The organism is Limnothrix sp. FACHB-406 (genome assembly GCF_014698235.1).
In the GTDB taxonomy this organism is placed as follows: domain Bacteria; phylum Cyanobacteriota; class Cyanobacteriia; order CACIAM-69d; family CACIAM-69d; genus CACIAM-69d.
Genome location: NZ_JACJSP010000004.1, coordinates 171,304 through 286,646, shown reverse-complemented (window position 1 = coordinate 286,646; position 115,343 = coordinate 171,304). Strand labels below are relative to the sequence as shown.

Sequence of the window (115,343 nt, the reverse complement as noted above, 5' to 3'; positions counted from 1 at the left end):
TCATCAACCGAACCGAATATTGCTGAATTTCCTGGCTGTTGTAGAAATTCCTGAAGAGCATTTTTAGGATGTCGGGCTGTTGCGCCTTCGTAACCCAGTTTATCGATCACTTGATCAAGCTTTGGCCAGAAGAATGCCTGAACTGCTGCCAAACCAGAATCAAGATAGTAGGCTCCGATTAATGCTTCAAAGGCATTAGCAAGAACCGAGTTCTTTTGACTGATCTTCTGATCACGCTTAAGCCCATTTCCCAGCCTCAGACAATCACTCAAATTAAGCTGACTGGCAAAGAACTCAAGTTGTGTATTCTCTACAATTCGAGACTTGATCTGAGTTAGTTCCCCTTCAGTGAGGTATGGGTGTTTATTGTGGATATACTCAGCCACCACCAACCCCAAAACGGAATCGCCTAAAAACTCCAGCCGTTCATTGTCATCACCACTGCTTGGGTGTTCATTCTTATAAGACCTATGGGTCAAAGCCTGGTTCAGGAGGCTGCGATTCTGGAACGGAATTTGAGAAATGAGGCGATCGCACTGCTCTTGAAACTGTCGGTCTGCTTGCGTGTTAGGGTTTCGTCCCCATTGCTGCGCTTGGTTTTGATGACTCAAGGCTAGCAATGCTTCATTTTGCTGGGTTACTACCTCTTCCAATAGAGGCGAGCCGATGGCCTGTAGTAACCGACGAATGCTATCGAGCGATCGATAAACATCTGCCGTGGGAAATTCCGATTCATGGGCCCACTGGTTACGAATTTCCTGAAGTTCATTCACTAGAACTTTGTCGCTTTTGCTTAATCGGTCTTTAAAGACCTTGGTGTAATTTTTATCTAGAATTGTTAGTAAATTAGCTACATCTTCACTGATGATTTTGATAGGAGAATAGTTTTTTAGAATTGGTTGGGCTGTTCGCTGCTTAGGCAAAGACTGTAGAGAATTTTTGGCCCAATCATCACCATACCCTGCCTGCATGGCTTCTTGAATGAAAGGAAACAATCCCTGGCGCAGAAGTTCTAGACCACGGGTGATCGTTTCCTTTCCCCAGTTTTGGTTTGACATGATGTGAATTCACAATGACTAGTTTCATGGTAGTCAGCAATTCACATTTCGTGGGAACCTAGCGGCGACGATCGCCCCCAAAGCGGCCGATTTTGCCGGTGGTTTTGCCCAGGTTGGCGCGGAGTTGGCCACAGGCTGCGTCCGACTCCAGGCCCCGGGTGCGGCGAACACTGACGGCGACGCGGCGATCGTCCAGGGTTTGCATGAAGTCCCGCACGCGCATCGGGTCGGAGCGCTGGTAGTCCACCTCCGCGATCGGGTTGTAGGGAATTAGGTTGACGTGGGCTTGGAACCCGCGCAACAACTCCGCTAGCTCGGCGGCACAGTCGCGGCTGTCGTTGACCCCTGCCAACAGGATGTATTCAAAAGTGACGCGGCGGCTGGTTTCGGCGGCATAGTCGCGGCAGTCTTCGATCAGCTCTTCAATCGGGTATTGGGCGGCACTGGGGACGATCGATTCACGAATTTCCTGGTTGGGCGCGTGGAGGCTGACGGCCAAGGTGGCTTGCAGCCGTTCGTTGGCGAGCTGCCGAATTCGGCCGGGAATGCCCACGGTGGAAATGGTGATGTAGCGCTTGCCGATGCCGATGTCTTGGTTGAGCGATCGCGTTGCACTCAGCACAGCGGCGGGGTTATGCAGCGGTTCACCCATGCCCATGAACACCACATTGCTGACCCGGCGATCGAAGTCTTCTTGGACGGTCAGCACTTGATCCAAAATTTCCGATCGCGACAGGTTCCGCACAAAGCCGCCCTTGCCCGTGGCGCAAAAATCGCAAGCCATGGCGCAGCCCACTTGGGATGAGACGCAAACCGTCAGCCGATCGCGGGTGGGAATGCCCACGGTTTCCACGATTTGCCCGTCGGTCATTTTCAGCAGGAATTTCACGGTTCCGTCATGGCTTTCGGAGCGGTGGTGCAGCTCCGATCGACCGATCGGGATGTCGGCGGCCGCTTCTCGCCAGTTTTTGGGGAAGACGGTGATATCCATCAGCGATCGGGCCCCGCGTTCGTAGATCCATTGGTGCAACTGCTTGGCGCGGTAAGCGGGCTGGCCCTGGTCTTTCACCCATTGGGTCAGTTCCGTGAGGGAGCCGCCCAACAGCGGCGGCAGGGGCTGACGATCGGGGCGGGACTGCAAAATCTGCGAATCGGTTTGGGCGGCGGTGTTCAGGGCGATCGGGGCGGGAGCCATGGTCAAGTCTCAGGACAAAGGGCCGAACAAACTCCCATGCGCCGTCGCCACCGGCCAAGCGGGCGATCGGGGATGGGGGTTTGGAAATTGGGCGGATCAACGGCGGGCGATCGTGAAGCGATTCAGTAGCCGATTAGGGGTCGATCGAAGCCTGTATTAGCTTAGATCGTAGCGACTCTGATCGATGATTGCCCCGTTGTTTGTTTCTTCCCCGTCTCTCCATGACCCTCGAAGCCGAAAACGCCCGCCTCCAGCAGCGCGTGCATGAGCTGGAACAACAACTGGCCCAATGGCGCGATCGCCCAACCGCCGGGCCGCCGCCCAAGCCCTACGGCATCAACCTGGATCGGACGCAGGAACCCACAGAAGTGGATCCCTTTAACTCCGAGGGGCTGTTTCGGGCCTATGTGGAAACCGCCAATGACATGGTGTATGCGGTGGATCTGCTGGGGCGACTGGTGTTTATTAATCCCTACGGAGAGCGGCTGTTGGGGATTGAACCGGGCGAATGGCGCGGCCGCCCCTACATGGACTTTGTGGCTCCGGCTTTTCAGGAACCCACGGGCCAGGCCTTTGCCAACCTGTTGCACACGGGCGAACTGATGGATTTTGAGTTTGCGCTGCTCGATCGCGCCGGTCGAGAAATTCACATGCAGGTGAATGGGCGTTTGCTCTATGCGGGGGGAGAGTTGATTGGTGGCTTGGGCATTGCGCGGGACATCACCGATCGCAAGCAGGCAGAACAGCAGGTGCAGATGTTTGTGCGGGCCCTGGAATCAACCCACGACAGCACCGCGATCGCGGACTTGCAGGGGGGCTTAATCTATGCGAACCCAGCGACCGATCGGGTTTTTGGTTGGATCACGGGGCCCAACCGCCCCCAAAATGCAGCAGCTTTTTATCCAGAAGCGGGCACAAAACAAGTGCATTGGCTGGTGCAACAGGCGATCGACGGCGGTTGGAGCGGGGAAGTCATTTGCCAGCGCCAAGGGGGCGATCGGTTCCCTGCGTTGGTCTCGGTGGGGCCCGTGCCCGACGAGCAGGGCCGTCCCGTGGCCTTTTCGATCGTTACCCGCGACATCAGTGATCAAAAACAAACCCAAGCGGAGTTGGCGGCCAAAAACTTGGAGTTGGAGCGGGCCAGCCAATTGAAATCCGCCTTTTTGGCCAACATGTCCCATGAGTTGCGCACACCGCTGACGGCTATTTTGGGCTTTTCTTCCCTGCTGAAGCAGCAACTCTATGGGCCCCTGAACGAAAAACAGATGGTTTATATCGAGCAAATTCGCAAGAGTGGTGATCACCTGCTCAGTTTGATTAATGACGTGTTGGATCTGTCCAAAATTGAGGCGGGCCAAATTGAGCTAGCGATCGAGGCGATCGATGTGCCCACCCTCTGCGATTCGGCGTTGGCCCTGGTCAGTCAACAGGCGGCCGATCGGGATATTCGGATTCGCAAACGAATTCCCAAGCGCTTACAACCCCTGATGGCCGACGAGGTGCGTGTGCGCCAAATGCTGTTGAACCTGCTCAGTAATGCGGTCAAGTTTTCCCATGAGGGAGGCGAAATTGGCCTTGAGGCGATCGAGCGAGGCGGCTACGTGCATTTTTGCGTGTGGGATCACGGGATCGGAATTCCCGAAGAAGCCCGCGCCGTCATGTTCCAGCCCTTTCATCAACTGGATAATTCCCTCTCCCGTCGGCACCAGGGCACGGGGTTGGGCCTGTCCCTCACCCGACAGTTAGCGGAATTGCACGGCGGCTCCGTGGACTTTGAATCCAAGCTGGGCCAAGGCAGCACCTTCATGATTCGGTTGCCCTTAACCTTTGTGCCTCCCGGTCGATCGCCCGCACCGGCCATTCAACCCGGCGCATCGGCGGCGCGCGTGATGGCGGCGGAACAGGCCCGGCCACCGCAAATTTTGGTTGTTGAAGACGATTCGACCAATGCCAAGTTGCTGCAAGACCTGTTGAGCAGTTGGGGTTGTGGCGTGGCGATCGCCCCAGACGGTTGGCGGGCGATCGACTGGCTAGACAGTCACCCGGTGGATTTGGTATTGCTGGATATCCAACTACCGGATATGGACGGGCTGGCGGTCTTGCAGCAAATCCGCAGTGATGAACGTTGGCAGGATTTACCCGTGGTGGCGGCCACGGCCCTGGCCATGGAGCACGATCGCCAGCGCTGTTTAGCCGCCGGGATGCAGGGCTATCTCAGCAAGCCGCTGGATCATCAAGCCTTGCGGGCGATCGTGGCCGAGTTCACCGGCTATCATCCTGTTGGCCCAGCCAGTGACGACGGTAGCGATTAGCCCAACCCTTAAGACTCCAAGGGGCGATCGGTGACCGGCGCGGCCAAGGGCAACCGTTGGCGCAACACCCGAAACAACCGAGCCACCTGCTCCATGTCTTTATCAGCGGGCCCCCGCTCCACCCCGCTCGACAGATCAATCCCGATCGGGGCAGCCATGGCCAGGGTGTCGATCGCCTGGAGCACGTTATCGGGGGTAATGCCACCCGCCAAAAACCAAGGCAGGGGCGATCGCCAAGCTTGTAACCGCTGCCAATCGAGGGTGTGGCCCGTGCCGCCCAAGGCCTCAGGCCGGTAAGCATCCAACAACAGAGCATCCACCGCCGTTGCGTAGGATTCTGCTAAATCAAGGGTTTCCGCCGATCGCACCCGCAGCGCTTTCCAAAGGGTTTGATGGGGCAAGCGCGATCGCACCGCTTCACAAAACTCCGGGGACTCATCCCCATGCAGTTGCACGATCGTCAGGTTGCCTGTGGTCACGGTTGCGGCGATCGTGTCTAGATCCGTGTTCGCAAAGATGCCCACCCGCTCCACTGCACAGCCCGCCGCCACCAGCCGATCGCTTACCAAGCGCATTTGCGCCGGACTGACATAGCGCGGCGAAGCGGGCACAGCAATCAACCCGATCGCCCAAGCACCTAAACGGGCGATCGCCACCGCTTGGTCAGGATCCTTCAGTCCGCAAATTTTGACGAGCATCAGCAAAAATTCCGAAAAATTCCAAGCCTGAGCGTTGTGATCGGGCTTTGTTGTCCAAAAACCCTAAGGTTGGCAATGTTGAGTACTGTTAAAGTCTACCGAAATTTCTGTTAAGTCTTAATAACAGGGCTGTCTACCCCTGAGATCGGGTTTCTATAATTTGGCCGGTTTCCGCTGCGGGGAGTCAGCAGGCTGCAATGGTTCACTCATGGCAATTTGAGCTAGTCATAAGCTATCCATGAGCCGTCAATGACCGATCAAAATGACCGATCAATGGGTCATGAATTTGGGTCATGAATTTGAGTCATAAATTTGCACCAATCATTAGCCCCATTTTTGATCCAACCAGCAGTTCCCAGCAGCCCGATTCCTTCACAACCTGTTTACAATATCAATTTCCATTGGATTTTTAACGCTTTGCTCTTGGGCAATTTCTGTTAATTATCCTCAACAATTGATGGCTTTAGCAATTGATGGCTTTAGCATTCTGAATCCTTGGAGGAACGACCCTTGTTTAATCTATTCACGATTCAAAATCTTTTGGCCACCGCCACCACCACTGAATGGTCGCCCAATGTGGGGATCATCATGATCACTTGCAATGTGTTCGCGATCGTGATTGGTTACTACGCAATTCAAAAGCGCGGCGTTGGCCCCACTTTGCCCTTGCCTTTGCCTGCCATTTTCACCGGGTTTGGGATTCCGGAATTGTTGGCAACCGCGAGCTTTGGTCACCTGTTGGGAGCAGGGATGATTTTGGGTTTGGCTAACGCTGGTTTGCTGTAGGGTTTAGCTGCTCAACGTCGGCTTTAAAACCGCACGTTAGCATCACGCAAAAATTTCCACCCAATTTTCAGAACAAGGGGTTTAAAACCAAGATCTTAAGCCCCTTGTTTATCGACTAGACCGCCTGAGCGTACTAATTGATAGCACTAACAGAAAACCGTAAATTACAAGAAGGGGCAAAAAGGATTGCTCGATCGCACTCCAATGGGGCGGTTGATTTTGAGAGCTGATTTCGCCTAAATTTCCCCACCAAACCTGAGCCAGGCTATAGCATTGATTGCCTTGCTTGAAGCCATAGCAATTCCCCGGACTCACGATAATTGCCAAAATTTGGCTAACCAGAACCAAGACTAAAAACAATGGCTTGACCTGTAACCGATATCCACGATATCGACTGGTTAAGGTTGCCAGCCACAGAATTAAAAATCCATAGAATGGCAAGAGAAAAAATAGATAAACAATCCAAGCCAGCATGGTAAACGAGCTACCCATGAACAGGACAGTGCTCAAGAGTAAATAGCTCAGAAAACAGAACCAAAATTGCCGAAGCGAGAGCCAGGGCAGAGAAGGCGGAAAGGACATTCTAGTTACGAAGTTTTACTGAATTAGTCCCTGGCGGCCATCAGAAATTCTCATCCGTTTCGTCCGCCTCCAGATCAATAATCCAATCCTGAACGAGTTGGGCAAATTCCTCGATCGACAGGGTGCAACTTGGCGATTCGTCATCCACCGTGTCTTCAATCGTGGCGAGATCGCCCGACAGATTCAAACAATAGGCATTACCCAACCGCTCCCAACCGTCTAGTTCCCCCGTTCGCACCGCTTCTAGCTTTTCGAGCAATTCTGTCGCCGCTGCTTTCACCCGCTGAATATCCAGGGTTAAAAACGCGATCGCCCGCTTTTGGGCGGTCTGTTGCGCTTGGGGGGGCTGGGGTGGTTCCGGTTCGGGCATGTTAGACGGCTCGGGGCGATCGGGAAAAAAGGGGTTCATGGGTCGGAATGGCCTGACTGCTTGGGCGATCGGGAACAGCAATCAGGGGCTTGTTTGATAGTTTACCGGCCCCGATCGGCCAGGCCCCAAGATCCAGTTCGGCGGCGCAAAAGGTGATTGCCCCCCCAGACCAGACTTTCTGGCTCCCTAGTTCTCTAAAATTGATAGAGAAGAAAACACCGCGATCGAATCGTTTCCCCAACCCAACATCCCGCCACGGTCAACCGCCGTCGCTGCCGAAACTTGCACGGAATCGATCGGGAGTTGATAGGGTGGATGGTTGGGATTACTAGGGGCTTTTAAACCCGCCGTAAGCTATGGATTTGGTTGTACTGCAAACCTGGTTAGATAACGCATCGTTTGGCATCCTGCTGGTGACGATGCTGCTGTATTGGGTGGGGGCGGCGTTTCCCCAATGGATTCTGTTGGGATCCTTGGGCACGGCTGGCATGGCGATCGCCAACCTCTGCATGGCGGCATTGTTGGGCGCACGATGGATTGAGGCGGGCTATTTCCCCCTCAGCAATTTATATGAATCGCTGTTTTTCCTCGCTTGGGGAATCACGGCTGTCCATTTGTTGACCGAACGCAACAGCCGCAGCCGCTGGGTTGGAATTGTCACGGCTCCCGTGGCCATGGGGATTACGGCCTTTGCGGCCCTGTCCCTCCCGGACAGTATGCAGGCCGCCGAGCCGTTGGTTCCGGCCCTGAAGTCCAACTGGCTGATGATGCATGTGAGCGTGATGATGCTCAGCTATTCGGCCCTGATGGTGGGGTCGTTGCTGGCGATCGCCTTTTTGATTGTGACGAAGGGGCAGAATGTGACCCTGCGCGGTAGCTCCGTGGGCACGGGCAGTTTTCGGGATAAGGTGGCGCGGCTGGCGGTCAGCACGGCGGCCGTTGAAGCGCCGGCCGCCCTGTCGATCGGGGGGGAAGCCAGCGGGGTTGCCCTGCTCGATCGCCCCGCCACTGACAGCACCACCGCCCTGAACCTGTCGCCCCAACGGTTGACCCTGGCGGACACCCTGGATAACATCAGCTACCGGACGATCGGGCTGGGCTTTCCCCTGCTCACCATTGGCATCATTGCCGGTGGCGTGTGGGCCAACGAAGCTTGGGGATCCTACTGGAGCTGGGATCCTAAAGAAACCTGGGCTTTCATCACCTGGTTGGTGTTCGCTGCCTATCTCCACGCCCGCTTAACCAAGGGCTGGCAAGGCCGCAAACCGGCGATCCTGGCCGCCTTGGGCTTTGTGGTGGTTTGGGTTTGCTATTTGGGCGTGAACCTGCTGGGCAAGGGCCTGCATTCCTACGGCTGGTTTTTTTAAGGGTTAATCAACGGCTAGTTCCTGTGGCGGCATCAGACCTCACCCCAGACCTACAGCGGCTGCTCGATCGAGCGGCCGCTTGTCGTGAGCAGGGCAATTGGCCCGAGGCGATCGCGCTCGATCGACAGGCGATCCAGTTGGCTCCTGATTCCGCCCTGGCCTACGGTTCCCTAGCTCAGTCGCTGCGGGGAGCCGATCGCCGACCAGCGGCCGTCCAAGCCTGGAACCAAGCGATCGCCCAAGGATTGCCCCAGCCCTCCCAAACGGCGATCGCCCATTGGGAACTCGGCAAACTCCAATGGGAACTGGGAGAACATAATGGGGCGATCGCGCAGTTCCTCAATGCGATCGCGCTGAACCCCACCCTCATTTCCCTGCAAACCCTCGATGATCTGAGTCGTTGGCTGCGACGGCGCGATCGACCCACCGAAGCCACCGCCTTCGAGCAAGCTGCCTTGAAACGGCTCATTCCCGAAGTTCGCCAATTAATCCACCAGGGCAATGCAACCCTCGCAGCCCGCTGGTGTTTGCGGGTGTTACGTATTGCCCCAGACTCTCATGCACCTCATAATCTCCTTTTTGAGGCATTTACAGCCCTTGATCGACATGAAGAGGCTCGCAGTTGTCTCTATCGAAGTATCCCAGATGCGTTATTAGATGAATTTATTCCTGATCTACTATGCTCGATTGAACGTTTACCATTAATTGACAATACAGAAAACGGAATAGAACAGTTAGTAGAATGGCCAATTTCTGATTCCTCAGAGATACCCGAGCCGCAGCCGATTCTTGCAGATCATAATGTTACCACCTTTGCCCCGCTCGGCCCGCTTGGCCAATTTCCTCGCCACTGCTGGGCCATTGAGCAGGGGCGTGTTTGGGTAGATTCTTGCAATCGAGTATTCTGGAATCGAGATGGAGCGGTAATTGATGGTCTGTCAATTGGAGCAGAGCGCCTGATTACTACTTCCAATCAACTCTCGCATCCCCAATACATTGCAGGAACAGTAGCTGTCATTGCCAAGCAAAATACCAATAATTACTTTCACTGGGTTACTGAGTTCCTACCTCAAGTGATTGATCTTCTAGAATTCTCAAAATCCATAGGTCAAACAATCGATTACTGGTACTTTCATGGAGAGTCTTTGCCTTTTCAGATTCAAAGCTTAGAAGCGCTGGGAATCAGTGAGAAGAATTGTATTTCTAGCCAATTCATTAATCATTTGGCAGCCGACACAATTTTGACATTTAATTTTCTGGGCATCATTGAGTGCCATAGCCGGAGTCTTCACAAACTACGTGATTGGCTGTTACCTAGAAATAATTTGAATTCATATCCATCGAAACGTTTATATTTATCCCGTTCCCGTGCTCGACGAGTTTTAAATGAAAACGAGCTGTATCCAATCTTAGAGAAATTTAACTTTGAGTATGTTTCTGAGGGCTTGTCATTTACTGAACAAGTTGACCTCTTTTCGCAAGCAGAAGTTATCGCCGGCCCTCATGGAGCGGCTTTCACAAACATGATTTGGTGTCAAAAATCCGTGAAGATATTAGAATTTTTTGCTCCAAGCTATGTCAATCAATGCTACTGGCGCATGAGTCACCAATTAGGTTTTCAATATTATTACTTGCCAGGTAATACTGTTCTCAATAATTCTCATCCTTCTCTTAGTCAAATCAGCTTTTATCATAATCTAACTCTCTCACCACCAACTCTTGTTCAAGCACTGGAACGTTGCTTTAATTCGAATGAAAGCTACAATTGCACATAATTCATTTGAATCCTTTAAAATAAACCACCACACTTTGGATGCTGAGTTTCAACTTTCTAGGTTTAGGGTCTTAATCATGCATATAGCTGACTGATCAAGCTAGCTTGATCCAAACTCTCAATCTCTGATTCCCAATGGTGATAACGAAGTTGATTGCATGATTGCGATCCCCGTCGTCTCTCCACTAAGGTTAAAATTCGGGACGCGATCGACTCGTTCGATCCAAACCTTGCTGAGTGCGTCACTGTGATTTCGCCCAAACCTGCTCATCGTTCTTGGTTGGTGCTGTCGGCTGCCATTGGTGGCGCGTTGCTGGTTGTGACGGCCCTGGCGATCGCCCTGTTGTTGCGGGTTCCGGCCTTGCCCAACTGCCCCGCCATCTTTTGGCCGCTGGCTTCGGCTTCCATGCGCCTTTACTGCGCGGAAGTGGCGGCCAACAAGCGGACGGTGCGGGATTTGCTGGAGGCGATCGCCCTGGTGGAGGTGCTCCCGGCAGATCACGAATTGCGCCCCCAAGCGAATCGCTACTTAGTCGCTTGGGTGGAGGAAATTTTGCGGTTGGCGGATGGGGCCGTGCAAGCGGGCAACTTGGAAGAGGCGCTGAAAATTGCTCGTCAGATCCCAACAACGGTTCCCAATCACGGCCAAGTGAAAGCACAGATGGCCGACTGGGAGCGGGACTGGCGGGAGGCAGAAGGCATTTATAACGCGGTGATTGGGGCGATCGACCAACGCAAGTGGGATGCGGCGATCGGGAATGCTAACCGGCTGGTGCGTGGCCCCCTGCGCTATTGGGCAACGGTCAAACACGATGAGCTGCGGGTGCTGATTGCGGAAACGCGCCAGGATGATGGACGGATTCGCCGGGCCCTGGCGCTGGCAAAAGGCGGCAATCCCGATCGCTTTGAGCAGGCCTTTGAACTGCTGCGGGGCATTGAAGCGCGGCGGCGACTGTATCCCCTTGCGCAACAGACGATCGCGGATTTAACGGAACAGGTGCTGACCCTGGCCCAGAAAAGTATCGATCGCGGTAATGGAGAGGCGGCGTTGCGGTGGGCGGATTTGCTGCCCGATCGGGAATCGTTGCGGGCCCAAGCAGAAGATTTACGCAACCTGGCAACGGCGGAAACGGCGGCCAAAGGGGGCACGCCTAAGGATTTGGAAGTGGCGATCGAGGAGGCCAGCAAAATTCCGGAAGGGCGACCCCTCTATGAACGAGCCCAAGCCAAAATTGCCCAATGGCGACGGGACAGCGAAGATGCAGCGCGGTTGGAGCGAGCAAAAGAGTTAGCCCAATCGGGCACGTTAGTAGACCTAACCAACGCCATTTCCCAGGCCCAGGAAATTCCGGACACCAGCGGTTTGGCGGCCCTGGCGCGGCGGGAAATTACCAACTGGAGCCGTCAAATTCAAGAACTGCGCGATCGCCCCCTGTTGGATCAAGCGGAAACCCTGGCCGGTCAGGGGCGTTGGGCCGAGGCGATCGCCCAGGCCCAGCGCATTGAACCGGAAAGCCCTTTGGCCGCCGATGCCCGTCGCCGGGTGGCCGCTTGGCGAGCGGAGTTGGAACAGCGACAGGACGAGCCGATTTTGCAACAGGCGGAGGAGCTGGCTCGGGGGGGCGACCTCGCGGGGGCGATCGACATGGCGAACCAAATTGCCAGTGGCCGATCGCTCTATCGCCAGGCCCAACAGGCGATCGCCCGTTGGCAAACCCAGCGCCAAGATCAACAACAACTCACGGAGGCCCAACAGCTCGCCACCGCCAACAGTCCGGACGGCCTCGTGAGCGCCATCCTGCTGGCCGATCGGGTCAAACGCAACAGCCCTTGGCGGAGTCAGGCTGACGGTAACATTGCCCGCTGGAGCCAGCAGCTTTTAGCTTTGGCCCAACAGCAGGCGGCCAACGGCGACTTACCCGGTGCGGTGGCCTTGGCTCGCCGCATTCCCCGGGCAGCCACCACCTACGAGGCCGCCCAAACCCAAATTAGCGCTTGGCAGCGGTGGATCTCGCCTGCGCCAGCTAGCCCCTAACCTCGACGAAGCCCATCAGGTTACGGTTTTGGCTGTGCAGTTTTGGCTGTGCAGTTTTGGCTATTCCGACATCCCCCTAGCGCAATTCCACTTGCAATTGAAGCGATCGCAAGTTGGTTGGAGCATTGGCCCAACGCAGCAGCACTTGCCGGAATTGGGCCGCTTGCTCGGGGGTCAGGGCACTGGAAACCGTGTCATCCCAAACCACACCCACCACGGAACCGCGTTCCAGGGTGAGGGTAACCACGAACGTCCCCCGCAGATTGGCTGGCAAATTGCGTTTGAGGTGTTGCGTGAGCTGCTCGATCGCCCGTTGATCCAATCCCGGTGCGCTGGCAATCTGCACCGTGGGGCCCGTTGGCAACGGAGACGTAAGATCGCCCTCCACTTCCCCAGCGGGCGGCGGCGGGGCGATCGGGAGGGGCGCGGGTTGCAAGCCGCTGCGGCCACCCGTGGGGCGCGGGGGAGCACCCACCGATCGGGCCGCCTCGGAGCGATCAGATGCGCCAAAGAAGCCTTCATAGCTGGTTCCTTCTGGCAACTCCACGGGAACCGTCACCCGCTGGGTTGAACCATCCGGGTTGACACGCACTTCCTCACTCACGGCCACAAAGGCGGTGTATTGAGACAAAACTCGGTAGGCCAAGGAGGTTTCAACCACCCGATCAATCAGGGATTTCACCTCGTTGCCATAGAGCTGATTCATGAGGTCTTTGATCCGTGACCGGGCCCACAGTTGAGCAATGGCCGGTCGATCGCTCTGACTAAACTCCACCTTGAACCGTTGCTCAAAGGGTTGGTTACCGGCGGTTCTGCCTGTCACAATTAGGGTTCCGGGGGCGCGATCGGCCTTGCGCCCAAAGATCACCAAGGGTTGAGCCGCAAACAGATCCGGCGCGGCGGCCGGATAAAGATCTGGGCCGGGGCCGGGCCCTTCCCAACGCACCCGCACCTCCGTGAGCACCGGGTTGGCAATTTGACGAAAGAATTTTTCCACGGGAGCGTCGGTGGTTTCGTCTTGGCGCACCACTTGCAGGGTTCCGCGTCCCACTTCCGCCAAGCGATCGAGCAAAAAGCGGTTGACGGAACTGCCCACCCCAAAGCTAAACAGCCGATTCCCGGGTTTTAGATTGCGCTGAACGCTGGCGATCACCTCCCGATCATTGCCAATGTAGCCATCGGTCAGCAGCACCACACTCCGCAATCGCCCCGCTTCGGCCGCTGGAAACCGCAATACTTCATCAATGCCCGCTTGCAGATTAGTCCCGCCGTTGGCTTGCAGGGCTTCGATGTAGCCCAAGGCCCGCTGTCGGTTGGCGGCGGTGTTGGCCAAGGGGCGATCGGACAAGCGGGTGGCCGCATTGGCAAAGTCAATGATCGTGAAGGTGTCGTTAGGGTTCAGACCATTGATGAAACGGCGCATCAATTCCTTGGACTTGGCCAACGGCTGCCCCTGTTGGGAACCGGAGGTGTCCATCAAGAACACCACATCCTTGGGCACGATCGCCCGCTGGGGATAGCCAATCGCCGGGATCAGATATAGCCCAAAGAAACCGCCCCGATCGTCCCCTTGGGTGAGCACACTGGCTTGGGTGTTGGCCCCCGCCACCCGATAGCGAAGGATGAAGTCTTTGTTGGGAATTGAGTCCGCTGGGGACAGTTGCACGGCGGTGAAGCGCCCCTTGCCGGTGAAGTCGATTTTGTGGGAGGGCGATCGCACCGCTTCGATCGGCACGCCCGCATCGATCGACAGTCGAAGGCTGATGTCATGGCCCGATCGACTGCCGGGGGGCAACACTGGCGGATTAATCCGCGAACCATCGGGCACTTGATCCGTGCTGCCGTTGGGGCCGATCAGGTTGCCGGGGTTATACCGCGGCCCCACCACCATTGGGAACACAAATTCATAATCCCCCCCTTCAAACTTCAGGGATTCGGTGTATTGAATGGTGACTTGGATCGCTTCCCCGGGACGAATGTTAGCCAAAGATTGGGTGAAGATATTATCGCGCTCTTGCTCCAGCAGTCCTGCTGTGCGCCCCTCTTGGCGGGCTTGCTCATAAATTTGGCGGGCTTCTTCGCGGGTTTTTAAATCTCCCTTAATTACCCGATCGCCAATCCGAATTTCCATATCGTCCACGGCGGCATTTTCCGGCAGTGGAAAGACATAAACCGCCTCCAAAGGGCGATCGAACGGATTGGTAAAGGTCTGTTGCACCGTCACTCGCGACAGGTTGCCGGTCACCTGGGCGGTCACCTCGGTTTTATCCAACACAAACCGATCGAGCGAGCCATCGGGATTGGGGGCATAAAGACCGCCCACCGGGCGATCGGGCTGGGGCGAAACCATCGGGCGGCCCTCCGGAGACATTCGTTGTGTTAACTGAGCAGCGGGAGCAACCGTGGGGCGAGTTATGGCAGTCATGGCATCGGTTTTGGGCATCGATCGCGCCATCACGGGTGCTGACGACTGGACCATCACGCCCCCCGCAGCCAGCACCACCATCCACCCGATCACCGTCATTTGCTTACTCATTTCGATCCCCATGGCCTCACACCGGGCCCCATTAGCAATCCTTCGCCATCCAACGTTTGGGCCCACCGGTCAACGGGCCCAACCAAACTCGACCCGGAACGACTGGCCCTCCTGTTCATGCCTTGGGGGCATTTTGGGGGCGCTGTCCCGAGTCGGGGTTTTGCATGGCTGTACTACTGTTGTAGTGCTTCTGTTTTAGTTCCGCGATCAACGATCGCCCTCCGGATCCGTCTAAACCCTGGTTGCACGGTTTGTGGTGCGTTCTGCGTCGCGGGTCTTTTTGCCGCGCCAGAAGAATTTCACCGGAGTGCCTTCAAAGCCCAATTCTTTACGGAAATGGCCCTCAATGTAGCGGCGATAGTTGTCGTTGAACCGGTGGGGATCGTTCACAAACAGGGCGATCGCTGGCGGTTGGCTGCTGACTTGGGTTCCGTAATAGATCTTGCCCTGCTTGCCTTGGCGGGTGGTTGGCGGCGAGTGCCAACGCAGCGCATCTTCCAACACCTCATTGATTGTGGCCGTGGAAACCCGGCGACGATGTTGCTCAGCGGCGCGATCGACCAATTCCAAAATCTTCGGGACTCGCTGACCGGTCACGGCACTGGTGAAAATCATTTCCGCCCAATCTAGGAAATAGAGACGGCTACGCAATTCCCGCTCATATTCATAGATTGAGGTGGAATCCTTATCCACCGCATCCCACTTATTCACCACCAAAACACAGGCTCGCCCATCATCGGTAATCCGGCCTGCCAGGCGCTGATCTTGTTCCGTGATGCCATCCAACACATCAATCACCAACAACACCACATCCGATCGACGGATGGCCTTGAAGGCCCGATTGATGCTGAAAAATTCTGGGCCGTAGTCGATCATTTTCTTGCGGCGAATCCCGGCGGTGTCGATCAGCCGGTAGCGCTTGCCATTACGCTCCACCATCATGTCGATCGAGTCCCGAGTGGTTCCCGAAATGGGACTGACGATCGCCCGGTTTTCGCCCACAAAGGCATTCAACAAACTGGACTTGCCCACATTCGGCCGCCCCACGATCGCAATGTTCAGCTCCGGTTCCTCCGGCAACTGATCCACAGGCGGCAGGTAGCGAAGCGCCGCATCCAACAAATCTCCCGTGCCGTTGCCGTGAATCCCCGACACCGCGAAGGGTTCACCCAATCCCAATTCCCAAAACAGACTCGCCTGAGCCAAGCCCTGATCCGGTGATTCACACTTGTTCACCGCCAGCAACACCGGCTTCGGTTGGCGACGCAACCAATCGGCAATTTCCCGATCGGCATCGGTGGGGCCTTGCTTCCCATCCACCACAAAAATCGCCACCGCCGCCTCCGACAGGGCCGCCATCGCCTGCTCGCGGATCAGGGGCAAAAACTCCGTGTCATCATCAAACACCAGCCCGCCCGTATCCACCACCAGGAAATCCCGATCGCCCCAGAATGCCGGCCGATAGGTGCGATCGCGCGTGATCCCCGGTTGGTCGAACACGATCGCTGATTGATCCCCCGCGAACCGATTCACCAGGGTCGATTTGCCTACGTTGGGCCGTCCCACGATCGCCACCACCGGAAGAGACATACGCCTCACCTACCGCTCTTTGTTCAAAACCAAACTAGCAATCATAGCGCGATTTGGAAGACGTAATTCACGATTAATTCAGGAATTCTGATAATTCAGGAATTCTTGGCCCGTCACTCGTGCTTGTGGCCATCGGGCATAATCGCCGCCGCCATCAGAGCGCCCTCAAAGGAAGCTGAGTAAAGATTCGCCCGGTGTAAATTGGCTCCTTCCAAATTCGCCCCATGGAATTTCGCTTCTCGCAAATTGGCCATGCTCAGGTTAGCCAACATCAAATTCGCCCCGGACACATCCACCTGGCTGAGGGTCACCTCCCGCAAATCCGCTTCCCGTAAAATGGCATCTCGCAGCGTTGCCATATACAAGTTGGCCCCAATGAGATTCGCCCCAATCAGGGTCGCCTCATCCAAATTGGCACTCATCAAGCTGGCCATGCAGAGGTTAGCCAAGCTGAGATTCGCCATGCGGATATTGGCGCAATATAGGTTGGCCCCCACCAAGTTGGCCAAACAGACGATCGCCAGGCTCAAATTAGCCTCCCGCAGGTTCGCCTCCCGCAGATCTGCCATGCCCAAGTTCGCTTCCCGCAAATCGCAGCGGCTGAGATCCGCCTCCCGCAGCTTAATTCCCTTCAGGTTGGCCGTGTAAAGACTAGCTTCCCGCAAATCAGCTCGGCTAAAGTCCGACTCCCGCACCACACTCATGCACAGATCCGCCCGTCGCAAGGTTGCCTCGCGAAAGTCCACATGACGCATCACCGATTCCCGCAGGTTCACCCCCGATAGGTTGGCCGTGTAGAGGTTGGTTTTGCGAAGGCTGGCCCGCTGCAAATTGGCCCCTTCCAAATTCGCCATACACAAATCCGCATGGCTGAGGTCAAATTGCTGCAAGTTAACTTTGCTGAGATCGGCTTCGCGGAGGTTGGGATAGACGTTGGGGTTGGCGCGTCGCCAGCGGTTCCAAACATCTGCACCTTGCTCGATCAGCACGAGGTGCTCGGGGTTTGCCATCCTGTTGACTCCGGCTCTGAGGACGATGCAGCAAGGTGCGACAGGGAACGAGAAGGGGTTGATCGACGAAATTGAATAGATCGACGAAGAAATTGAATGGTTCTGCCCATTGGACTAAGCATATCAAGGCAATGAAGCCGTTGAAAGGCAACCCAAGGTTGCCCCCGCCTCCCATCGCCCTGTGGTGATGAAAAAGTCTTCAAAGGCTTCCGTGAGCTAGCTGGCTTGACCCGATCGCCCCGCAAATTGGCCAGGAAAGTGGCTAAATCATCCGGATGACCCTTGGGCGATCGAGCAATCAGTTTTTGAAAATAGATGCACCCCAATGCCAAATCCTCAGTTCCCAATGGGAATGGGGATTTTTTTTATGGGTTCGTTGGGTTTCTTGAAACTCGACAGGCTCAAGCTCAGCAGCCCTAGACTCGGAAGCCGTTGCATTAACCCTGAGCTTGAAAGCCCCAGACTCGGCAGGCTAAAACGCAACAGACTTGACCATTGAACCCGAGCAACCGGCAATCCGGCAATCCGTCGTAACTGCCCAATCGATCGGCAACATTCGCTACAATCATCAGTCCAGATGCGTCCACTAGTCTGACCCAGTTCGTTGGTCATTCCGCTAGTTATTCATCATTTTATTCACTCACATACCGGAGACAGTCCCCTTGCTGACCCTCGGAGTCAATATTGACCACATTGCCACCATCCGCCAAGCCCGCCGCACCGTGGAGCCGGATCCGGTGGCCGCGGCTGTTTTGGCAGAATTGGGGGGTGCGGATGGGATTACGGTACACCTGCGCGAAGATCGCCGCCACATTCAAGAGCGCGATGTGCGTCTGTTGCGGCAAACGGTGCGCACCCATTTGAATTTGGAAATGGCGGCGACCGATGAAATGGTGGCGATCGCCCTGGATATCAAGCCGGATTACGTGACCCTCGTGCCTGAGCGGCGAGAAGAGGTGACCACTGAAGGCGGCCTGGACGTGGTGGGGGCGGTCGATCGGCTCGGAGATGTGGTGGAAGCCCTGCAAGATGCCCAGATTCCCGTCAGCCTGTTCATTGATGCCGACAGCAAGCAAATTGAAGCCTCTGCCAAAACGGGCGCGAAATTCATTGAGCTGCACACGGGTCGCTATGCGGAAGCCCACAGCCCCGAAGAGCGGCGCAAGGAGCTGGGAATTTTGGCCCAAGGCGCTTGGCGGGCCCGGGAGGCGGGCTTGCGGGTGAATGCGGGCCACGGCTTGACCTATTGGAACACCTACGAAGTGGCCTGCATTGACGGCATGGAAGAGCTAAACATTGGCCACACGATCGTCAGTCGGGCGGCGCTGGTGGGCATGGAGCGAGCGGTGCGCGAGATGAAGGAAATTTTGCAGCGGGCAGCGTTGGATATAAAGTTTCGTCGCTAGGGGTGCGATCGCCCAACGATTCGATCGCCAGGCCGCTAAAATGCAAAGTCGCTAGCACTTCCGTTGATTGCGCCTGTTTTCAAAGTCCTTAAAATTCCTCTGGTAAACCTGCTACCTCTCCCCAAAACCGATGACCACCTATCACTTCTGTTTGGCTAGCCGTCATTTTCTCCTGGAAGAAGAACCCCTTGAAGAAGTGCTCAAGGAACGGACGCGCAACTATCACGAGCGGGAACAGGAAATTGATTTTTGGCTGGTGGAGCAACCGGCATTCCTGGAAGCTCCTGAGTTCAAGGAAATGAAGCAGCAATGCCCCCAACCGTCGGCGGCGATCATTTCCACCAACCCCACCTTCATCACCTGGTTGCGGTTACGGTTGGAATATGTGGCGACGGGCCAGTTTGAAGCGCCTTCTAAGTCGATTCCGGAACCGTTAAAGTCGTTGGCTCCCGTTTCGGCCAGCTAGGTTCTGCACAAGCGACTACGATAACCAGCGCAAGGCTGAATACCCCCATTGGTCTTGGCCAGGGCTGTGCGTTGGGGAAGAGGGAGGATCCGCAGTCGGATCCTCCCTTTTGGTGTTGATCAGTGATTACTGGCGTTGATCGGTGATTGCCAAGTGTGACGGAATTGGTTTTTAGGTGGAAAGTCCGGTTTTTCACGATCGCTCGGGTTAGGCTTGGGAGACTGCACCCCAGATTCCATTCCTCAGAATCCACCCCTCAGAACCCAACCAACCATCAGAATCTAACCCTCAAACCCATGTTGAAACAGCGGTTATGGCGGCCCCTGTGGCAATCCCTGGCGATCGGAACCGGCCTGGCGGCGATCGCGGCCGGTGGTCTGATTCCTGCGGCCCAAGCCCAAACTCGGGAAGACTTGCCCGAGTGCGAACCGCCCCAGTCCGGTGAATTTTTGCTGTTGGTGCGCCGGGCCAGCCGGGATGTGGAAGATCGGCTTTACACGGCGTTGCCCCAAAATGTATCAGCGGAACCCTGTCGCTATGTGGGGGAAGCGGTGATGCGCTTGGAAGGGTTTCCCTCGTTGAACATTGCCAAGGCTTGGGCCGATTATGTGCGCGATCGCACGGGGTTGCAGGCTTTTGCGATCGAATCGCCCAGCGCGCGGGCGGCGGCGGCCTTTCAGCCCACGGCATTAGGAAATGGCTATGCGGTGTTGGTGAATTATTTTGACGACCCGACGGTGGCTCGCGAGTTACGGGATTTTCTGAGCCGGGATGTGGGGTTAGCCAGCTATGCCGATCGCCCGTATCTGTTGGCATCGAGCAGCACAGACAGCAAGGCGGCGGGCGAGTTGATGCGCCGTTTGAGCGATCGGGGATTCACGGCCATGGTGGTGGACGGTCGGCAAGTGATGTTGCTGCGCCAAGCGATCGCCCTACCGATCGATCGATAAACGCCCCAGGAGAGTTGTTTCAAATTTTCCTCAAACACTCCTCAAAAATTCCCCCAAAACACCTCCCCAAAATACCCCAAAGTCCTTAACCTAAGAGCATCCCAGCCCTTTCGCCCAGCCATTCAACAAACCGTTATTCAAAATCACCCCAAAAACTTTGCCCCAACGCTGAACCTTTTTCGCTAGCCCCCTGTCCAAAGGAGCAATTCAACAGCATTGCGAGCATGGAGGGGCAAACAAGCCGCCAGCAGCAGTGTTTCTAGGATTTCTAGGTTTAAGGGCTGAATGCTGGGAAAGGCTCTCTATGCTCAATTGGGTCGCTGGCAAAGGACGGCGGTTTTGGCGGTGGCCACGGACGATCGCTCGATCGTGCAACGGGCCGCTGGTGGGGACGCGCGGGCCTTCCAGCATCTCTATCGCCAACACCAAGCTCGGGTACGCGCCACGCTCTATTCCCTCTGCGATGCGGATGGTTTAGATGATTTGGTGCAGGAGGTATTCCTGCGGGTTTGGCGAGGGTTGCCGCGTTTTCGAGGGTCGGCCAGCTTTTCCACTTGGCTTTATCGAATCACTTGGAATGTGGCCAGCGATCGGCGGCGGGAGTTGGCCAAAAACCGCGCCCGCCGCTTGGAACCGACGGCGGATCCTGACTTGTCGGAACGGGCGATCGAACAGGCGATCGATCCCCGAACCCAAGACAAGTCCCCCCTCAGCCAACTGCACTACCAAGACTTGGTTCAGCGATCGCTGGCCATCTTGGGGTTCGAGGCCAGGGCCGTGTTGGTGTTGTGTGATCTCGAAGATGTTTCGCAAAAGGAAGCGGCGGAAATTTTGGGAATTCCGGTGGGAACCGTCAAATCGCGGCTCTTTTACGCCCGGGCCCAAATTCGGCAGTTTTTGCAGCAACAGGGGGTGGAACTATGACCGATCGCCCATCTCACCCATCCGATGAGGCTAACGCTCAACCCCGCTCCGGTGGCAACCCCCGCCGGCCTGCCCATCCGGCTGCCGGCCCTTCCGGTCAGGAGGATGTCAAATTGGTGAACTTCTTGCGCCAACATCGCCCCAGCCCACCGCCCGCCGCCCCGGGTCTAGAGCGATCGCTGCTGTTGGAAATTGAGGCCAGCCAACTGCGGGCCGCCCGCCGCCATCGGCAATGGTGGTTAGGCAGTTTGGGGGCGATCGCGATCGGCTGTTGGGCCCTCTTCCAACCGGGCCCGGGAACTCAAACCCCAGCCCCCAGCGTTGCGGAAGCCGATCTCGAAAGCTTCATCAACGAAACCTGGGGCATGACCCTCGCGCCCAGCAACGTCACCACCCAAACGGCCAGCACCGATGACTCGCTGCCCTGGAGTTTTGACCCCCACACCTGGGAAACGGAGCCGACCAAGCTGGTGAATCGATCGCTCTCAGCCATGGCGCTTCCCGATCAATGGACACCTTACCTCTAGCCCCTGATTAATCAGCATCTCTCAGGAGTTCGTCAATTATGAAATTTTGGAACTTGAATCGCCTTCAGATCACCCTCATGGCCATGGCCGCCGTCGCCACCGTGGGAACTGCGGCCCTGGTGCCGTTGGCCAACGCCCAAGCGGGGCCCGATGATGATTGGATGTCGCAAATGGACGATCGCCCCGGCCCGGGCGGCCCCGGCGGCCCAGACGGTGGCCCTCCCGGTGGTCAACGGGGCGGTCGGGGTGGCCCCGGCGGCATGTTGCGCGACCTGAACTTGACCACCGAACAAACCCAAAAACTCGATCAAGTGCGCGAACAATTCCGCAGCCGCATGGATCAACAAAGAACCGCGATCGACACCGTTCGCCAAGAGATGGGCCGCCTGATGGCCGGCAGCGCCAGCGCCGACCAACTGCGCCAACAGCACAACCGCTTGCAGGCGGAAATGCAAAAAATGGGTGATTTGCGCTTTGAAAGCATGTTGGCCATGCGGGAAATTTTGACCCCGGCCCAGCGACAACAATTGGCTCAACGGATGCAGGAGCGCGGGCCCGGCCGGCGACATGGCGGCCCCGACGGCCAGGGTGGGCCCGGCGGTCGAGATCGGCAAGGGCAACCTAATAGTCAAGGTGGCCAGGGCTGGAATCGGCAAGGACAACCCAATAACCAAGGGCAGCCTAATAACCAACGGCCGCAATAGAACCGCAATAGGTTGGTGCTCTCCAATTGATTCCTCAAAGCAATTTTTCTAGGGAAATGACTAGAGAAATGACTAGGGAAATTGCTAGGAATGGCTTCAGAGAGTTTCCCAAAGGTTTTTCGGTCATTTTCCCAGCACCAGCCAACTTCCCAGCACCAGCCAACGCTGCAACCCAATAACCGTGTAGGATCGCCTGTCCTGCGCGGTTTTCTGCTGAGGATTTTCTGCTGCGAATCTATTAAAAATTTGGTGAACATTTGACCAATCAGGGCGATGGCAATGTTGGGATCGTAACTGTGGTGATCACGGCGATCATGCTGCCCGTTTGCTGTTTTTCCTTGGCTTGGATCCAGCTCTATGCGCCATCTCTACCTGCACGGTTTTGCTTCGGGCCCCGGTTCATTCAAGGCCAGGGCTTTGACCGATCGATTCCAACAACATCAAATCGCCCTTGAAATTCCCGACTTTAATGAGGGGGGATTCACCGGACTGACCCTCAGCCGCCAAATTCAGCAAGTGCAAGCCCTGATTAACCAAACGCCGGAGGAACCGATCGGGCTGATTGGTTCGAGCTTTGGTGGCTTGACGGCCCTGTGGCTGGCGGAACAATGCCCCCAGGTGCAACGGTTGGGGCTGTTGGCTCCGGCCTTGGGATTTCCCCAAAGTTGGCACGATCGCCTGTCGCCGGATCAGTTAGACCAATGGCAAAGGAGCGGCCAGTTGATGGTCTATCACTACACGGCGGGGAAAGAGCTGCCCTTGGGGTTGGGCTTTTGGGAAGATGCCCAGCGCTATGATCAGTCCAAGCTTCAGCGGGTGTTGCCAACGGTGATTTTGCATGGGCGGGCCGATCGCACGGTGTCGATCGAGCTAAGTCAGCAGTGGGCAGCGAGCCATCCTTGGGTGGAGTTGATCGAACTGGAAACAGATCACAGCATGGGCGACGCGATCGAGCCAATTTGGCAAACGATCGAGCGATTTTTTCAGCTCCTCAACCCTCCCCAAGCACTCCATTAGTTTTGGGCTGAATAGTTTTGGGCCGAATAGTTTTGGGCCAAATCATTGCGGAAATCACGAGCAAGATAGCCAGCATGGTCATCACCAGCAGTCGAGACGAGATCGCTTGGCAACGGTTACGGGATGGTTTGCGGCCGGGCCAGCGGGAAATTGCTGACTGGGCGGGCGGGCCCTTGGCGGTTTCGGCGGTGCCGGGCGCGGGCAAGTCCACGGGCATGGCCCGAGCAGCGGCCCTGACGATCGCCCGGTTCCAGTTGGACGCGCGCCGCCAATTGGCCGTGGTGACCTTTACCCGATCGGCCGCGGCCCACCTGAAGGCCAAAATTCGCGAATCCCTGCAAATATTGGGCCTCCCGCGCCAGGGATTCACGGTGCAAACCCTCCATGGGCTGGCCTTGCAAATTGCCGGACGCAATCCGGAACTGTCGGGCATGGAGCGCGATCGCACCCTGGTGTCTCCCGATCGCCAGCACCGACTGATCGCCAATGCCGTGGATGATTGGATTACCCAAAACCCATCTCTTTACGGGCTGTTGCTGGAGGGGTTGGAATTTGACGGGGAAGAGGCGGAACGGTTGCGGCGACTGTCCGTGTTGCGAACGGATTTGTTGCCGGAGTTGATGCTAACGGTGGTGCGCGAGGCCAAAAGCTCGGGTCTGAAACCCGCAGATTTGCAGCACATGGGCCAAGCACCGGAGCTGGCCGCCGATCGCTACCCGGGTTTGGCGATCGCGGCGGGTCTCTACGAAGCCTATGAAGCCCAACTGCAACGGCGCAATGCGATCGACTATGACGACATGATTTTGGCGGCTTTGCGGGTTTTGGCGGATCCAGAGGCGGCTAGCCTCTGGCGATCGCGCATCTTTGCGGTGTTTGAGGACGAAGCGCAGGATTCCTCGCCCCTGCAAGCGCGGCTGTTGGAACAATTGGCGATCGACCCGGCCACGAATGCGGTGAACTTGGTGCGGGTGGGCGATCCCAATCAGGCGATTAACTCCTCCTTCACGCCGGCCGACCCAGTATTCTTTCGGCGGTTTTGCGAAGCCTGTCGATCGCAGGGACGGTTTGCCCAAATGGATCGATCGGGACGCAGCAGCCCGATCATTCTGGAAGCGGCCAACGTCCTGGTGCAGTGGACGAACGATCGGGAATTTCCCCGCCTCACCCAACAGATTGGCACTCGATCGGCCCTGCCACCCTTTGAGTTGCAATGCATTCAACCAGCAGAACCCAACGACCCCCAGCCGAACGCCAACCCAACGCCGCTCGGATTGGGGCTGGAGTTGGTGCGGCCCGCCGATATTCACCAATCGATCGCCCAAATTGGCCAACGGGCGATCGACCTGTGGGCCAAGGCCCCCGATCTCAGCTTGGCGGTTTTGGTGCGCACCAATGATCAGGGGCGCTGGGTGGCCAAATCCTTGGGCGATCGATTTGGCGATCGGCTCAATCTTTATGAAGTGGGAGCCAGCGATCGCCAATCCCACGTGCCCGGGGAAATGTTGACCCTGTTGCAATTTCTCGATCGGCCCCACTCACCCCAATACCTGAAGGCCCTGCTGCGGGTTTTGGTCGATCGACAACGAATCCCCACCCAAGACCTGGACAGCCTGGCCGCCCAGCCCGAACAGTTTCTCTATCCGGGGCCATTAGATCCACCCTTGGCAGAACCGGCCCGCCAGGCCCGGCGCATTTGTGCTGGCATTTTGGCCGCCCGGCTGCATTTGCCCCACTATGCCCTCCTGTCCTTTTTGGCCATGACCTTGGGCTACGATCGCGCCGAGCTGGCCACCACCGACAAATTGATCGAAACCCTCGTGCAGCGCGATCGGGGTGACCAACGGCTAGAGACCACCCTGAACAACCTCGCGGAAATTGTCAGTAACGAAACCTTCGCCCCCGTCGAAGCCGAGGAGTTGCCCGAATCCCCCTACACCCGCCCCGGCCAGCTCACCATCATCACCGCCCACAAAGCCAAAGGCCTCGACTGGGATGGGGTCTTTTTGCCCTTCCTCCACAGCGACTATTTCAGCACCGAAGCGCGTGTGCCTTTGCAAATGGAGTTTTTGGGGGCATTTAACTTGGGCGACTGTTTACGGGCCCAAATTCGCGATCGGGTGCATGGAGCCGCCAAACTTCCCCCGATCGCGATCGCCACCCACCAAGCCCGTTGGTTAAAAGTGGCCGAAGAATATCGCCTGCTTTACGTGGCCATGACCCGGGCGAAGCGACTGCTGTGGATGGCGGCCGAACAACAGGCTCCCTTCACCTGGAACAAGCCCGAAAACCTCACCACCAAAACGCCCTGCCCTGCATTTTTGGCTTTAGAGACAGATTTTCCCGAATGCAAGCGATCGGCTCCCTAGCTCAACCGCAACCAACAACCGCAATCAACAACTGCAACCAACAACCGCAACCAATAACCGCAATCAACAACCGCAACCAACAACCGCAACCAGCAATGGAAAAGGGACTGGCCGAAACCAATCCCTTTTCCAAAAACCCTTTTCAGAGTTGTTAGCCAGAGCACTTTGCAGCAGCAAATTTAGAGAGTCTTGAGACCGGATCTAAACTCCGCTGCTTCACTCCGCTGATTTAGACTCCGCCAGCATCGATCACGATTCGGCGTTGAAACCGAATGCAGCAACCAGAGCAGGAGGGGCTAATTTACCACAGACCTTGAATCGGGCCCGAGGGAACCATCGGCGCAGAAGGAGCCACGAACGGACGTTGCTCAACCACCACGTCACGGCACTGACGATCCATGCTCACGGGGGTGGCGCGGCCGATGAACTGACGGCACACGGCCTTGCCGGAAGCATTCAGCACAATATCGCGCGACAGCTCTTGGCCGTCCTTGTTGTAGATGAACACTTCGTTACCGGTCAGGTCACGAATCAACACAGGGCCAGCCTTCAAGCACTCTTGCACTTCGCGCGACCAAGCTTGGAAACGCGAGTTGCAGATGCCCCGGTGAATATCGAGGTCTTCGAAGGTAATTTTGTTGTCGCTGTTGCAATCACCAAATTGGTGAATCTTGTAGCGATCGGTGATCGGGGTGCTGGTGGTGATGCTGCTCTCTTTTTTCAGCGAGAGGTCGATCGGGAACTCAAAGCTCTTGCGCAGAGCTGCACCGGTCGGATCGGTCACCACGCGCAGGCGAGGGCCATCGTAGTAGGTTCCATAGACCACCTCTTGAGCAAGGCTTTGCTCGTGGTAGTCAACTTTGATGTGGGGGTTCAACGCAGGCGCAGCTTGGGCCACCGTAGGCACGCTAGCCGCCACCAGGGAAACCAAGCCCCAAAATGCTTTCGATTTCATAGGTGCTGTGGGTCTTTCTCGTCGGTTGGAAACGAGCATACCGCTTTGGCGGCAGCCCGCAGGGTCGGTGGTGCGGAGCTTCCAATTACTCTAACAGATTGCCTGAAGTTGACCAGCCAACAAAAACGGCAGGCGCGGGGCCTGCCGTTGAATTTCGTCGTTACCGAAGGGGCTGAATTCCTGAGCGATCGGCCCCTAAGGAGGGAAATGGGTCGATCGCCTAGGCCTCTTGCAGCAGCGTTACTTCACCGTTGCGCACTTGCCAAGCAAAGGTCAGCAGCTTGAACCAGCGTTTTTGTACCTGTTTGGGGGTGCAGCCGATCGCCTTGCCAATGGTTTTTTCGTCTTTTTGAGCTTGCTTCAGTTGCACTAGTTGCTGTTGCTCGGGGGTCAGTTCCTCCCAAAACAAGGTCCACAGCGCACCGGACATCCCTAGGCGATCGTCCACATCGGCCCCGAGCCACTGGTGAACCAATTCCCAGTTGTGCATCCGGGAAAAGCGCTCCACATGATACTTAAACCGTTGTTGCAAATAGTCCCGCTGGCGAGGGCTGAGGCCCAACACTTCGTCAATTTCCGGGGCAGACAGGTCTTGCATTTTCAGGGCCAGGTAATCCACGCAGTCGTGGTGACCTTGGTTGCGCAAATAGTCCACCAGTTCGTTCAAGATTCGATCGCGCAGGACAGCTTCCGCCGGGTCGATCGCCTCCGAAACCATCTGCTCGCGCACTTGCTGCACGGCGCTGCTGCGGGCATATTGTTCAGCCTCTTCGCCTTTGCCCCCTTCCACGGCCAATTCCATGTCGATCGCCACTTCCGGCGGTTGGCGACGGGCAAAGCTTTTCGCCCGCAGCACGATCAATTGTTGGTTGCGGCAACCGGGCAGGGAAATGCGGCGCTTGGCATATTGCTCCGCGAAGGAGAGATATTCAGCCAACTCCAGCCGGGTGCGAGGTTGGTAGGTCTCAAGCAAGTCGTTTTCCCGCCGAAAGGCCCGCAGGGATTCGATGTAAAACGCTTGCATGAAATCTTCAATCAGGGTGTAGCGAGCCTGGAAGCTCAGTTCCGCTTGGGCCGGAGCAATGTAGCGATAGACCATGGCGCTGAGGGTGCTGTGCAGTTCCACTCGGCCACGCTCGGAGCCGCGCTTATAGTAAGCCAGGCACTTTTGAAGCCGGTGACGAGCCAAGGACAGGGCCCAATCGTCCACTTGACCGGAAGCTTGGATGCGATCGCTCTTTTGGCAAACACGGCTGACTTCGTTCAGGATGCGCTCAACTGTGGCGATCGCTCGGGTGGGCATTTGTCCCACCGAATTCATCACCTCATCCAACAACATCTGTACTTGGGCGCTGGCATCGGCGGGGGCTGGCACAAGGCTGAGGGCAACGGTCGCGGCGGGAACGGGGCTGGAAGGGCGGCGGACTTGGGGGGCGGTGGCCAGTTGAGCGTTCACGATTCTTACCTCAGGATGCACAACACAACGGTGACGACGAAGGTTGTCGGGGAAGCGCTTGGGAGGTGCGTTTCTCTTGACAGCTTCACTCTACGGAGCTAGCCCCATTGCCGATCGCGCGTCTGTGTCACTGGCTTGATCGCAATCGGCCCCCTGTTTCGGGGCGATCGACCATAGCAGACACCTAAAACGCCCAAGAGCAGACGGGATAAAGCTTGTGGCGATCTGTTTCCGAGACTATCCAGCTTGGCAACCGCCCCTGAAACCGTCGCTTTCCTCAGCCAGTTGACCAACCGGATCGAAGCAGCGCATTTTTGAGGATGGGGTTGCGGATTTGCCGGGTTGCACAATCCTCCCTGCCAATGTTTCGGGCAAGGGGGCGAGGATCCGGATCTGCGCCGCCGAATCCTGGAGTATTCAAGCCAAGAGCCGCTCGATCGCCGTGGTTCAAAGTGTTGTGCGCTCGGAGGATGCCGGAATCGTCAAAAATTCCCCGAAGTTTTCCGACCGCCTCGCAGACCCCAAACAGCAGCATTCAAAATTTCTTGAGCAATTCGCTTGACAAACCCTAGCTGCGGCGATTATCTTAGTTTCCGCGTTGGACGCACATTCCTCAGTAGCTCAGCGGTAGAGCGGTCGACTGTTAATCGATTGGTCACAGGTTCGAATCCTGTCTGGGGAGTTTCTAAAATTTTGAGCGCCGTAGGGGTTGGGTCTCCCAACCCTAACCCGGGATATCGCCACAACCCTGTCCACCCCTGGGAACACCCAAGGGTCACGGGAACTGGGCGGGGAGACCCCGGAACTGGGCGGGGAGACCCCGGAACTGGGCGGGGAGACCCCGGAACTGGGCGGGGAGACCCCGCCCCTACGATTGATTGGTTTGAAGAACGAGATCATCAGGGTTTCAGGCGATTTGATGACAGGCCCTAAGCTCCTTGCCCCGAGGCCCAGCAATCGCAACGGCTAACTGGGGCGAACCTGTCGATCGCGGATCAGGTTCATGAAAAAATCCTCCAGGGAAGGGCGTTGAAGGTTCAAGCTCAGCACTTGGGCTTGGGCCTGGTCGATCGCCCGCAGAAACTCAGCCGGATCGCCCTTCAGCAAACCGCGCCAGTGATCGCCCTGAAAATCCGCCTCCGTCAGCCACGACGCGATCGCCTCCGGTGTCCCCCCTCGGCCCACAACACGATAGGTACTGCTGGGGCCCAGTAGTTCATCCAGAGATCCCACACAGAGCAACTCCCCCTGAGCCAAGATAGCCACCCGATCACACACTTGCTCCACATCGGAGAGGATGTGGCTATTGAAAAAAATCGTTTTGCCGCGCTCCTTCAGAGTCAGCACAATTTCTCGAAACTGATGCCGCCCGATCGGGTCAAGGCCCGACATTGGCTCATCCAGAAAAATCACCTCCGGATCATTGATCAGCGCTTGGGCCATGCCCACCCGCTGCAACATGCCTTTGGAATATTGCTTCATCAGTTTTTTGCGGGCCGCCGTTTCGGACAGTTGCACCCAATCAAGCAGTTCCACGATGCGCTTTTGGGCAACGGCACGCGGAATTTGAAACAGGGCCGCCGCCTGCTCCAAATATTCCCAACCGGTGAGGTGGTCATAGAAATAGGCATTTTCCGGCAAATAGCCCACCCGCTGCTTCACGGCTCGATCGCCCAAGGGCCGCCCCAGCACCGTGCCGCTCCCGACCGTTGGGTTAGCAATTCCCAGCAGAATTTTGAGCAGGGTGGTTTTGCCCGCCCCGTTGGGCCCCAACAGGCAAAAGGTCTCGCCCGATCGCACCGCCAAGGACACGCCCCGCAACGTGGTGACCAATTGATTGAGCCAAAAACCAGTGCGGTAGGTTTTGCGAATGTTGTGGGCTTCAACAATCCAGGATTCCAGTTCCATAGCAACGCAGCAAGGTTAATGCAGCAAGATCAAAACAGTACGGGCCAAGGCAACAGAGGTCGATCAAAACGGGATGCATCCAGATCCAAGCCAATGCACCAATTTTGTCGCAATCCCCATTGTGCTGTTCATGAACCCTGTGGATGTGGGTTTTGCATTGGGTTGGCAGACGATCGCCCTTGGCCCGGCGAGCCTTAGACTGAAGAATACACAAGGCCCCGGTTGGGCCCATGATTCGGGACACTGAGACTTTCAGCACCCCAGCCAACTCGGTCAATTCCGAAAATACCGCGAAAACACCCTAAACCTTGCGAGGAACCCCCATGACCCGATCGAAGTGGGTAGCCATTGCCACTGGCGCAATTTCGTTGCTGTTGGGGGCAATTTATCTGATTGTGGTGCAGATCTTAGACAGCCGAGAAATGGTTCCAGCGCCCATTTTGGAATGGTTGCCTATGGGGTTTTAGGGCGCTTTATTCATCCAAACTTCAGTCATCCCAAGCTCAATCACTCAAACTTCAGTCATCCCAATTTCAGTTCATTCAAATCATTCAAAAATTCAACAATCATCATGACTTCTGAAATGTCTTTAGAAGCGCCTATCAAGCCAGGTTCCTTGCGCGATCGACTGCATCCCACCATTACCGCCGTTGCCAACGCGATCGAGCAAATTTGGCAATCGGAATTGACCCTGGAACCCTACCAAATGCCCGAGGATTTGGGGTATGTGGAAGGAACCCTAGAAGGCGAAAAATTAATTATTGAAAATCGCTGCTACCAAACTCGCGAATTTCGTAAAATTCACCTGGAATTGGCGCAAGTGGGCAGCGCTTTGGATATTTTGCATTGTGTCATGTTCCCTCGATCGACCTTTGCTCTGCCCATGTTTGGATCTGATTTGGTGGCTGGACGGGGGCAACTGAGCATGGCGATCGCGGACTTGTCACCCGTTATGGACGATCGCGCCTTGCCCAGCCCCTATGACCAAGCCCTCAGCGCCTTGCCGGAATTGGTTTTCAGCCAAGAACGAACATTCCCCAGTTGGGGCACTATTTTTTCCGCTCACTGCTTGTTTGTGCGGCCCGAAAATGCCCAGGAAGAAGCACAAATTGTGACCCGCATTGGTGATTTTTTGCGGCTGCATTGTCAACAGGCGATCGCCCTTTCTCCCACAGAAGATACCGCTGAAATTGCCGCCATTGAAATGGGTCAGCGGCGCTATTGCCAACAACAACTGCAAAACGATAAAACCCGCCGCGTGTTGGAAAAAGCCTTTGGAGCCGATTGGGCCGATCGCTACATGACCACTGTTCTTTTTGACGTTGTATAGGACGTGATATAGCCTGCGATCGGCTGAATATCGACTGAATATCGGCTGAATATCGGCTGAAGTAGGCGCAGGTTTGCCCAACCTAGACTGAACTCGCTGAACTGGACTTGCTGAACTGGATGTTTCGTGAACCCATCTTTCAGCCCAAAGTTGAGCTAATTGCCCGAAAGTCAGTCCCTTGAACCCATCTTCACCCTGTGCCCAGTTGCCCCCAGCATCTGGGTTCAGTTGTTTGGGGCGATCGCCTGATTCGTCAACGGGCCGGAAGCCAACCCAAAAGCTTCCCAGGAGCATGGGCTGAAGGGCAATACCGGAGGAACCCGCGAGATCGAACCAGCACCCCAGCGGATTCTGGCCAGGTTGCCGGATCGGCGGGGATCAATTGGTAAAAGTAAGCGATTCATCATAGCTATCCCCTAGATGCCTCGATGAATGACTTCCATGGTTTGCTCTTTTAGGGGCGTTGAACCGGGGCTTATTTTCTGTCTATGCCTTCGATCAATGTGCCAATATCAGCTTCTTTTCGATCACGGTTTTCTAGTCAAAAAAGACCGCTATTTCTTGAAATTGAATTGTTTTCCCTGAAAACTTTCTGAAATTTCACCCAACTTAGATCGAGTCCACAGGGGAAAGTCCCAATTTGCAGCTCGTCTTAGACCAATTCAATGCACTTCTTGAGATTTTCTTCATAAAACCGATGAATGCGTCTACTTTTGCATGTTTTTAAAGAAAACTTATAAAATTTTAGGGGATCAGAGCTTTCTCAAGAGTTTTTACATTTTTTTAAATTTCCATACAGGTTGTGACAATCTTCGCCACAATACAATCAGCGTTTATTGCTTTAAATTTGCGAAAAATCTCACAACCAACCATTGGCCAAGCTTCAATCTAGCTTTCTCAATCGATTTATAGGAGGATAGTTTTACATTCAAAGCCGTTACATTCAAAGCAGCACTGAGAAATGATGAGTCGAGAACCACCAACCTTGGTTAACTCGGTAATCCTTCCCATTTTCAATCCGCTCATCCTTTAACCCAAAGACTCATAGCGATCGTGATGGATGGAGATTAGCATCATTTCTCAATGCATCTTTGATCTGTTTTGATCGGTTTAAAGGTGCTGAAAAGATACCGTTGGGTTCATTTTCTTTGATTTCGATTTCGACTTGATCCGATTGCGACTCAATTTCTTACTTAATCTTTTTAGACTCCCATCATTGGCATTGACCAGTGAGACTTGATTGTTTTAACAACAATCTGCGCAATGCTTCCATTTCTTCTCAGCTCTAAACCATGCATGATATCGCGCAAAGCCCTGCTATCCATACACTCCTCAGCAAGATGCCAGGGGTTGCTTATCAGCTCCTAATGGATCGTGATGGCCGATTGTCATTTCTATTTATTAGTGAAAGCTGCCATCGACTATTTGGTCTTTCGGCAGAGGCAATCATGGCCGATAGTCACTGTTTGTTGTCGCGCATTCATAGCCGCGATCGCCGGGCTTTTCACCGATCGCTCCAGGCAGCCGCCCGCAATCGATCGTCCTGGTTTTGGCAAGGGCGATTTGATGGTCACCAACATCAAGAATGTTGGGTTTATGCCACCTCAGAACCGGAGCTATTGGCGGATGGTTCGATTTTGTGGCATGGCACTTTGATGGAGGTGAATTCCTTCAAGCAAGCAGAATCTCGCCTCAAGCGATCGCGCAAAACCGTACACAAGGATCGGATGCGCTATCGCTACGCCCTGGATAGCACCAGCGAGGCGGTGGCGTTGGTTGATACGGAGGGGCAACCGATTTATCACAACGGGGCTTTTGCGCGGTTGTTCCAGGTGGATGAGCTATCGACGCTGGTGGCGGCGGGGGGCATGGCGAGTCTTTACGCCCAACCGCAAACTTGGCAGGCGATCTATGACTTGGCGCGATCGGATCGCTCTTGGGTGGGCGAGGTGACCATGAAAAGCACCCGTGGGCAAATGCTGACGATTTTTTTGCGAGTCAGCCCCATCCATGATGCAGATGGTTCCTACATGGGTTGTGTCAGTTTGTTTTCGGATGTGACCCTGAAGCGGCAGGCGGATCAAGAACGCCGTCAACTGGCCGCGCTGGTGGAAAACAGCCCGAATCTCATTGGCATCACCAGCCTGGATGGCGAAGTTTTATATATGAACGGGGCGGGCTTGGCCCTGGTGGGGTTGCCTAATTTATTGGCGGCTCAAAATCACCAGCTCATGGACTTTTTCGCGGTGGAAGATCGCCCGATCGCGGCTGGACTCATTCACCCGATCGCCCTCCGGGACGGCACTTGGAGCGGGGCTTTTCGGCTGTGGAATCTGCAAGCCCAAAGTTATATTCCCGTTGATTACACCATTTTCGTCATTCGCCATCCCCAAACGAATGATCCCCTCTGTTTAGGGGTCATTGCGCGGGATGCGAGCGATCGGGAAGCGGTGGAAGTGGCCTTGCGGGAATCGGAAATGCGGTTGCGGCAACAGGCCAAAGACCTAGAAGAAACCATTAGCGAATTGCGCCACACGCAGGCTCAACTGATCCAACAGGAAAAGATGTCGAGCTTGGGCCAATTGGTGGCGGGTGTGGCCCATGAAATCAATAACCCCGTGAACTTTATCTATGGCAATTTGGATCATGCCAAACGATATGCCATTGATTTGCTCGATTTGATTTTGCTTTGTCGGGAATATTTTGACTTTGAAGCAATTCAGCCGATCGCTGAGCATCTAGAAGACATTGATTTTGAATATCTCAGTCAGGACTTACCTAAACTATTTACTTCCATGAAAATGGGAGCCGATCGGATTAAAGCCATTATTAAATCCCTGCGCACTTTCTCGCGAATGGATGAATCAGAACTGAAGGAAGTGAATCTGCACGATGATTTGGAGAGTACTCTGACCATTTTGAATCATCGATTGCGGGGCAGCGATAAACATCCCCCCACGCAGGTGATTCGCAACTATGGGCATCTGAATTTGGTGGAATGCCACCCGGGCCAACTCAATCAGGTGTTTATTAATATCTTGGCCAATTCTTTGGATGCGTTAGAAGATCGCTATCAGGTTGAGGGGAAGAATTTTCAGCCGCAAATTGTGATTTCCACTCGCCCAATTTTGGATAACCATTGGGTACAAATTTCCATTTCGGACAATGGAGCGGGGATCCCCGAATCCATCCGAGCGCAACTATTTGACCCGTTTTTCACCACAAAAGCAGTCGGCCGGGGAACGGGGCTGGGATTATCCATTAGCTATCAGGTGGTGACGGAGCGACATCATGGCCGCCTGCTGTGCGAGTCCCAGGAGGGATTGGGCAGCACTTTCACGATCGAGATTCCCACCCGCCAATCGAGCTACCCCAGCCGGGGCCCGGAACGACGCTCCACGGCGATCGCCCATCGATCGCCCCAAAACGGTTCCGCCACTTCCTCCACTCCACCGATCGCGGCTTCACCTTCGGTGCTCAGCACCCGCCCGGAGTCCTCGTCGGATTGAGTTCTGGGCTGGGTGCTGATGGGGTGAGGGTTGATTCAGAGGCCGGGTTAGGCCAGGAATCCAGGGGTTAGATCACGGCAATTGGAATCTAGTGGAATTCCGAAGGGCTGAGGGCATAGACATCCGGCGATCGCCCAAAGGCGAACCGGATCGATCGCCCCACAGACTTGCTCGACAAGGTGATAAACATCATCAACGCCACCAAAGCCAACCCAGAGGCGATCGCGAACAACACCCGATAGCCCAAGGCATCGGACACGGCCCCCAAACCGGGCCCGGCGATCGCAATGCCCAAATCAAACCCCAGCAACACCAGGGAAAAACTGCGGCCGCGCTCGTGGGCAGGAACCCGATCGGACACCAGGGCCACAATCGAGGGAATCAGCAACCCAGCCCCCAGCCCTTCGAGCAAGGCGGCTACGATGAATCCCGCCACGGATTCCGCCTGGGCCAGCAAGCCCATGGACACCACATAACAGACCAAGCTGAGAGTGATGAACGCACCGCGGCCCAGACGATCGGACTGTTTGCCCGCTAAAAATCGGGCGCTGAAGCTGGCCACGGCGGCGGCGGTGTAGAACAGGCCGGGAATCAGGGCCACGCGGCTCTCCACAATCAAGAGCGGCACAAAGGTGCTGAGCGTGCCAAACACCAGCCCGATCGTTAGCATCACCAGGGCTGGAGTCCGCAGAGCGGGCGTGGCCAACTTGGCCCAAAAACGCTCCGCACTTTCGGATGAGCTGGCGGCAGGATCCTCCGCTGGGGGAGCTGTTTCTTGAATAAAGCTCATCCCGATCGTGGCGGCCGTCCCAAAGCTGGCGGCCACAATGAAGGTGGGCCAAAAGCCATAGGCCGTTTGCAAATAGCTGCCCAGGGCCGGGCCGATCGCCACACCCACCGGCTGAGTTAGGGTCATGTAGCCAATTAGCTCCCCTTTTCGCTCCGGAGGAGACAAATCCACCACCAAAGCGCTGTAGCCGGTGGTGAAGGCGGCAATGCTCAGTCCATGGAAAATGCGCACCAACATCAGGAGGGGTACGGAGGTGACCAAGCCGTAGCCGATCGGGGCGATCGCCGCCACCACGGTTCCCAGCAGCAACACCCGCCGCCGGCCTTGGAGATCGGCCAACTGGCCCAACTGCGGGCGCGACAACAGCAGCCCGATCGCGAAGGCTCCCATCACAAGCCCCACTTGGCTATCGTTGCCGCCCGTTTGACGCACATATAAGGACAGCACCGGCAGTTGCGAGGCCATGCTGCACCAAAACAGGAAGGCCGCCCCCGCTAAAAACAACAAATTCCGCCGACTGTGGGCCGGCAGCGATCGAAACAGCGATAACACGGCAACTTCAGGTGCTTACACGCTGGCGATAGGACTGATCATTGTAGCGAATGTGACAAAAACGCAATGAAGCGCCGCTTGGCCCCAGGCCGCGATCGCCCCTTGGCAAAGTCTTTTGATGGCAAAGTCTTTTCACAGCTTCCCCGCAAACCGATCGGCCTGTGAATCCGGTGTCGCTCAACCACCGCCAAGCCATTACTCAAGCCATTAATGCGGATTAGCTGCGGATTAGCTGCTGCTGATCAAGTTGATCAACCTGATCAACTTGATTAACCGTTGACTAGCCCACTTCTTCCCGAATTCGATAAATCGGTCGGCCTTGGGATTCGTGGTAGGTGCGCATGGTCAACTCCGACAACAGACCAAAGCAGAAGAATTGAAAACCCGCCAGCAACAACACAGTGGCAATGGTCAACAGGGGGCGATCGCCAATGGCCTGGGCCAAAAAGACCTTGATCGCAATCAAATAAATAAACAGGACTCCCCCGATCGCAATTAGCCCCAACCCTAGGGGGCCAAACACATGCATCGGCCGGGTCAGAAATTTTTTCATGAACCAAATGGTCAGCAGATCCATCACGACCCGGATCGTGCGGCCTAGTCCATATTTACTTTGGCCAAACTGGCGGGCATGGTGACGCACGGGAATTTCTGTGATTCTGGCCCCTTCCATGAAGGCCAAGGCGGGCAAAAATCGGTGTAATTCGCCGTAAAGGTTCATATCGGCCAGCAATTCAGCGCGGTAGGCCTTGAGCGAGCAGCCATAGTCCCGCACACGCACGCCCGTGACCCGGCGAATGATGGCATTGGCAATCCGCGAGGGCAACAGTCGGGTCATGGCCGCATCTTGGCGCTTGACCCGCCAACCGGTCACCAGGTCATAGCCCTCGTTGAGCTTCTCCAGCAGGGCCGGGATGTCTTGGGGGTCGTTTTGCAAATCCGCATCCAGGGTCACGATCGTGTGACCCAGGGAGCGATCGAACCCCGCAGCCATGGCCGCCGTTTGACCATAATTACGTCGCAAAATCACCGATCGCAGGTTGGGGCGCTCGATCGCCGCCTGCTTCAGCCAATCGCCGGAGCCGTCCCGCGATCCATCATCCACACAAACAATCTCGTAGCGATCGCCCGTTGGTTCCATCGCCGCCGTAATGGCATCCAGCAGATGGGGCAGGCTTTCAATTTCATTGTGGATGGGCACAACGATCGAGATGTCGGGGCGATCATCCAAGGGCAACTCAGACCCAGGAATCGATCGAGCCGGAGAAGAGATCATGGGGGCATCCTTAGGGAATCGGCCTTGCGCCTCAGCGGACGCTTGCAAAAGAATATCGCGATCGCACCCCCCGTGATACCCTAGTCAAGCTCTCTAAAACGCACATCCAGCGTTTCGGGTGTTTTGTTGGTTGCCAAAGAGCCGAAGCCAAGGTCGCAAACCCTGAGCTAGTCAGCCTTTCGCCTTCTGCAAAATCGCTCGCTGGATGGAGGATAAACCCGAATATCAGGAGAAATCGCCAACCATGGCAGTCGTATCCCTTACCCAAATGCTCGATGCTGGTGTTCACTTTGGACACCAGGCCAGCCGCTGGAACCCCAAGATGTCGCCCTACATCTTCGCGGCTCGCAACGGCGTGCATATCATTGACCTGGTGCAAACCGCCCAGTGCATGGAATATGCCTATCAATTTCTGCGCGAAGCCTCCGAGCAAGGCAAGCGCGTGCTGTTTGTGGGCACCAAGCGCCAAGCTGCTGGCATCGTGGCCCAAGAGGCTAGCCGTTGCGGCAGTTTCTATGTGAACCAGCGTTGGTTGGGCGGGATGCTCACCAACTGGACCACGATCAAGAGCCGGGCCGATCGGCTGAAGGAACTGGAGCGCCGCGAAGAAACCGGCGGTCTTGACCTGCTGCCCAAGAAGGAAGCTTCGGTGCTGCGCCGCGAAATGGCCAAGCTGCAAAAGTACCTGAACGGCATTAAGCACATGCGCAAGCTGCCCGACATCGTGGTCATGGTTGACCAACGTCGGGAATACAACGCCGTGCAAGAGTGCGTGAAGCTGGGGATCCCGATCGTGGCGCTGCTGGACACCAACTGCGATCCCGATACGGTGGATGTGCCCATTCCCGCCAACGACGACGCAATTCGATCGATCAAGCTGATCATCGGCAAGCTGGCCGACGCGATCTATGAAGGTCGCCACGGTCAATTGGATAGCGAAGACGAAGCCTTCGACGAAGAGTACGACTACGACGCAGAAGAGTACGAAGAAGAAGAAAGCACCGAAGCCTAAGGTCTGTCTTCAAGACTTGTCCTCGGATCGGCAAAATTCTGATTCTTCCGCTGCGAGATCCGAAGAAGTCAGGCGTTGAAATCACTGCTTGAGCCACTGTCTGGATCGATCGGCCAGGTCGCAAGGGTCGGCGCTGGTCGATCGAGCCGGATCAAACACCGCCAGATTTTGGCTCACCAGGCCTTGGCTCACCAGGCCTTGGCTCACCAAGCTTTGGCTCAATTAACTGTCCTAGTTTCCGTCGCTTCTTCGGTTCATTCGTCTCGGTTCAGCTCAGCACATTTTCAGCTCAGTTCATTAAGTTGATGTCGATCGGGCGAGCCGGGTTAGGGCAAGCTTAACCCCGTCCTGACTCGTCAGGTTTTACAATCAACGGCAAATAACTGCTGCACAGTTCACGACAACGCTTGCAAACGCTTAGGTAACGAGGGCCCCATGGCAGAGATTTCGGCAAAGCTGGTTAAAGACCTGCGCGAACGTACCGGCGCGGGCATGATGGACTGCAAAAAAGCCCTGGCAGAAAACAACGGCGACATCGAAAAGGCCACCGAATGGCTGCGCCAAAAGGGCATCGCCTCCGCTGGCAAGAAAGCGGGCCGCGTTGCCGCTGAAGGGCTGGTTGATGCATACATCCACACCGGCGGTCGGATCGGCGTGCTGGTGGAAGTGAACTGCGAAACGGACTTTGTGGCCAAGCGCGATGAATTCCGGGAGCTGGTGCGCAACATCGCCATGCAAATTGCCGCTTGTCCGAATGTGGAGTTCATTTCGACTTCGGAAATTTCTGAGGCAGTGGTGGCCCGCGAAAAGGCGATCGAAATGGGTCGCGAAGACTTGGCCGGCAAGCCCGAGCAACTGAAAGAAAAGATTGTTGATGGTCGGATTAAGAAGCGTCTGGAAGAGCTGTGCTTGCTGCCTCAGCCGTTCATCCGCGACCAAAGCAAGACCGTGGAAGAACTGATCAAGGAATCGATCGCGAAGATTGGGGAAAACATCCAAGTTCGTCGTTTCCAGCGCTTTGTGTTGGGTGAAGGCATCGAGAAGCGAGAAAGCAACTTCGCTGAGGAAGTGGCTGCCCAAACCGGCAACAAATAGGACGGCTGGGGCTGGATGGCCCATCCGATTTGTGGGGAAGGCGGTTTTGTCCGGCTTGTCGCCCCAACGGCTGAATTAAACCCGAAGGCATGGCCCGATCGATCGCGCAACCGTCCGAACGATCTGTGGCTGTGCCTTTGGTGCTATTGGGGCGATCGTTCCTAATTTTGGTCTGGTTCAGCCTGGTTTACTGTTCAGCCTGGTTTGAAAGATTGGATTTGTTTGAGCTTGTGCAAATTGCTGCAAATTGCCGCAGATTTGAGTTTATGTAGCCTGAATTTGCGCGGTGAAATTTGCGCAGTGGGATTTGCATAAAAATTTGTGCGTAAGAATTTGTGCGTAAAAATTTGCACGTAAGAATTTGCACGAATTTGAACTGGTGCAGAGAGAAGAGGCGAAACCACCCGTGACCGACCCGATTCATCGACTGGAGCAAGAATTGGCGGAGCTGAGCGATCGGTCTCGATCGCTGGCGGAGTCCTTATACGAGGCGGATTTGAGCTATCTGCGCACCTTGGGAGCCGCCGCCGGTCAGCAGTTGATTTTGGCCAGCTACCGCATCTGTACCCATAAGTATCCTGAGCGGTTTTTGGCCCTGCCTTTCATGGAGCGCCAAAACCTACAGCAGGCCCTGCGACAGTTGGCCCGCGACCTGTCTGAACAGTTGGCACAAAACCTGGCCTTACCCATTCCCAAGCCCGAGCGAAAACAGCGGATTGTGAAGGTGGAGGCGATCGATCGACCCAAATCCAGCGGTCGCCGTTCGGCCAACGGGGCAGACAACGAAGACAACGAGGGCCCCAGCACCGCTGAAATGGCGGCGGCTCTGGCGGCGGCTTTTAACTCGTTGGTCAATATTGAGTCGATCGAGCTGGAGGGGGATGATGCGGACGACGCTGAAGATCCTGAAGATGCTGACGACGAAACGAGCGATCGCCCCCGAAACGCGAACTCATCCAACGCCAACTCATCCTCAGGGCGCGATGACGACGATCTAGCAGCCGACCCAGAGGAAGCAGCCGACTCAGAACCGGAGTCAGATCCCGAACCCCGGCCCCCAGCGATCGACCTGGATGCTGGAATGCCCGAAGTGCTGGCAACGCTGGCAACCCACCCCAGCCGCGTGCTGCAATGGCATCGATCGCGCGAAAAGCTCACCAACAACACCCTTCGGGCCCAATCCCATCAGGCCAACGAGCTATTGCGCTCGGCCGGCATTTTGCCCCGCAAACTCCCGCCCGCCATGCTGGACATTGCCGCAAAGGGAGACTTCGACGACTTCACCGGCAACTCGCCTAATCTGATTGAGCTGATCATGCAAGGCGAAGGCGATGACGATTCCGACAACGACAACGACGGAGCCACCCGCCTGGTGGCCGTGCATTTGCGTCTCTCGGAAATTCACTTTAGCAACCCCGACCTGAAGCCCCAGCGGGCCGCGATTCAACAGGTGCTGGAGCAGCTTGATCAACTCCGCACCCGCTACGAGAAGGTGCAACATCGCCAAGCGATCGCCTCCGCCGAATCCGCTTGGCGTAGTGCTTGGTTTGAAGACTAGGAAAGACTTCGATTTCATCAGCCAGCTAAAGATTTGCCTCAGGGATCAGCGCCCACCAACCCGATCGCGCCTTGATCGCGCCTTGATCGCGCCCGATTCCTTGAAAATCCATCACCACACACCCAACGCCTCATCCCAGGTGCTAGGTTATTGGGGATTTCAAACCCCCTAGCGCAACGTTGCCATGAGAATCCTCGTCACCGGAGGCGCGGGCTTCATCGGTTCGCACTTGATCGATCGGCTAATGAACGCCGGTCATGAGGTCATTTGCCTCGACAATTTCTACACCGGCCACAAGCGCAACATCGTTCATTGGCTGGGCCACCCGAACTTTGAACTCGTCCGCCACGATATTACCGAAGCTATTCGGCTGGAAGTGGATCAGGTTTATCACCTGGCCTGTCCTGCCTCTCCGGTGCACTACCAATACAATCCCGTCAAAACCGTTAAAACCAACGCGATCGGGACCATGAACATGCTGGGCTTGGCCAAACGGGTCAAAGCCCGGTTCCTGCTGGCCTCCACCTCCGAAGTCTACGGCGATCCAGAAGTCCATCCCCAAAGCGAAGACTATCGGGGCAACGTCAACCCGATCGGGATCCGCAGTTGCTACGACGAAGGCAAACGGATTGCCGAAACCCTCACCTTTGACTATCACCGCCAAAACGGCGTAGACATCCGCGTGGTGCGTATTTTCAACACCTACGGAACTCGGATGTTGGAAAACGATGGGCGCGTGGTCAGCAACTTCATTGTGCAAGCCCTGCGTGGCCAGCCCCTGACCATTTATGGAGACGGCTCCCAAACCCGCAGTTTCTGTTACGTGTCGGATTTGGTGGATGGGTTGATTCGGATGATGAACAATCCCGACCACACTGGCCCCGTTAACCTCGGCAACCCCGGGGAATACACCATTTTGGAGCTGGCCAAAGCCGTCCAAGCCCAGGTGGGTTCCGGCGTGGAAATTGACTATAAACCCCTGCCCCAGGACGATCCGCGCCGCCGCCGTCCCGACATTACCCGCGCCAAGCTGTGGCTGGGTTGGGAGCCAACCGTGCCCCTCGAAGAAGGATTACAAAAGACGATCGAGGACTTCCGCCAACGGATTACCGCTGAAGCCTAAGGGGCAAGTTGGAACAGGCAGCGTCTCAAAACCATCCAGGAACCATCCGGGCCAGAAACCATCCGGGCGGTCGCAATCAACCGGACTGATGCCAGGCTCCAGGGAATACGGATCTCAGTTTGTCTGCACCATTTGGCCCGGATGCGGCTGAATGGTTGCCGATCGCCCCAACTTGTAAGGACTCCACTTGTACAGAAGGTGAATTTATGCGTGTTTGTGTAATTGGAACGGGCTACGTGGGCTTGGTAACCGGAGTTTGCTTGGCGCGCACGGGCCACCATGTCACCTGCGTAGACAACAACGAGGAAAAGGTGAAGCTGATGAAGTCGGGGCAATCCCCGATTTATGAGCCGGGTCTGTCGGAATTGATGCAGGCGGCCATGACGGAGGGGACGATCGAGTTCACCAGCGACCTGGCTTCCGGGGTTGATCAAAGCGACATCCTCTTCATTGCCGTGGGCACGCCGCCCCTCCCCACGGGGGAAAGTGACACGCGCTATGTGGAAGCGGTGGCCCGGGGCATTGGCACTAGCCTGAAGAGTGGCAGCAACTATAAGGTAATTGTGAATAAGTCCACGGTGCCGATCGGCTCGGGGGACTGGGTGCGCACCATCGTGCTCGATTCCTTTAAGGAAAATTCGCCGGGCCAACCGGAGCCGGCCTTTGCGGTGGTCAGCAATCCAGAATTTTTGCGGGAAGGCTCGGCCATTTACGACACCTTCAACCCCGATCGGATCGTGTTGGGCAGCAATGACCCCAAGGCCCTGGGGATGATGAGCGAGTTGTATGACCCGATCGTCCGGCGTGACTTCGCAGAAAACCAAGCTCTGCCTCCGGTGCCGATCGTCACGACGGATTTGGCCTCGGCGGAAATGGTGAAATATGCGGCCAATGCATTCTTGGCCACCAAGATTAGCTTCATCAACGAAGTGGCCAATATCTGCGATCGGGTGGGGGCCGATGTGACCCAAGTGGCCAAGGGCATTGGCTTAGATTCGCGGATTGGCCCCAAGTTCTTGAATGCGGGGATTGGCTGGGGTGGTTCCTGTTTCCCGAAGGATGTGTCCGCCCTGGTGCATACGGCCAGTGACTATGGTTACGATGCGGAACTGCTGAAGGCGGCGGTGAACGTGAACCAACGGCAACGGGCGATCGCGATCGAGAAGTTGCAACAGACCCTCAAGATCCTGAAGGGCAAGACGATCGGCCTGTTGGGCCTCACCTTCAAGCCCGACACGGACGACATGCGCGATGCACCGTCCCTGATTTTGATTGAACAACTCAGCCGCCTGGGCGCGAAGGTGAAGGCCTACGACCCGATCGTTTCCCAAACCGGAATGCGCCACGGCCTCTCCAACGTCTATGTGGAAACCGATCCCGAACTGCTGGCGGATGGTTGCGACGCGCTGGTGATTGTCACGGAATGGGAACAATTCCGCACCCTGGATTACGCCAAGATGGCCAAAGCCATGCACAATCCCACGGTGGTTGATGGTCGAAACTTCCTCGATCGGGCAGCTTTGGAGGCCGCAGGCTTCCACTACGTGGGCATTGGCCGATAAAGATCACCTTCAGGGGCCCCGGGGGCCCCTGCGATATACTGGCCCACAAGCGGTTTTGGCCGTCCCCGCCTTGGGAGGTTCTCGATTGCTCCCAATCCAACTCCCTAGTTTTGTCCAAAACACCCTCAACACAAGCATGAGGGGGAGAGCAGGCGAGGCTTTTTACTGAGTTCTTGCGCCCGATGGCGCTGTTGCTGTTGCCCTTCAATTCACAGCATTACCGGTTCGCGGGGCACCTCGCGGGGCATCTCGCGGGATATGGCATCCTCGGCAAACGTCAGGGAATTGTGACCCAAGACAGCCGCGATCCCCATCCTCGGGGCGATCGCGCGGGAGGCGACTGTGGCTGAGATTGCCCAAACCCTCATCCTGGCCGTTTTGGTGGGCATCGGGGCCCAAATTGTGGCGGCCTGGTTGCGGCTGCCCGGCATCGTTTGCCTGCTGGTGTTTGGAATTAGCCTGGGTCGCAGCGGCCTCGGGGCGATCGACCCGCAACAGTTGGGGCCAGCCCTGGAGGCGATCGTTTCCTTGGCAGTGGCCCTCATTTTGTTTGAAGGGGGTCTGGGCCTGGAGTTGCGCGATGTGGGCAAAGTCTCCGGCAGCCTGCGCAATCTGGTGACGATCGGGACGTTGGTTTCCTTTGCGGGCGGCGGCATGGCAGCCCACTGGTTAGCGGAGTTTCCTTGGCCGATCGCTCTGCTCTACTCCTCCCTGGTGGTGGTGACCGGGCCCACGGTCATCGGCCCCCTGCTGAAAAATATTCAAGTCGATCGGCAGGTTTCAGCCCTTCTCGAAAGCGAAGGCGTATTAATTGACCCGATCGGGGCGATCCTGGCCGTCGTTGTCCTCGACATCATCATCGACGGCGGGGGCGACCCCAGCGCCATCCTGGCCGGCATGTTATGGCGCTTGGGATCCGGCAGTTTGATCGGTGGGTTGGGCGGCTGGGCGATCGCCGCCTTCCTGCGGCGGGCCCCCTTCCTTTCCGATGACCTTCGGAATTTAACCGTTTTGGCCGGAGCCTGGGGTCTATATAGCCTGTCGCAACAAACCGCCAGCGAATCCGGCCTGATGGCAGTGGTTATTGCAGGCATTGTTCTCCGGGCCGCTGAGCTGCCGGAAGCCCGCACCCTGCGCCGCTTCAAAGGGCAACTGACCCTGCTGGCCATCTCCGTCCTGTTTGTGCTGTTGGCGGCAGACCTCTCCCTGGCCAGCGTTTTCACCCTTGGTTGGGGTGGTTTGGCTGCCGTTTTGGTGTTGATGTTGGTGGTGCGCCCGCTGAACGTGTGGCTTTGCACCGCCGGTAGCGACTTTAATTGGCGACAAAAACTATTTGCCGGTTGGGTGGCTCCCAAGGGAATTGTTTCCGCGTCCGTGGCCTCCCTGTTCTCGATTTTGTTGACCCAAGGGGGCATTACCGGCGGCGAGTCCATTAAAGCCTTGGTGTTTTTGACGATCGCCACCACGGTCACCGCCCAAGGCCTGACGGCGGGCTGGGTAGCCGATTGGTTGCGGTTAACCTCCACGGAACGGCGCGGCATCGCGATCGCCGGGGCCACGCCTGTTGGATTGCTGGTGGCGCGGCTGTTTGCCGATCGCGGGGAAGCGGTGGCGATTGTGGAAACCGACCCGGAAGCCTGCAAGCAAGCCGAAAGCGCCGGATTCCGTGTTTTTTCCAGCAGCGCCCTCGACACGGCCGTTTTGGAAGCGGCCGGTTTGGAGTCCGTGGGAACGTTCCTCGCGGCCACCAGCAATGGGGAAGTGAATGCGGTTTTGGCCCAACGCGCCGCCGAAGAATTCGCCCCGCCTCGGGTCTTGGCCGCCGTTCCCACCGAAGAGAACAGCAACGGCAACGGCCAAGCCAAACGCAGCAGCAAGGTGCAACCCGCCTTTGCTACCCAACGCAGCCTCAAGGAGTGGAATCAATTGGTGAGCGATCGGGCGGTCAAACTCGGGGAAACGATCATGCGATCAACCGATTTAGACTTGCAACATGCCCATCTCACGGCCCTGATTCGCACCGGAGAATTAATTCCATTGTTGATTGCTCGGGACGATCGGCTGATGGTGGTTTCTGCCCACGACCCATGGTTAGCGGGCGATCGGCTCATCTATTTACTCCATGATCCCAAGCCGAAGCTCCTGCAAAGTTTGGCCGGATCTCGCAAGCCCGAATTCACGATTGAGCGGCTGCCTTCCGTGGAGGAGTTGCCCCTTGCCAGTGAAGCAATCCAAGAAGCCATTTAACTGGATTGTTAAGACCACCAAGCTTACCGTTTCGCTCAAAGTGACGCATGTCAATATTGCCGATTTTGCCAGTGAAGTTGATGCAGATTCGCGATCGCACAGCTACCGGACTAATCCCAAATCAAGGATGCAGGTACTGTGAGGGCAACGACATTGATCGCTATAAATTAAATTTTGATCTCCAAAGCTACCGAACCCTTATGTAGAAATTGCGCTTAGCAAATAAACCAATCAATTAGGAGGCTTTGAGATGTTAATTATGCCAGTGACAGAAACCGTTCCTTTAGCCATTGATGCTACAGGTGTCATTCGCGTGGGAGGAACCCGCGTGACATTGGACACAATAATTTTGGCATTTCTAGAAGGCAATTTAGCTGAGGAGATTCAAGAGCAATATCCTTCGCTTCAGTTGGCTGATATCTATTCTGTGTTGGGATATTATTTGCGACATCGATCGGAAGTTGATGACTATTTGCGATCGCGATCTAATTTGGCGGTAACAGTACAGCAAAGAATTGAAGCAACTGATAACCCAGTGGGTTTGCGCGATCGGCTGCTGGCGCGACAGATGAATCACTAATTCACTTCTAAAGTATGAAGTTTCTTGCGGACGAAAATTTCAATAATCAGATTGTGCGCGGTATTTTACGGCGCAATACCGCCATAGATATTGAGCGAGTTCAAGATGTGGGCTTGTCGGGCGCGGATGATCCTGCTGTTTTGGCTTGGGCTGCTGACGCGAATCGGGTGACGTTAACCCATGATGTATCTACGATGGCGGGATTTGCCTATGATCGAGTCAAAGCAGGTCTGAAAATGCCTGGACTGGTTGAAGTTAGCCGCCGGGTAGCCGTTTCAGTGGCGATCGACGATATTTTACTCTTAGAAGAATGTGCGTTAGAAGAGGAATTAGAAGGGAGAGTTTATTTCTTACCGCTTCGCTAACTGGGTAACAATTTTCTCAAATTCTATCTTTCCTAGAATGGCGTATTGTTCAAGGTGATCGATTGCTTCCAGGATATCTAGCAACTTTTTCTGATCGCTTCTCATAGGAAAATTACTTTATCCAAAACCCATTGGCTTTATTCAACCAAGTCAATATGCTCACTCTTAAGATCAAACCGGATAGTTAGCTCAAGAGAATCTGACTCTTTTGGATTCCTTGAGAGAAATGCAAAATCTAGGAGCTATTTGGTGGCATAAACTCAACAACTTTCAACCCTTTCCAGAGGTACAAGATCCTTGGGCTATCAAATATTGTCAACAAGAAACTGAATCGTTAATTTTCTCACTGCCAGGTCTTTTCCCCAAAGCACAGTGGGTCAATAATTACTACAACATTGGATTGAGCTTTTAACAGGATTGCCGATGGTTCAGGCCATGGTTGAACTGTTGGAGCAACTGGCCGATCGCTACATCAGCCTCTAGCCAACCCTCAGCCAAGCGCAATAGCCAACCGATCGCCCTAAAAATATTGAGCCTTGGGACAATCATGGCGGTAACCATCATCCCAAGGCCAACAGTAAGCAGCCGCTAGAATCGCTCGATCGAGCCGTGACTATTCGGAATATTCGTAAGTGCCGCCATCACAGACAGAAACGCTGGATTGAATCAAAGCTCCCCGACCCACACCATTCCCGGGGCCGAGCACGCCTTTGAAATCGTAGAGACAATCCTCGCGGCCGTCATCGATCGTGATCTCAATGGACTCGCCCGGATTGAGCACATCAGTTCCCAGAATGTCTGATTCCCAATCGTTGGTGCTGGGGGGAGATGCATAAAATTCTTCGAGCACCCGACTGGTGGAATTCGTCAGAGTGAAGGTCACCGACTGATATTCAGCAGCAGCGGGTTGTGCGCCCAGGGCCGAACCCACGAGGGCCACAGCTAGCCCTGCCAAGGAGGAGTGCCAAAAAAAGCGATTTTTCGCCATAGAACGTCTGAAGAAGAAGTGGATTGCAATTCAAGGGATTGCTGGGCCCCGTGATGGTGGCGGCAACCCTATCCATTGCGTCCATTAAGGTAGCCTACTGATCGGGAAGAATCACAGGGGGATCCACAGCTTTCCAAGGCTGGGGCGATCGCCCGTTAACGCTCGTAAACCCCACTGACCTCCCCGATCGGCTGGTCAATGGGGTTTATGAACCGGTTTCGCTAGATTGCGCCAGATTTTGCGCAGCTACGCGAGCATTACCAGATTTACTTGCTGGTCATGGTGAATGCACCATCCCACTCGGCCTCGGGGGGATTGGTCAGGTAATGCTGACAGCGTTGGAGTTGCAGTTGAGCGGCTTTTTCGTCCTTGTTAATTTCCAACACCATGCCGAATTCAGCCATGGCCCGGGCAAACTGCCGATCGAGATAGAGCCGCCGACCGCGGCCGTAGTGATCCAGGATATCCAGCTTCGCTTGGGGCACTTCGCGAGCCAGGGGCCCTTCCTTGATGGCGATGATTTCGTACACCGAGACGGGCTTGTTCTTGCCCTTCACTTTGATGTAGTCCAGTTCGCGGGCCCAGAGTCGATCGGGGTTGCACTTGCGATAGGTGTTTTCGCTAATCAAGATGTCGCAGCCATACTGCTTGGTGGCCCCTTCCAGGCGAGACCCCAGGTTCACACCGTCCCCGATCGCGGTGAACTCCATCCGCCGACTGGAACCAATGTTGCCGCTAATCACTTCATCGGAATGCAAGCCAATCCCGATGCTGATTTCCTTCTTGCCCTGTTCACGACGCTTCAGGTTGAACTCCACCAACCGATGGCGCATATCCACCGCCGTTTGCACCGCCATCCAGGCATGGTCATCGAGGGGCAACGGTGAGCCAAACACGGCCATGATTGCGTCCCCGATGTATTTGTCGAGGGTTCCCTTGTGTTGGAACACCGCATCCACCATCGACTCGAAATATTCGTTGAGCATGGCCACCACCTCTTCGGCGGTCATGCTTTCGGTGATGGTGGTGTAGCTGCGGATGTCGGAGAACAGCACCGATACATCCTTGCGATCGCCCCCCATCTTGGTTTCGCCACTGGCCAGGAGCTGTTCCGCCAACTCTTGGGTCATGTAGCGATACATGGTGCTCTTCAGGCGTTTTTCATCGCTGATGTCTTCCATCACGATCAAGGCCCCGCGCACCTGGGTGGGATCGGCCGCGTCGGCGATCGTGTTCAGGGACAGGTTAACGCTATGTTCCTCCTGCTTGGCTTCCGGTTCCGGCTCGGGAACAATCATCGTCGGCTCGTCCCACAGGTCGTCATCAAGGCCGGGGGGCTTGGGAACAGGAGTCGGGGCCGGGGCCGGCGGCGGCACTTCGATCAGGGTCGAAGGCATCAAGGTTTGGTCGGGGTAATATTGCCGGCGGGCTTTTTCCTCGCTGGCGGAAAGGGCCGCTTGCACCCACTGGTTAAACTTGTCACCCCCTTCCCGATCGGCCTTGGCCTTCAGGCGCACCACATCCGTGACCGAAAGCCCTTCCAGTTCGTCATCGGACTCCAGACCCAGCAGCTTTTTGGCGCTGTCGTTGGCGGCCAGGATTTTGCCGTTTTTGTCGGTGGAAATCACCCCATCGGAGAGCGATCGCAGAATGTCTTTCTGCATTTGCTCCTGCTGTTTGATTTCCGCAAACAATTTGGCATTTTGCAGCGCCACCCCCGCTTGGATGTTGAAGGCTTCCATGAATTCTTGGTCACTGCTGTCAAAGCTGGCTTTCCAGCATTCGGGGGCAGCGGGCCAATCGGCAGGATCGTAGGCGGGAAATTCGCCTTGGCGCTTTTTGTTAATGAGCTGGGTCACGCCGATCAAGTGCCGATCGGCATTGAACACCGGCATACACAACATGCTGCAAGTGCGGTAGCCGCTGCGCTGGTCGGTTTGTTTGGAGGTTTCGGAATCGGGGCGATCGTACAGGTCAAAGTCAATTCGCAGGGGCTGACCAGACTGGGCCACTTGGGCGGCGAAGGCCGTGCTGGCCGCATCAATCCGAATTTCCGTGGGCCGACCGTTGATCGGAATTTTGGTCCAGAGCTGATTTTTATTTTCGTCGTAGAGCCAAAGGGTGCTGCGATCGGCCTGCATCAATTCCTTGGCCTGATCCATCACATTGGCCAGGGTTTCTTCCAAGTCCAAGCTGCTCTTGCTCAGGCCTTCCGTGGCCTTCATCAGCGCATTGGCCGCCCGCTGACGTTTGATGGCCGCGTAGAACGCCCGCGACGACTCCAAAATCAGACGGATGGAGGGAGCAAACTCCCGAAACACCTGCTCATCATGGCCGGTGAAGCCTTCGAGATCAATTTTGTCCGCCAGTCCCGTGCTCGGATCCACGCCGGGCTTCAGTTTGTTGATCAGTTGCACCACGGCCACGAGTTCTTCAAACTCGTTGAGCAGGGGCATTACCAGCATGGTGTAGGTGCGGTAATGGTTTTGCTGATCAAACTTTTTGGCGGCGGCCGATCGGGGATCGTTGTAGAAGTCGTAGGGAATGTTGATGACTTTGCGGGAGGTGGCCACTTCTCCAGCAATCCCGACGGTGGAAGGAATCCGAATTTCGGGTGCGCCCTTGGCCACCTTCGACCACAGTTCCCCCCGCTCTTCGTCTAACAGGTAGATGGTGGTGCGATCGGCGTTGAGCAGTTCCCCGGTTTTCAGGCTGATCGATTCGAGCATTTCCTCCAGAACCGTTTCAAACCCCCCTTGGTTGTCGTTGAGCACGTCCAACATGGAGAGGGTTTGGTTCACGACCCGGAGCTTGTCCTCCACGTCGGTGACCACCTGTTTAAAGGTGTCGCGCTTCAGGGGTGCGAGGAACGCCTTAAACCCGCCTTGGCGCGAGACCACTAACCCACCGCCGCCGCTGCTGGAGGGGCGCGGATTGGCTGGGGGCCGGCTGGCCTCGTGGGTGGCAGCGGTGTTATCCGTCACAACCTCGGTAGCGCGGGAGTCCGTGGCGACGACATCCACGACGGTGGCTTCGAGAATGGTGGCTTGGGCGATCGGTTGCTTAGGCGACGAGGGGGCCATAGATGCTCGGGAGATTATCGCTGCGGGTCAAGGTGCGATCGAAGCAGAATCAGCAGGGAAGTAACTTGAATGGGGTGCAAATAGGGTGCGCGGGGAAATGGGTCAGCGGTGGGTGGAGATTATGGGTGCGAAGAAACCTCAAACAATCACGGAACTGAAACAACTGTCGGGAGCGGCTGATGATCGATCACCCTACTGGATGAGTCACCAGTGATTAACCGGTTCGCAATTGGTTTTGAAGACCATTGCCCGAACCTGAGAATTGGCGTGGATCGTGGCGTTTCTGAGTCCACGGATCTAGGGCGATCGCTCCAAGGATGCAATCCGAAGCATTGTTTTTACGCCCTAGTGTAGTCTGTTTATTCTATTTTCCTCAGGGGGCAACTTCGGTGGCTTAGGCCCGGGGCCATGAATGAAGCCGTGGTTGTGGGAGTCCAAGAGGCGATCAAACAAAACGGGCGATCCAGAATGGGCGATCCAGCGTTGAAAAGCCATTTTGGGATGACGGGTTGATCGCTACTCTGACCATAGAGGGATTCAGGAGTCGAGATTGTCGTTGATTTTACGACGTTTTTCGAGGGAGGCGGCGCGGGGCCCGTGGGGGCCGATCGCCCTGGCGCAACCGGGCGGCTCGATCGAGCAGGGAATCGGCAAAGGCATTAGCCGCCGCCAGGGTTTCCGTGGAACCCGCTGGGCCGTCGAGGCCCCCGGCCAGTTGGGCCAGCTCCAACCGGCGATGTTCTGATCCCAAAGCACTGAGACGCACCACGGTTCGGATTCCTTCTGCATCATTTTGGTCAGTGATCGATTCGGCCAGGGGGGTGCTAATCGTCACTTTGGCCACGCGGAAGTGGTGATCGGCCATGGCCGCCACGATCGGCTGGTGTGTCACGCACAGAACTTGGTGATCTTGGCTGAGGTGATGGAGCTTTTGGGCGATCGCCTGGGCCACCCGCCCGGAAACCCCCGCATCAATTTCATCAAAAATCGCCGTTTGTACCTGGCTCACCTGGGAAAAACAGGCTTCAAACGCCAGCAAAAAACGGCTCATTTCCCCACCGGAAGCCGTTTCGCTCAAGGGTTGCAAGGGTTCTCCGGGGTTAGGGCTGAAGGTGTAGGTAATTCGATCGAACCCGGCCGACGAGGGAGGAACCCGCCCAAACTCCACAGCAAACTGCACCCGCTCCATGGCCAGGGGAACCAATTCCGCCACCAGTTGCGTTTCCAAATCCCGCGCGGCCCGGCGACGCAGTTGATGCAAGCGATCGCACTCGGCTTCGAGGGCTTGATAGGCCGCTTGGTACTGGTGCTCCAAGGCCTCCAGGGATTGCCCCCCGTCCGTCAACTCCGCCACCCACTGTTCCAGCTCATCGCGCCGCGCAATCAGCGCACCCAGGTCGAGGTTATATTTCCGGCAAAGGGCCTTGAGTTGCATGATTCGCCCCTCCACCCACTCCAGCCGATCGGGATCGCTTTCCAGGCTGGCTCCGTAGGCGTTGATTTGCAGCCCCGCCTCCGTGACTTGGGTGAGGGCGCTGGTCACCATCTCCAAAATGGCTTCCACCTGTCGATCGAACCGGGCCGATCGCTCCAATAGGGCTTCCGCTTTGCCCAACAGTTCTGCACAAGAAGCCGCATCGTCGGCCCCGGCATAGAGCAACTCATAGGCCTGGTAGCTCTGCTGTTGCAAGTCCACCACATGGGTCAGGCGATCGCGCTCTTGCTCCAGGTCAGCCAGTTCCTGTGCTTCCGTGAGGGCCGCCGCCATCAGCTCTTGCAACTGGAATTGATAGAGATCGAGTTGTTGTTGTCGCTGGGCTTCCTGTTGTCGGCGGCTGCTCAGTTGCAACCACAATTCCTGGGCCCGGTCATAGGCCTTGGCCACGGCCGATCGCTGCTTCAAAATCGGTGCGCCGCCAAACTCATCCAGCCAATCCCGCTGGGATTCTGCTTGCAGCAATTGCACCGTTTGTCCCTGGGCGGCAATGGTCACCAGTCGATCGCGCAGGATGGCCATGCGGGTTTTGGGGATGGGTTGCCCGTTGCAGCGAAACCGGCTGCGCACCGTGCTGCGGCCGCCTTTGCCCCCGTCGCCATTGCCGGGACTGCTGACAATTTCCACGCTGCAAACCAGCCGATCGCCCGTCGTGTCCCATTGCCTCGCTTCCAGCCAGGCCCGCAGCGATCGATCAATGGCAAAGGTCGCCTCAATTTCTGCCCGATCGCAGCCGGTGCGGATCGATCGGGCCGTGATGCGCCCGCCCAACACCGCCTCGATCGCGTCGAGAATAATCGACTTGCCCGCGCCCGTTTCTCCCGTCAGCACATTCAGCCCGGGCCCAAGGGTCACTTCCAGCGCATCCACCAGCGCAAAGTTTTCAATCCGCAATGACAGCAGCATGGACCGTTGATTAACCCCACTCGCCTAGCGCTCTCCTAGCTTAAGGCGTGTCGCCTACCAGGTCGAAAGGCTTGGCAACTGGTCAAGGCTTTCGGCAACCTATGTTGATTCAGCCGGCCCAGCGGAATGGACGAGGCAACCGGAACAGAATCGATCGTGACCCGCAGCCAACGAAACCAAGATCGCCGTAGGGGTTGGGTCTCCCAACCCTGACCTGAGCGATCGCGACTTTTCAGACACCCTTTCAGGTATCGATCAAAATCGATCAAATATCGATCAAGGGCGCTGCTTCAAATAGGTTTCAATGGCTTGCCGAATATCCTGGGAAAACTGCTCCGTTGAAAACAGTTGAGCCTGTTTTTCAAGGGCCGATCGCATTCGATTTTGCAGCTCCGAAGAGGACAGCAGCGCCACAATTCTAGCCACCGCTTCCTCGTCATTGGCGAACATCAATTCCTTGTTCTGTTCTCCAACAATTTCCACCTGACCACCTCCCCGATCGCGCACAAAGGGAATAGTTCCCACCTTCACCATTTCCGCGATCGAGATGCCAAAGGGTTCCTTTTTCCAGTGGAGTCCATAGCGGCAACGAGACAGCACATTCACATAATCGGCATAGCTCAAGTTTTCGTAAAGGGTCACCCAATCAGCATTTTCATCAATTTTTTGTTGTAAAAACTGCCGATATTTTTGACCATAAACCCCGCCACCGCCGCCCGTGAAATAGAGCTTGATCGGAAAACCCTGATCGCGCACCCGCTTCAAAATTTCCAGCACCCGATGCGGTTCCTTGGCTTTGGTCAAGCGCCCACTACAGATAAAAGCTTCCTCGCGATCGGGCCAAGCCACCGTCGGCGCATCCACGGCCACGGGCGGATAAACCACCACCGGTTGGCCACCGTAACGCTCTTGGGTCACCGTGGCCACCATCCGTGAATTGGCGATCGACCAATTGCGCCGCATTCTGGCTTCCGAAAACTGCGAAACCCAATAGAAATTTCGATTTTCTAAGACACCCACCCAATGGACATATTGCACCCCATCACAACCCAAATCAATCGCGTTATAGCCAGAAACCGCCAAATTATATTGCCGACTAAATTTCTTGAAAAATCGGATGCAAAAGTGGCAAAAAAACTTGCGAAAAAATTGACTATTGGCGATTAGAAATTCCACCAAATTCTTGAAGGGAGCCGGGATGCAATAGCGCACCTTGACCCGATCGGAAAGTTGGGTTCCATAGAGTTGATTTAACCGATTGAGGTCGATCGGGGTCAGTGTAAATAACGTCAGGTCATAGTCTGCCTGCAACGCATTCAACATCCACAGGGTCACGGCTTCCGCTCCCCCACCCGCAAAAAACGGATAAAAAACCGCGATCGTCGTTGGGGTTTGGGGACGGGGGTGTTGTTCTGAGGTCACGATGAAAAACCAATGAGCGACGAGCGATCGACCCGGCCAGCCATCGGGCCCAGGTCGGGAGCCAATCCACAGGGCGATCGGCTGGGGCCATTATCGCCTAGCCTAACTTCCATCTCTTTGCCCGCCAAGGATTCAGCCAACCGGACAATTCCCCCCAGGAGCGCTTGCCCCGATCGTTTCTTGGTAATCATCGGTAACCCGATCGGGAAAGTGGACTTTTTGGAACAGGAGTGATACCATGCACTGCATTAAACGGTAATCCGATCGGAAAACCGGTCTTTATAGATCCAAGCAGTTCAAGGGCAAATGAGGGTTTCGACAAATGGGCAGGATCAATGGCAGCGATCGTTGGACAAAACGAGCGTTCCGGCGTTGGCACTTCACAACCTGGCTGTGGGGCATGTTGGCGATCGCCCTTGTGGTGTTGTTGCCCACTTGGGCCTTACCCGCCGTCGCCAACGCTCCCAAGGCGAAAATTGAATTTGTGTCACCCCAGTGGCTCAGCCAACATTTGAGTGATACCAACTTGCGCGTTTTGGATGTGCGCAACTCGCCCCTGGACTACATCGGGGGCCATGTTCCCGGCGCTGTGCATATTGCAGATTTAGCCTTTCGCGGCCCCGATGGCTTTTTGCCGGTGCAATATTGGGACAACGAAAAAATCGCATCGCTCTTTGGCAAAGCTGGGGTTAACAATCGCCAAAAGGTCGCCGTTTATTCCAACGGCAATGACGTGTTAGGCGCAACCATGGTGGCCTACCTGTTGGAGCGATCGGGAGTCAAAGACATTGCGATCGTGGATGGTGGCTTTGCCGGTTATCAGACCTCGGGTCAAACCGTCACCAAGGAATATCCCCGGTACGATCGGCAAACATTCCAACTCAAAGACGATCCCTCCGTTCGCGTCACCCTGGCCGATGTGCGGAAATTAATTGGCCAGCCCAACGTGGTTTTTATTGACCCTCGCCCTCCGGAATTATTCAGCGGTGAAAAGCCCCTTTGGGTGCGAAACGGTCACATTCCCGGCGCGAGAAATATTCCTTGGCCAACCTTTACCGAAGCCAACAATTCCCAAGAAGCGCTCAAAAATCCCCACAAGCTGAAGTCCTTGGATGAAATTCGGCAGATTCTGGCCAGCCGTAACATCACCCCCGACAAACAAATCATTGTTTCTTGCAGCACTGGACGGGAAGCCACTTTGCAATATGTGGTGCTGAAGCATCTTTTGGGCTATCCCAATGTGCGCATTTATGAAGGGTCTTGGACTGAGTACAGCACCACTGATTTACCGGTGGAAACTGGCCCTGATCGCGCCTAGGCATTGACCCAAAGCTGACTGAAAATTCAGGCCAGGATTTTGATTCTTGGGGTCGGTTGTCAAAATTGGTCAATCTTTAACCCGTTGATCAGCATTGATCCGGTACTGATTGACCAATCCCTTTGATTCAAAATTCACTTGATTCAAAATTACAGCCTGTACCTAGCTCAAACCTGTAGGGTGGGCATTGCCCACCTCCTAACCGCTTCATAGCACCTGCGGTTTGACGCACCAATCGTTCTCGGTAAAGGCTGTATGAATCGACTAGCCTGAATTTTCTGCCAATCATTGCCCAAAACCGAAGAACCAGGAGAGATAAAAATGACACTATTTTTGGTTGAAGCATCCATATTGAACCGGCATGGGGATGAAATTCGTACCGCTTTGGATCAAGTATCAAAAGCGGCCCTCGCAACCGATTCGGAATTGATTGAGGCCCAAATTGGCAAGGATCTTTTTCGGCTTTTTGCCATTCTTGATGCCCAGGATGAAGTATCAGTGCGTGCGGCTTTTTTGAATAGTAGCCTGACGATCGAGCTAGTTAAACCTGTGCGCTTGGTGGGGCAAGACTTAGCTGCCGTTAAAAACCAGAAGGACAAAGCTAATTACCTGGTGGAATGGGATTTGCCAGCGGGGCTAACGATGGAAAAGTATTTGCAACGCAAGGCTGAAAAATCCCCTCTTTATGCTCAAGTACCGGCAGTTTCCTTTGAGCGAACCTATGTTTGCGAAGACTTGAGTAAGTGTCTCTGTTTTTATGACAGTCCCGATGAGGCAACGGTGAAGCAAGCCCGCGAGGTGGTGGGTGCGCCCATCGATCGGCTCACCAGTCTGGAAACGCTGGACTAAGACTCAGGTTTAAGACTCAGGTTAATGCCCAGAAAAATGACCAATTTAGGGTCGATTTAGGTCGGTAATTTTGTAGGCAATCATTCTGTAGGCAATAGATGTGAAAACTGGTGTTGTCGATCCACAGGCGATTCGGGCTTTGCTGGCGGAGCAAGCCCAAGCAGTGAATGATGGCGAGGGTTACCGAGACAGTCGGAACTCGTTGCGGTTGTTGGCATCGGTTGGCTGGCTTGGGCTGGGCATTCCTGAGCGCCAAGGCGGGACGGGGGGCACGCGCTTGGATGCCATCGAGGCGATCGCCCAAACGGCGGAGGACTGCTTAACCAGCGCCTTTGTGTTTTGGTGCCAGCGAGCCTTTGCGGAATATTTGGTGGCCAGTGATAACGACAAGTTGCGCCAAACCCTCCTGCCCCAGGTGGTACGGGCTGATCGCTTCGGCGCGACGGGTTTATCGAACGCCATGAAGCACTTGGCGGGTATTGAGGCCTTGCGGGTACAAGCCCGTTGGCAGGGGCAACGGTTACGCTTGGATGGCCATTTGCCCTGGGCTTCTAATTTAGTGCCGGGTGAGTTTTTGGTGGCGGTGGCGGCGGAAACCCCTGAGGGGGAGGCGATCGTGGCGGTGATTCCGGCGAATACCCCGGGCCTGTCGCGTAGTGCGGATTTGGATTTGTTGGGGCTGCGTGGTTCCAACACGGCGGCCTTAACCCTGGAAGGGGTGGAGGTCGATCGCACTTGGGTTTTGAGCGATCGAGCAAGGCAGTTTCTGCCAACCATTCGGCCGGCATTCTTGCTGTTGCAGTGCGGTTTGAGTTTGGGCAAGGCTCGATCGGCTCGGCGGGCCATTCGCAACACGCTCCAAACCCGATCGCAGGTATTGCGGGGAGCCTTGCAGCAGCTTGATCACCGCTACGACGAGCTGGCCACGCAACTGCGGCAATTGGCGGCGCTCTCCGAGTTTTCCTTTGCTGAAACGCGGCATCTGTTTGAAGTCCGCATTGCCTTAACCCGCCTGGCCGTGGATGCCATCACGCTGGAGTTGGAAGCACAGGGGGGCGGGGCCTATCTCAACGACCATGCAACGGCCCGGCGCTGGCGGGAAGTAGCGTTTTTACCGGTGCTCACCCCCAGCTTGGTGCAACTGGAAACGGAGTTGGCCCGCGTCACGCCCGCCACCGCGATTACCCCGGAAATTGAGTCAACCATCAGCCCCGCGATCCACAACCCCTCCCGCACAGCCCTGACCACTGCCCCCGGTCTGGCTACGGGGGCCATTCCACCGTCGATCGCCAAAACCGCCGCGAGTCGATCGCCCTCCCGATCGGAGGTCAGGCGATGAGTGAGTTGCTGCCGGTGACCGTGGGCCGATCGCCGGATCTGTGGGAGTCCGGGGAGTTACCCGATCGCTCATCCACGGTCTCAGACATCCCTACCCCAAAGCCGCCCGATCGCCTCAAAACCTCAACTCTTCGATCGCCCCCATCAGTCGCACCTCAATCCGGTGTCGGGAACGCTGCGGCCGATCGGGAAACGGATCAAACAGATCGAACGGATCGCCCATTACTGACCGTGCGGGGGCTAACCCATCACTACTCCGCAGGACGCGATCGGGTCTTGGCCTTCGCGCAAATTAACCTCGACCTTCACCCTCGGGAGTTGGTTTGCCTGCTGGGCCCCAGCGGTTGCGGCAAGTCTTCTCTGCTGTTGGCCATCGCCGGTTTGCAACGGGCCACGGCCGGAGAAGTGCGGCTGAAGGGTCAACCTATCCAAGAGCCACAACCCTCGGTGGGGATGGTGTTTCAGGGGCCGGCCTTGCTGCCCTGGTTAACGGTGACCCAAAACATCACCTGGGGATTGAAGTTGCGGCGAATGCCCACCATTGCCAAAGCAGTTGCCCGATCGCGCGCGGCCGAAGCCTTGGCCAGCGTTGGCTTAGGGGGCGTGGAACGGGCCTATCCTCACCAACTCTCGGGCGGGATGGCGCAGCGGGTGGCCCTGGCACGGGCCCTGGTGCGGCAACCGGAACTGCTGCTGTTGGATGAACCGTTCAGCGCCCTGGATGCGATTACGCGCCGATCGATGCAAGCGCTGCTGCTTCAGGCGATCGCCCGCTACCCAGCGGCCGTGCTCATGGTCACCCACGACATTGATGAGGCTTTGGCCCTGGGCGATCGGGTGGTGTTGATGGATCGCAATCCCGGGCGGATTCGTCGCCAGTGGATTTTGCGATCACCCCCCACAGATCCGAACGATCGCGCCCTGCGAGACCCCGCCGCCCAAGGGGCCCTGCGTCGCGAAATTTTAGAGGAGTTGTTGACCGTGATTGACCCCGTTGTTCTGCCCTCGATCGCGGGAGGTGTCCAACCATGACCAGCGATCGCCAAGCCCGCGCTCGATCGAGCCGTGCCACCCCCCATTGGATTGCGCCCCCCTTTGCCAGCGGCCCCACTGCCGGCCTGGGTTGCGACTGCTGCGGCCTCAGTCGGCGAGATTTCCTGCAACTCACAGGACTATTCTCAGCCTCCCTGGGGGCAACCCTGGCCGTCGGGGGCTGCCAGCCAACCCAAGGCCCCGCTCAATCTAGCCCCGCTGCTTCAGCCCCGGCGACACCCACGGCCCAACCCCCGGTCAAAATTGGCTACCTGCCGATCACCGATGCGGCTCCCCTGTTGGTGGCCCATGCCCGCGAGCTATACCAAGCGGAGGGACTAACGGCCGAAAAACCAACCCTCTTTCGTTCTTGGCCGCAGGTGGTCGAAGCGTTTTTGGCCAGACAGGTGAATGTCATCCATATCCTGATGCCCGCCACCTTGTGGTTGCGCTATGGCCGCAAGTTTCCGGCCAAGATTGTGGCCTGGAATCACACCAATGGTTCAGCCCTGACCGTCTTGCCGGAAATTAATCGCCTGGAAGACCTGGGCGGTCGCAAGGTGGCTGTACCCTTTTGGTATTCAATCCACAACGTGGTGCTCCAGCAACTGCTGAAGAAAGCAGGATTGAAGGTGGTGCGGCGGCCCAAAGAGGCCAAGGTGGCCGCCAACGAGGTGAATTTAATTGTGCTGCCGCCACCGGATATGGTTTCGGCCCTCGCCAACCAAGCGATCGCGGGCTACATCGTGGCGGAACCTTTCAACGCGGCGGCAGAAAACCTCAAAACAGGCAAAATTCTGCGCTTTACCGGCGATGTGTGGAAGGATCACGCCTGCTGTGTGGTGCTGATGCATGAAGACGACCTCACCCAGCATCCCGATTGGGCGCAGCGGGTGGTGCAGGCGATCGTCAAGGCCCAGCATTGGAGCGGCGAAAACCGCGCAGGTGTGGCTGAAATTTTGTCGAAGGAGGGGGGCAAATATACGCCTCATCCGAAAGCAGCCCTGATTCGGGCCCTAACGGCCTACGACCCAGCCGTTTATAAAGCCCAAGGGGCGATCGCCCATCCCGATTGGCAGATCGATCGAATTGATTTTCAACCCTATCCTTTTCCGTCCTACACCGCTGAGTTGGTGCGCTTGCTCAAGGAAACCCAAGTGGAAGGAGAAACCCAGTTTTTACAGGATCTTGACCCCGAGTGGGTGGCCCAAGACTTGGTGGATGACTCCTTGGTGAAGGCGGCCTTGGCTGCGGTGGGCGGCCCCGCTGCCTTCCGGTTACCCGAAAACCTGACCCGCAAGGAAACGATCGCGCTCTGAAGCCTTGGGCATCACCCGATCCAGCTCGCTTCAGCATCAATTCCACGTCAATTTGACCGGGTCAGTTCCCGATCGACAGATCACAGTCATGCCGAGTCATGCCGAGTCATGCCGATCTAGATTCACGCCGATTTCGGGGAAGGGTGGCCAGCGATTCCACTCATTGGCCCCACTCATTCAGCATCGTCAAGACAAGCTATTAGGCATTGGAGGGATTGGGCAGCCATGGCGGTTGGAATGTGGCAAAAAGCAGGGCGATCGGGCGTTGCTCGACAACTTCGCGGAGTGTTGGGGATCGTGAGTAGCCCCTTGCTTGGCCTGCTGCTGGGGCTATTGCTGTGGTGGGCGCTCACGTCCCCGCTGTTGCATCCCGGCGCGATCGTGGGGGACTTTTCACCAGAAAAATCGCTCACCACCGTCCTGAAGCTGCTGGGTGACGGCACGTTGGAACCCCACATTGGCGCGAGTTTGCGGCGGGTCGTGGTTGGCTTAGCCGCTGCCGCCCTGATTGGGATTCCCGTTGGCATTGCCCTGGGGCTGTGGCGGCCCCTGGAGCAGGGCACGTCTGTTCTGTTTCAGTTTGTGCGGATGGTGTCGCCCCTGTCTTGGATGCCACTGGCTGTGATGGCCTTTGGGATTGGAGATGCGCCCGTGTACTTTCTGCTCACCGTGGCGGCGGTTTGGCCCGTGTTGCTGAATGCGGCGGCGGGAGTGCATAGCGTCGATCGGCGATGGTTGCTGTTAGCCCGCAGCCTTTGTGCAACCCGTTGGGAGGTGATTGGTCGGGTCATTTTGCCCGCGATCGGGCCGCACCTTTTCGTAGGGCTGCGGCTGGCAGTCGGCGTGATTTGGATCGTGTTAGTGCCCGCCGAAATGTTAGGGGTTAGCTCGGGCTTGGGCTACTTCATTTTGGATACGCGCGATCGCCTGGCCTATAGCGAATTGATGGCTGCGATTTTGACCATCGGTGCGATCGGCTATGGGCTGGATACCGGGTTGCGATCGCTCAATCGCCTCACCCATTATTCCTAGTTTCTGTTGATTGCATTCAGTCAAACCACAGCCAGTGAAAACACAAATAACATTGTGATGTTTAGGTTGATTTTTCTAGGCGTTCTGAATAGCCCATTTTAGAAAGATCTCGAACGATTGCAATAAACCTCAAGTCTCCAGTCTCAAGTCTCAATCTTCAATTCTAAACATCATGAGTATTCAAGAGATCATCTCGGAACAAACAGTTTCAGAAATCACACCTGAGACACTCAACCAATGGTTGAAAACTCAAAAAATTACCTTAATTGATGTGAGAGAAGTTCAAGAATTTGAGGCAGAGCATATTGCTGGTGCTGTTTTACAACCCTTGAGTCAACTAAATGGGATAGCTTGGAGCGCTGAATTGGGAACAGTGGTGTTATATTGCCGCAGCGGCAGACGATCGGCTGAAGGAGGTCAGCGACTCTTGCGCGATCGCAATCTACCGTTGGTGCATCTGAAGGGAGGAATTTTAGCTTGGAAAGCAGCGGGTTATCCAACCGTCGTGAAGAATGAAAGCGATTCAATTTAGTTCTGCAAAGTCATTTAATTTTGGAGAGGCAAGTCACCAAAATCCTGAATGGGATGGTGAAGGATCTGAATTTGGCACTGCACTCAAAATTGGAGTGTTAGCCAACCGAGGATTAAAGATTGCTGAGTCCATGTGGCAACCAACGGCTGATTATTTATCGGCCGTTGTTTCTAATCGTCAATTTACAATGGTTCCCCTGAGCTTTGATGATATCCATCAAGCCATTGCCAGCCAAGCCGTACAGTTTGCCATTGTTAATCCGGGGCTGTATGTGGAGTTTGAAACACAATTTGGTCTGAACCGAATTGCCACTTTGAAAACGCTGCAATTGGGAAAACCGGTAACGGAATTTGGCGGCGCAATTTTTAGTCGGCGCGATCGCCTGCCCATGACTCAGTTGTCAGATTTGAAGGGGCGATCGGTGGCGGCGGTGGCGGAAACCTCCCTGGGGGGCTGGCGGATGGCGTGGCGGGAATTGGTCGAAGCGGCGATCGATCCCTATCGAGATTTTGCGGCGCTGGAGTTTTTGGGGAGCCACGATCGGGTGGTGGCCGCCGTGCAATCGGGTCAAGCAGAGGTGGGGATCGTCAGCACCCATGTTTTGGAACAGCTCGCGGCAACGGGGGCGCTGGACTTAAACACCATTCAAATTCTGCCGCCTCCAGCGATTGTGCCGTCGGCGCTGCCCTTTGCCCTCAGCACTCGGCTCTATCCGGAATGGCCCTTCGCTGTTTTGCCCATGGTTCCTCGGGCGATCGCGGAGGCGGTGACCATTGCGCTGTTGCAGATGCCCACTGACGCGCCCGCAGCCCAAGCGGCTGGGGCCGCCGGTTGGACAATTCCCCTGAATTATCAGTCAGTGCATGAATGTTTCCAGGTGCTGCAAGTGCCGCCCTATCGAGATTTTGGGCGCACTACGGCGAGTTTTGCCCTGGCGGTGAAGGGATCCCACGATGGTCTGTGGGATTGGATGGTGGAAACGGGCCGGACGCTATTTTCCGATCGCTGGGCGGCTTTGTTGGGCTATCAACCCGCAGACATTCCGCCCCATGTTGATCAATGGTTTGATCGCTTGCATCCCGACGATCGCGATCGGTTCACTCAGGCCTTAAGCCAATTTTTTGCCAGCGATCGCACCCAATGGGAGTTGGAATATCGCCTGCGACATCGTGATGGTTCCTATCGCTGGGTATTGTGCCGAGGAACCTTGCAACGGAACTATCAAGGGCGACCCTACCGCATGGCCGGTTCCCACACCGACATTACCAATCGCAAGCAGGTGGAAGACCAGCTCCGAACATCCAAAGTTCATTTACAAGAAAAGGCACAAACCCTGCAAGCCACCTTGCAAGAGTTGCAATCAACCCAACTCCAACTCATTCAGGCAGAAAAAATGTCGAGCCTCGGTCAATTAGTAGCGGGAATTGCCCATGAATTGAATAATCCTGTCAGTTTTATCTATGGCAATATGCGTTATCTCGAAGAATATGCTGCGGAGCTGGTGAAGATCATTCAACTGCTGAAAACACACCAAGAATCGCCTCACTTGCAAGAAGAAATTCTTGATCAACTCGATCTGGATTTTATTCAGACTGACTTACCCAAGCTGATTACCTCGATGAAGACCGGCACCGATCGCATCCGATCGCTAGCACTGTCTCTGCGTAATTTTTCAAGGGTTGATGAAGCGGAAATGAAGGCGGTGGATTTACATGAGGGCTTGGAAAGTACGCTGTTGATTTTGCAGCATCGACTCTTACCCTCGTTGAAGGGCTTGGAGATTCAAATCGATCGCCAATATGGTGATTTGCCGCTGGTGGAATGCTATCCCGGGCAAGTGAACCAGGTTTTTATGAACTTACTCAGCAACGCGATCGATGCCCTGGAAAGCCAGTTTCAGCCGTTAGCCTATGGTGTTGCTGGTGGGGAAAGTTCCACGAAACTCGTTCCCAAGATCACCATTCAAACGGTCGTGGAAGACCATGAGGTGGTGGTTAAAATTACCGATAACGGTACGGGCATTAACCCAGAGGTGCGATCACGCATTTTTGACCCCTTTTTCACCACCAAGCCGATCGGTCAGGGCACTGGTTTAGGCCTGTCGATCGCCTACCAAATTGTGGTGGAACAACACCATGGTCGGCTCAGTTGCCAGTCTGCACCGGGTCAAGGAACGGGTTTTGAAATTCGGCTGCCTCGACGCGCGGGTTGGGCGATTGCTTCTCAATTGCCCGCGCCGGAACTGGCAGAAGCTGTTTAATCACAACCAAAATAAAAGTCGCAACAACAACCGAAATAACAGCCGATCGCCCGCAGATTTCGGGCAGATTTCGGGTTGAATTTATCCGCTGGAATTACAAATCCAAAAGACCAGCGGGGGGCACAATTTCCAGACGCTTGGTTGTTAGGTCAACGATCGGGACAATTTCATCCACAAAGGGAATCAAAATCACCTGTTCCGAGTCCGTGAGCTGCACTTGCAACAAATCCTGAGCAGCGGTCGCCAGGCCCACCACTTGCCCGATCGAAACCTGTTGCACCTGATCAAACACCTCCATGCCCATCAAGTCCATCAGGTGATATTCCCCCGCTTCCAAGGGAGGGCGGCTGTGGGCCGAAACTAGCAACTTGGCTCCCCGGAGGTTTTCGGCACTGGTGCGATCGACCACTTCCGCAAACCGCACCACATACAGGTTTTGCTTATTCAGATATCGACCGCTCAGCAGGCGCACCGGTTGGGGTTCGTCCCGCCCCAGCTTGGCCCCCGGCGGCAACAACCAGCGCTGGCCCGGCTCCATAAATCGTTCTGGAAAATCGGAGTCGGGATAGATCCGCAGTTCCCCCCGCAGACCTTGGGGGGCAACAATTTTGCCCACTTCAAGCCAATCATCAGGGGTGCTCATGGATGCAAAAAGGAGGTAGAGGTCAAGGAAGGGGATGAACTATTGCCGGTGGCTTGGCCGGTGGTTTGATCGGTGATCTGATCGGTGGCCTGATCGGTTGGTTGGCTGCCTAAGGGGCTGTCTGAATGGTTGTTGGGACGACCATGGGCATGGCCATTGGACTGGCCATTGCTGTCGATCGGCTGGGCGGGCGGGGTCACGGGTTCCAAACCAGCCATCTGCAAAATTTCGGGAATTAAGTCCTCGCGGCGCACCGCCATCATATGGACTCCCTGGCAAATTTGGCGGGCCATGGCCACCTGTTCAGCGGCGATCGCCATGCCCTCGCGTAAGGGGTCTTGGGCCCGAGCCAGGCGATCGATCAAATGCTGAGGAATTTCTACGCCGGGCACATTGCGGTTGATAAATTCCGCATTTTTCGCTGATTTCAGCAGAAAGATCCCCGCCAAAATTGGCTTTCCGCAACCGGCAGCCACCTGGGTCATGAACTGATCCAAGCGATCGAAGTCAGAAATTAATTGACTTTGGAAAAACTGGGCCCCGGCAGCTAATTTGCGCTGAAAACGCCGCTGCACCCCCAACCAACTCTTACATTGGGGATCCACCGCCGCTCCAACAAAGAGATCCGTTCCGCTATTTTCCAAGGGGCGATCGGTTGCATCTTGCCCTTGGTTGAGCCGCTTCACCGCTTCCAACAGGCGCACCGCTTCCCAGTCAAAGACGCTGCGGGCTTCGGGAAAGTCACCGGCCTTCACCGGGTCACCCGTGAGGGCCAATACGTTCTGAATCCCCAGGGCATGGGCCCCCATCAAATCCGCTTGGAGGGCAATTCGGTTTCGATCGCGACAGGCCACCTGCCACACGGGTTCAATGCCCCGTTGCAACAGCAAGCTCGCGGCCGCCAACGAAGACATCCGCAACACGGCCCGGCTGCCGTCGGTGATGTTCACCGCATGAACCCAAGGTTGCAACTGCTCGGCCATGGCCAACATGTGGCTAGTGTCGCTGCCCTTCGGTGGCATCACCTCGGCAGTCACCAAAAAAGTGCCAGCGCTGGCAGCAGTACGAAAACGCGATAACACGGGCATTAACTAACGGCGCAAGAGACAGGGGTTGCGCAGGCATAGATCGACATTCTACCCGGAAGTTTTCCCCCCAAAATCTTCCCTTTGGCGAGGGATTTTGCGAGCTGGTCTAATTTTCTGACCCGATCGCCCGCTGTTCCCCCACCTTGGGCGATCGGCCTTGTGCTGGGGCCGGCCCCTTGGCACAATGAAGCCCGTGGATTGCCCACAGATTCCGGCCATTGCCCCCGCTGCGGAAGCCAGCCTCCTCCTTGGGTATCGAACTCCGAAGCTACGTTTATCTCGATCGCCTGCAACCCCAACATGCGGCCTACATTGGCACAGTGGCGATCGGCTTCTTGCCGCTCCCCGGGGACAGTTCCCTTTGGATTGAAGTATCGCCTGGGATTGAAATCAACCGCATCACCGATGTGGCCCTCAAGGCCACCTCCGTGCGGCCCGGCGTGCAGTTTGTGGAACGGTTATATGGCCTGTTAGAAATTCACTCCAGCCGCCAAGGGGAAACCCTGACAGCGGGCCGGGCCATTTTGCAGGCTTTGGGAGTGCGGGAGAGCGATCGCCTCAAGCCCCGCGTCATCTCCAGCCAAATCATCCGCAATATTGATCCTCACCAGGCGCAATTAATTAACCGCACCAGCCGTGGCAACATGCTGCTGGCGGGTCAGACCCTCTATGTTTTTGAGGTGGAACCGGCGGCCTATGCGGCCCTGGCCGCCAACGAGGCGGAAAAGGCCGCGTTGATCAATATTCTGCACATCACGGCGGTGGGCAGCTTTGGGCGGATGTACCTCGGTGGCGAAGAGCGAGATATTTTGGCGGCGGTGGCAGCGGTTGAGGATGCGATCGCCCATGTTTCTGGACGCGATCGGGATGACGGCAACGATGGCCGCACCCCGGTGCTCCTGACCCGAAAGGAGTAGCAATCGATCGTGGCAGACGCAGCGGATCTTATGTATTTGGCCCGATCGCCCCGACAGTGGGCCGATTGGCGGGCACAACAGGGCGATCGGCCTGCCGACTTGCGCGGTGCAGATCTGAGCGGTTGGCGTTTGCCCCAGTGGGACTTGGCCGGGGCCCAACTCCAGCAAGCAATTCTCGATCACGCCGACTTGCAAGGGGCCAACGGTTCCCATCTGCAAGGTCTCGGTTTACGGGCGATCGGGATGCAGGGCTTCGGAATTCAGTTGCGCCACAGCCAAGCCATTGCGGCCAACTTCCGCCAAGCCGACCTGCGCCACGCAGACTTGCGGGATGTGAGTTGGGCCGGCGTGAACCTGGCCGAAGCTGACCTGCGGGGAGCCAACCTCAGTCGCGGACAACTGGCGCGATCGACCTGGGCCTTCACCCGTGCCCAAGGGGCAATTTTGCAAGGGGCCCTGCTCGATCGCGCCTTGGTCTTGGGGGCCGAATTTGGGCAACTGCAAGCCCACGGCCTCCAGGCCCGAGAATTACGGGGCGATCGTTCCCACTGGGCCGCCGCTCAACTGGCCGAAGCCGACCTGTCCGGAGCCAGCCTGGTTGGTGCAGACTTTGCCTGGGCGAATCTCAGCGATGCCAACCTGCAAGGGGCCGACTTACGAGGGGCCAATTTGCACGGAGCGAACCTCTGTCGCGCCGACCTACGCGGAGCCTTGCTGACCGATGCCGATTGGAGCCTCAGCATCACCCTAGACACCCTTTGGCCAGAACCCTAGCCTGATCTTGCTCCCACAAAGTCTCCAACTTCTTGGGTCAATTTACTCCAGAGCAAGCATTCTGAGAGCCTCAATCATCGCCTCAATCACCTTGCGTCCCTAATGATCCAATTCAAGGAAAGGGACTAATCACAGCTCCCCACAAAACATCAATTTAGGATTCATTCCTTTACGGATAGCAACACTTTCCTTTTTACCTTGGCATTCACAGAAAGGATTTCTATAAATGGATGAATGGTTGAAGGGATGTTAAACCGTTCATTATTTTTATGACCACTTTCTCTCTCAGTGACTCTGTTCTCGCACCCGCCTCTCTCCCCACTGCTCCTGAATCTTCCCGTTGCAGTTGTCGGGCCTGTCGATCGGCCCGGGGTGGCAGCACCAACGGCAGCTCAGCCCCCACCCGCCCCCTAGCGGCCGGCAGCGGTTCGCCCGTGGTGGATACGATCATCGCCACCACTGACTCAGGCGCTCCCGACAAGTGGCCCGTGGGCCCCGGCGGCACCATCACCTACAGCTTCATTTCCCCTGCCACCGCTAGCACTTACAACGCCGGTTCGGATGAAACCAACATCCAAGAGGTCGAAGAGTCCGTTAAAAACAACGTGCGGGCAATCTTTCGCCACTACAGCGAAATTGTGCCGCTGAATTTTGTGGAAGTGGCGGACTCCGCAGACAGCAAGGTACGGATCGTTTACTCCCAGGGACCAGGGCCAGAGGGCAATGCTTACGCCTACTATCCCAGCAATTCCGAGCGGGGCGGCGCAGTTCACCTCCAGCCCGCAAACAACAGCGACCCGAGCACGGCCTTTACCTCCGGCCCCGGCAGCTATGGCTATTCGACGCTGATCCACGAAATTGGTCACGCCTTGGGCCTGAAGCACCCCGGAAACTACAACGCCACCGCCAACCAGGATCCTGGCCAACCCGCAGAAAACGCAGGTGAAGAACCGTTTCTTGACTCGGCTCGCGACAATATCGTGAACACGGTCATGAGCTACAACGGCGATGCTCAGCAGGACAAGGGATTTGCGGATCCTTCAACGCTAATGGCGTTGGATATTGCCGCTTTGCAGTTCTTGTATGGCACCAATCGCGGTTCACGGGCAGAAAACACCACCTATCGCCTAGATTCCAGTAATCTCCGCACGGTGCAAGCGATTTGGGATGGTGGGGGCAATGACACGGTGGACGCATCGGCCCTCCCGGCAGGCGATTACCTGTTTGATCTGATCGATAACGGCCGCTTGACGGAGCGTTCTGCCTTGGGCGCACGTATTTACAAGGGCAAAAACGAACCGACCGGCCCCGACTACCAAGATATGGGCTACGGCTGGGTCGTTGGGATTGGGGCCAATTTGGAAAACGTGGTTGGCACGGCTGGGACTGATGAAATTTTGGGCAATGCCTTGCCGAATGTCTTGCAAGGGGGCGCGGGCAATGACCAAATTTCCGGGCGGATTGGCCCAGATACCCTGGATGGCGGGGCGGGCAATGACCTGCTGCGGGGTGGTTTTGGGTTTGATGTGTTGATTGGTGGCCCTGGTGACGACATCCTGTCGGGCGATCGGGGACGGGATCAACTGACCGGGGGCGATGGAGCCGATATCTTTGTGTTGCGGACGAGCACCCCTGCGCCCACGCCGGAAGTGACGGATATTTTGACGGACTTCACCCCAGGGGTCGATCGCATCGGTTTGACGGATGGATTCTCTCCCTCGGCCGTGGCCTATGCGCCCTTTACGCTCAACGGTCAGGCTGGAACCATGATGAGTATTGCGGGCAGCAGTAATGCTTTCTTGGCCTTTGTGCCCGGCGTGGGGGCTGAGGCGATCGGGGCGGCCCTGATTGCCTCGCCGGTTCCCTAAGCGCGATCGATCGGGATCATTGGTTCGCAGGTTCGCAGGTTCGCAGATGCCTGAGCCGATCGCGGGTCGATCGGGCGCGGGAGCTGCCCGCTTTGAAATTTTGCCCGGAATTTAACCCCTAATGTCGGGTCGGATTCGATCGGCTGAAAGGGTTATTTTGCGGGCATAGGGCAGCCGAAATAACAAGACCACAATTGCCAATTAAGGATTGCAAACAACTGGCATCCGTCTTTGGGCGATCGTCGTCTGCTATGTTAAATGCGACAATTCAGCGACGCGTCCCAAGCCTGAGCGGTGCGGGACGTTTTTTTTCAGGTCATTTTTCACCCGGATTGATTGTTCAGGGTGATTGAAATTTGACCTTCGGGAAAAACCAAAAATAATGCCGACCCAAACTATCTTGGGTCGGCCAGGGATGATTTAGATGATTCAGCAGACCAACTTTTTGCCAAACCTGTAACCAAACAGGCAAAGGAAAAAAGCATTGAACCCATTGGGGGCTAAATCATCGGAAAAATTCAAAAACCCCAAGGTTCCGAGGCAACAACTAGGCAGCTTTGGCGAAGTTTTCAGCCACAAACTCCCAGTTGATCAGCTTGGTTACGAAATCGCTGATGTAGTCGGGACGGCGATTTTGGTAGTCCAAATAGTAGGCATGTTCCCAAACATCCATGGTCAGGAGGGGAATTTGGCCGGCGGTCATGGGGTTTTCGGCGTTGCCGGTTTTGGTCACCTTGAGCGTGCCGTTATCGAGCACCAGCCAAGCCCAACCACTACCGAATTGGGTAGCCCCAGCGGCTTTGAATTGGGTCACGAATTCATCAAAGCTGCCGAAGTCAGCCACAATTTTGTCCAGCAGTGCGCCGGCCGGTTGGCCGCCACCGTTGGGCTTAATGCTGTTCCAGTAGAAGCTGTGATTCCAGGCTTGGGCAGCGTTGTTGAAGATGCCAGCTTTGGATGCGTCACCAGCAATGGCTTTGATTACGTCTTCGATCGGCTGTGCGTCCAGCTCAGTCCCTTCAACGGCCTTGTTGTAGTTGGTGACGTAGGCGGCGTGGTGCTTGTCGTGGTGGAACTCCAGGGTGTTCTTGCTGATGTAGGGTTCCAGCGCCGTGTAATCGTAGGGCAGGGCAGGAAGTTGGTAAGCCATGATTGCAGTGCTTTCTCTTGGTGCTTCTCTCGGTTCTTGGCGATTGCACGGTTGTTGGCGACAGACTGGGGCGATCGCACGCCACCGGCCAGCCGATTAAAACAACTTCTGGCGAGCAAAACAGCCGCCCTCTAGGGTATCGCAAAATCTGTGCATCCCGTGCAGGGACAAGTTTGCTGGTTGGTCTTGGCCGATGGGTTGAAACCGTTCACCGGGCTGGGTCTTGGCTGGGCAATCACCCAGCTCAAATCACCCAGCTCAAATGGTTCAGCCCAGTCGATCGGGTTTTTCCGGTTCTAATCTGCAATTTCTAGCTCTGCAATTTCTAGATTTGCGATCTCTAGCTCTGCAATTTCTAGTCTGCGATGCCAAACACCTGGGGCACAAAGCTGCCATGCAGACCATAAGGAACATGGTGCTTGAGTTTCAACCGAGCCACCAGGGACAGATCCTGAGCGGCCAGGATGATCAGATCGGAGGCGTGGCGCTCGGCATTGTAGGCCAGCAGCAACACCCAACCATCGTCCTCTTGGGTGGCTTGGGGATTGGGAACGAACAGAGGTTCACCGCCAAAAACCCGCGCGCCCAGGTCAAACAGGGCCCGATCGCCCGTTTGCAAATCCAATTTCAACACCGCTTGCAGGGGCGCGTTGCCTTGGGGCGATCGGGCTGCCCCGATATATAGGTAGCGATGTTCATGGCCCACGGCATTGGGGTGCAAGCTGGGAAATTCACAGCAGCGACTTTCGATGCAGTGCGATCGCACCCGATCGGTGGTCAAGTCCATTTCAAATCGCCAAAGCTGTCCTTCCGGCAGGCTGCCAAAATCAACCGATCGGAAGTCTGCGCCCGGTTCCAGGGTTGGGAACGAGTCATAGCAAACGGAATCGATCGTGATTTGTTGACCATCGGGGCTTTCAAAGGCGTTGCCGTGGTGAAACACAAAGCAAGGCGGCACATCCAGCACGCGCACCGCTTGGCTCGGATCCCGAGGAATCAGCAGGGCCCGAGTGGGTTGTTTGGGGTCAAATTCCAGGCATTGCCCCGCCCCTTTGAATCCCAGCATGAAAGGCAGCGGATTAAATTTGACGGGATTTTGGAAAAAGATGCACCAATGGGGAGTGATGGCAAAATCATGCAAAAAGGCAAATCCCGGCACGCTACGGGTTTGGCGGCTGGCGAGTTTTCCCGCTTCGTCTAATTCATAGATCGTGATGTTGGTGGAAAGGCCGGGCTTCACGGCAAAGTTCACGAAGCGCCGATCGCCCGCCGAGTTGGGACTCATGGCCCAGCGGTTGGCTCCGGTGGCTGTTTCGGCCGCGCCGGGAACCGTGCCAGGATCAATGCGGGCATGGGCGGCAAAGGCATCGCCGGGCTTCAGCAGTCCATCGATCGAATCCAGCCCGATCGTCTCCAGGGTTTTCGGATCCAAACGGTGGGGTTCTGCCGCTTCCCACAAGGCCCAGAGTCGATCGGCCCAATACATCACATGGGTATTGGCAATATTTTTAATCTTCAGATCCAACAAATTCGCCAGCCAACCGCCGGCCTTTTGCGTACCAAACACGCCGCGATAGAGAATTTTGCCGGCTGCCTGTTCGGCCAAATAGCCTTCGGTGCGCACAAACCGATTGCGAAAATGGGCCCGACCATTGTGGAAGGTAATTTGGCAAATCATCCCATCCCCATCAAAGGGATGTCCGATCGGCTCGCCGGCCACATCCAGCAGGCCGGGGCCATTGCGAAACAGCGTGCCGGTCAGGTTGCTGGGAATTTCCCCTTCAATGTCATCAATCCAGGTCTCAAACTCTTGGGGTTGAGATTCATAGCCCCGCTGCCAGTCCGCGAGACTATAGGGCACTGGTTTTGATGAGGTTTTCGTTTCAAGGCTTTGCATGGATCGCAATCAAATCGAGTTGGGTGGCGGTTGCAGAAGACTCGATCGGGCGACCAATTTCGGAGCGATCGCGGCCCATGGGTGACCGCAATGCACAATTACAATGGACAATCACACAGGGCGATCGCTCCAACGCCCAATCCGTAAGGCTTGCTTCTCTAGTCTAATGGTCTGTCTTGTCTGGAACCGCGCAGAACCGGGAATTCTCGGGCAATTAGCCCCTATTGGTGCAAATCGCGATCAAGTAAATTTTGTTTCGGGTCAAAATTGATCTTTTAGGTATTCCAGATATTTATCAAAGATTTTCAGGTGCGTTTTCGTGTTTTTTGCTTGAGTTTTAATTGAATTTGTATTATTCAAATTCAATTATTTTAATTTTGATTTGATTTGATTTTTATCGATTTGTTCTCATGAGTTTTTATGGTCAGATTTTAAGCAGAAACCCGATCAAATCGGTCAATTTCAAAAACAATCAAGGCAATAATTAAGTTGTTTTATTATTTAGCAAATGACTTCGAGGATGAATCTCAGTCAAGGTATTGTTCAGAATTAAGCGCTGATCTTTCAGGTGGCTATGGGCAGGGGGTGAGGTCGTTATCATGGTTGGGGATCGTTGCGATCGCCCATGATAATTATTCATCCCCATTATTTATTGATTGATCAATCTCTTTGGGGTTTTCGGGATTTGTCCCAACTTTCCTGATTCTTAGCAGTCATTCGGAGAGCAGAGACCACAATTCCTGAACCTAAAAATCAGGGAGCAAAGTGGCTGTCCTTCAGGTTTGAGCTTTAAGAAACATCAGCCGCTTTGGCCCTGATAGAAAAGACAATAGCCTCTTCATCAAGCAAGGGTTGCGGGGCAGTAACCCAAACCAGCAATAAATTGCTTGCAGAATTCCTCTATTTCTTCCTTGTCCGGACGACCGTGGGAAATGACGGCTACCTGATGACGTTCCATGACGGAAATAGGAGATTGACCCAATTCAAGGCTCCAGAGCACAACTTTGAGCTGCGGCGAGGGCAAGTAAGGCGAGCCTAATTCTTGCAAAAAGGCTTGCAAATCGAGATGAGCTTTGGAAATGAGCGGCGAAAACAACTTGAGACGCAAAATCCATCCATCAATCTGATGGAGAACGGTGACAAATTGCAGAGAGGAGCGCCAGGAGGTGCTGACATGCTCGATCGCTCGGAGCGTTAGACTGGCGTTGGCGAAGCGGTAGAGGTATTCCATGGCCCGAGCTTGGATTTCCAAGCGATCGATACATTTAATATTCTCTCAAGATTTACGTTTCTTGACTTAAAATCTTAAGCGATTCTTACAAAACGTGACTATTCCCTTTTTATGGGATACATCAACGACCCCGATCGATCGCTGGACGGCTATCACTACGAGCTACCCAATGATCGAATTGCCCAAAATCCGCGAGAACCCCGCGATCGATCGCGATTGCTGGTGGCCACCTCGCCCCACGAGATTGTTCACCGACAGTTTCGCGATTTGCTGGAATTCTTAAGACCCGGCGATCTGTTGGTGATGAATGATTCTTCCGTGATTCCAGCTCGGCTCCATGGCCACAAGGCCAGCGGAGCGGCGGTGGAAGTGTTGTTGCTGGAAGCGCGATCGCCCGATAGCTGGCTGGCCCTGGTGCGGCCTGGCAAGCGACTGCTGGTGGGAACCCAAATTGAATTTGACCCACCGCCCGGCATGGCACAGGCGAATCCGACAGCAGTTCCGACAGCAACTCCGACAGTCGCCAAACTATCGGCTGAAGTGGTGGCCGTTGACCGGAACACGGGGGGCCGCCTGCTACGGTTTCAGTTGCCGCCAGGGGTCAACTCTCTGCTGGAAATTCTGGATGCTTGGGGCGAAATGCCGCTGCCGCCCTACATTACCGATTCGGCGGCCCCGCCCGATCGCTACCAAACGGTTTATGCCCGCGATCCCGGTTCGGCGGCGGCTCCCACGGCCGGCTTGCACTTCACCCCAGAATTACTCGATCGCCTGAGTGCCGCTGGTGTGGGGCGGGCTTTCGTGACGCTGCATGTGGGCGTGGGAACGTTTCGGCCCGTGGCCAGCCCAGATATCACCGCCCACAAAATGCATGAGGAATGGGCCCTGCTGTCCGAGGAGGTGGCCGAAAAAATTCGGACGACTCGGGCCAATGGCGGTCGGGTATTTGCGGTGGGCACAACGGCGGTGCGAACCCTGGAGTCCGCCGCACGCCATGGCCAAGTGGAAGCGTTTTGCGGCAAAACAGATCTGTTTATTTATCCCGGCTATCAATGGCGGGTTGTGGACGGTCTGATCACCAATTTCCACTTACCCCGATCGAGCTTGATGATGCTGGTGGGGGCTTTTGTGGGGCGGGCCCGTCTCTTGGAGCTATATCAGGCTGCCTTGGATGCGCCAGCGGATCCCTACCCCGATCGCTACCGGTTCTACTCCTTTGGAGATGCCATGTTGCTGCTGCCGGATGCTTGCATCGCCCCCCGTTTCGAGACTGAGGACTAATCAACGCTAGACTGGTGGCAAGACCAGTCCAGATTCGGCAGCTATCTCCTCATCCCATTCCAATCTCTGCCTGAGCCGGTTTTTCTCCAACGCCCTGTCAATTCGTTTGTTTTCCCATTCCTTGTAAACCTAGGGATTCCCGGCCAAAATCTCCTCCCAAATCCCTAGGCCAGCCGAAATCTCAGGCCCAAATCTTCAGGAAAGCTGGTTGCAAATCCATCAGGATTCGCCCCCATACTCCTTGGAAAGATCCAGAGAATCCAGCGCATAACTTACCGGATCGCCACTGATCGCCACACACCATGCCATCGCTTCTTTTAAATAGCCTGCCTGCAACTGAGAGGAGGGTTTCAACGGCCCGGGCGATCGCCCAACTCAGGGATAGACGGCTGGTACAAAACGTAATAGAATCCAGCTCGACTGTCACCGGTACAGTCATTTTTGGCGAAGCAACTTCAGTTCCTGACCTTGTGGGGGCTTAAAACGTGGGTCTTTTTAATGGCTTCTCCTTGTCTCGGGATATGGGCATCGACCTCGGGACGGCCAATACCTTGGTGTATGTGTCCGGCAAGGGCATCGTGCTCCAAGAGCCGTCCGTCGTGGCGATCGATCAAGACAAGCGAGTCCCCCTAGCGGTTGGCGAAGATGCCAAAAAGATGTTGGGTCGAACGCCCGGCAACGTCATGGCCCTGCGGCCCCTGCGTGACGGGGTAATTGCCGACTTCGACACAGCGGAGTTGATGCTGAAGCACTTCATTCGGCGCGTCAACGAAGGCAAAGCCCTGGTGCCACCCCGGATCGTGATCGGAATTCCGAGCGGCGTGACCGGCGTGGAGCGGCGAGCCGTCATGGAAGCGGCACACCAAGCCGGAGCCAGAGACGTTTACTTGATTGATGAACCGGTCGCAGCGGCGATCGGGGCCGGTCTGCCCGTGGCAGAACCCACCGGTAACATGATCGTAGACATCGGCGGCGGCACAACCGAAGTTGCCGTTCTCAGCTTGCAGGGGACGGTGTTGAGCGAATCCGTGCGCGTGGCGGGCGATGAACTCAGCGAATCCATCACCCAATACATGAAAAAAGTCCACAACCTCGTCATTGGGGAACGGACAGCGGAAGAAGTCAAAATCCAAATTGGCTCTGCCTACCCCAGCAACGAAGATGACGTGGTGTTGGAAGTGCGCGGACTGCACCTCCTGTCCGGTTTGCCTTGCACCGTTGCCGTTAAACAGGGCGAAGTGCGCGAAAGCATGTCGGAGCCGCTGTCGGTGATTGTGGAAGCCGTGAAGCGGACTTTGGAACGAACCCCGCCGGAATTGGCCTCAGACATCATCGATCGGGGAATTATGCTGGCGGGCGGCGGCGCATTGCTCAAGGGCCTAGACACCCTGATCAGCCATGAAACGGGCATCGTGGTTCACGTGGCTCCCGATCCGCTGAGCTGTGTGGTGTTGGGAACCGGTCGCGTTCTCGAAAACTTCAAACAATTAGAGCGGGTCTTTAGTGGCAGCTCGCGTAATCTCTAAGACCGACTGAAACACCTGACCTCCGCTAAGGTGGAGGTGCAGTTCAAGCCTGCGTTGCATAGCTTGCCTCTGCGTTGCATTGTTTAAGTTCGGTTTGCATTCAGCCTGAGCCTGTACTGTTCAGCTTCTGTCGTTCAGCTTGCATTGCTCAGCCTGCACTGCACTGATCTTGGCTGACCCCAATTCACCGTTTCCTTAACCGGTATCGATTGGCCCTTACCAACCACCGTTCGTCATGGCCAATCACGGGTCGCCCATCTTGGTTAGACGGAAGTAGCCCGGAATGCATCACCGCAGATCCTGGAGCCAACCCGCCAACAAACCCCTTAATTTCAGGATTAATCAGCAACTTTCGTGGGCAAGCAAGCCACTCAATTTCTAGAACGGAGCGCTGGTCGTGTATGACGTTCGACGATGGTGGGGGCGCAATTGGCTAAAGGCAGTCCTAGCCGTCGCTGCACTGGGCTTAGCCCTTGGTGTGCGACAGAGCCGGGCCGGTTTTTTGGTGGAAGCCTACCGGGCCTTGACGTTGCCCCTGCACCTGGGAGCACCTTCTCAAAGTGACCTCGCGGATGCCCGAGTCCGTGAACTTCAGCAGCGGCTTGAGGAGGTGGAGAGCCGCAATGCTCAGTTGCAAACCCTGCTGAATTACCGTAAAACCCTGCCCGTGGAGGGCATTGCATCGCCGGTCATTGGCCGCAGTGCCGATCGCTGGTGGCAACAAATTACCTTGGGCCGCGGCACAGCCGATGGCATTCAACAGGGGGCGATCGTCATGGCTCCCGGGGGCGTGGTGGGCCGTGTCACGGCCGTGACTCCCCACACCAGCCGGGTGCTGTTGGTTAGCGATCCCGGCAGCCGCATTGGCATCTCGGTGACCCGATCGCGCTATATGGGTTATCTCCGGGGCAAGAGCGATCGCACGGCAACGGTGGAATTTTTTGACAAGTTGCCCGATGTGAAACCAGGCGACGCGATCGTCACCTCTGCCTACAGTCAATTCTTCCCAGCGGGCTTGCCGATCGGGCGCATCGTCGCGATCGACACCAAGAAATCCCTCGCCCCGGAAGCCGTGGTGGAACTATCCGCTCCCCTGAGCACGTTGGAATGGGTGACTGTCTTGCCCCATAACCCAGAACTCTTTCAGCAGTTCCAGGAACCCGCCCCCGCAACGCCCAGCGGATCGGGGAACCCCAAGCCTAACCCCAATTCCGGAACCAACCCAGCACCCAAGCCGCCCGCAACGCCCCGCGCATCGGCCAACTAACCCACCCTTAATTAGCCCACCATTGATTCGATCGGCATGGTTGCCGTCTAGGCCTTGAACGGAATCAAGCAAAAACCCCAACTACGCGATATTCTCGATCGCTACCCTGTGCTGGTGCAGGTGGCGATTAACGTTGCCGTTTCGGCCGGCTCCTTGTTACTTTGCGCTGCCCTTACGCCGCTGCGGCTACCCGGACTGGAACTACTGGGGGTAGGCGTTGACTGGCCCCTCATTTGGGTCGTGAGCTGGAGTGTGGGTCGCCCCTGGTGGGTGGCCATCTTCGGCGGCGTGGTGGCGGGCCTGCTTCAGGATGGGATGACGGAGTTTTGGCCCAGCCATGTTTGGGGGTTGGCCCTGGTGGCCCTGCTGACGGCCCGCATCCACCAACGGGCCAACACGACAGCCTGGGTGATGATTCCCCTAACCACCTTTGTTTTGGTGGCGGTTTCGGAAACCACGATGGCGGCCCAATTTGCCTATCTCTACGGTCGCGACGCGGGCGATGTGTGGGCGCTGCATCAAAAGGTCACGCTTTGTTCTGCGATTCTCAGCAGTTTGTGGTCGCCGGTGGTGTCCTGGCCCTTGGGGCGTTGGTGGCGGATGATGGAATCCTTGGGCAATCGTTGAACCCCAGCCTTCTCTTCCAGAATTTCCCCCTCCTTAAGCACCCCCTTTCCAAGCCCCCCTTCTACAATCAATCCTAGAAAGCAATCAACCATAGATCCCGGTCTTGCCCCCACTTGTGTTTATTAGTGTCATCATTCCAACTTATAACCGCTTGCCCATCCTCCAAAAGTGCCTGTTGGCCATGGAGCATCAGCGGTGGCATGGCCCCGACCTGATCGCGGGCTATGAAATCGTGGTGGTGGATGATGGCTCGACGGATGGCACGGTGGCTTGGCTGTCGGAGTCGCGCGATCGCCTGCCCCATGTGCGCTTAATTGAGCAGGATCATGGCGGGCCCGCTGCGGCCCGGAACCGGGGCTTGCGGGCGGCCAAGGGAGACACAATCGTCTTCATTGACAGCGATTTGGTGGTGCTGGAGGATTTTTTGCAGTGCCATGCCCAAGCGCTGGCGGCGGCTCAGACTCGATCGGGTGGTGATGCCTATTTCACCTACGGGCGGGTGGTGAATACTTGCAATTTTGATGATCCCACCGCTGAACCCTTCAAGATCACGGATCTTTCCCGTGCCTTTTTTGCAACGGGAAATGTGGCGATCGCGAAGCATTGGCTCGATCGCGCGGGGGCCTTTGATGAGCGCTTTACCCTCTATGGCTGGGAAGATTTGGAATTGGGGGTGCGGCTCAAGGCCTTGGGCGTGCGCCTCATTCCCTGTCCGGAAGCCGTGGGCTATCACTGGCATCCTCCCTTCAGCCTCGATGAGATTCCGGGCCTGATTCGGCGGGAAATGGAACGGGGCCGAATGGGCATTGAGTTTTATCGCAAGCATCCCACCTGGAATGTGCGCTTGATGATTCAAATGACCTGGCTGCATGTGGCCCTGTGGGGGTTGCTGTCCTTGGGCGGCCGCTTAAACGAGCGCACGCTTCGCCCCCTGTTGCAGTGGTTGATCGATCGGGGTCGGCCGCAACTGGCCCTGGAAGTGGCTCGGGTTTTCCTCAACTGGTACAACGTACAGGCGGTTTATCGGGCCCGATCGGGCGTGGAAGTTGCCCCCTAACGCCAGCAATTGCCAGGCAACCAGACCGCTACGGCCAGGAAAATTCGTCCGGAATTCGCCATTTTTTTGGAGTCGGTCTGGATCCGCAAGATCCGCGATCGCCCATATCATAGGAAACGCCCCGTTGAAAACACCCCTTGGGTCAGCTTTCGTCGCGCCATGAGCAACGCCACCCTCCATTCCAAAGTCGCCGTCGGTTTGTCCGGTGGAGTCGATAGTTCAACCACGGCCGTGTTGCTGAAAGAGCAGGGGTTTGAAGTCCTGGGTGTCACCCTTTGGTTGATGCGCGGCAAGGGCCAATGCTGCTCGGAAGGCATGGTGGACGCGGCCCAACTCTGCGAAAAATTGGGCATTACCCACCATGTGGTGGATATTCGCGACACCTTTGAAAGCTACATCATCGATTATTTGGTGGATGGCTACCAAAGCGGCACCACACCGCTCCCCTGTTCCCAATGCAACAAGGCGGTGAAGTTTGGCCCCATGTTGCGCTATGCCCGCGAGGAGTTGGGAGCCGATCGCATTGCCACCGGTCACTATGCCCGCACGGACTACGACCCGGATCAAGGGCGTTATCAATTGCTGCGGGCGCTCGATCGCAACAAGGATCAATCCTATTTCCTCTACGACCTGGATCAGGACGTGTTGGGCGCGGTGCTCTTTCCCCTGGGGGAATATGACAAGGCCCAAACCCGGGAGTTTGCTCGCAAGTTTGGGCTGCATGTGGCCGACAAGCCCGAAAGCCAAGACCTGTGCCTGATTGAGGCCCATGGTTCCATGCAGGCCTTCCTCGACAAGTACATCACCCCCAAGGCGGGTGAGATTGTGGATCTCGATGGCAAGGTGTTGGGCCAACACGAAGGCATTCATCACTACACGATCGGGCAGCGCAAGGGCATTGGCATTTCAGCGCCGGAACCGCTTTACGTGGTGGCGCTGGATGCGGTGCGAAATCGAGTGGTGGTGGCCACGCGCGATCGAGCCACCCGCCCCAGTTGCACGGTCAGCCGTGTGAATTGGGTGTCGATCGCCCCGCCCCGCACCCCGATTCACGCGGAGGTGCAAATTCGCTATCGATCGCCCGCCGTGCCGGTCACGATCGTGCCCTTAGAGGGGGGCGATCGGGTGAAGCTGGTGTTTGATGAGCCACAATTCAGCGTCACGCCGGGTCAAGCGGCCGTTTGGTATCGGGGTGAAGTATTGCTCGGCGGCGGGATCATCGATCGCTTCGAGGACGCGGCCAGCTCAAGCGCCGGTTAAGCCAGTTTAAGGCTGACTTCAAGCTCAGGATAACCGCAAGCTAAGAACGGCTGATGGATCTGTTCTAGGATTCCATCTCGCCATTGGTGTCGATCGTCCAAGGCCAGGCGTTAGGATAGCAGGAGTCGCCGTTCCCGATCGAGCCTGATCAGAGCCATGTTGTCCGTGTCGTCTCCCCTTGCCAAAGCCGCGCCCCTGGCCGACTCACGCGACTCCTTCGCCATTACCTTTGCGCCCCTTTCGCTGGACGCGGTATATCGCTTGGCCGATGACCCAGCCAACGGCGCGATCGTGGTGATGAATGGCACTGTGCGCCAAGAAACAGACGGCAAACCCGTGGTGGCTCTGGATTATCAAGCCTACGAACCCATGGCGATCGTCATCTTTCAGCAAATTGCCGCCCAGATTCGCCAACGCTGGCCCGTGGTGAATCGGGTGGTGATTCACCATCGGATCGGCAAGCTAAAAATTGGCGAAATCAGCGTGCTGGTGGCGATCGGGTCTCCCCATCGATCGGAAGCTTTCGAGGCCTGCCGCTACGCGATCGACCAACTGAAGCACAACGCCCCCATTTGGAAAAAAGAATTTTGGGCCGATGGTTCCAGCAACTGGGTCAGCATCGGCGCTTGCGAACAAACCGGCGACTGTTAGGCCACCGCTAGGCGACCGTGAATCGATGATTGGTCGATCGTTGGTCGATCGTTAGTCGGTCTTTTCTGGGCTACCGCAATTGCAGAATTTTGATGGTGACGGCCATGCTTTCTTCATACAGCACCTCCCGGCCCCAACGCTGAAGCTGTTGGGCCATCAGCAATTCTGCCTTTTGGTCGGGCAAAGCCGTCACCTGCTCGGTGCGGGCCGATTGGGCACTGCCCCCCGCCTCCATCCGCATACAGCCCGTCATTTCTGAGCAAAGAATCGTGGCACAGTCAGCATTGGGATTGGTGGAAGCCAAACGCAGCCCAATCAAATCCCCCGGAATTTCACCCACATCAGCCGTGGGAATGGCGGCCAACTCTGCTTGGATCGATCGCCCGTCACCGCGTTCAAAATCCACATATACCAAGTCATAGTCGCCGCCCGTGGCCCGATAGGCGATCGGCTCCCACCCCAGGCGGCTCGCAAACCACCCGAGGAACATCAACGCTTGGGCCGCGCTGCCTTTTTCGTAATCGATCGAGATTCGATCAACCTCTCCCAGCCACATCCGCCGCTCCGGGGGATCAAACGAAGCCGCCGTCAGCTCCTGCCAAAGGGACAACCGGTGCCAATTCAAATCAGCAATGTAGGTTTCCTGATCAATCAGCGACTGAATTTTCAAAAATTCCGCCTCGGGATCGCTGAAGTAAGACGAATCCAAAATCAGGCAATTGGCTGTTTCCGCCAGCGTTTGGAACAGGCCCTGTTCAGGATTGGGCGTGGCCTTCCACCAGGCAAACTTCGGCAAATCAGGAATCAACAACGACACCACCAAATCGGCAACCCGCTCCAGGGCCTCCTTGGTTCCGCGCAGGGTGATGTATTCGCAGCAAACCAAATTCCGACTCTTGCTCTTTTGCACGGGGCAATAGGCGGACACTTGGGCAGTTACCCCTTCATCGGGCCCCAGGGTGGGACAAAGGGCAATGATCCGAGAAGGATTTTGCGCCGCGATCGCGTCGCTGACGGTGGCCCCGCGCAAATCTAAATTGGGGGAGCGCGTTTGCCCAAAGCTCACGTGGTCTTCGCGCAAGGCCCGCAGGGTGTCCATATCCACGCGCCCGGTTGCCCGAAACCCATAGGCCGACTGGGCCAACTTGATGGCATTACGGGTGTCGGGGCCATGCAACCCGTCGATCGCCCCCTTATAAAACCCCAGGGAACCCAACAACTGCTGAAACTCCTCCGGCTCATAAGCCACCATGCAGAACGTGGCGGCTCTTGTGGCGATCGCCGCATCACCGGATCCCTGACTCAGCCAAATCTTGTTTAACTCTGCCTCAATTTCCCCGAGCGAAATATCCTTGGGGGTTTGGAGTGTAATCGTTGTGGTCATGGTTTGCCTGCTGAGGGATCTGATTGAAAGATCTGGTTGAGGAATCTGCTTGAGCACGCTGAACGACCTACGGTTCAACGCCTGATTTCCGAATTGCCGAGTTGCAACACCTGATTTCGATAACCTCCCGTTCTGCCTAGAGTCGTCGCCAGTGCCGACCGTCACGCTCCAGCAATAACTCCGCCTCCACCGGCTCCCAAGTCCCCGCTTCATAGAGCGGAATCGTTTCCGGCGGCGCAGGAGCATCCCACAGCCCCAAAACCGGCGTGAGGGCCCGCCAAGAAGCCTCCACTTCGTCATCTCGCGTAAACAGGGACTGATCGCCCAACATACAGTCCATCAGCAAACGACCGTAGGCCTCGCCTTGGGATTGGCCAAAGGCACTTTCATAGCGGAAATCCATATCAACCGATCGCGTCTTCAGGGATGCGCCCGGCATTTTTACTTCAAAACGCATCGAGATCCCTTCATTCGGCTGAATCCGCATGGCCAACACATTCGGGTTAGTTTGGCGCGCCGCCGACGGAAACATCAACAGGGGCACTTCCTTGAATTGAATGGCCACCTCGGTCACCTTTTTCGGCATCCGTTTGCCCGTGCGTAGATAGAAGGGCACACCTTTCCAGCGCCAGTTATCAATGCACAGCTTGAGGGCCGCATAGGTGGGCGTGGTGGAAGTGGGGCTGGCCCCGTCCTCTTCGCGGTAGCCCGGAACCGGCTTGCCACGCATCCAACCGCGACTGTATTGGCCCCGAACGGCGCAGAGATCCAAATTTTGCAGGTCTGCGAGCCGGGTTGCTTGCAGCACTTTCACCTTTTCGTTGCGAATGCTGTCCGCATCAAGGGAGTTGGGCGGCTCCATGGCCGTGAGGCAAAACAGTTGCATCAGGTGGTTTTGCACCATGTCCCGCAGGGCCCCGGAAGTTTCGTAGTATCCGGCGCGTCCCTCCAGCCCCACGGTTTCCGCCACGGTGATTTGCACACAGTCCACAAACTGCCGGTTCCAGAGGGGTTCAAAAATGGCGTTGGCAAACCGAAACACCAACAAATTCTGAACGGTTTCTTTGCCGAGGTAGTGGTCAATCCGATAGACCTGTTTTTCGGAACAGACGGCCTGCACGACGCGGTTGAGCTGTTGGGCGGTGGCCAAGTCGCGCCCAAAGGGCTTTTCGATCACGAGGCGTTGCTTGTCGGGATCGGCAAGCATCCCGGCAGACCCCAGTTGCTGGATCGCTTCTCCAAAAAATTTGGGTGCTACGGACAGGTAAAAGACTCGGTTGCCCCGAGTGCCTCGGAGTTCGTCCAGCTCTGCCAGGAAGGTTTTGAGCTTTTGATAGTCTTCGGGTACGTCAATGTTGGCGGGCCAATAGAACAGGCCTTTGGCGAAGTCTTCCCAAAGGTCGTCGCTTTGGGTTCCGCCACCAAATTCTTCGATGCCTTCGCGCAGGTGCTCGCGGAAAAAGTCGTGGCTCCATTCCCGGCGGGCAACTCCGACGATGGTGAGTTCGGGGGGCAGCCGCCGCTCTAGTTTCATTTGGTAGAGGGCGGGTACCAGTTTGCGCTGGGTGAGGTCACCGGAGGCCCCAAAGATAATCAGGATTTGGGGTTCGGGGATGCGTTCTTGCTGAAGACCAACGCGCAGGGGATTTTCTTGGAAGGTCAGCATTGGGGAAAGTGGGATCTGAAAAGGGCGATCGAGGCGAAAGATCGAGGCTGAATGGGGAAGGGGGTTGGGCAGGGAAATCGATGATCACGGGCCGCGGAGGGAAGGCCGAGGGTCGATCGCCCAGTTGGGGTTTTGAGGGGCTGCTGATCTCGATCGTCAGGGGTTAGCCCGATCCCCGCTGTAGCAAAGATTCCACTCGGTTGACTTCTTCGGGGCTGCCAATAATCAGGGGCGATCGGGCATGGAGTCGATCGGGAATCAGATCCATGATCGGTTTCTGGCCGTCGCTGGCCTGGCCACCCGCTTGCTCAATCAAAAAAGCGAGGGGAGCTGCCTCATACAGCAAACGCAGCTTGCCCTGAGGTTTTTGGCGGGTTCCTGGATAAAGAAACACGCCCCCTTGAAACAGAATGCGGTGCAGGTCGGCCACTAAGGCTCCGCTGTAGCGGGAGGAATAGCCGCCCACTTCTCGAAAATATTGAATACAGGCTTGGGTGGCTGGCTCCCACTGGCCAAAATTGCCTTCATTGACGCTGTAGAGCTTGCCACTGGGGGGAATTTTCAGGTTTTCGTGGCTGAGGATAAATTCGCCAAGGCTGGGATCGAGGGTGAAGGCATGGACTCCGCGCCCGATCGAGTAAACCAGCATGGTGCTGGGGCCATAGAGAATGTAGCCAGCGGCCAGTTGCTTGTGGCCCGATTGCAGCAGGTCGGCGGCTTCACCCGTCTCGTCGTTGCCTTCCTGCTGGCGAATGGCGAAGATGGATCCCACATTGAGGTCAATATCAATGTTGGAGGAACCGTCGATCGGGTCATAAAGCAAGGTATAGCGACCGATCGGGCAATTTTCGGGAATGTAATAGGGGTGCTCCATTTCCTCGGAAGCCAAGCGACAAACCAAGCCACTTTGCTTAAACACCGAGATAAAAACATCGTTGGCGTAGAGATCCATCTTTTTGACGGCCTCGCCTTGGACGTTGGTGCTGCCCGTGAAGCCCAGCGCATCTTCCATCAAACCCGATCGGCTCAGGTGGCGAGCGATGAGCTTGCCCGCCAAGGCAATTCGGTTCATTAGGGCGCTGAGATCTTGGGCATCGGAGCCAAAACTTTGCAGTTGTTGCAGCACATGGCGACCCAGCGTGGTGCAATCTCGATCGAGCGATCGCTCCTGGGTCACGACATAACTGGCGGAATCAACACTGGCAGCATCAGCCATCTCAGAACCTCTCGTGACTGACGACGGAACGACAACGAAACATTGCCCCGGGGGTCATGCCTTCAGTGTAGGAACCGATTTCCGAAAAGCTGGGGCGTTTTTAGAGAAACTTCATTAGTTCGTCGTAGTTCGTCGTAGTCCTTTGCAGTCCGTCGCAATTGACCGATGGATGATCCGCTGCGCCCGTTTGTTGGTGTCCTGGCCAGCATTCAACAAACTTTTCAGCCTCTAAGCGATCGCTCAAAACCCAGAAAGATCCAAAAACGAAAGGGGCCAAGTCTCGTAGACTGACCCCTTTTCCAGAAGAGTATTGCTATTTCAGCGGAACCAAGACCTTGGTTCCCCGATCGGGCAATTCTGAATTAGGCAGACTGTTTTCCGCCGCGCTCCATCTCTGAAGACTTAGAACGCGTTATGGAAAAACGAGCGCCCACCGCCACCACCGGAGCGAGGCTCCTTAGGACGAGCCTTATTGGCACGGATTTGGCGGCCCATCCATTCTGCTCCATCGAGTTCTTTGATGGCGTGCTCTTCGGCCTGGTCGCTTTCAAGATCGATGAAGGCGAAACCGCGAATTCGGTTCACTTCGCGGTCGATCGGCAGGGTGATACGCTTAACAACGCCATACTCCGAGAAAACTTCTTGGAGATCCTGCTCGGTAGCGTCGTAAGAAAGATTGCCAACGTAAATCGTCATTTGAGTCCGGAACGGTAAAACAAGCGCGTGAAGTCTTCAGTTCAATTTGTCTCATGAGAACTTGGGTTGGCGGACTGGGACACAGTTCCACAAACTAAATTCCCACGCGGTGCTAGGCCCCAAGTCTATTGAGATTGTGCCTGATCGCGATCGCGCTCAAAACAAAAGAAGCTGAAAGGACATCACCATGATAGCGCCCTAAAGGGGTACTACTGGCGTAAACTTGGGAGTTTATTTTGCAATCCAGGGTAAGTCAGGGGTTGGCAGCGGGTAAATGGCTTGGATTTGGGGGCAAATTGCCCCTTAGCGATCGTTACCAATTGTTGACGACCTTTCCCCCCAATTGTCCGGATCCTTGGTGGCCGTGGGCGATCGCCCCGTTGCTTCCCGCCCGGCTCTCAGCCTCGATCCCCCGGGGATCTCTATCTATCTATATAAAGATCCCCGATGGATAAGGATCCCCAATAACCCAGGAACCCTCAGCGGGATCCCGCCCATTGAGCCTTGAGCTTTGGCCGCTCAGATTCAGACGTTGACGACGGGTTCAGGAATTCGCTGACTCAAATTCACTGACTTGAACCCATTCACTCAAATTCATTGACTTGAATCCAGTTACTCGATCGAGATCGACTGAGGGCCGCCGCTGGGGCTGCTGGGTGCAGACTCCGTGGAGCCATTGGGGCGATCGCTCCCCAACTGTTGCTCCAACCAGCTCTTAATTGGATCCTGATTCAGATCCAGGCGCAACAGGCCGGAAGCCAGTCCACCCAAGAAGCTCACGGGCTGTTTGAGGCCTTCTTCAACAAGGGGTTTGAGTTCTTCTAGGAACATAGGGCCGGACACACCGTTTACAAATTGCAAGAATTGCTGTCCAGTGTATCAAGAGGTTTTCGGTTGATGGGTAGTGGAAATCAAGAGTCGATCGCCCCGAGCAACTCCAGCAAGGGCAGCCGCCTCATTACCTCCCTAGTTGCGCCAGCGGTCAAACTCTGGCTGCGATCCCAGGTGGAAGCCGCCACTGAAATCACTGTGCGGCTGGATGGGCGCGATCGAGACATTCTCGCGGGCCGCCTGCCCCAAGCCCAGATCAACGCCGAATCCGTGATCTATCAGGGCTTGCACCTCAGCCATCTCAACCTGCAAGCCACCAACATTGCCGTCAATTTGGGGCAAGTGCTGCGCGGCAAACCCCTCAGGCTACTGCAACCCATTCCTGTCAGTGCGGAATTAAAACTTTTTGCCCCCGACTTGGCAGCCTCTTTGGCGGCTCCCCTGCTGGCCCCGGCGTTGGCGGACTTTCTGGCTCCGCTGTTGGCCCTTTGGGGGCGACCCGTCACCTTCGAGCAACCCCAAGCCACCCTAGCCGGAGGGCAGTTAATTTTGTCAGGGGCGATCGAGCAGAAACCGGTGCAACTCTGCCTGGGGTTGGAATTGGTTGATCCCCAAACCTTGCAACTCTGCAATCCCCAGTGGCTGAACCAGGCAGGTGAGCCGATCGCCCAGGGATCCTCCGTGCGCCTACCCTTAGGCGAAGACGTGGCCATCAACAGCCTGTCGATCGAACCGGAAGGACTCCAATGCACCGGTACTTTGCTAGTGCGCCCTTGATCGATCTACCTATGGCAGTTGTCTATCTATCCAGTTGTCTATCTATCCAGTTGTCTATATAGATAGATCAAAATAGATGGGGCAAATTTGACTCAATCCAGTTGGACGAACGGGGAGGCGGGCCCCATCTGGCGGATCTAGCTGCATCGGAATTTAGTGAATGACCAAAGCCGCATCACTGACCAAGCAAAGCCCCCCAACCCGCTTCAAAATCGGGCGAATTAGCGTCACCAACTGATCCAATTGGGTCACATCCTGGCAAGTGGTCAGAATATAGCAATTGCCAAATTCTCGGCCTAAATCATTGGTAAATTCTCCCCGATCGCCCTTTCCCGAAGCATCGCGAATTACCGTATAACCCGGAAACTTCAGGCCATCCAGCATTTCCAAAATTTCCTCTAGCTCCAAAGAGCTAACAATAATTTCCACACGTTTTGTTAATTGCATATCAACCTACTAGCCAACAAGCCAATCCATGAACCCCAAAAACGCCCCTACAGCCCCAGGATTTTTTCCAGTTCTAAATACAGCGGAATTCCCACAATAATGTTGAATGGGAAGGTCAAAGCCAGCGCCATCGAAACATATAAACTCGGATTTGCTTCCGGAACCGTCATCCGCATTGCTGCCGGAACCGCAATATAAGAAGCACTGGCACAAAGCACCGCAAACAGTAGCCCATTGCCTTCACCGATGCCCAGCAGCTTGGCAATCACAATCCCCAACACCGCATTCAGCAGCGGCACAATTACCGAAAAGCCAATTAAAAATAGTCCTGTTTTTTTCAGATCTCGAATTCGTTTGGCGGCAATGATGCCCATATCCATCAAGAAAAACGTCAGCACACCATAGAAGATGCCCTGCGTAAAGGGTTCTAGTTTGTGCCAACCGCTGGGGCCGCTCAGCATTCCAATAATCACGCTGCCCACCAACAGCAGCACAGAGCTATTCAAAAAGGCTTCTCGCAGCACTTCACCCCAAGCAAAGGGATGATCGGGATCGTCCTTATCATCCTTGGCATCAAAAATTCGCACCAAAATTAGGCCGATGATAATGGCGGGTGATTCCATTAGCGCCAAAGCTGCCACCATGTAGCCGCCATAGCTAATGTGCAGTTGATCCAGAAAAGAACTAGCCGTAATAAAAGTCACGGCGCTGATGGAACCGTAGGTGGCCGCAATGGCAGCCGCATTGGGTGGATCCAGGCGAATTCTTAGGATAAAAAATGTGTAAATTGGAACCAAAGAAGCCATCACAATCGAAGCAAGCAGCGTGCCAGCCACCTGCTGAGTAATGCCGCTTTCTAGTAGCTCATAGCCCCCTTTGAACCCGATCGCCACCAATAGATAGAGCGAAAATAGCTTGGGCAGTGGTGCAGGAATTTCCAAATCTGATTTACAGAAAACGGCCAACATTCCCAAGAAAAAGAACAAAATGGGAGGATTGAGAATATTGGAAAGAATCAGTCCACTATCCATCGGCTATCCAGGGCAAAAACTAGAAAGGGATAAATTCCAACCTAGCCCAGGTTTAGGGTTAGGTAAACCTCTGAAACTAATTAAGATTATTCTTCATAATTATTCACTATTATTCGCTTTCACTGATGAAGACTCTCCGCCACAGGTGTCACGGTTCCCCTTGCTTGCGACAGGATCAAGGCTGGATGATGATGAGAAATTGTTTAGAAACTGTTGGTTGTAGTGGGTTCTATGCCTCAAATTGCGCCCTACGGGACTTGGAAATCGCCGATTACTTCCGAAGCGATCGTGGCGGGAACGATCGGGCTGGGCGGCGGCCGTGCGGAAGGCGAAACGTTGTATTGGAGTGAATCGCGGCCGGCTGAGGGCGGACGTGTGGCAATCGTGACCCGATCGCCCGAGGGCCAAACCCAAGATGTGATTGCGGCTCCTTGGAACGCTCGCAGTCGGGTGCATGAGTATGGTGGCGGTGCTTGGACGGTCGATCGGGGCTGGATTTATTTTGTGAACTTTGCCGATCAGCGACTGTATCGCACCCGGCCGGGCCAGGAGCCGATCGCCCTCACGCCTGAACAACCCTGGCGCTATGCGGATTTTGTGGTGGATGCCCAGCGCGATCGGGTGATTGGCATCCGTGAAGATCACAGCCAGCCTGATCGGGAGCCAGTGAACGAGTTGGTGGCGATCGCCCTGGATGGATCACAACAGGTGAGCCTATTGGCAACGGGTTGGGACTTTTACGCCTCGCCGGCCCTCAGTCCCGATGGGTCGCAGTTGGCTTGGTTGACTTGGAACCATCCCAATTTGCCTTGGGACAGCACCACTCTGTGGGTGGCGGCGATTGCCGATGATGGCTCCCTGCAAAATTCCCAGATCGTGGCCGGCGGGGCCGAAGAATCCGTGTTTCAGCCCAGTTGGTCGCCCGACGGCCAATTGTATTTTGTGAGCGATCGCTCCGGTTGGTGGAATTTATATCGCCAGGAATCCGATGGCAAGGCGCGGCATCTTTGCCCCATGGAGGCGGAATTTGGCTTGCCGCAGTGGGTTTTTGGGATGGCTACCTATGGGTTTGTGGACTCAGAAACCCTTGTTTGTGCCTATACCCAAAATGGTCTGTGGCAATTGGCGAAATTGGCCCTTGCCGATGAAAAACTAACGGTCATTAACCAGCCCTATACTTCAATTTCTGATCCCTTTGTGACGCAGGATTTCGTCATTTTTGGGGGTGGTTCAGCCGTTAAGTCAGGGGCGATTGTCCGGCTGGATTTGGCAACGGAAACAATCGAGGTTTTGAAAACCAGCAGCACCTTAAAAATCGATCCGGGCTATTTGTCAGAACCACAATCGATCGCGTTTCCCACCACGGGCGATCGGGAAGCCTATGCCCTCTTGTATCTGCCGAAAAATCGTGATTTCCAAGCACCGGAAGGCGAAAAGCCACCATTAAAAGTCAAGATTCATGGCGGCCCCACGTCCCAAACTTCCAGTAGTTTGAATTTGTCGATTCAATATTGGACGAGTCGCGGCTTTGCGGTGTTGGATGTGAACTATGGCGGCAGCACGGGCTATGGCCGCGCCTACCATTGCCGGTTGGATGGCCAATGGGGGCTGGTGGATGTGGATGATTGCGTGAATGGTGCGCAATATTTGGTCGATCGGGGATTGGTGGATGGCGATCGCTTGACCATTGCCGGGGGCAGCGCCGGGGGCTACACCACCCTGGCCGCTTTGGCTTTCCGCGACCAGTTCAAGGCCGGAGCCAGCTACTACGGCGTGAGCGATTTGGAAGCCCTGGCCCGAGATACCCATAAGTTCGAGGCTCGCTACCTCGATCGACTGATTGGCCCCTACCCGGAGCGCCAGGATATCTACATTGATCGATCGCCCATTCATCACATCGATCGGCTCAATTGCCCCGTGGCCTTTTTCCAGGGACTTGAAGATAAAATTGTGCCGCCTAATCAAGCGGAAATGATGGTGAATGCGCTTCAGGAAAAGGGAATTCCGGTGGCCTACGTGCCCTTTGAAGGGGAGCAGCACGGATTCCGCAAGGCAGAAAATATCCGTCGCGCTCTGGACGGAGAATTCTATTTCTATGCCAAGGTTTTTGGCTTTGAACCGGCGGAGGCGATCGACCCGATCGAAATTGCTAATTTGGGTGACTCAATGGGTGACTAAACTCCCCAACTGAGCAACAGTCAGCACCTTTTCGGTTAACCAAAGGGCGATCGACCCAATGGCGATTATTAACCCCATAGAAAAATGGGTGCGCTAGCATGGGCAAAAACATCCTATGTTGCACCCAATTTCGTTGGCGCGATCGACAACAGCCGATCGCGTCACGGCCGCCGATTGGCTCGCTTACTTCCAACAGAATCACAGCCAATTGTTGCCGATTAATTGGCAGCAAACTGGGGGCTTCACCCCCCAAGAACAAAAACGGTTTCGCCAATCGATCGCGATTTTCCAGTTGGGGGAAAGTTCCGAGGGCCATCGGTTGATGCGAACGGTGCGGGCTTGGGTTGCCCAAGGAGCGGATCCCGTTTGGGTGGATGTGTTCAAGTGGTTTGTGCGGGAAGAACAGCGCCACGCGGCGGACTTGGGGCGACTGCTCGATCGCGAACAGCTTCCCCGCCTGCGACACCACTGGGCCGACGTGGCTTTTCGGTGGCTGCGGGGGGGCATGAATTGGGAATTAGCGCTGGCAATGTTGTTAACGGCGGAGGTGATGGGGTTGTTGTATGCCCGGGCATTGCAGGGGGCCACAGACCACCCGATCACCCAAGCGGTTGCATGGCAAATTGAGTGGGACGAAAGCCAACATTTGCAAATGCAAGGTCAGTTACTGGCCCAATTGCGCCGGGGTCGATCGCCCCTGCATCAAAAGTTGACCCATATGGCCCATCGTTGGTTTTTGACCCTGACCCTAGGAGCCGTGTGGTTAGATCATCGGCCGGTGTTTCGGGCGGCGGGCTGGACGTTTCGGTCTTTTGCCCAAGCGGCCAGGGCCGAACTCAACCAGGCGATCGACCCGAGGCCCTTGGCAATGCCGCGCCCCATCGTTCACCCCCTCTCTCGACAACAACGCTCCAGATCCCAAGATGATTAGACTAGCTATTTCCATTGGCGACCCGGCGGGCATTGGGCCGGAAGTCGTGCTGAAGGCGCTGGCGGATCCAACGGTGGCAGCTTTGCGGCCGGTGCTGGTGGGCAGCCGATCGATTCTCAGCCGCACCTATGAGCAACTTCAGCCGCGCAGTTCCCAGCCGATCGCGGATCCGGCCAAATTGAGGATTCTGGATATTCCGATCGACCCGCTGTTGGAGCGATCGATTCATTGGGGGGTTGAAAATGCGGCCGCCGGAGCCGCCAGCTTCACTTGGCTCGATGCGGCCTTGGCGGCCACGGCGGCCGGCCGGTTTGCGGGAGTGGTCACCGCGCCGATCAGCAAAGCCGCCTGGCATTCAGCGGGCCACGCCTTCCCTGGACAAACGGAGGTTTGTGCCGAACGGGCCGGGGTCGATCGGTTTGGGATGGCCTTTGTGGGGCGATCGCCCCAAACCGGTTGGAAACTTTGTGCCCTCCTGGCCACCACTCACATTCCCCTGCATCAGGTTCCTGCGGTGCTCACGGCAGAACTGCTCGATCGGAAGCTGGATTTGCTGGTCGCCATGCTCGATCGAGACTTGGGGATCACGCATCCCACCATCGCGATCGCCGGACTGAATCCCCACAGCGGCGAAGGGGGACAACTGGGCACTGAGGAGCGCGATTGGCTGATTCCCTGGTTAGCCCAAGCACGCGATCGCTACCCCAACGCCACCCTGCGCGGCCCCATTCCTCCAGACACCATGTGGGTGACAGCGGGCCAAGCTTGGTTTGGGCCCACCCTTCCAGCCGGGTTGCCCGATGCCTACTTAGCGCTTTATCACGACCAAGGATTGATTCCCGTGAAGCTGATGGCCTTCGATCGCGCCGTCAACACCACGATCGGCCTGCCCTTTGTGCGCACCTCCCCCGACCACGGCACGGCCTTTGACATTGCTGGCCAAGGGATCGCCGACCCCGCCAGCATGATTGAAGCAATCCATTGGGCGATCGAACTCACGGAAACCCGCAACCAATGGCGCGATCGGGTTGTGACCGCTGCCCACCGGGAATGAACCCGGCTGTTGAACTCGGCTGAAATTGGCACTTAGGCTTTGGCTTGGGCGTAATAGTCCCTTGTGCCCTTCACCTCGATCGCTGCCCGCAGGCGATCGAGCGCATGGACATAGGCCGCCGTCCGCAGGGACAAATCCAGCGATTGGGCGAGCTGCCAAATCCGTTCCGTTTCGCGGGTCATCCGTTCCGCCAACCGCTGTTCCACCTCCGCCGCCGACCAATACAAACCGCTCCGATTTTGCACCCATTCAAAGTAGCTAACGGTCACGCCGCCTGCATTGGTCAAAATGTCCGGCAAGACATAAATTCCCTTTTGATTCAGGATGCGATCGGCCTCAAAGGTAATCGGCCCGTTTGCTACTTCAAAGATCAGTTTGGCCTGAATTCGATCGGCGTTTTCCGGTGTAATTTGATTTTCCAGCGCCGCCGGAATTAACACATCAACGGGCAGTTCCAAGAGCGCTTCATTGGTAATCGATTGATGATCTGCCATGTTGCAGACCGTGCCATGGCAGTAAAGGGCCTCCATGCCGCGCCCCGCTTCCTTGTTTTGGCGGATGGCAGGAATATCTAACCCCGCCGGAGCATAGATTCCGCCTTTGGAATCGCTGACCGCCACCACTCGGTAGCCCGCACGATAGATTTGTTCCGCCAAAAAACTGCCCGCATTGCCAAATCCTTGAATCGCAACGGTGGTTTCGGCCGGTGGGCGATCGAACTTGGGCAAAATGGTTTGCATCACAAAAAAAGCTCCCATGGCCGTGGCCGTTTCTCGGCCTGCACTGCCGCCCAGGGCGATCGGCTTGCCCGTCACCACCGCCGGACAGGACTTGCGCTGAATGATGTTGTAGCGATCCATCATCCAACCCATAATCGTGGCGTTGGTGTAAACATCGGGGGCCAAAATATCCACATCGGGCCCAATAAAATCCGCGATCGCATCAATATAGCCGCGCGTTAAACGCTCCAACTCCAAGCGCGAAAGCTGCTTAGGATTAACCGTAATTCCACCCTTGCCACCGCCAAAGGGCAAATCCAACACTGCACATTTAAAGGTCATCCAAAATGCTAAGGATGTGACCTCATCCAAGGACACTTGAGGATGATAGCGAACCCCGCCTTTGGCAGGGCCGCGCGTATCGTCATAGCGAACTCGATAGCCCTGAAAAACCTGTAACGATCCATCATCCATCCGCACGGGAATTGAAACTTGCAGACTGGCTTTTGGATGCTTTAAATGTTCGATCGCATCTTCCGAAATGGCGATATGCTTCAGGGCCAAATCGAGATTTTGGCGCGCACCCACAAACAGCGATTGGCTTTCCATGCTTCGGGTCGTTCCTTGAAGGTAGTTGGAGCAACCTTCCTGTTTAAATTGTAGTCTTTGTTACGGTTTGCCCGCTAGCCACAGGGTTCAAGCAAGAACCAGGCAGGGATCAAGTAGAGATCAAGTAAAAATCACATGGAAAGCGAGCCAAATCCTGAAAACCAGGGCGATCGCTCGGTGGCCGGGATCATCCTCTGGCAACCCAAAACCGAACTGGGCCCGTGGTCAGATCCCAAACGCCAGGATTAAGATGGGCCCGATGTGCGGAGGATGGCTCGATCGCGCCCCAATTGCCCCTCAATTGCGCCGCCCGATCGCGATTGTCCTAAGTTCAAGGGCGGCCAAGAGCCGTTCGATCGAACCCAGTCGTAGCCTTATCCTCCCCACAGCATCCTCCTAGAATGCCCTTGACCATGGAATGGAATCCCGAAACAACTTGGATCTTTGCGGTGGGTTTGCTGGAGTGGCAAGACTCAGAAGCCTTCGCCCCTTTTCCTGATGCTGTCCCCAATCGATCGGACGCGCAGTTAGTGGAATTTTTCCGCAACCAAGGTGTGCCCCCATCCCAAATTATTTATCTTCAGGATCGTCAAGCCACCCTCTCCGCCATTCAATCTAAACTGCCGGATTTTTTGGCCAGCACCGATGAAAATGCCCTCTTAATGCTCTACTTTGCTGGTCATGGCGGCTGGGATTCCGAATCGGGAGAACATTATTTTTACAACTATGATGCCGATGCGGAAGATACGGAAACCTATTGGAAAGTGTCCAGCATCTTTGATGATATTGAAGAAAACTTCAATGGTTCCCATGCCTTGCTGATGGCGGACTGTTGCTTCTCTGGGGGACTGATTGATGAAGCCAAACGGCGGGAAAGCGAAATTGCTTACGCCTGTGTGACCTCTGCCTATGCCCACAACACTTCAACAGGCGCTTGGACTTTTACGGCTTCTTTGCTGAAGGGATTACAAGGAGATCCCACGGTTGATTTGGATGAAGATCGGGTGATTACGCTCTATGATTTTGCCCGCTACACGGAATTGGAAGTGGCATTCATTGAAGACCAAAAATCAATGTTTTTCACAACTCATGATTTTGATCCCCAAATGCAACTGTCACGAGTGACCGATCAGTTCGATCCCCAATTGGGCCGCCGGGTGGAGGTGGAATATGAGGAGGATTGGTATCGGGCAAAAATTGTGGAGGTGAGCGATTCAGACGGCGATCCGCAATACCGAGTGCAATACGTGGTGGATCAGTCAGAAGAGTGGGTCGCGCCCGATCGCATCCGTCCCTACGAACCAGTGATGTATGACCTGGGAGCGGCGGTGGAGGTGCAGGATGAGGCGGGCGATTGGTATCCCGCAACAATCAAAAAGGCTTGGTATGGCCTGCACCACATTAGCTATGACGACTACGACGAAAATTGGGATGAGTGGGTGGGGCCCGATCGCCTGCGAGAACCGGAATAGGGCAGCGGGGCGCATGGTTGCATCAAGCCAAATTGGGAATCGATCGCCCAAAAAATCGGGGTAGGTTTGCATCTACCCCGACTCGCTTTTGGACATTATTTGGGTATTAGTTGGACATTGGTTTGGACATTAATTTTGGACATTAATGTAAACCGGGAAATGGTTGAATTGCGATTGAATTCCGGCAACCGCAAACTCAGCAATGGATCAAGATTTCCCAAACACCTATTTCCAAGACACCTTCAGGCTGGCCGGTTGTCCAGGATTACCCACCAGCACCGGGCCGCGCCCATTGGCCGCCAAGTGCCGCAGGATCCAATAGATCGTTTCCACCTGCTCGATCGCCCCCACCTGCGTTGCCAACTCCGCAATCAACAGGGGTTCTCCCGCATCTTGCAAGACCGACACCAGCCGCTTTTGCAGGGCCAAGATGTTGGCGGCGGCTTTTTTGCCGGCCTCAACGCCCGGTTGGTGATAGGCGTTGATGTTCACCAGGGAGGCATAGAAGCTGACGGCCCGTTCGTAGAGCGCAATTAGGGCCCCCACAATGCGCTCGCTGACGCGGGGAACCGTAATGGTGATTGACTCTCGATCGTTGTCGTAGAGCGCTTGGCGCGTGCCTTGCAATAGCCCACTGAGGTAATCGCCGGACTCGATCGCCCCGTCTTCCACCACCACGCCCGAGCCGCCATCTTCCAGCACTTCAATCAGGGTGGCAAAAAAGTTGGGAACCCCTTCGCGCAACTGCTGCACATAGGCATGTTGGTCGGTGCTGCCCTTGTTGCCATACACGGCAATGCCCTGATAGACCAAGTTGCCATCCAGGTCGCGTTCCTTGCCCAAGGATTCCATCACCAACTGCTGGAGATAGCGCGAAAAAAGCAGTAGCCGGTCTTTGTAAGGTAAAACCACCATGTCTTTTTCGCCTTTGCCTCGGCCCACGGAATACCAGCAAAGGGCCAACAGGGCGGCAGGGTTGGTTTTTAGGTTGCGGTCTCGGGTGGCCTGATCCATCATTTGCGCGCCCACGAGCATTTCTCGAATTTGGATCCCTTGGAGCGCCGCTGGCAACAGCCCCACCGCCGACAGTTCCGAGGTGCGGCCACCGACCCAATCAAACATCGGGAATCGATCGAGCCAACCTTCCGCGATCGCCCGTTGATCCAAGGCGCTGCCCTCACAGGTAATGGCCACAAAGTTGCGGTGATAGGGCAATCCGGCTTGGCCAAATTCCGCTTGAATTTCCACCATGCCGTTGCGGGTTTCGGGTGTGCCGCCGGACTTGGAGATGATCAACACCAAGGTTGTGGCCAAGCGATCGCGCAGGGGGGAGCCGCCCGTGCTCTTGGACAGGATCCGATCGATGCCGTCGGGGTCGGTGTTGTCCACAAAGTGAATGGCCAAGGGCGGCTGATTGGGAGCCAAGGCCTCCGCCACGAACTGCGGCCCCAGGGCCGAACCGCCAATCCCGATCGACAACACATCCGTAAAAGGCTGACCGTTGGCCGTGAGCTGGCCGTTGTGGATGGCCGCCGTGAAGGTTTCGAGGCGGTCAAGGGTGTTGATGATGTCGTCTCGCAATTCCGGTGTTGGGGCCAAGTCCGGTTGCCGCAGCCAATAGTGACCCACCATCCGTTGTTCGTCGGGATTGGCGATCGCCCCCGATTCCAGAGCGGTCATGTCCCCAAACGCTTTCGCCAACTTGGGTTGCATCTGAGCCACAAATGCATCATCGAACCGCATCCGGCTCACGTCCAGATACAGCCCCAAGCCCTCGTGATAGTAGAGCCAGTCTTGGTAACGCTGCCACAATGACGCAGTGCCGGTCATAAACACTCCTTCTTATCGTCTTTTTATCGTCCCGATCGCGCCTTGAGTGTAGCCCAGCTCCCACCCCCGATCACGGTAACGATTGCATCAGACACCGGCCCCCCTGCGTCTGGGCCGAGAGCGCAGTTCCCGACAGTGCCAACCGGCTGAGTAGAATAGGGGCGGCAGTAGCATCCCCCTGCCCTCACCCCCCTTTTGACCCATGGCTGCTGTGCGTTGTCCTATCTGTGCCACCGAGTTGTCAGACACCGAAGTGCTGTGCCCAACCTGTGGTTGGGATAATTCCCCGTTACCGGAGGCGCTGGTGGGCACGGGGAGCGATCGGGCGACCATTGCCCTGTTGCGGGCCCGCGACCAGGTGCGCACCACTTGGGCCCGGGAGTTTTGGCAGCGATTAAATTTGGATGCCAAGTTAAACCACATTGAAGGCCAACTGAAACGGGCCCGCCAGGAGCGATCGCACCTGTATTTGGAACTAACACAACTACAAGAATCGCAAAAACTGCTGCTCCAAACCCTTTCGCCGGAATGGCTGGAAACGCTGCAACAGCTTCAGGGTCAGCTCCAGCAACAAATCCAAGCCCTGAAACAGAGTGCGGGGCCCCAAAGGTCACCACAGAAGGGATCACCACAGACAGGATCGCCCCAGGCAGGATCCCCGACACAATCCCATCCGATCGGGTCGGGATCCGATCCCTTGCCGTTTGATTTGGGTCCCTTGGACACGGCCGCCCTGCAAGACACGGGCAATCCGAGTTCGGCGGTCAATCCCAACCCGCCCTTGGCCAATCCCGATCGCAACGAAAATCCTTTCCACTTGCCAGAGCATCGCCCTTCTGCCCCCATGCCGCCGGCCCACGGGCTGCCCACGGAGGAAGAGGTGACCATTTTGCAGTTTGTGATGCCCTCGCCGGGGCCAACTCCGGCCCCGGTCGATCGCTACGGGCGGCTGTCCCAGTTGTTGGAAGCGCAAAAGTGGCTGGAGGCCGATCGAGAAACCACTCGAATCATGCTGAAGGTGGTGGGCCGCGAGGGGGCCAGTTGGTTGCGGGTGGAAGACATTGAGCAATTTCCCAAGGGCGATTTAACCGAGATCGATCGCCTCTGGACCATCCACAGCAACAATCACTTTGGCTTCCGCATTCAGTACGACATTTGGCTAGAGGTCACCAGCCAAACGGCCAGCCCCGTGGAGGCTTGGTGTCGGTTTGGCGATCGCCTGGGTTGGACCAGCCAAAAGAGCCGTAACTTCAGCCTCAGCGCCCCGGCGGGCCATTTGCCTTACTGTTCTGCCGTGGGGGTTTGGTGGTGTTCGGGTCTGTTTCCTCAGGTGGTGAATGCGGCCTTGGGCAGCGCCTAAGCCAACCTTGGCCCGCCAGGCGAAACCAGCGCCTAAATCAGCGCCTCAACCAATGCCTAAACCATCGATCCATCAGCTCCCTGCCCTACAATGGGGCGTGAAATTTGGGCTATTCCTACGCTGAGGCTCGATCGCGCCCCCATGATTGCTTACCTCACCTCACTGATTATCTTTTCAGGCATCTTTGCCCTCTTTGGTCTGGGTCTGAATTTGCAATGGGGTCTCACGGGCTTAATTAATTTTGGCCATGTGGCCTTCATGACCATTGGGGCCTACACCACCATTCTGCTGTCGCTTCAGGGTTGGCCGATTGTGCTGGCGGTGGCGATCGGGGCGGGGTTGGCGGCTCTGCTGGGCCTGTTGGTGGGCATTTCCACCCTGCGCCTGCGGGAAGATTACTTGGCGATCGTCACGATCGGGGTGTCGGAGGTGGTGCGGCTGGTGGCTTTGAATGAAGAGTGGCTGACCCGAGGCGCAAGGGGCGTTTATGGCTACCCGCTGCCCTTGGCCCAAGTGCCGGACGCGCCTTGGGTGGCTCCGGTGGCGATCGCCCTTTGGACGGGCATCTTTGGGGCGGCGGGTTGGTCCCTGTGGCGTTGGTTCCGGCAGGCTTTGCGATCGCGCCAACAGGCCGCCCAAGGACAAGTCACCGGCACAACCCAACAGCCCCCCTCCAAGGGTCGCCTGGTGTTGGGTGGCATCTCGGCCCTACTGGGGCTTCTGCTCTATGGCTGTGGGGCGATCGCCCTTTGGGATTTCAACTACAAAGGCGGCTTGATGTTGCTGGTGGTGGCCGTTTTGGGTCTGGTCTATTGGCAACTGGAACAACTGGGCCGATCGCCCTGGGGCCGGGTGCTCAAGGCAATTCGCGAAGACGAAGAAATCGCGCGGGCCTTGGGCAAAAACGTGTTTTGGTACAAACTGCAATCCCTGATGTTGGGCGGCGCGATCGCGGGGGTCGCTGGTTCCTTCTATGCCTGGAATCTCACTTTCATTAACCCCGATGGCTTCATTCCGCTGATGACCTTCCAAGCTTGGACGATCGTGGTTTTGGGCGGCGCGGGCAACAATGCGGGCACGCTGTTGGGTTCTGTCCTGTTTTGGGGATACACCACCCTCACCCGGTTTGTGTTGCCGGCCCTGTTGCCCTTGGATGATGCCCGCTTGGGCGCTTTCCGGCTAATGGTCATTGGGCTGATTTTGGTGGTGCTGATGATGTGGCGGCCCCAAGGCATTTTGGGCAAGAAGGAAGAGCTGACCCTCGGCCAATAGGCGGCTCTGGCGATTCGGGGCGATCGCCCTATGATGGGTTAATCAACAGTGCAAGTGATCTCCAGAGTCCAAGCTGCGATCGCAAGGCCCTGATCCCCCTTTCAATCATGTTCAAACTGCTGGCAACGGTGCGCCACCGCTGGGTTATGTGGCTGATGGGCTGGGAGACCCGTTTGGTGAGTCCTTCATTTCAGGGGGCTTTGCTGGGCGCGATCGCCCTGTTTCTGTTTGGGGCGGCCACCAACGCCATGGCCGGTTGGCTCTACGTGATGAGTGGGGTGCTGTTGGCGCTGATGTTGGTGGCGGCGGTGCTGACGGCGCGATCGCTCGGGGGCCTGAGCGCCAGCCGATCACCCATTCCACCGATCAGCGTTGATGATTTGGCCGTGGTGGAATGCCGGATCGCCAACCATGCCCGATCAGCCCGCTCCCTGTTGCAATGGGTCGATCGGCCACCGGCCCCCCTGCCCGTTGCCAGCGGCTCGATCGCCCTGATTCCCGCCCAAGGCAGCATCACCATCCAAGCCCAATTTCGGGCCCAGCGGCGCGGCATCTACCGTTGGCCGAGTCTCACTTTGCGATCGGGTGCGCCCTTCGGCCTGTTTTGGCGACAACAGCCGATCACCGCACCAGCCAAACTGGTGGTTTACCCTCGAGTTTGGCCCCTGGCCCAATGCCCGATCGTGGATTGGATGGGCGAAGGGGATGCCCAAAACGCAGCGGGCGATCGCGCCTTACGTTTGGGAACCGAAGGCCTCACCCGCTCCCTGCGGCCCTACCGTTGGGGCGACTCCACCCGGCTCATTCATTGGCGCAGCAGTGCCCGGTTTGGGGAGCTTCAGGTGCGGGAATTGGAAACCGCCGCCACGGGGCCCGATTTGATTGTGGCCCTCGATAGTGCGATTGCCTGGGATCCCGAAGACTTTGAGCAGGCCGTGGAAGCGGCCGCCTCCATGTATGTCTATGCCAGCCGCTGTTACCTCGATCCCTTCCTTTGGACGGCGGCCACGGGGTTGGTGCGAGGGCGACAGGTGGTGTTGGAAACCCTGGCCGGAACCCAAGCCGGGGAGCTAGCTGAACATGAACCGCCTTCTCGGGCCGTGCTGTGGCTCACTTCAGCGGTCGATCGGGTCAGTCAATTGCCCGATCGCAGCCGTTGGTTGTTGTGGTTACCCCCCAGCAGTGAGTTGGCGGGCAGCCTGCTCGGTCGCCAGGCCCAAGGCCGCGTCATCTCGCGCGATCGCCCAATTTCTGAGCAATTGCAGGCCGGTAACCATCCGCTTTAACCCAACGGTTTTCGCTCAACGGTTTTCGCTCAACCGTTCGCATCGTTGACTCTTGATTGGGCGTGCGGCTGTACGCCCCTACTTCAGGCTGCCCGGAGCATCGGTTGAAACCGGCGCGACGAAACGGGGCGATCGTCAGCCGTTGGATCTCTAGCCGTTGGATCTCCAGCCGTTGGACTTACTTGTTCAAATCTTATTGAAAATTATTCTTGACATTTTCCAAATCTTGATTCAGGCTTTATTGCTATAAAGTTTCAATAAAGGTTCGAGAGTTACTCGAATCTGCACCGAATGGCGCATACCTGCAAAAACTGCAAACGCTGCAAGCTGTTGTTGGGAACTTCCTATGACTGTCACCACCACGCCGCCACAGACGGCGATCGCGATTCCTTGGTGGGCGGGGAATGCCCGCCTGACGGAACTGTCGGGACGATTGTTGGGGGCCCATGTGGCCCATGCGGGACTGATCGTGCTTTGGGCGGGGGCAATGACCCTGTTTGAGGTCTCCCGCTGCGATCTGAGTCGGCCGCTGTATGAGCAAGGCTTGATTCTGTTGCCGAACCTGGCCCGGTTGGGTTGGGGCCTGGGCAATAACGGGGCGATCGCCCAAACCGATGATTGGTTTGCGATCGGGGCGATTCATCTGATCAGCGCCGCCTTCCTGGGGGCGGGCGGTTTGTTCCATGCCCTCAAGGGGCCCGAGCGGCTCGATCACACCGGCTTTTTCAATTACCGCTGGGATGATGCCAACAAAATGACCCAAATTCTGGGCATTCACCTGGTGTTGCTCGGGTTGGGCGCTTGGCTGCTGGTGCTGAAGGCCACCACCTTTGGCGGTCTTTACGATCCGGCGGTGGGCCGTGTCCAGTTGGTCAGTGACCTGAACTGGGATTTGGGGCAAATCTTCGGCTACTTCTTTGGGGCTGGCGGTCGCTACTGGCTGGCTAGCGTCAATGACCTACCCACGATCGTCGGGGCCCACGCTTGGTTGGGCGCAATCCTGATCGGTGGCGGCCTCTGGCACATCGTTTCGGAGCCGTCCGCGGCCGTGAAGCGCCTGTTTATTTGGTCGGGCGAGGCCTATTTGTCCTACAGCCTGGGGGCGCTGGCCCTGATGGCCTTTGTGGCCACCCTGTTTGTGTCCGTGAATGCCGTCGCCTTCCCCGAAGCGTTCTTTGGCCCCACATTGCAAATCGGGTTCGATCGCGTGCCCTATTTCTTCAGCCCCGATGGCGCATTGACCTCCCGCGTTTGGTTGGCCAATGCCCATTTCTGGCTCGGATTCTTTTTCCTGCAAGGGCATATTTTCCACGCCCTGCAAGCGGCTGGTGTGCGGTTTGGCTTTGGGCAAACCACCCCGGCTACTCCTAACACCGCTGATTCTGCTACCCAATCGACCCAGGAGGCTGCTGCATGAGCGCTGTAATCTCTCGGACGGCGGCCCCCGCGATGCCACAGTTGGGCTGGTGGGCCGGAAACGGTCGGTTTGTGAACCTGTCGGGCAAACTGCTGGGGGCCCATGTGGCCCATGCGGGGCTGATTGTGCTCTGGGCGGGGGCCATGACCCTGTTTGAGCTGTCTCGCTACGATGCGAGCCAACCGATGGGGACTCAGGGGCTGATTCTGTTGCCCCACTTGGCCACCCTGGGCTTTGGTTTGGGGCCCGATGGGGCGATCGCCGACCCCTATCCCTATTTGGTGGTGGGCATGTTGCACCTGGTCAGTGCGGCGGTGTTGGGAGCTGGCGGCATCTATCACGCCGTGCTGGGCCCCGAGGTGCTGCCGACCGATCGCGCCAACTTCAGTGGCTTCTTTGGCTACGACTGGCGCGACAAGGACAAAATGACCACGATTATTGGCATTCACCTGTTGCTGTTGGGATCGGGGGCCTTCCTGTTGGTGGCCAAGGCCATGGCCTGGGGCGGTCTCTATGACCCGGCGATCGGTTCCGTGCGCTTGGTTGAGCACCCCACCCTGGAGTTCGGCACGATTTGGGGCTATCTGGTCGGATCCCACGGCAGCCAAGGGATGGCGGCGATCGACAACCTCGAAGACCTGGTGGGCGGCCATGTGTGGGTCGGCGGTCTCTGCATCGCGGGCGGCCTCTGGCACATCCTCAGCCGTCCTTGGCTCTGGGTGGAACGGGTGTTCTATTGGACGGGAGAAGCCTACCTGTCCTACAGCCTGGGAGCCTTGGCCTATATGGGCTTCTTCGCGGCCTACTTTGTGTCGGTGAATGATTTTGCCTATCCCGAAGTGTTCTATGGGCCCCTGGGCATCGTCACCCAGGACGGCACGGTAACCGCTCGGGGCTGGCTGGCCACCTTCCACTTTGTGTTTGCAATCCTGTTTTTGGCGGGGCATTTGTGGCACGCCCTGCGGGTGCGGGCGGAGGCCGTGGGCTTCAAGTTCGGCAGCGATAGCTTTGTTCGGCCCGGTGGCGGCTCCCCGGAAGCGGGCACGTTGGACACGCCCGTGAGTGCCTCCGATGTGACCCTGGCCCTGGTGCAATACCTGCCGATCTATCGCCCGAACCTGTCGCCCCTGTCGCGGGGTCTGGAAATTGGCATGGCCCACGGCTACTTCCTGGTGGGGCCGTTCATCAAGCTGGGGCCGATGCGATCGAGCCAATCGGCGGAACTGGTGGGGCTGATTGCCACCATGGGGCTGCTGTTGATCTTGTCCCTGTGCCTGTCGCTCTACGGGGCCGTGACCTTCCCGAACCGGGGCGATCGCTCCCTGGATCAGTTCCGGGGCATGGCCAAGGCCGTGAGCGCGAATGCGGCTGTGCTGCCCGAAAACCTGCGGACGGCGGACGGCTGGAGCCAGTTCAGCGCCATGTTCTTGGTGGGCGGCATGGGCGGCGCAATCTTTGCCTTCCTGTTGTTAACCCAGGGGGCAGGCCTATTAGCGCTCTAGGCGATTCGCGACCAGCCTGATTGGTCAGCATCGTTCAAACCGTTTTTTGAGTTTTTGATCCATAAGTCAGTCATTTACAGAAATCGAAATCGGTCATGGAGGGCTGATTACGAGGACTGGGGGGATTCGGGGCCGCTCCGTCGCTGGGGGTGGCGATCGATCCCCTTTTTTCTGGTTGGGTGGGCATTTTCAGTTTATTAAAACTCTTTCTCAATTAAGAAAAGCTTGCTATGCTGCTATTGCTTATTTATTGAGAGTTAATTTCATTAGATAAGCTTTTGAGGGTCAATCGCCAGTAACCAGCAGTGCATGGCGATCGCCCCTGAAGCGAGATCGGTACTCGGCCGGCCGACCTCAACAACCTCAACCTTTCAACGAATCGAACCTATGGCAACGATCGGACTGTTCTACGGCACGCAAACGGGCAACACGGAATCCTTGGCTGAAAAAATTCAAGCGGCCCTGGGCGGCGATTCCGTGGTGGATTTGCACGATGTGGCGGATGCCAGCGTCGAAGACTTTGCGCCCTACAACTACCTGATTGTGGGCTGCCCTACCTGGAACATTGGCGAACTCCAAAGCGACTGGGACGGCCTCTACGGAGAGCTAGACGACATCAGCTTTGCGGGCAAAAAGGTGGCCTATTTTGGCCCCGGCGACCAGGTGGGCTACGCGGACAATTTCCAAGACGCGATGGGATTGCTTGAGGAAAAGATCGCCAGCCTGGGCGGCCAAACCGTGGGCATGTGGCCGATCGCGGGCTATGACTTCAGCGAATCCAAGGCCCAACGGGGCGATCAGTTCGTGGGGTTGGCGCTGGATGAAGATAACCAACCGGACTTGACCGATGAGCGAATTGCCACTTGGGTGGCCCAGATTAAGCGCGAATTTGGCCTGTAATTGGGCCAGTTGGGCCCTGAAATTCTGGGGTTCCCGTTGGGCGCTGGTGAGCTATTGACCGTCCGAGCCGATCGGGCTAGGAGCCGCCGCAGCCAGCCGATCGAACCGGGCCCGATCGGGAGCATTGGTGATCACGCCATCCACCCCCAAGCTCAGGGCCCGCTCCATTTCGATGGGATCGTCCACTGTCCAAACCCAGAGGGCCGCCTGCCGCGATCGCGCCAGAGCCACCACTTCGGGGGTGAGCTGGCCATGGTGCAACGACACCACCGCCACCGCCCCCAATTCCCGATCGAGCGCGGCCCAATCCAGCGGGTCAGCCGCAATCGGGCCCAATGGCAACTCAGGCGCGATCGCCCGCACCCGTTGCAGCATTGCCCAATTAAAAGACGTGAGCGTGACCTGTGCTTGGGAAAACGCCCTCAACAAAGCCACCACGGCTTCCGGTAGTTGGCGTTCCTGGCCATGACACTTCAGCTCCAAATTCAGGGCCACCCGATCGCCCACTTGGGCCAACACCACCGCCAGGGTCGGAATCTGGGTTCCCGCAAACCGGGGACTAAACCAGGATCCCACCTCCAATTGGGCTAAGTCCGCAGCAGTCAGTTGATGGCTGGGGCGATCGACCCCGGCTAACCGCCGCAAGTTCGTGTCATGGAGCACCGCCAACGTGCCGTCCGCCAGCTCCTGCACATCCAGCTCGATCGCATCAACCCGGTCAGCGATCGCCTGTTCGATCGCCACCAAGGTATTTTCGGGAGCGATCGCGGAACTGCCCCGATGGGCAATGAGCTGCGCCATGGTTCTGGAGCGAAAGGATTCAAGTTAAGGATTCAATTTGAGGATTCAATTTGAGGAATCCGTTAACCGTTGCCTAGCCGACGGAAAGCGCCTCAGCAGACTGCGGGCGCGATCGGGGATAACGTTCCATCAGCGATCGCACCTGTTCCGCATGGTAGGAACTGCGGGTCAGCGGCGAAGAAACCACCTGCAAAAAGCCCATGGCTTCCCCGGCCACCCGCCAAGCTTCAAACTGCTCCGGAGTCACAAAAGACTGCACCGGCAAATGCTTAGGCGAAGGCTGGAGATATTGCCCGAGGGTCAAAATATCGCAATCCACTGATCGTAGGTCGGCCATGGCTTGTTCCACTTCCGCCGCCGTTTCCCCCAGCCCAACCATGATTCCAGATTTGGTATACAGCCAAGGGGCAAGGGTTTTGGCACGTTGCAATAGTTCCAATGTGCGTTGATAGTCCCCTTGGGGGCGCACCCGGCGATAAAGACGGGCGATCGTTTCCGTGTTGTGGTTCAGCACCTCCGGCCCCGCCGACAGGATAATATCCAGCGCCGCCCAGTTACCGCAGAGATCCGGAATCAACACCTCGATCGTGGTTCCCGGCGAGGCCGATCGCACGGCCGCAATGCATTGGCGAAACTGATCCGCCCCGCCGTCGGGCAAATCATCCCGATTCACCGATGTAATCACCACATGGTTCAGCCGCATCCGGCGCACCGCTTCCGCCAGCCGCGTTGGTTCCGTGGGATCCAGGGCCTTGGGCTTCTTCTCAAAGTCAATGTCGCAATAGGGACAAGCGCGGGTGCAGGCGGGCCCCATGATTAAAAACGTGGCCGTTCCGGCATTGAAGCACTCGCCAATGTTGGGGCAGGAGGCTTCTTCGCAGACCGTGTTCAGGGCCAAGTCCCGCAAAATATCTTTGACATTGCCCACGCGCTCCCACTGAGGAGCCTTGACGCGGAGCCATTCAGGTTTTTGGGCGATCGGGTTGGAGTTTGGGTTCACGAGTAGTCGGGTTGGGTTTCACCCAGTTTTGGGGCACTGATTCATTATTGATTAATTAACACTAATCAATTAGGGCTAATCAATTAGAGCTAATCAGTTAGGGCTAATTCACAAATTCACATCGCTTCCGCGCCCAAGGGAACGGCACAACCCCGTGGGCGGGACTGCCTCAACCGGTTTCTTAGCCGATCGGCCTTGGATTCCCAATGGCTAATCCTGAGATTGGCGATTGTTGCCGGTGGGCTGGTTGGCCGTTGAGGCTTGGGCGGTGTTGGATTTGCCCTTTTGGGGTTGGCGAGCCTTAGCAAAATAGGCATCAATCACCGATCGGGCAACGGGGCCGGCCACCTTGCCGCCACCGCCACCATTTTCCAAAAACGCCACCACCACGATCTCCGGTTTTTCATAGGGCGCATAGGCCCCAAACCAAGCATGGGTTTCCCGGGGCGGATCTTCCGCCGTGCCGCTCTTGCCTGCCACCGACACCGTGCCATTCAGGGCTTTGCCCGTACCCGCCGTTACCACACTGCGCAGGGATTTCCGCAACAGTTCCAAGGTGCTGGGTTTCAAACCCAAAGACTCCCGCTGAATCGGCGTGGACTGCACCAACCGGGGCTGCACCCGATAGCCCCCATTGGCCACGGCTGAAAACATGACCGCCACTTGCAGGGGGGACGCTTGCACGTAGCCTTGCCCGATCGAGGCATTGACTGTATCTACCCGATGCCAACGTCCCAAGTCATTTTTCCGCTTCCATTCATCACTGGGAATCAGTCCCCTGGCTTCCTCAAATCGCAGTTCAATGCCCGTTGGTGAGCTAAAGCCCAACTTCCGGGCCCAAGTGACCAGGTTTTTTTCGCCCGCCCGCAGGCCCGCTTGCCCAAAGAAGGTGTTGCTGCTCATGGCCATGGCACTGATGAAGCTCATGGGGCCAAAGCCGGATTTGTTCCAATCCCAAACCCGAGTACCATCCACGGGCAAATAGGCATAGGTGGGCAGAACAGCATCCGGCGGGAGCTTGCCCGACTCCACCGCCGCCACGGTGGTCACCACCTTGAAGGTACTGGCGGGGGGATAGGCCTGCAAAGCTCGGTTCACGAAGGGATGGCGGCGCTTTTGCAGGGCTTGCCAAGTGCGTTGGTCAATCTTGCGGGTGAAGATATTGGGGTCAAATCGGGGTTCGCTGGCGAGGGCCAACACTTCACCGGTTTTGGGGTTCATGACCACCACGGCCCCGTTGCGTCCCCCCAAGGCCGATTCCGAAGCCCGCTGCAAGTCAACGTCTAAGCTGAGGTGGATATCTTCACCGGGTCGAGCGGGGCGATCGTCCAGAATGTTGATCAGGTTGCCCTTGCCGTCAATTTCTACCCGACCGCTACCGGGCTGGCCCCGCAGGGTAAATTCCAGGGATTTTTCAAGGCCCATTTTGCCCACAATGTCGCCATAGCGATAGCCTTTGGCGGATTTTTGGGCCCGAAATCGGTTGCCTTCCAGTTCTTCCTTGCTGATTTCGCCGATGTAGCCCAAGACGTGGGCGGCCGTTTCACCGTAGGGATAGGAGCGACTGGTTTCCCGTTCAATTTGCACCCCTTGCAGATCCACGCCATATTCCCGCAACCGCACGACCTCTTCGGGTTTCACGTTGTGCTGAACAGGAATCAGAAAGCGAGATTCAAAATCTAGATGATCGGCCCGGGCCTGGAGATCGTCTTCTGAAATATTGAGGGTGGTGGCCAGAACATTCCGCAGTCGGGGCCAGTTGGGCCGGTTAACCGCTGTGCGCCAAACGGAAACGGAGTGGGTGAGCTGGTTACCCGCGAGCAGGTTGCCGTTGCGATCGAGCAGGTTGCCCCGGCTAGGAATTTTGGGGATGGTTTGAATGCGGTTGCGCTCGGCCCGGGCCCGCAGGGCCTCACCTTCCATGAGCTGGAGATGCACTAGGCGCTGAGCCAGTCCCCCAAAGATCAACAGGGAAACCACACCCATCAAAATCCAACCTTGGTTTGATCGCCCGATGGTGCGGCCATCGGTGTTGAGGCGATCGTACAGCGGTTGTAGCAGCGTCATAGGATGATCGGCCGATGGAAAGAGGGAGCAAGGGGAAAAATCCCAAGCGGACAACAATCAGCAAGCGCAAGAGCAGTTAGCGATCGAACCAACAGGTGCAGGTCATGGGGCAACTGGTCTAGCTCTGAGCATCAACGCATAGGCTCGGGGTCAATGGCTCGGGGTCAATGGCTCGGGGCGATCGCACAGGGAAGAAGCAACGGGACGGGAAAAACAAAACCAGGAACAAGGCAACCCTTGAAATCCCAAAAATTAGGCTTTTGGGGATTCGATCGGGGGTTTGCTGATGGGCGGCGGGCGCTTAAGTGACCCATTGATGAGGGTTTCTGTTTGTCACCCATGCCCAATCGGCCGTCGCCCAATACTTTACCGGAAATTCTGAGGGTGACCAAACCAGTTTTGGGCATTTGGCGCGATCGGGTTCCGCAAAGACCTGATGGCACGCTGTTTTGTGGCTTGGGGCGCAGGGCTGATTAGGGATTCTGATGATTTGATGACATTAGGCTCGAAATTTTGAACCTGGGATTCTGATGATTTGATGACATCAGGCTCAAAATCTTGAGCAATTGCCTGAATTGAGCCTCATGAGCCTCATGAATGGATGCGAATCAATGAATTTAGGGGCGATCGGCTAGTGCGATCGCCCCTAAATGGTTGCTGAGCTGCTGAGACTGACCTGCCCTTAACTGTTCCGAGATCCAGGGACTACAGAAGGTTGGCCTTGAAGGATCCGCTCGCTGGAGTGGTTTTGATGGGTCTTGGGCAGGCTTTTGGCAGGAGTTTCGTGGATTTTTGCGAATCTGCTCCTTGGTGAATCTGCTACGGATTCGCGGGCGGATTAGCGGCGGGCGGTTTTGGGCCAAAGTAAGCCTTGAACACTTCCTTCGCGATCGGGGCCGCCACAGCTCCCCCATAGCCAGCATTTTCCACAGCCACCGCCAGGGCAATTTGCGGTTGATCCACCGGGGCATAGCCCACATACATTGCGTTATTGGGGCCGCTGGGCACTTCGGCGGTTCCCGTTTTGCCAGCGCTGGGGGGCAGACTGGGATCATTGAGCACTTTGGCGGTTCCCTGGCGCACCACCGCATTGAGTCCCTGGCGCACCACGTTCAGGGTTTCGGGTTTCAGGCCGATCAACTGGGGCTGAAAGTCCGATTGGCTGGTTTGGTTAGCCAACAGGTGGGGAACCACACGCTTTCCTCCATTGGCGATCGCGGAAACAACCGTGGCCAGTTCCAAAGGCGTGGTTAAGACCAATCCTTGCCCGATCGACATACTGACCGTATCGCCCAAGTACCAGGGTTGACGGTACAGAGTTTGTTTGGTGGCCGGCGTGGGCAACATGCCCCGACTGCCCAACAGCCCCAACTTCAGCGGCTGACCAATGCCCAGGGCCTGGCCCCATTGGGCGATCGCCTCGGGGCCGGTCTTCATTCCCACCTGGTAATAGAAGGTATTGCTGCTGACTTCGAGGGCCCTGGCAAAGCCGATCGTGCCGTAGCCACCGCCCCCATGTTCCCGAAACACCGTCCCCCCCAGGGACAGGGCCCCGGCAGTGCCCACCGTGGCATTCGGGCTATAGGCTCCCGACTCGATCGCCGCCACCGAAGTCACAATCTTGAACGTGCTGGCCGGGGGATAGCCCTGAAGGGCCCGATTCAACAGGGGGCGGCTGGGGTCTTGGAGTTGGGCCCACTGGTTTTTGGTAATGCGCTGGGTAAACCAATTGGAATCGAATGTGGGGCTGCTGGCCATGGCCAAAATGGCCCCCGTGCGGGGATCCATGGCCACCACTGCGCCGCGCCGTCCCTGAAGTCCCCGTTCCGCCGCCTGTTGCACGGCCAAATCCAGCGTTAACTGAAGGGGCTGGCCCGGCTTCGGGGGCCGTTGGCCCGCCGGCCGCAGGAGACGGCCCTTGGCATCGGCCTCAATCCAGTCGTAGCCCCAAGTGCCCCGCAGGGTCGATTCTGCCAACCGTTCGATACCTGCCTTGCCCACGGTGGCTCCCATGGGCAAATCGGGGTTGTTTTTAATATCTTCGGGGTTGGCTTCCCCCAAATAGCCAATCACGTGGGCGGCGGTCGAACCGTGGGGATAGTCCCGCTCAGCTTCCACGCGCACGGCGAGGATGCCTGCTCCCGGATCCAGTTCTGCCAGCCGGACAAATCCTTCAGGGGTCAGATCCCGGGCCACCCGAATGGGCATATCACCCCGGCCCTGCTGACGCTGAGTGGCAATCTGTTGGGCAATGGCCGCAACGGGGCGATCGAAAATGCTTTCCATCGGCTTCAGAATCCGCTGCCACTCGGCCGGGCTGTGGCGCTGGGGCGACAGATACACGCTGCGGATTAAGCGACTCCGAGCGAGCACCTGGCCCTTACGATCGAACAGGGCCCCCCGATCGGGAACCAAGGGCAACCCCCGCAATCGATTCCGCTCTGCGGCCTGGCGCTGCACAGCCCCCTCCACCAGTTGCAAGCGACTGAGGCGAAACGCCAAGGATCCGATCAGCGCCGTTACCAAAGTCATCAAGACCAGGGCACGGAAGGTTTGGGTGCGATCGGGCGCGACCGATGACGGAGCAAAGCCGCCCCTACGAATAGATACCAATCCCATAGCAAGTGCAAGCCAGCAGGGCTACCGACGACAAAGGGCCATTGCTTGTCTGATCCGCACCCAACCCTCCCCCCTCGGGATAGGTCTTGCTCAACAACCGGTAACGAGCATTACAAAACCCTGATGAGATCCAGTGCTAACTGTTAACCCAACGCAACCAGGGATATACAGCCCACTAGCCTGAGCGCCCCCGGCTTTTGATAGGCTAGCCTTAAAAATGCCAACCACTGTTCTCTGGCTCTTGCAGGTGGGCAGTTCCAGGCTTTAGCGTGGCCTGTACAGGCACTTGCGCCAACGTGCAACCTCGTCCGGTGGCCGAACTCAGGGGTCAAGCTCAGCACTTTCCAGCCTGCAAGGGTCAGCCTGTGGATAACGCCCCACGGCGTTGTTCATCTCTGATCTAGCTCAGCCGCCTGGCGGTTGCCCCGTTAGCCGGGTTGATAACCAGGTTGATAACCGGGTTAATAAAATGCCGATTTCGTCAGAGATATCGGTTTGTTGTGCAGGCCACGGCCAACCCTTCTATGCTTGGGTGTTGGTTGACCCCAACTTGGTTGCCAAACTGGGTTGCCAAGCTTGGTTACCAAACTGGGTTGCCAACTCCCAAGGAGCCAGATCCCTGGGGTGGTGATGGGGCTGCAACACCCAGGCTAGAACCGGGCGATCGCTGAGATTTTGTGTGCAACAACTCCGATGCAAACCCGATCCCAACCTGAGGATTTTGAGGTGTGCCAAGGGGAAAGCCACAATGGCCCAGTGATCACCAAGACCTATAACGAATGCTCAAAGGGAGAGACTAGCCTTGAAAAAGATTGAAGCGATCGTGCGTCCTTTTAAATTGGACGATGTAAAAATTGCCCTCGTCAACGCCGGCATTGTCGGGATGACCGTTTCCGAAGTGCGCGGTTTTGGCCGCCAAAAGGGACAAACGGAGCGCTACCGGGGATCGGAGTACACCGTTGAGTTCCTGCAAAAACTGAAGATCGAAGTGGTGGTGGACGACAAGGATGTGGATATGGTCGTTGAGTGCATCATCACCGCGGCCCGCACCGGCGAAATTGGCGACGGTAAGATCTTCATCTCGCCCGTGGAACAAATCATCCGGATTCGGACCGGTGAGAAGAACCTAGAGGCGGTCTAGGGCAACGTCACCGCACCAGAGAGGGGCACTCTAGCTCCTCCCTGGTGATCAATTACAGGTGATGAATTTTGGATGATCAATTGCGGGTAATGATCAGATTTTGCGTCTGAATTGCCAACAGCGGACTGTAGTGCCGCTTTGAGTTGACCGATGGGGGGCTGCTGGGCCCCGCGTCGGTTTTTGATTGATGGGTTTTGGGGTGGAACGTGCTCGCGGCAATCTAGCGGAACGTGAAGCCCAAACGCTCCCAGGTGTCTGCCCCAACGATGCCATCGGGCGTGAGACCATAGGCGGATTGGGCCTGTTTGACGGCGATTTCGGTTTGGGGGCCAAACATACCGTCCGGTTGTCCCGCATCAAAACCACGCATGTTTAGTTCATGCTGGACGACCTGCACGAGGTTACCCCGATCGCCCAGTCGCAAAATATCACTGACCACTTGGTCGCTGGCCGGCACGCCGGAGCGTTCGGATTTAGCCGGTGGGTTATTGCTAGACAAGATATTCACCACTCCGAATCAACTGAAAGCCACTCCCACAATGGTCTTGAAGACGATCGTAGGGGCTGCGATCGCTATGGTAGCGCTCGCTTTGGCGATTGCGGCGTTGGGTTGTTAGGTTGTTGGGGAACGGCTAGGGTTGGCGCTGGCGGAGGATGAACTCGGCGATCGCCAAGTCTTGGGGCGTGGTGACTTTCAGGTTGGTTTCTTCGCCCATCACGATTTTCACGGGCAAGCCGCACCGCTCAAACAGGGCGGCATCGTCGGTGACTTCCCAGTTTTCAGCCAAGCCCCGATCGTGGCAGGCCTTGAGGGTGGCCACTTCAAAGCCTTGGGGCGTTTGGGCGGCCCAGAGGGTGGCGCGATCGGGCGTGTTGCTAACAATTTGATTCGCATCCACTTGCTTAATCGTGTCCTTGACGGGAATCGCAGCGATCAATCCCGGACAGGTGGCCAGCTCGGCGGTGCAGCGATCGAACAGGTCTGGGGTGGCCAAGCAGCGGGCCCCGTCGTGGATCAAGACGCGATCGGCTTCGGGGGGCAGGGCTTGCAGGCCATTGTAGACCGAGGCTTGGCGGGTGTCGCCGCCCTGGATAAACACAACGGGCTTGGTCAGGTGCAGGTTCTGGGCGATCGCCTCGAAATCCGGCCGGTCGATCGGCTGACACATGATCCCAATCCAGGCGATCGACGGGCTGGCCTGGGCGGCCTTCAGCGTCCAAGCGAAGATTGTTTCGCCCGCTAGGTCGATCAGGAGTTTGTTGCGATCCGCGCCCATGCGCTTGCCGGAGCCGGCCGCCGGAATTAGGAGATACAAAATCGGTTTCCTAAATAAT

General features: G+C 56.4%; 97 protein-coding genes, 1 tRNA gene and 1 pseudogene (1 of these 99 running past the window's edge). 60 read left to right on the top strand and 39 right to left on the bottom strand.

Annotated features, from left to right (window positions below; genetic code table 11):
• Window positions 1-1,058, bottom strand: partial view of a ribonuclease III gene (gene rnc / locus H6G53_RS06455; RefSeq protein ID WP_190531555.1) — the 5' portion only. Its footprint begins 172 nt before the window's first position; the window shows 1,058 of its 1,230 coding nt (coding positions 1-1,058); its start codon is at window positions 1,056-1,058; its stop codon lies off the left edge, out of view.
• Between the two features lie 58 nt (window positions 1,059-1,116).
• On the bottom strand, window positions 1,117-2,253 hold the full coding sequence (gene rlmN / locus H6G53_RS06450; protein WP_190531553.1) for a 23S rRNA (adenine(2503)-C(2))-methyltransferase RlmN: 1,137 nt from the start codon (window positions 2,251-2,253) through the stop codon (window positions 1,117-1,119).
• On the opposite strand from rlmN, the gene H6G53_RS06445 reads away from it, so the two are divergent.
• Together H6G53_RS06445 and H6G53_RS06440 are read left to right on the top strand one after the other, a co-directional pair.
• Complete coding sequence (locus H6G53_RS06445) at window positions 2,252-2,413, top strand: hypothetical protein (RefSeq protein WP_190531552.1); 162 nt, start codon at window positions 2,252-2,254, stop codon at window positions 2,411-2,413. The two genes, rlmN and H6G53_RS06445, sit on opposite strands and share 2 nt — an antisense overlap.
• Before the next feature lie 61 nt (window positions 2,414-2,474).
• Window positions 2,475-4,565 carry a PAS domain S-box protein gene (locus H6G53_RS06440; protein WP_190531550.1) on the top strand — a complete coding sequence of 697 codons (2,091 nt, stop codon included), beginning with the start codon at window positions 2,475-2,477 and terminating at the stop codon, window positions 4,563-4,565.
• Window positions 4,566-4,573: 8 nt separating this feature from the next.
• Here H6G53_RS06440 and H6G53_RS06435 read toward each other — a convergent pair whose 3' ends face one another.
• On the bottom strand, window positions 4,574-5,263 hold the full coding sequence (locus tag H6G53_RS06435) for a phosphoribosylanthranilate isomerase (protein ID WP_190531549.1): 690 nt from the start codon (window positions 5,261-5,263) through the stop codon (window positions 4,574-4,576).
• Window positions 5,264-5,773: 510 nt separating this feature from the next.
• On the opposite strand from H6G53_RS06435, the gene psaK reads away from it, so the two are divergent.
• Window positions 5,774-6,049, top strand: a complete 276-nt coding sequence (gene psaK / locus H6G53_RS06430) for a photosystem I reaction center subunit PsaK (RefSeq protein ID WP_099533036.1) — start codon at window positions 5,774-5,776, stop codon at window positions 6,047-6,049.
• Window positions 6,050-6,157: 108 nt separating this feature from the next.
• Here the strand turns inward: psaK and H6G53_RS06425 are convergent, their stop codons facing one another.
• The gene (locus H6G53_RS06425) at window positions 6,158-6,541 is read right to left on the bottom strand and encodes a hypothetical protein (protein WP_143472990.1); all 384 of its coding nucleotides are present in this window, start codon (window positions 6,539-6,541) and stop codon (window positions 6,158-6,160) included.
• A gap of 130 nt (window positions 6,542-6,671) precedes the next feature.
• Window positions 6,672-7,040: a hypothetical protein gene (locus H6G53_RS06420; protein WP_190531547.1), complete on the bottom strand. Its 369-nt coding sequence runs from the start codon at window positions 7,038-7,040 to the stop codon at window positions 6,672-6,674.
• A gap of 317 nt (window positions 7,041-7,357) precedes the next feature.
• On the opposite strand from H6G53_RS06420, the gene ccsB reads away from it, so the two are divergent.
• From ccsB to H6G53_RS06405, 3 genes are all read left to right on the top strand, one after another.
• Window positions 7,358-8,368 (top strand): c-type cytochrome biogenesis protein CcsB, encoded by a 1,011-nt coding sequence (gene ccsB / locus H6G53_RS06415; RefSeq protein ID WP_099533000.1) that lies wholly within the window; start codon window positions 7,358-7,360, stop codon window positions 8,366-8,368.
• Between the two features lie 23 nt (window positions 8,369-8,391).
• Window positions 8,392-10,143, top strand: coding sequence for a glycosyltransferase family 61 protein (locus H6G53_RS06410; protein WP_190531545.1), 1,752 nt, complete (start codon window positions 8,392-8,394; stop codon window positions 10,141-10,143).
• A gap of 246 nt (window positions 10,144-10,389) precedes the next feature.
• Window positions 10,390-12,177 (top strand): chromosome segregation ATPase, encoded by a 1,788-nt coding sequence (locus tag H6G53_RS06405; RefSeq protein ID WP_190531543.1) that lies wholly within the window; start codon window positions 10,390-10,392, stop codon window positions 12,175-12,177.
• Between the two features lie 76 nt (window positions 12,178-12,253).
• On the opposite strand, the gene H6G53_RS06400 is transcribed toward H6G53_RS06405, so the two are convergent.
• The 3 genes from H6G53_RS06400 to H6G53_RS06390 form a co-directional block, all read right to left on the bottom strand.
• Entirely contained in the window at window positions 12,254-14,713 is a 2,460-nt protein-coding gene (locus H6G53_RS06400) for a VIT domain-containing protein (RefSeq protein WP_242030716.1), read from the bottom strand.
• A gap of 231 nt (window positions 14,714-14,944) precedes the next feature.
• Window positions 14,945-16,303 carry a ribosome biogenesis GTPase Der gene (gene der / locus H6G53_RS06395; protein WP_190531541.1) on the bottom strand — a complete coding sequence of 453 codons (1,359 nt, stop codon included), beginning with the start codon at window positions 16,301-16,303 and terminating at the stop codon, window positions 14,945-14,947.
• Window positions 16,304-16,416: 113 nt separating this feature from the next.
• Complete coding sequence (locus H6G53_RS06390; protein WP_099533004.1) at window positions 16,417-17,313, bottom strand: pentapeptide repeat-containing protein; 897 nt, start codon at window positions 17,311-17,313, stop codon at window positions 16,417-16,419.
• A 662-nt stretch (window positions 17,314-17,975) separates the two neighbouring features.
• Between H6G53_RS06390 and H6G53_RS06385 the strand changes: the two genes are divergently transcribed.
• From H6G53_RS06385 to H6G53_RS06350, 8 genes are all read left to right on the top strand, one after another.
• Window positions 17,976-18,719 carry a pyridoxine 5'-phosphate synthase gene (locus H6G53_RS06385; protein WP_190353876.1) on the top strand — a complete coding sequence of 248 codons (744 nt, stop codon included), beginning with the start codon at window positions 17,976-17,978 and terminating at the stop codon, window positions 18,717-18,719.
• 130 nt (window positions 18,720-18,849) lie between these two features.
• Window positions 18,850-19,185, top strand: coding sequence for an MgPME-cyclase complex family protein (locus H6G53_RS06380; RefSeq protein ID WP_190531539.1), 336 nt, complete (start codon window positions 18,850-18,852; stop codon window positions 19,183-19,185).
• 296 nt (window positions 19,186-19,481) lie between these two features.
• Window positions 19,482-20,135, top strand: coding sequence for a hypothetical protein (locus H6G53_RS06375; RefSeq protein ID WP_099533007.1), 654 nt, complete (start codon window positions 19,482-19,484; stop codon window positions 20,133-20,135).
• A 285-nt stretch (window positions 20,136-20,420) separates the two neighbouring features.
• A complete protein-coding gene (locus H6G53_RS06370) occupies window positions 20,421-21,059 on the top strand; it encodes a sigma-70 family RNA polymerase sigma factor (protein ID WP_099533008.1) in 639 nt (212 codons plus the stop codon).
• On the top strand, window positions 21,056-21,586 hold the full coding sequence (locus H6G53_RS06365; protein WP_190531537.1) for a hypothetical protein: 531 nt from the start codon (window positions 21,056-21,058) through the stop codon (window positions 21,584-21,586). The genes H6G53_RS06370 and H6G53_RS06365 overlap by 4 nt, the downstream gene beginning before the upstream one ends.
• Before the next feature lie 38 nt (window positions 21,587-21,624).
• A complete protein-coding gene (locus tag H6G53_RS06360; protein ID WP_190531535.1) occupies window positions 21,625-22,290 on the top strand; it encodes a Spy/CpxP family protein refolding chaperone in 666 nt (221 codons plus the stop codon).
• Window positions 22,291-22,647: 357 nt separating this feature from the next.
• Window positions 22,648-23,307: a YqiA/YcfP family alpha/beta fold hydrolase gene (locus H6G53_RS06355; protein ID WP_190531533.1), complete on the top strand. Its 660-nt coding sequence runs from the start codon at window positions 22,648-22,650 to the stop codon at window positions 23,305-23,307.
• A gap of 74 nt (window positions 23,308-23,381) precedes the next feature.
• The gene (locus tag H6G53_RS06350) at window positions 23,382-25,673 is read left to right on the top strand and encodes an ATP-dependent helicase (protein ID WP_190531531.1); all 2,292 of its coding nucleotides are present in this window, start codon (window positions 23,382-23,384) and stop codon (window positions 25,671-25,673) included.
• Window positions 25,674-25,974: 301 nt separating this feature from the next.
• On the opposite strand, the gene H6G53_RS06345 is transcribed toward H6G53_RS06350, so the two are convergent.
• Complete coding sequence (locus H6G53_RS06345) at window positions 25,975-26,628, bottom strand: hypothetical protein (RefSeq protein WP_190531529.1); 654 nt, start codon at window positions 26,626-26,628, stop codon at window positions 25,975-25,977.
• 220 nt (window positions 26,629-26,848) lie between these two features.
• Window positions 26,849-28,084 carry a HetZ-related protein gene (locus tag H6G53_RS06340; RefSeq protein ID WP_347343084.1) on the bottom strand — a complete coding sequence of 412 codons (1,236 nt, stop codon included), beginning with the start codon at window positions 28,082-28,084 and terminating at the stop codon, window positions 26,849-26,851.
• Between the two features lie 610 nt (window positions 28,085-28,694).
• On the opposite strand from H6G53_RS06340, the gene H6G53_RS06335 reads away from it, so the two are divergent.
• Window positions 28,695-28,766: transfer RNA gene (locus H6G53_RS06335), tRNA-Asn, on the top strand.
• A gap of 284 nt (window positions 28,767-29,050) precedes the next feature.
• On the opposite strand, the gene H6G53_RS06330 is transcribed toward H6G53_RS06335, so the two are convergent.
• Window positions 29,051-29,992 carry an ABC transporter ATP-binding protein gene (locus tag H6G53_RS06330; protein WP_190531527.1) on the bottom strand — a complete coding sequence of 314 codons (942 nt, stop codon included), beginning with the start codon at window positions 29,990-29,992 and terminating at the stop codon, window positions 29,051-29,053.
• A 323-nt stretch (window positions 29,993-30,315) separates the two neighbouring features.
• Here H6G53_RS06330 and H6G53_RS06325 point away from each other — a divergent pair, with 323 nt between their 5' ends.
• From H6G53_RS06325 to H6G53_RS06315, 3 genes are all read left to right on the top strand, one after another.
• Window positions 30,316-30,459, top strand: coding sequence for a hypothetical protein (locus tag H6G53_RS06325; protein WP_099533016.1), 144 nt, complete (start codon window positions 30,316-30,318; stop codon window positions 30,457-30,459).
• A 104-nt stretch (window positions 30,460-30,563) separates the two neighbouring features.
• Window positions 30,564-31,322 carry a phycocyanobilin:ferredoxin oxidoreductase gene (locus H6G53_RS06320; RefSeq protein WP_242030715.1) on the top strand — a complete coding sequence of 253 codons (759 nt, stop codon included), beginning with the start codon at window positions 30,564-30,566 and terminating at the stop codon, window positions 31,320-31,322.
• 1,292 nt (window positions 31,323-32,614) lie between these two features.
• Window positions 32,615-34,831 (top strand): ATP-binding protein, encoded by a 2,217-nt coding sequence (locus H6G53_RS06315; protein ID WP_347343083.1) that lies wholly within the window; start codon window positions 32,615-32,617, stop codon window positions 34,829-34,831.
• An 88-nt stretch (window positions 34,832-34,919) separates the two neighbouring features.
• Here H6G53_RS06315 and H6G53_RS06310 read toward each other — a convergent pair whose 3' ends face one another.
• Both H6G53_RS06310 and H6G53_RS06305 read right to left on the bottom strand, forming a co-directional pair.
• Window positions 34,920-36,173 (bottom strand): MFS transporter, encoded by a 1,254-nt coding sequence (locus H6G53_RS06310; RefSeq protein ID WP_347343082.1) that lies wholly within the window; start codon window positions 36,171-36,173, stop codon window positions 34,920-34,922.
• Between the two features lie 280 nt (window positions 36,174-36,453).
• The gene (locus H6G53_RS06305; protein WP_099533019.1) at window positions 36,454-37,449 is read right to left on the bottom strand and encodes a glycosyltransferase; all 996 of its coding nucleotides are present in this window, start codon (window positions 37,447-37,449) and stop codon (window positions 36,454-36,456) included.
• Window positions 37,450-37,693: 244 nt separating this feature from the next.
• On the opposite strand from H6G53_RS06305, the gene rpsB reads away from it, so the two are divergent.
• Window positions 37,694-38,461 carry a 30S ribosomal protein S2 gene (gene rpsB, locus H6G53_RS06300; RefSeq protein ID WP_099533040.1) on the top strand — a complete coding sequence of 256 codons (768 nt, stop codon included), beginning with the start codon at window positions 37,694-37,696 and terminating at the stop codon, window positions 38,459-38,461.
• Between the two features lie 81 nt (window positions 38,462-38,542).
• Here rpsB and H6G53_RS18935 read toward each other — a convergent pair whose 3' ends face one another.
• Window positions 38,543-38,668, bottom strand: a complete 126-nt coding sequence (locus tag H6G53_RS18935; RefSeq protein ID WP_255512343.1) for a hypothetical protein — start codon at window positions 38,666-38,668, stop codon at window positions 38,543-38,545.
• Window positions 38,669-38,896: 228 nt separating this feature from the next.
• Here H6G53_RS18935 and tsf point away from each other — a divergent pair, with 228 nt between their 5' ends.
• From tsf to H6G53_RS06255, 9 genes are all read left to right on the top strand, one after another.
• Window positions 38,897-39,556: a translation elongation factor Ts gene (gene tsf / locus H6G53_RS06295; RefSeq protein ID WP_099533020.1), complete on the top strand. Its 660-nt coding sequence runs from the start codon at window positions 38,897-38,899 to the stop codon at window positions 39,554-39,556.
• A 15-nt stretch (window positions 39,557-39,571) separates the two neighbouring features.
• On the top strand, window positions 39,572-39,721 hold the full coding sequence (locus tag H6G53_RS06290; protein WP_190531522.1) for a hypothetical protein: 150 nt from the start codon (window positions 39,572-39,574) through the stop codon (window positions 39,719-39,721).
• A 241-nt stretch (window positions 39,722-39,962) separates the two neighbouring features.
• Window positions 39,963-41,114, top strand: a complete 1,152-nt coding sequence (locus H6G53_RS06285) for a hypothetical protein (protein ID WP_190531520.1) — start codon at window positions 39,963-39,965, stop codon at window positions 41,112-41,114.
• Between the two features lie 184 nt (window positions 41,115-41,298).
• Window positions 41,299-42,237: a UDP-glucuronic acid decarboxylase family protein gene (locus H6G53_RS06280; RefSeq protein ID WP_099533023.1), complete on the top strand. Its 939-nt coding sequence runs from the start codon at window positions 41,299-41,301 to the stop codon at window positions 42,235-42,237.
• Window positions 42,238-42,443: 206 nt separating this feature from the next.
• A complete protein-coding gene (locus H6G53_RS06275) occupies window positions 42,444-43,799 on the top strand; it encodes a UDP-glucose/GDP-mannose dehydrogenase family protein (protein ID WP_099533024.1) in 1,356 nt (451 codons plus the stop codon).
• 182 nt (window positions 43,800-43,981) lie between these two features.
• Window positions 43,982-44,149, top strand: coding sequence for a hypothetical protein (locus H6G53_RS06270; protein ID WP_190531518.1), 168 nt, complete (start codon window positions 43,982-43,984; stop codon window positions 44,147-44,149).
• Window positions 44,142-46,046 (top strand): sodium:proton antiporter, encoded by a 1,905-nt coding sequence (locus tag H6G53_RS06265; RefSeq protein ID WP_099533025.1) that lies wholly within the window; start codon window positions 44,142-44,144, stop codon window positions 46,044-46,046. Before H6G53_RS06270 ends, H6G53_RS06265 begins: the two co-directional genes overlap by 8 nt.
• 250 nt (window positions 46,047-46,296) lie before the next feature.
• Window positions 46,297-46,626, top strand: coding sequence for a DUF433 domain-containing protein (locus tag H6G53_RS06260; protein WP_190353889.1), 330 nt, complete (start codon window positions 46,297-46,299; stop codon window positions 46,624-46,626).
• Between the two features lie 14 nt (window positions 46,627-46,640).
• Window positions 46,641-46,991: a DUF5615 family PIN-like protein gene (locus tag H6G53_RS06255; protein WP_190353890.1), complete on the top strand. Its 351-nt coding sequence runs from the start codon at window positions 46,641-46,643 to the stop codon at window positions 46,989-46,991.
• Window positions 46,992-47,604: 613 nt separating this feature from the next.
• Here the strand turns inward: H6G53_RS06255 and H6G53_RS06250 are convergent.
• From H6G53_RS06250 to H6G53_RS06225, 5 genes are all read right to left on the bottom strand, one after another.
• A complete protein-coding gene (locus H6G53_RS06250; RefSeq protein ID WP_099533030.1) occupies window positions 47,605-47,979 on the bottom strand; it encodes a hypothetical protein in 375 nt (124 codons plus the stop codon).
• A 266-nt stretch (window positions 47,980-48,245) separates the two neighbouring features.
• The gene (locus H6G53_RS18535; protein ID WP_199309140.1) at window positions 48,246-51,062 is read right to left on the bottom strand and encodes an adenylate/guanylate cyclase domain-containing protein; all 2,817 of its coding nucleotides are present in this window, start codon (window positions 51,060-51,062) and stop codon (window positions 48,246-48,248) included.
• Between the two features lie 562 nt (window positions 51,063-51,624).
• Window positions 51,625-53,463, bottom strand: coding sequence for a DNA repair protein RecN (gene recN, locus H6G53_RS06235; RefSeq protein ID WP_190531517.1), 1,839 nt, complete (start codon window positions 53,461-53,463; stop codon window positions 51,625-51,627).
• Between the two features lie 276 nt (window positions 53,464-53,739).
• The gene (locus tag H6G53_RS19180) at window positions 53,740-54,885 is read right to left on the bottom strand and encodes a glycosyltransferase (RefSeq protein ID WP_199309139.1); all 1,146 of its coding nucleotides are present in this window, start codon (window positions 54,883-54,885) and stop codon (window positions 53,740-53,742) included.
• Window positions 54,882-55,076, bottom strand: coding sequence for a hypothetical protein (locus tag H6G53_RS06225; protein WP_190526028.1), 195 nt, complete (start codon window positions 55,074-55,076; stop codon window positions 54,882-54,884). Before H6G53_RS06225 ends, H6G53_RS19180 begins: the two co-directional genes overlap by 4 nt.
• Window positions 55,077-55,285: 209 nt before the next feature.
• Between H6G53_RS06225 and H6G53_RS06220 the strand changes: the two genes are divergently transcribed.
• The 8 genes from H6G53_RS06220 (at window position 55,286) to H6G53_RS06185 (ending at window position 64,565) form a co-directional block, all read left to right on the top strand.
• Window positions 55,286-56,203 (top strand): sulfurtransferase, encoded by a 918-nt coding sequence (locus H6G53_RS06220; protein WP_190353975.1) that lies wholly within the window; start codon window positions 55,286-55,288, stop codon window positions 56,201-56,203.
• Between the two features lie 321 nt (window positions 56,204-56,524).
• Complete coding sequence (locus tag H6G53_RS06215; protein ID WP_099533318.1) at window positions 56,525-57,052, top strand: DUF4242 domain-containing protein; 528 nt, start codon at window positions 56,525-56,527, stop codon at window positions 57,050-57,052.
• A 100-nt stretch (window positions 57,053-57,152) separates the two neighbouring features.
• Complete coding sequence (locus H6G53_RS06210; protein WP_199309138.1) at window positions 57,153-58,391, top strand: acyl-CoA dehydrogenase family protein; 1,239 nt, start codon at window positions 57,153-57,155, stop codon at window positions 58,389-58,391.
• Window positions 58,388-59,422 (top strand): ABC transporter ATP-binding protein, encoded by a 1,035-nt coding sequence (locus H6G53_RS06205; protein ID WP_190526025.1) that lies wholly within the window; start codon window positions 58,388-58,390, stop codon window positions 59,420-59,422. Before H6G53_RS06210 ends, H6G53_RS06205 begins: the two co-directional genes overlap by 4 nt.
• Window positions 59,419-60,741 (top strand): ABC transporter substrate-binding protein, encoded by a 1,323-nt coding sequence (locus H6G53_RS06200; protein ID WP_190531515.1) that lies wholly within the window; start codon window positions 59,419-59,421, stop codon window positions 60,739-60,741. Before H6G53_RS06205 ends, H6G53_RS06200 begins: the two co-directional genes overlap by 4 nt.
• Window positions 60,742-60,966: 225 nt before the next feature.
• The gene (locus H6G53_RS06195) at window positions 60,967-61,773 is read left to right on the top strand and encodes an ABC transporter permease (RefSeq protein WP_242030714.1); all 807 of its coding nucleotides are present in this window, start codon (window positions 60,967-60,969) and stop codon (window positions 61,771-61,773) included.
• A 172-nt stretch (window positions 61,774-61,945) separates the two neighbouring features.
• Window positions 61,946-62,305 carry a rhodanese-like domain-containing protein gene (locus H6G53_RS06190; RefSeq protein ID WP_190531512.1) on the top strand — a complete coding sequence of 120 codons (360 nt, stop codon included), beginning with the start codon at window positions 61,946-61,948 and terminating at the stop codon, window positions 62,303-62,305.
• Window positions 62,286-64,565 carry a PhnD/SsuA/transferrin family substrate-binding protein gene (locus tag H6G53_RS06185; protein ID WP_255512342.1) on the top strand — a complete coding sequence of 760 codons (2,280 nt, stop codon included), beginning with the start codon at window positions 62,286-62,288 and terminating at the stop codon, window positions 64,563-64,565. The genes H6G53_RS06190 and H6G53_RS06185 overlap by 20 nt, the downstream gene beginning before the upstream one ends.
• Window positions 64,566-64,659: 94 nt before the next feature.
• On the opposite strand, the gene rimM is transcribed toward H6G53_RS06185, so the two are convergent.
• Both rimM and H6G53_RS06175 read right to left on the bottom strand, forming a co-directional pair.
• Window positions 64,660-65,208, bottom strand: coding sequence for a ribosome maturation factor RimM (gene rimM, locus H6G53_RS06180; RefSeq protein WP_190353898.1), 549 nt, complete (start codon window positions 65,206-65,208; stop codon window positions 64,660-64,662).
• 194 nt (window positions 65,209-65,402) lie between these two features.
• Window positions 65,403-66,296, bottom strand: a pseudogene (locus H6G53_RS06175) (methylenetetrahydrofolate reductase); the annotation flags it as partial.
• A 248-nt stretch (window positions 66,297-66,544) separates the two neighbouring features.
• On the opposite strand from H6G53_RS06175, the gene H6G53_RS06170 reads away from it, so the two are divergent.
• The 3 genes from H6G53_RS06170 (at window position 66,545) to H6G53_RS06160 (ending at window position 69,855) form a co-directional block, all read left to right on the top strand.
• Window positions 66,545-67,213 (top strand): hypothetical protein, encoded by a 669-nt coding sequence (locus tag H6G53_RS06170; protein WP_099533414.1) that lies wholly within the window; start codon window positions 66,545-66,547, stop codon window positions 67,211-67,213.
• Window positions 67,214-67,222: 9 nt separating this feature from the next.
• Window positions 67,223-67,987 (top strand): pentapeptide repeat-containing protein, encoded by a 765-nt coding sequence (locus tag H6G53_RS19070; protein WP_190531507.1) that lies wholly within the window; start codon window positions 67,223-67,225, stop codon window positions 67,985-67,987.
• A gap of 269 nt (window positions 67,988-68,256) precedes the next feature.
• Window positions 68,257-69,855 carry a matrixin family metalloprotease gene (locus H6G53_RS06160; RefSeq protein ID WP_099533327.1) on the top strand — a complete coding sequence of 533 codons (1,599 nt, stop codon included), beginning with the start codon at window positions 68,257-68,259 and terminating at the stop codon, window positions 69,853-69,855.
• Window positions 69,856-70,402: 547 nt separating this feature from the next.
• On the opposite strand, the gene H6G53_RS06155 is transcribed toward H6G53_RS06160, so the two are convergent.
• Together H6G53_RS06155 and H6G53_RS06150 are read right to left on the bottom strand one after the other, a co-directional pair.
• Window positions 70,403-71,005 carry a superoxide dismutase gene (locus H6G53_RS06155; RefSeq protein ID WP_190531505.1) on the bottom strand — a complete coding sequence of 201 codons (603 nt, stop codon included), beginning with the start codon at window positions 71,003-71,005 and terminating at the stop codon, window positions 70,403-70,405.
• 355 nt (window positions 71,006-71,360) lie between these two features.
• Window positions 71,361-72,902 carry a carotenoid oxygenase family protein gene (locus H6G53_RS06150; RefSeq protein ID WP_190531503.1) on the bottom strand — a complete coding sequence of 514 codons (1,542 nt, stop codon included), beginning with the start codon at window positions 72,900-72,902 and terminating at the stop codon, window positions 71,361-71,363.
• Window positions 72,903-72,925: 23 nt separating this feature from the next.
• Here H6G53_RS06150 and H6G53_RS06145 point away from each other — a divergent pair, with 23 nt between their 5' ends.
• Window positions 72,926-73,069: a hypothetical protein gene (locus H6G53_RS06145; RefSeq protein ID WP_190531501.1), complete on the top strand. Its 144-nt coding sequence runs from the start codon at window positions 72,926-72,928 to the stop codon at window positions 73,067-73,069.
• 674 nt (window positions 73,070-73,743) lie between these two features.
• Here the strand turns inward: H6G53_RS06145 and H6G53_RS06140 are convergent.
• A complete protein-coding gene (locus tag H6G53_RS06140; RefSeq protein ID WP_099533415.1) occupies window positions 73,744-74,133 on the bottom strand; it encodes a hypothetical protein in 390 nt (129 codons plus the stop codon).
• A 111-nt stretch (window positions 74,134-74,244) separates the two neighbouring features.
• Here H6G53_RS06140 and queA point away from each other — a divergent pair, with 111 nt between their 5' ends.
• The 7 genes from queA to H6G53_RS06105 all read left to right on the top strand — a co-directional run bounded on the left by queA (window position 74,245) and on the right by H6G53_RS06105 (window position 81,802).
• Window positions 74,245-75,414 (top strand): tRNA preQ1(34) S-adenosylmethionine ribosyltransferase-isomerase QueA, encoded by a 1,170-nt coding sequence (queA, locus tag H6G53_RS06135; protein WP_190531499.1) that lies wholly within the window; start codon window positions 74,245-74,247, stop codon window positions 75,412-75,414.
• Window positions 75,415-75,935: 521 nt separating this feature from the next.
• A complete protein-coding gene (locus H6G53_RS06130) occupies window positions 75,936-76,940 on the top strand; it encodes a rod shape-determining protein (RefSeq protein WP_099533332.1) in 1,005 nt (334 codons plus the stop codon).
• Window positions 76,941-77,337: 397 nt separating this feature from the next.
• Entirely contained in the window at window positions 77,338-78,207 is an 870-nt protein-coding gene (mreC, locus tag H6G53_RS06125; protein WP_190531497.1) for a rod shape-determining protein MreC, read from the top strand.
• A gap of 54 nt (window positions 78,208-78,261) precedes the next feature.
• Window positions 78,262-78,834, top strand: coding sequence for a rod shape-determining protein MreD (gene mreD / locus H6G53_RS06120; protein ID WP_190531495.1), 573 nt, complete (start codon window positions 78,262-78,264; stop codon window positions 78,832-78,834).
• A 115-nt stretch (window positions 78,835-78,949) separates the two neighbouring features.
• Complete coding sequence (locus H6G53_RS06115) at window positions 78,950-79,891, top strand: glycosyltransferase family 2 protein (protein ID WP_099533335.1); 942 nt, start codon at window positions 78,950-78,952, stop codon at window positions 79,889-79,891.
• 159 nt (window positions 79,892-80,050) lie between these two features.
• On the top strand, window positions 80,051-81,151 hold the full coding sequence (mnmA, locus tag H6G53_RS06110) for a tRNA 2-thiouridine(34) synthase MnmA (protein ID WP_099533416.1): 1,101 nt from the start codon (window positions 80,051-80,053) through the stop codon (window positions 81,149-81,151).
• 156 nt (window positions 81,152-81,307) lie between these two features.
• Window positions 81,308-81,802, top strand: a complete 495-nt coding sequence (locus tag H6G53_RS06105) for a molybdenum cofactor biosynthesis protein MoaE (protein ID WP_190531493.1) — start codon at window positions 81,308-81,310, stop codon at window positions 81,800-81,802.
• A 70-nt stretch (window positions 81,803-81,872) separates the two neighbouring features.
• Here the strand turns inward: H6G53_RS06105 and opcA are convergent, their stop codons facing one another.
• The 5 genes from opcA to H6G53_RS06080 form a co-directional block, all read right to left on the bottom strand.
• On the bottom strand, window positions 81,873-83,186 hold the full coding sequence (gene opcA, locus H6G53_RS06100) for a glucose-6-phosphate dehydrogenase assembly protein OpcA (RefSeq protein ID WP_099533337.1): 1,314 nt from the start codon (window positions 83,184-83,186) through the stop codon (window positions 81,873-81,875).
• A gap of 136 nt (window positions 83,187-83,322) precedes the next feature.
• The gene (zwf, locus tag H6G53_RS06095) at window positions 83,323-84,852 is read right to left on the bottom strand and encodes a glucose-6-phosphate dehydrogenase (RefSeq protein ID WP_099533338.1); all 1,530 of its coding nucleotides are present in this window, start codon (window positions 84,850-84,852) and stop codon (window positions 83,323-83,325) included.
• A gap of 163 nt (window positions 84,853-85,015) precedes the next feature.
• Window positions 85,016-86,068: a class 1 fructose-bisphosphatase gene (gene fbp / locus H6G53_RS06090; protein WP_190353909.1), complete on the bottom strand. Its 1,053-nt coding sequence runs from the start codon at window positions 86,066-86,068 to the stop codon at window positions 85,016-85,018.
• 402 nt (window positions 86,069-86,470) lie between these two features.
• Complete coding sequence (locus H6G53_RS06085; protein ID WP_099533340.1) at window positions 86,471-86,764, bottom strand: RNA-binding protein; 294 nt, start codon at window positions 86,762-86,764, stop codon at window positions 86,471-86,473.
• Window positions 86,765-87,376: 612 nt separating this feature from the next.
• Window positions 87,377-87,595, bottom strand: coding sequence for a hypothetical protein (locus H6G53_RS06080; RefSeq protein WP_099533342.1), 219 nt, complete (start codon window positions 87,593-87,595; stop codon window positions 87,377-87,379).
• Between the two features lie 66 nt (window positions 87,596-87,661).
• Between H6G53_RS06080 and H6G53_RS06075 the strand changes: the two genes are divergently transcribed.
• Window positions 87,662-88,372: a DUF2993 domain-containing protein gene (locus H6G53_RS06075; protein WP_190531491.1), complete on the top strand. Its 711-nt coding sequence runs from the start codon at window positions 87,662-87,664 to the stop codon at window positions 88,370-88,372.
• Window positions 88,373-88,525: 153 nt separating this feature from the next.
• Here H6G53_RS06075 and H6G53_RS06070 read toward each other — a convergent pair whose 3' ends face one another.
• Both H6G53_RS06070 and H6G53_RS06065 read right to left on the bottom strand, forming a co-directional pair.
• Window positions 88,526-88,819 carry a transcriptional regulator gene (locus tag H6G53_RS06070; RefSeq protein ID WP_099533344.1) on the bottom strand — a complete coding sequence of 98 codons (294 nt, stop codon included), beginning with the start codon at window positions 88,817-88,819 and terminating at the stop codon, window positions 88,526-88,528.
• A gap of 47 nt (window positions 88,820-88,866) precedes the next feature.
• Window positions 88,867-89,850: a sodium-dependent bicarbonate transport family permease gene (locus H6G53_RS06065; protein WP_099533345.1), complete on the bottom strand. Its 984-nt coding sequence runs from the start codon at window positions 89,848-89,850 to the stop codon at window positions 88,867-88,869.
• 231 nt (window positions 89,851-90,081) lie between these two features.
• Between H6G53_RS06065 and H6G53_RS06060 the strand changes: the two genes are divergently transcribed.
• The 3 genes from H6G53_RS06060 (at window position 90,082) to pdxA (ending at window position 94,013) form a co-directional block, all read left to right on the top strand.
• A complete protein-coding gene (locus H6G53_RS06060) occupies window positions 90,082-92,028 on the top strand; it encodes a S9 family peptidase (protein WP_190531489.1) in 1,947 nt (648 codons plus the stop codon).
• Between the two features lie 115 nt (window positions 92,029-92,143).
• Window positions 92,144-92,959 carry a hypothetical protein gene (locus H6G53_RS06055; protein WP_190531487.1) on the top strand — a complete coding sequence of 272 codons (816 nt, stop codon included), beginning with the start codon at window positions 92,144-92,146 and terminating at the stop codon, window positions 92,957-92,959.
• Window positions 92,952-94,013, top strand: a complete 1,062-nt coding sequence (gene pdxA / locus H6G53_RS06050; protein ID WP_190531485.1) for a 4-hydroxythreonine-4-phosphate dehydrogenase PdxA — start codon at window positions 92,952-92,954, stop codon at window positions 94,011-94,013. The genes H6G53_RS06055 and pdxA overlap by 8 nt, the downstream gene beginning before the upstream one ends.
• A 32-nt stretch (window positions 94,014-94,045) precedes the next feature.
• Here pdxA and H6G53_RS06045 read toward each other — a convergent pair whose 3' ends face one another.
• A complete protein-coding gene (locus tag H6G53_RS06045; protein WP_190531483.1) occupies window positions 94,046-95,341 on the bottom strand; it encodes a Glu/Leu/Phe/Val dehydrogenase in 1,296 nt (431 codons plus the stop codon).
• 413 nt (window positions 95,342-95,754) lie between these two features.
• On the opposite strand from H6G53_RS06045, the gene H6G53_RS06040 reads away from it, so the two are divergent.
• Window positions 95,755-96,813, top strand: coding sequence for an agenet domain-containing protein (locus tag H6G53_RS06040; protein WP_199309136.1), 1,059 nt, complete (start codon window positions 95,755-95,757; stop codon window positions 96,811-96,813).
• A gap of 225 nt (window positions 96,814-97,038) precedes the next feature.
• Here H6G53_RS06040 and H6G53_RS06035 read toward each other — a convergent pair whose 3' ends face one another.
• Window positions 97,039-98,643, bottom strand: a complete 1,605-nt coding sequence (locus tag H6G53_RS06035) for a glucose-6-phosphate isomerase (RefSeq protein ID WP_190531478.1) — start codon at window positions 98,641-98,643, stop codon at window positions 97,039-97,041.
• 202 nt (window positions 98,644-98,845) lie between these two features.
• On the opposite strand from H6G53_RS06035, the gene H6G53_RS06030 reads away from it, so the two are divergent.
• The 6 genes from H6G53_RS06030 (at window position 98,846) to fldA (ending at window position 106,380) form a co-directional block, all read left to right on the top strand.
• Entirely contained in the window at window positions 98,846-100,003 is a 1,158-nt protein-coding gene (locus H6G53_RS06030; RefSeq protein ID WP_190531476.1) for a GUN4 domain-containing protein, read from the top strand.
• Between the two features lie 141 nt (window positions 100,004-100,144).
• Complete coding sequence (locus tag H6G53_RS06025; RefSeq protein WP_190531602.1) at window positions 100,145-101,275, top strand: branched-chain amino acid ABC transporter permease; 1,131 nt, start codon at window positions 100,145-100,147, stop codon at window positions 101,273-101,275.
• A 107-nt stretch (window positions 101,276-101,382) separates the two neighbouring features.
• The gene (locus tag H6G53_RS06020; protein WP_190531475.1) at window positions 101,383-102,561 is read left to right on the top strand and encodes a DUF58 domain-containing protein; all 1,179 of its coding nucleotides are present in this window, start codon (window positions 101,383-101,385) and stop codon (window positions 102,559-102,561) included.
• Between the two features lie 346 nt (window positions 102,562-102,907).
• A complete protein-coding gene (locus tag H6G53_RS06015) occupies window positions 102,908-103,978 on the top strand; it encodes a chlorophyll a/b binding light-harvesting protein (RefSeq protein WP_190531473.1) in 1,071 nt (356 codons plus the stop codon).
• Window positions 103,975-105,480 (top strand): chlorophyll a/b binding light-harvesting protein, encoded by a 1,506-nt coding sequence (locus tag H6G53_RS06010; protein ID WP_190531471.1) that lies wholly within the window; start codon window positions 103,975-103,977, stop codon window positions 105,478-105,480. Before H6G53_RS06015 ends, H6G53_RS06010 begins: the two co-directional genes overlap by 4 nt.
• Window positions 105,481-105,867: 387 nt before the next feature.
• Window positions 105,868-106,380 (top strand): flavodoxin FldA, encoded by a 513-nt coding sequence (gene fldA / locus H6G53_RS06005; protein ID WP_190353919.1) that lies wholly within the window; start codon window positions 105,868-105,870, stop codon window positions 106,378-106,380.
• 51 nt (window positions 106,381-106,431) lie between these two features.
• Here the strand turns inward: fldA and H6G53_RS06000 are convergent, their stop codons facing one another.
• From H6G53_RS06000 to mrdA (H6G53_RS05990), 3 genes are all read right to left on the bottom strand, one after another.
• A complete protein-coding gene (locus H6G53_RS06000) occupies window positions 106,432-107,181 on the bottom strand; it encodes a glycerophosphodiester phosphodiesterase family protein (RefSeq protein WP_190531469.1) in 750 nt (249 codons plus the stop codon).
• A gap of 73 nt (window positions 107,182-107,254) precedes the next feature.
• On the bottom strand, window positions 107,255-108,181 hold the full coding sequence (gene lipA / locus H6G53_RS05995; RefSeq protein ID WP_190353921.1) for a lipoyl synthase: 927 nt from the start codon (window positions 108,179-108,181) through the stop codon (window positions 107,255-107,257).
• Window positions 108,182-108,391: 210 nt separating this feature from the next.
• The gene (gene mrdA, locus H6G53_RS05990; protein WP_190531467.1) at window positions 108,392-110,248 is read right to left on the bottom strand and encodes a penicillin-binding protein 2; all 1,857 of its coding nucleotides are present in this window, start codon (window positions 110,246-110,248) and stop codon (window positions 108,392-108,394) included.
• Between the two features lie 339 nt (window positions 110,249-110,587).
• Here mrdA (H6G53_RS05990) and H6G53_RS05985 point away from each other — a divergent pair, with 339 nt between their 5' ends.
• Window positions 110,588-110,725, top strand: a complete 138-nt coding sequence (locus tag H6G53_RS05985) for a hypothetical protein (protein ID WP_158234438.1) — start codon at window positions 110,588-110,590, stop codon at window positions 110,723-110,725.
• Between the two features lie 342 nt (window positions 110,726-111,067).
• Here H6G53_RS05985 and mrdA (H6G53_RS05980) read toward each other — a convergent pair whose 3' ends face one another.
• Entirely contained in the window at window positions 111,068-112,867 is a 1,800-nt protein-coding gene (gene mrdA / locus H6G53_RS05980; protein WP_190531465.1) for a penicillin-binding protein 2, read from the bottom strand.
• Between the two features lie 802 nt (window positions 112,868-113,669).
• On the opposite strand from mrdA (H6G53_RS05980), the gene H6G53_RS05975 reads away from it, so the two are divergent.
• Window positions 113,670-114,008: a P-II family nitrogen regulator gene (locus H6G53_RS05975; RefSeq protein ID WP_099533361.1), complete on the top strand. Its 339-nt coding sequence runs from the start codon at window positions 113,670-113,672 to the stop codon at window positions 114,006-114,008.
• 220 nt (window positions 114,009-114,228) lie between these two features.
• Here H6G53_RS05975 and H6G53_RS18530 read toward each other — a convergent pair whose 3' ends face one another.
• The gene (locus tag H6G53_RS18530; RefSeq protein WP_199291406.1) at window positions 114,229-114,516 is read right to left on the bottom strand and encodes a peptidoglycan-binding protein; all 288 of its coding nucleotides are present in this window, start codon (window positions 114,514-114,516) and stop codon (window positions 114,229-114,231) included.
• 124 nt (window positions 114,517-114,640) lie between these two features.
• A complete protein-coding gene (gene ispD / locus H6G53_RS05965) occupies window positions 114,641-115,324 on the bottom strand; it encodes a 2-C-methyl-D-erythritol 4-phosphate cytidylyltransferase (protein WP_099533362.1) in 684 nt (227 codons plus the stop codon).
• Window positions 115,325-115,343 lie beyond the last annotated feature (19 nt).

What these genes read in the sequence shown, in the direction of transcription:
- H6G53_RS06445 (WP_190531552.1), top strand. Translation starts at nt 2,252, where the DNA reads ATGGTCAAGTCTCAGGACAAAGGGCCGAACAAACTCCCATGCGCCGTC.
- rlmN (WP_190531553.1), bottom strand. Translation starts at nt 2,253, where the DNA reads ATGGCTCCCGCCCCGATCGCCCTGAACACCGCCGCCCAAACCGATTCG.
- H6G53_RS06440 (WP_190531550.1), top strand. Translation starts at nt 2,475, where the DNA reads ATGACCCTCGAAGCCGAAAACGCCCGCCTCCAGCAGCGCGTGCATGAG.
- H6G53_RS06435 (WP_190531549.1), bottom strand. Translation starts at nt 5,263, where the DNA reads ATGCTCGTCAAAATTTGCGGACTGAAGGATCCTGACCAAGCGGTGGCG.
- H6G53_RS06425 (WP_143472990.1), bottom strand. Translation starts at nt 6,541, where the DNA reads ATGGGTAGCTCGTTTACCATGCTGGCTTGGATTGTTTATCTATTTTTT.
- H6G53_RS06420 (WP_190531547.1), bottom strand. Translation starts at nt 7,040, where the DNA reads ATGAACCCCTTTTTTCCCGATCGCCCCGAGCCGTCTAACATGCCCGAA.
- ccsB (WP_099533000.1), top strand. Translation starts at nt 7,358, where the DNA reads ATGGATTTGGTTGTACTGCAAACCTGGTTAGATAACGCATCGTTTGGC.
- H6G53_RS06400 (WP_242030716.1), bottom strand. Translation starts at nt 14,713, where the DNA reads ATGAGTAAGCAAATGACGGTGATCGGGTGGATGGTGGTGCTGGCTGCG.
- der (WP_190531541.1), bottom strand. Translation starts at nt 16,303, where the DNA reads ATGTCTCTTCCGGTGGTGGCGATCGTGGGACGGCCCAACGTAGGCAAA.
- H6G53_RS06390 (WP_099533004.1), bottom strand. Translation starts at nt 17,313, where the DNA reads ATGGCAAACCCCGAGCACCTCGTGCTGATCGAGCAAGGTGCAGATGTT.
- H6G53_RS06380 (WP_190531539.1), top strand. Translation starts at nt 18,850, where the DNA reads ATGACCACCTATCACTTCTGTTTGGCTAGCCGTCATTTTCTCCTGGAA.
- H6G53_RS06375 (WP_099533007.1), top strand. Translation starts at nt 19,482, where the DNA reads ATGTTGAAACAGCGGTTATGGCGGCCCCTGTGGCAATCCCTGGCGATC.
- H6G53_RS06370 (WP_099533008.1), top strand. Translation starts at nt 20,421, where the DNA reads ATGCTGGGAAAGGCTCTCTATGCTCAATTGGGTCGCTGGCAAAGGACG.
- H6G53_RS06365 (WP_190531537.1), top strand. Translation starts at nt 21,056, where the DNA reads ATGACCGATCGCCCATCTCACCCATCCGATGAGGCTAACGCTCAACCC.
- H6G53_RS06360 (WP_190531535.1), top strand. Translation starts at nt 21,625, where the DNA reads ATGAAATTTTGGAACTTGAATCGCCTTCAGATCACCCTCATGGCCATG.
- H6G53_RS06355 (WP_190531533.1), top strand. Translation starts at nt 22,648, where the DNA reads ATGCGCCATCTCTACCTGCACGGTTTTGCTTCGGGCCCCGGTTCATTC.
- H6G53_RS06350 (WP_190531531.1), top strand. Translation starts at nt 23,382, where the DNA reads ATGGTCATCACCAGCAGTCGAGACGAGATCGCTTGGCAACGGTTACGG.
- H6G53_RS06345 (WP_190531529.1), bottom strand. Translation starts at nt 26,628, where the DNA reads ATGAAATCGAAAGCATTTTGGGGCTTGGTTTCCCTGGTGGCGGCTAGC.
- H6G53_RS06330 (WP_190531527.1), bottom strand. Translation starts at nt 29,992, where the DNA reads ATGGAACTGGAATCCTGGATTGTTGAAGCCCACAACATTCGCAAAACC.
- H6G53_RS06325 (WP_099533016.1), top strand. Translation starts at nt 30,316, where the DNA reads ATGACCCGATCGAAGTGGGTAGCCATTGCCACTGGCGCAATTTCGTTG.
- H6G53_RS06320 (WP_242030715.1), top strand. Translation starts at nt 30,564, where the DNA reads ATGACTTCTGAAATGTCTTTAGAAGCGCCTATCAAGCCAGGTTCCTTG.
- H6G53_RS06315 (WP_347343083.1), top strand. Translation starts at nt 32,615, where the DNA reads ATGCATGATATCGCGCAAAGCCCTGCTATCCATACACTCCTCAGCAAG.
- H6G53_RS06305 (WP_099533019.1), bottom strand. Translation starts at nt 37,449, where the DNA reads ATGATCTCTTCTCCGGCTCGATCGATTCCTGGGTCTGAGTTGCCCTTG.
- rpsB (WP_099533040.1), top strand. Translation starts at nt 37,694, where the DNA reads ATGGCAGTCGTATCCCTTACCCAAATGCTCGATGCTGGTGTTCACTTT.
- tsf (WP_099533020.1), top strand. Translation starts at nt 38,897, where the DNA reads ATGGCAGAGATTTCGGCAAAGCTGGTTAAAGACCTGCGCGAACGTACC.
- H6G53_RS06290 (WP_190531522.1), top strand. Translation starts at nt 39,572, where the DNA reads ATGGCCCATCCGATTTGTGGGGAAGGCGGTTTTGTCCGGCTTGTCGCC.
- H6G53_RS06280 (WP_099533023.1), top strand. Translation starts at nt 41,299, where the DNA reads ATGAGAATCCTCGTCACCGGAGGCGCGGGCTTCATCGGTTCGCACTTG.
- H6G53_RS06275 (WP_099533024.1), top strand. Translation starts at nt 42,444, where the DNA reads ATGCGTGTTTGTGTAATTGGAACGGGCTACGTGGGCTTGGTAACCGGA.
- H6G53_RS06270 (WP_190531518.1), top strand. Translation starts at nt 43,982, where the DNA reads ATGGCGCTGTTGCTGTTGCCCTTCAATTCACAGCATTACCGGTTCGCG.
- H6G53_RS06260 (WP_190353889.1), top strand. Translation starts at nt 46,297, where the DNA reads ATGTTAATTATGCCAGTGACAGAAACCGTTCCTTTAGCCATTGATGCT.
- H6G53_RS06255 (WP_190353890.1), top strand. Translation starts at nt 46,641, where the DNA reads ATGAAGTTTCTTGCGGACGAAAATTTCAATAATCAGATTGTGCGCGGT.
- H6G53_RS06250 (WP_099533030.1), bottom strand. Translation starts at nt 47,979, where the DNA reads ATGGCGAAAAATCGCTTTTTTTGGCACTCCTCCTTGGCAGGGCTAGCT.
- H6G53_RS18535 (WP_199309140.1), bottom strand. Translation starts at nt 51,062, where the DNA reads ATGGCCCCCTCGTCGCCTAAGCAACCGATCGCCCAAGCCACCATTCTC.
- recN (WP_190531517.1), bottom strand. Translation starts at nt 53,463, where the DNA reads ATGCTGCTGTCATTGCGGATTGAAAACTTTGCGCTGGTGGATGCGCTG.
- H6G53_RS06225 (WP_190526028.1), bottom strand. Translation starts at nt 55,076, where the DNA reads ATGATTACCAAGAAACGATCGGGGCAAGCGCTCCTGGGGGGAATTGTC.
- H6G53_RS06220 (WP_190353975.1), top strand. Translation starts at nt 55,286, where the DNA reads ATGTTGGCGATCGCCCTTGTGGTGTTGTTGCCCACTTGGGCCTTACCC.
- H6G53_RS06215 (WP_099533318.1), top strand. Translation starts at nt 56,525, where the DNA reads ATGACACTATTTTTGGTTGAAGCATCCATATTGAACCGGCATGGGGAT.
- H6G53_RS06205 (WP_190526025.1), top strand. Translation starts at nt 58,388, where the DNA reads ATGAGTGAGTTGCTGCCGGTGACCGTGGGCCGATCGCCGGATCTGTGG.
- H6G53_RS06200 (WP_190531515.1), top strand. Translation starts at nt 59,419, where the DNA reads ATGACCAGCGATCGCCAAGCCCGCGCTCGATCGAGCCGTGCCACCCCC.
- H6G53_RS06195 (WP_242030714.1), top strand. Translation starts at nt 60,967, where the DNA reads ATGGCGGTTGGAATGTGGCAAAAAGCAGGGCGATCGGGCGTTGCTCGA.
- H6G53_RS06190 (WP_190531512.1), top strand. Translation starts at nt 61,946, where the DNA reads ATGAGTATTCAAGAGATCATCTCGGAACAAACAGTTTCAGAAATCACA.
- H6G53_RS06185 (WP_255512342.1), top strand. Translation starts at nt 62,286, where the DNA reads ATGAAAGCGATTCAATTTAGTTCTGCAAAGTCATTTAATTTTGGAGAG.
- rimM (WP_190353898.1), bottom strand. Translation starts at nt 65,208, where the DNA reads ATGAGCACCCCTGATGATTGGCTTGAAGTGGGCAAAATTGTTGCCCCC.
- H6G53_RS06160 (WP_099533327.1), top strand. Translation starts at nt 68,257, where the DNA reads ATGACCACTTTCTCTCTCAGTGACTCTGTTCTCGCACCCGCCTCTCTC.
- H6G53_RS06155 (WP_190531505.1), bottom strand. Translation starts at nt 71,005, where the DNA reads ATGGCTTACCAACTTCCTGCCCTGCCCTACGATTACACGGCGCTGGAA.
- H6G53_RS06150 (WP_190531503.1), bottom strand. Translation starts at nt 72,902, where the DNA reads ATGCAAAGCCTTGAAACGAAAACCTCATCAAAACCAGTGCCCTATAGT.
- H6G53_RS06140 (WP_099533415.1), bottom strand. Translation starts at nt 74,133, where the DNA reads ATGGAATACCTCTACCGCTTCGCCAACGCCAGTCTAACGCTCCGAGCG.
- queA (WP_190531499.1), top strand. Translation starts at nt 74,245, where the DNA reads ATGGGATACATCAACGACCCCGATCGATCGCTGGACGGCTATCACTAC.
- H6G53_RS06130 (WP_099533332.1), top strand. Translation starts at nt 75,936, where the DNA reads ATGGGCATCGACCTCGGGACGGCCAATACCTTGGTGTATGTGTCCGGC.
- mnmA (WP_099533416.1), top strand. Translation starts at nt 80,051, where the DNA reads ATGAGCAACGCCACCCTCCATTCCAAAGTCGCCGTCGGTTTGTCCGGT.
- H6G53_RS06105 (WP_190531493.1), top strand. Translation starts at nt 81,308, where the DNA reads ATGTTGTCCGTGTCGTCTCCCCTTGCCAAAGCCGCGCCCCTGGCCGAC.
- opcA (WP_099533337.1), bottom strand. Translation starts at nt 83,186, where the DNA reads ATGACCACAACGATTACACTCCAAACCCCCAAGGATATTTCGCTCGGG.
- zwf (WP_099533338.1), bottom strand. Translation starts at nt 84,852, where the DNA reads ATGCTGACCTTCCAAGAAAATCCCCTGCGCGTTGGTCTTCAGCAAGAA.
- fbp (WP_190353909.1), bottom strand. Translation starts at nt 86,068, where the DNA reads ATGGCTGATGCTGCCAGTGTTGATTCCGCCAGTTATGTCGTGACCCAG.
- H6G53_RS06085 (WP_099533340.1), bottom strand. Translation starts at nt 86,764, where the DNA reads ATGACGATTTACGTTGGCAATCTTTCTTACGACGCTACCGAGCAGGAT.
- H6G53_RS06080 (WP_099533342.1), bottom strand. Translation starts at nt 87,595, where the DNA reads ATGTTCCTAGAAGAACTCAAACCCCTTGTTGAAGAAGGCCTCAAACAG.
- H6G53_RS06075 (WP_190531491.1), top strand. Translation starts at nt 87,662, where the DNA reads ATGGGTAGTGGAAATCAAGAGTCGATCGCCCCGAGCAACTCCAGCAAG.
- H6G53_RS06070 (WP_099533344.1), bottom strand. Translation starts at nt 88,819, where the DNA reads ATGCAATTAACAAAACGTGTGGAAATTATTGTTAGCTCTTTGGAGCTA.
- H6G53_RS06065 (WP_099533345.1), bottom strand. Translation starts at nt 89,850, where the DNA reads ATGGATAGTGGACTGATTCTTTCCAATATTCTCAATCCTCCCATTTTG.
- H6G53_RS06060 (WP_190531489.1), top strand. Translation starts at nt 90,082, where the DNA reads ATGCCTCAAATTGCGCCCTACGGGACTTGGAAATCGCCGATTACTTCC.
- H6G53_RS06055 (WP_190531487.1), top strand. Translation starts at nt 92,144, where the DNA reads ATGTTGCACCCAATTTCGTTGGCGCGATCGACAACAGCCGATCGCGTC.
- pdxA (WP_190531485.1), top strand. Translation starts at nt 92,952, where the DNA reads ATGATTAGACTAGCTATTTCCATTGGCGACCCGGCGGGCATTGGGCCG.
- H6G53_RS06045 (WP_190531483.1), bottom strand. Translation starts at nt 95,341, where the DNA reads ATGGAAAGCCAATCGCTGTTTGTGGGTGCGCGCCAAAATCTCGATTTG.
- H6G53_RS06040 (WP_199309136.1), top strand. Translation starts at nt 95,755, where the DNA reads ATGGAATGGAATCCCGAAACAACTTGGATCTTTGCGGTGGGTTTGCTG.
- H6G53_RS06035 (WP_190531478.1), bottom strand. Translation starts at nt 98,643, where the DNA reads ATGACCGGCACTGCGTCATTGTGGCAGCGTTACCAAGACTGGCTCTAC.
- H6G53_RS06030 (WP_190531476.1), top strand. Translation starts at nt 98,846, where the DNA reads ATGGCTGCTGTGCGTTGTCCTATCTGTGCCACCGAGTTGTCAGACACC.
- H6G53_RS06025 (WP_190531602.1), top strand. Translation starts at nt 100,145, where the DNA reads ATGATTGCTTACCTCACCTCACTGATTATCTTTTCAGGCATCTTTGCC.
- H6G53_RS06020 (WP_190531475.1), top strand. Translation starts at nt 101,383, where the DNA reads ATGTTCAAACTGCTGGCAACGGTGCGCCACCGCTGGGTTATGTGGCTG.
- H6G53_RS06015 (WP_190531473.1), top strand. Translation starts at nt 102,908, where the DNA reads ATGACTGTCACCACCACGCCGCCACAGACGGCGATCGCGATTCCTTGG.
- H6G53_RS06010 (WP_190531471.1), top strand. Translation starts at nt 103,975, where the DNA reads ATGAGCGCTGTAATCTCTCGGACGGCGGCCCCCGCGATGCCACAGTTG.
- fldA (WP_190353919.1), top strand. Translation starts at nt 105,868, where the DNA reads ATGGCAACGATCGGACTGTTCTACGGCACGCAAACGGGCAACACGGAA.
- H6G53_RS06000 (WP_190531469.1), bottom strand. Translation starts at nt 107,181, where the DNA reads ATGGCGCAGCTCATTGCCCATCGGGGCAGTTCCGCGATCGCTCCCGAA.
- mrdA (WP_190531467.1), bottom strand. Translation starts at nt 110,248, where the DNA reads ATGACGCTGCTACAACCGCTGTACGATCGCCTCAACACCGATGGCCGC.
- H6G53_RS05985 (WP_158234438.1), top strand. Translation starts at nt 110,588, where the DNA reads ATGCCCAATCGGCCGTCGCCCAATACTTTACCGGAAATTCTGAGGGTG.
- mrdA (WP_190531465.1), bottom strand. Translation starts at nt 112,867, where the DNA reads ATGGGATTGGTATCTATTCGTAGGGGCGGCTTTGCTCCGTCATCGGTC.